Here is a 112,650-nt window from a genome sequence, read left to right on the forward strand (position 1 = left end):
CCTCACCGAGGAATTCGCCAAGGACACCGGCGCCGCCATGAAGCGGGCCGGCGCCAAGGAGTACTTCCGCTACATCCCCGTCCAGGGACTGCGCGGCGACTACCGCAGCTATGCCGAGATGATCAACAAGGTGCTGGGCGACATGGAAGCCCGCGACCAGGAGACCCGGACGTTCGAGAAGAACGTGCACGAGATGGTCTCCGAGGTGTCCAACGCCACCGTGGGCATCGGCCGCACCGCCCAGACCATGGCGGCCCGCTCGGAAAGCGCCGGCGGACGCTCCATCACCGTGGGCGAGGCGGCGGAGACCACCACCCAACTGGCCTCGGCGGTGTCGGAATCCACCCGCCAGCTGGCCCTGGCCATCAACGAGATCGCCCAGCAGGTCACCCAGTCGGCCGAGGTCGCCCAGAACGCGGTATCCGATATCGGCGAGACCGTGAACCACATGAACGGTCTGGCCGAATCGGTCAGCCAGATCGGCGTGGTGGTGCAGCTGATCAACGACATCGCGGCGCAAACCAACCTGCTGGCGCTCAACGCCACCATCGAGGCGGCCAGGGCGGGCGAGGCGGGAAAAGGCTTCGCCGTGGTCGCCAACGAGGTCAAGAACCTCGCCAACCAGACGGCGCGCGCCACCGACGATATCTCGCGTCAGGTGGGAGCGGTGCAGGACGCGGCGCGGGCCGCCGCCAGCGGCGTCGAGGGCGTGGTCGCCACCATCCGCACCATCGACGGCATCGCCTCGGCCATCGCCGGCGCGGTGCAGGAGCAGGAGGCGGTGACCCGCGACATCTCCAGCCATATCGACGAAGTGGCGACCAAGGCCTCGGAGGTGTCGGAGAACGTCGCCCACCTGTCGCAATCCACCGCCCAGGCCTGCGGCGGCACGGTGCGCGTCATCTGGAGCGCCCGTTCGCTCTCCAAGGTGGTCGAGGCCCTGAACGCCGAGGTCAACCAGTACGTCAGCAAGGTGCGGTAGGGCGTCAGTCCAGCGTCTGGCGGTACTGCTTCAAGGCCAGCATGGCGCTCGCCACCACGAAGGCGATGATCGGCCACATCTCGGGCCAGATTTCCGCCACGCCGTTGCCCTTGAGCAGGATGCCGCGTACCACCCGCAGGAAGTGGGTCAGCGGAAACAGCTCGCCGATCCACTGGGCCCAGACCGGCATGCCGCGGAACGGGAACATGAATCCCGACAGCAGGATGGACGGCAGGAAGAAGAAGAAACTCATCTGCATGGCCTGCAACTGGTTCTTGGCCACCGTCGAGAAGGTGAAGCCCACCGTCAGGTTGGACGCGATGAACAGCAGCAGCGCCGCCGACAGCAGGGTCAGGCTGCCCATCAGCGGCACCCCGAACAGCCAGCGGCCCGACGCGACGATCACCACCACCTGCACATAGCCCAGCCCGATATAGGGCAGGATCTTGCCGACCATCACCTCCAGGGGACGCACCGGCATGGCCAGCAGGTTCTCCATGGTACCGCGCTCACGCTCGCGCGTCACCGCCAGGGCGGTCATCATGACCATGGTCATGGTAAGGATCACCCCCATCAGGCCGGGGACGATGTTGTACTGGCTGATGCCTTCCGGGTTGTAGCGCCGGTGCACCCTGAGATCGATGGGGTCGGGCTGGCCGCGCAGATGGGACAGCGGCCCGGTCAGTTCGGTGTCGAACACGGTGCGTATCATGGCGGCGGCGGCGGCCACGGCATTGCTGGCCGAGGCCGGATCGGTGGCGTCGGCCTCCAGCAGCACGGCCGGCCGCTCGCCCCGCACCAGGGCGGCCTCGAAGCCCACCGGAATGGTCACCACGAACTGGGCGTCGCCGGTGGCGAGCTGCCGCTCCGCCTCGGCCTCGGAACGCACCTCGCCGACCACGCGGAAATAGGACGAGTTGCGCAACCCGGCCACCAGGGCGCGGGCGAAGGGACCGGTCTCCTGCACGTTGACCAGGGTGGGCAGCGTCTTGGGATCGGAATTGATGGCGTAGCCGAACAGCACCAGTTGCAGCAGCGGGACCAGCACCATCATGGCGAAGGTCAGCCGGTCGCGGCGCATCTGGATGACCTCCTTGACCATCACCGCGTTGAGCCGCGACCACGAGAAGGCGGACGGGTTCATCGGAAATTGTCCTCCGCCTGTCCCATCAGATGGATGAACACGTCCTCCAGGCTGGGTTCGGTGCGGCTCCACACCAGATTGGGATCGTGGCGCCAGGGCGCGATGGCCGCCTCCAGCGCCGCCGCGCTGGTACCGCTCACATGCAGCGCATTGCCGAACGGCGCCGCCATGACGATACCGGGCTGCCCCTCCATGCGCGACGCCAGGAGATCGGCGCCCTGGCCCTCCACCAGCCAGGTCACCAGGCCCGATCCCCGGATCACCTCGGCCACCGTGCCGCGCACCATCAGCCGGCCATAGGCCAGATAGCTGATGTCGTGGCAACGCTCGGCCTCGTCCATGTAATGGGTGCTGACCAGCACGGTCATGCCGCCCGCCGCCAGCCGGTGGATGTGGTCCCAGAAATCGCGCCGCGCCTTGGGGTCGACACCGGCGGTGGGCTCGTCGAGCAGCAGCAGCTCGGGCTCGTGCAGCACGCAGGCGGCCAGGGCGAGGCGCTGCTTCCATCCCCCCGACAAGGTGCCGGCCAACTGGCGGCGCCGCTCGGAAAGGCCCAATCCCTCCAGTGCCTCGTCCACCCTCTGCTTCCGGCGGTCCAGGCCGTAGACGCGGGCGACGAAGTCCAGGTTCTCGGCGATGGTCAGATCCTCGTAGAACGAGAATCTCTGGGTCATGTAGCCGACCCGCCGCTTGATCTCGTCGGCCCGGGTGCGGATGTCGAGGCCAAGGCAGGTACCGCGCCCCGCATCGGGGGTCAGCAGGCCGCACAGCATGCGGATGGTGGTGGTCTTGCCCGAGCCGTTGGGCCCCAGGAAGCCGAAGATGCGGCCCCTGGGCACCAGGATGGAAAAGTCGCGGACCACGGCGCGGCCGGAAAAGCGCTTCTCCAGCCCCTCCACGTCGATGGCCGCCGCCCCGGTCACTTGGCCGGCACCGAGACGTCCACCGGCTGGCCGGGATTGAGGGCCAGGGGCGCGGCCCCGCCCCGCGCCTCGACGCGGAACACCAGCTTGTCGCGACTTTCCACGGAATAGATCACCGGCGGAGTGTATTCCGCCTGGGTGGCGATGAACGACACCCGCGCCTCGCCCGGGGTGCAGCGGTCGCAGCCATAGGCCACCCCGTCGCCCACCTTCAGCGCCCCCAGCCGGGGCTCGGGCAGGAAGAACACCAGCTTGACGTTGCCGGGCGGCAGCAGCGACACCACCGGCTGGCCGGCGGCGACGAACTCGCCGGTGCGGTAATAGACCTTCTCCACCACCGCCTCGGCGGGGGCGTTGGGGGAAAGGTCGGCGAGGCGCTTGTCGGCCTTCAGCAGTTCCAGACGCTTCTGGCCGACCAGGGCCTCCTGCGCGGCGATCTCGTCGGGCCGGGCGCCCAGCAGCGCCGTGCGATACTCGGCCTCCAGGCGCCGCACCTGGGCACGGTCGCGGTCCAGCGCCGCCCTGGCCTCGTCCAGGCGGGCGCGCGAGGCGTAATCGGCCCGCGCCAGCACGTCCTGGCGCTTCAGGGTCACCTCGGACAGGCGCAGCGCCGCCAGGGCCTCGGCCTTCTGCTCGGCGATGGATTTCAATTCGTCGGGCCGCTTGCCCTTCCTCAGGTCGGCCAGTTGGGCCTCGGCCCGCTCGAGGTCGGCCCGGGCCTGATCGCGGGCCGCCCGCTCGGTCAGCGTATCGAGCGCGAACAGCGGCGTCCCCGCCGTCACCCTGTCACCTTCCCGCACCGCGACGCTTGCCAGGGTGCCGGCGGCGGTCGGGCCGACCCGCACGTACTCGCCCTCCACATAGCCCTGCAGGCGCAGGGGCTCGGCCACGGCGAGGGTGGGCAACAGGCAGAGGAGGCAGGCGGCCAGGGGTCTCATACCGCCAGAATCGGCGGGCAATCCCGGACTGTCAATCAGGCTATGCGGCAGCCTTTCCGGCGATGGCCGCCAGGGTGCGGTCCAGCCCATTGCCCTCCGGATCGGCCAGGGCGGCGGCCCGTGCGTTGGCGATGGCGTCGAGAGCGAAGGGCAGCGGCCAGATGCCCGTGGCGGCCGGGGCGATGACGGCATCACGGATGCGCTGGAAATTGGCGGTGCCGCGCCGCCAGGTCTCGCCATAGCCCTTGATCAGCCGGGCGCACTCGGCCACTTCCAGGCCCAGGGCCGGCGACAGGCGGGACGCCTCGGCCACCGCCGCCAGCCAGTCCTCGATACCGGCCTGTTCCTGGACGAAGCGATGGGAATGCCGCCGCCAGGGCTTGAGCCCGGCCAGCAGACGCATGGAGGCATAGCCGAGAATGCCGTTGGCGTTGACCTGCCGCCCCCAGGCCGCCTTGTCGGCCCAGCCGCCGCGATGGGCGGCATTCAGGATGGGCCGGGCCAGGAAGCCGGGCAGCAGGGCGCAGACCTCTTCCAGGCCGGGCTTGAGGAAGTCCTTGACCACCACCGGCTGGCCGGGCCGGGCGGCGATTTCGGCGCGGATGCGCTCCATGCGGTCGGGCGCGGTCTTGAGGCGGGCCACGTGGATGACGTCCTCGAACGACATGCGCACCGCCAGATGCCGGGCGACGCGGGCCAGCACCGCCTCGTCCGTGGTGGCGGCGCTCAGGGACTGCAGCCGCTCCACGTAAAGGCGGGCGTAGCGGGCGTCCTGATAGGCGGCCAGACGCTTCACCCCCTCCTCGGCCAGGGCACGGGCGGCGGGCGGCAGGAAGCCCAGTTGGGCGGCGACCAGGGCGGCGCCCTCCACCTGCGGATGGGGACGCTTGTGGGAAGCGGGCGGAGCGGCGGGAACCTCGCCGCGCGCCGCCTGGAAGCCCAGACGGAAGCCGCGCAGATTGCTCTCCACCGCCTTGCCGCCGGCGACGATCTGCGCCTCGAACACCTCGGGGGCGATGGGCAGCAGGTCGCTGCCGGCGATGGCGCCCAGCAGCACGGCGTTGACGATGCAGCCCGCCGACTTGGCGGCCTGCTCCATGTCGAACAGCAGACGGCCGCGGGTACCGGCGACGATGGCCTGTCGCAGGTGATCCACGTCATAACGGCCGTCGCCCATTTCCATCTTTTCCGCCACGGCATGGACGCGATGGGTGGAAGCGATAAGGTGGGTCCGGTCGGGAGCCGACCAGCCGCGCGTCACGCTGCGCGCCGCCTCCATCAGTTCGGTGGCGACGATCAGGTCCACTTCGCCCAGCGACGGCGACAGGGCCAGGATCGGCTCGGCGCCCCCCAGCTCGGCCAGCGGCGTCGGGAAGATCTCGACGTAATAGGTGGTGGCGCCGGTGCGCTGGGCCACGCCCGGTACCGAGGTGCTCTGCACCGCCAGGCCGGACGCGTTGGCCGCCTCGACGATCCAGTCGGTGAGGACGCCGCCGCCCTCGCCGCCCATGGCGGCGACGACGAGGCAGAAGGGACGGGAAACCGGGCTCATGCCGCCCTCCTTACGGGTAGGAACAAATTGACAACATTGTCGTTGGCGGCTAGGCTGGAGGCATCACCGCCACACCTGCGCCTTGCACCGGACCGCCCCCATCGGGCGGCCTTTTTCATTGGAGATTCGCCATGCCCGACACCTACTTTCCCGCCCAGCCCCGCGATGATCACGGCCGCTGGTCCAAGACCGCGTCCGAGCACGGATATGTGGTCAAGGACTTCGACGCCAGGATGGCGGCGATCATCGCCGGCGGCAAACAGGTGGGCGAAAGCAGCGAATGCGTCGCCCTGGTCAAGCATCTCGCACCGGAAGTGGGAGCGGCCAAATTCTGGCAAGAAGGCCCGGCCATCCATGATTTCGGCGACCCACCACTGGAGCGCGGCACGCCCATCGCCACCTTCGTCGATGGCCGTTATCCCAACGCCTCGAGCGGAAACCACGCCGCCATCTTCATCCAGTACGGAACCAAGGGCATCACTCCGGGAATCTGGGTGCTGGACCAATCGAATGGCGAACCGCCCAAAAAGACCTTCAAAGGTTTTGGAGGCCGTGCCGAGCGCTACTCGGTTATCAAACATAAGTGAGTGTGGCAGCATGGCGAGGGAGACTTCGCCATGCTTCGACTTACCCTCTTCATGCTCGTGATCGCCGCGCCCGCTTTGGCCTTTCAGACCGATTGCCCGTTGGTCGATCCAGATAGTCCCGACCATAAACTCGCGGGAGCACATCCCAGTTACGGCGACGAGGATGGTGGCGACATGACCACCGAAGTTCGGCGTGGCGATATCTGGCACTCGACGGAAGTTCCACAGCCTTGGAACAATCTGAACGCGACGCTCACTTGCGCATACGTTGGACCACATGGCCGTGGTCGCGACATCGTTCTCAAGATTCCCGGCCGCATTCTCCGCTGCGACTGGCTTGGCCAAGATGTACTGAAGCCCCAACCGGTCAAGCCCGGCACCGGCGGCCCGACCGAAACCCGCTTCCTGCGCGTCTGGTGCACGTCGCGGCCTTGAGGTCATGCGCTTGCCCTCCCCTGCATCCAGCCGATGACCCGGCGGCGCAGGCCGTCCAGCCACAGGTCGAAGCGGGTGGGATTCTGGATCACCTCGGCCCGCCAGAAGGACGGGCACAGCGCGGCGGCGTGGGCCACCTCGCCGCACAGGCCGCAGCCGACGCAGGACGGGATCACCGAGGCGACGGGATCGTCGCGTAATGGATCGGGATTGGGCTTGATGGTCAGCGACGGACAGCCCGACAGACGGATGCAGGCGTGGTCGCCGGAACAGATGTCGTCATCGACGCCGTAGCGGACGCGGATCACCTTTTCCCCGGCTTTCAGCCTGGCGGCGTCCTCGGCCTTCACCCTGCGCTGGCGGGCCAGTTGGCACTCGCCGTCGGCGATAATGACGCGCAGGCCCTTGCCCGCCCCCTTGATGGCGTCCTTGAGCGTCTCGCGCATGGTGGAGACCGAGTAGGAGCGCACCTTCCTCAGCCACTTGACCCCCATGACCTTCAGCGTCGCCTCGATATCCATGGGAGTCTCGTTGCGATGCCCCTCGGCCAGCGTCGAGGGCATGAATTGCTGCCCCGTCGCCGAGGTGTAGCCGTTCTGCAAGATGACCAGCACGCCGTCGCCCTTGTTGAACAGCGAGCCGGCCACGCCGGAGATAATGCCGTTGTGCCAGAAGCCACCGTCGCCCATCACCGCCACCGGCCGCTTGCCGGTGACCGAACTGATGGCCGCCGCCGAAGCCAGGCTCATGCCGAAGCCCAGAATGGAATTGCCCATGGAAAACGGCGGCAGGGTGCCGAAGGAATGGCAGCCGATATCGGCGGCCACATGGGTCTGGCCGATGTCTTTTTGCGCCAGCTTCAAGGCGCTGAACACCGGACGCTCGGGACAGCCGGTACAGAAACCGGGCGGGCGGCCGGGCAGGTCCCGGTCCAGCAGGGCGGCCGCCGTCTTGCGGCGTGCCTCGGTGGCGGCGGCGACCTGCTTCGCCGGCTCGGAATCCAGGAACCGGGCCAGCCCGGCGGCCAGAACGTCGGCGGTGTACTCGCCGGCCTGGGGCAGGCAGTCCTTGCCGTGCAGCTTCGTCTGGATGTCGGCCTGACGCATCATCAGCGACAGGGTCTGCTCCAGATATTCCGGCGTGCCCTCCTCGACCATCAGCACCGCGCTCTTGCCGGCGCAGAACTCAGAGACCTCCTCGGGGACCAGCGGCCAGGTGACGTTGAGGCAGTAGATGGGAATCTGCGAATTCCCCAGGGCATCGGCCAGGCCCAGCTTGGCCAAGGCGCGCATCAGGGAATTGTATAGTCCGCCCTGGACGATGATCCCCACGTCCGAACGGCCGCCGGGGAACACTTCGTTGAGCTTGTGCCTGGCGATGAAGGCCCTTGCCGCCGGCAGGCGGCTTTCCACCTTGGCCACCTCGTGGGCGAAGGTGGACGGCGGATGGGACAGCCGGCCGTAATCGAAGGCGGCGGGGGCCTGCAGTGGCGCGCCGGCCTTGTTGTCCTTGGCCCGGAAGCTGCCGGTGACGTGGCAGGCCTTGATGCGCAGCTCGACCATGACGGGCGTGTTGGAGGCCTCGGACAGTTCGAAGCCCTTCTCCACCATGTGGACGATGGAGGGCAGATGGGGGCGGGGGTCCAAGAGCCACAGGGACGATTTCATGGCGAAGGCGTGGCTGCGCTCCTGGATGACGGAAGCGCCGTCGCCGTAATCCTCGCCGATGATGATCAGCGCGCCGCCGATCACTCCGGGCGAGGCCAGATTGGACAGCGCATCCGAGGCGACGTTGGTGCCGACCACCGACTTCCAGGTGACGGCGCCCCTGACCGGATAGGCCAGCGAGACGGCCAACAGGGCGGCGGCGCCGGCCTCGTTGGTGGCGGCCTCGACGTGCACGCCCAATTCGCCCAGCAGGTCCTCGGCATCGATCAGCACGTCCATCAGGTGCGACACCGGCGCTCCCTGATAGCCGCCCACATAGGTGACGCCCGATTGCAGCAACGCCTTGGTCACCGCCAGGATGCCCTCGCCGCGGAAAGTCTCGCCTTCGCCTAAGCGTAACAACCCGATTTCATGCTGGAACGACCGTTCGGCCATGCCGCCCTCCTGAAGTCATTCCCATTACATGTAGGGACGATACATCAAAGAATCACCGCCCCTCGAAGCGCGGCGCCCGTTTTTCCATGAAGGCCCGAACCCCTTCCTGATAATCGTGGGTGCGCCCGGCCTCGGCCTGCAGGTCGCGCTCCAGGTCCAGTTGGGCATCCAGGGTGTTGGCGCCCGACCGGCCCAGGGCCTTCTTCATCAGCGCGAGGCCCCGGGTGGGCTGCGCCGCCAGTTGCGCCGCCATGGCCAGCACCTGGGGCAGCAATTGCTCGTCGTCGACGCATTGCCAGATCATGCCCCACTGGGCGGCCTGCTCGGCGCTCAACCGGTCGCCCAGCATCATCAGGGCGGTGGCCCGCGCCGCGCCCACCAGACGCGGCAGCGTCCAGGTTCCCCCGGAATCGGGTACCAGCCCCACCTTGCAGAAGCTCTGGACGAAGGCGGCGGACCGGGCCGCCACCACGATGTCGCAGGCCAGGGCCAGATTGGCGCCCGCTCCGGCGGCGATGCCGTTGACGGCGGCGATCACCGGCATGGGCAGGGCCTTGAGCGCCCGGATCAGCGGGTTGTAGCGGGCGTCCAGCGATTCCCCCAGCTCGGGCGGCGGATCGCCGGGCCGCGACACCCGGTCGGACAGGTCCTGACCGGCGCAAAAGCCCCGCCCCGCCCCGGTGATCACCAGACAGCGGGTACCGTCCTCGGCGGCATGGGCCACGGCGGAACGGAGCGCCCCGTGCATGGCCACGTTGAAGGCGTTGATGCGCTCGGGCCGGTTCAGGGTGATGGTGGTGACGTCGCCCGTACGGGCGACCAGGATGGTTTCGGTCATGGCGCGATCAACTCCGACGGGCTTGCCCTGAGGCAAGGCCGAGGGCCGCCGAAGGCGGACCCCCGGCGACTGAGGGACATATCAGTACGTCTCCACGTGATACCGCCCCGCCTCGCGCATGGCCGGACGCAATGCCGCCCAGTCCAGGCCGTGCAGGCGGCAGATGTCGGCGAAGGCCTCGTCGCAGCCCTGCTCCATGCCTTTCAGGCCGCAGATGAAGATATGGGTCTTGGGGTGCGCCAGCAGGACGGCCAGGTCGTCGCTGCGCTCGCGGACCTTGTCCTGAACGTATTGCTTGGGCTGGTTGGGCACGCGGGAAAAGGCCAGATTCACGTCGATCAGGCCCTTCGGCAGCTTCATCAGCGGCCCGAAATAGGGCAGCTCCTCCGGCGTCCGGGCACCGAAGAACAGCATCAGCCTGCCCGGCGCCTCTCCATCGGCGGCGACGGGGGCGTTCCTGCGGCGGCGTTCGGTAAAGGCGCGGAACGGCGCCGCCCCGGTGCCGGTGCAGATCATGATGATGTTGGCGTCCGGATCGTCGGGCATCAGGAAGGCCTGGCCGAAGGGACCGGCCACCTGCACCTCGTCGCCCTTCTTCAGGTCGCAGACGTAGTTGGAGCCGATGCCGCCCGGCACCCTCTTTACCGTCAGGGCCAGATTGTTGAAGCCGGTGCGCTCGCCCTCGCGCGGGCTGGCGATGGAATAGAGGCGGATGTTGTAGGCGCGGCCCTTGGCGTCGACGCCCGGCGGCACGATGCCGATGCTTTGGCCCTCCAGGAAGGGAAAGGCATTGTGCTGGAAGTCGAGCACCACGTGGTGGATGTCGGATTCCGTCCCCTCACCGGTGATGCGCATGTTGCCGGCCACTCGGGCGGTCACCGGCTTTTCGCGGGAATAGAGGTTGAAATAGGGCTTGGGCGCGCTGGCGGGCGGCGGCACCGATGGCCCGGTGGTCGCCGTGGCGGCGGCCAGCAGGTCGCTGACCTCTTCCGGCGGCAGGGCGGCGGGCTCGGACGGACCGGGGCCGGTCTGGCCGACCGGCAGATCCTCCCAGCCGAACTGGTCCTCGATGCTCCAGGGGCTTTCCACCAGCAGCCAGTGGTCGATGGCCCCGGTGGGGCACGGCGAGACGCAGGCACGGCAGCCGGTGCACTTGTCGTACATCACCACGTAATTGTTGCGGTCATGGGTGATGGCGTCGACCGGGCAGGTTTCCTCGCAGGTGTTGCAGCGGATGCAGACCACCGGGTCGATGAGATGCTGGCGCTTCAGTTCCATGGCCCGGACCCCTTTTTTTGTCGTCATGGCCGGGTCTGGCCCGGCCATGACGGAAGTAAGATTTAAGCGAACCGCACGTAGTCGAAGTCAACCGCCTGATTGTTGATGCCGCGAGCCGGCGGAGCGATCCAGTTGGCGAACTTGCCGGGCTGGGTCACCGCGCCGCCCATCAGCGACAGCACATAGGCGAGGTCGGATTCCGACGGCAGCCACTCGTCCCTGCGACGGGCGAACTCTTCCGTCGAGATGACCTTGCCGCTGGGATCGACCGCGATGTCGGAGAAGTGGCCGATGGCGCGGTTGAAGGCCAGATGGGGCAGGGTCAGCTTGAAGTCGATGCCGTACTTGGCGATGATCTTGTTCCAGCGTTCGACGCCCTTGGCGACGTCCTCGGCCCAATCAAGACGCAGACGCTCGTTCAGCGCGTTCAGCGCGGGAACCTCGATGGCCTGGAAGCCGCCATTGACGGGATGCAGCACCGAGTAGGTGGTGTGCTCCAGCTGGTGGTCGTCGCCGATCTTGGTCTCCTCGAAGCGGCCCTTGAGGCCCATGTTGTACGAGGTGGCCGCGTTGGTGGACACCTCGGCGCCGTAAAGGTCCGAGGTCACCGAGTAGTGGAAGTTGAGATAGCGCTGGATGGTCGGCAGGTCGATGACCCCGAACTTCCTGACGTCGTCGGTACGGTTCTCCTTCATCACCTGACAGGCGCGCTCGATGATGCGGCCGACGCCGGATTCACCCACGAACATGTGGTGGGCTTCCTCGGTCAGCATGAAGCGGCAGGACCGGGAAAGCGGATCAAAGCCGGATTCGGCCAGGGCGCACAGCTGGTACTTGCCGTCGCGGTCGGTGATGAAGGTGAACATGAAGAAGGCCAGCCAGTCGGCGGTCTTCTCGTTGAAGGCCCCCAGGATGCGCGGCTTGTCGGCATCACCCGAGCGGCGGCTGAGCATCTCCTCCGCCTCTTCGCGGCCGTCCTTGCCGAAATGGGCGTGCAGCAGATAGACCATGGCCCACAGGTGGCGGCCTTCCTCGACATTGACCTGGAACAGGTTGCGCAGGTCGTAGAGCGAGGGGCAGCACTTGCCCAGCAGACGCTGCTGCTCGACCGAGGCCGGCTCGGTGTCGCCCTGCACGGTGATCAGGCGGCGCAGCATGGAGCGGTACTCGCCGGGCACTTCCTGCCAGGCATCCTCGCCCTTGTGGGCGCCGAAATTGACCTTGCGGTCCTTTTCCGGCGGCGCCAGGAAGATGCCCCAGCGGTAATCCTCCATCTTGACGTGGCCGAACTGGGCCCAGCCGTCGGGCTCGGCGGAAATGGCGGTGCGCAGGTAGACCTCGGAGGTGTTGGTGCCCTCGGGGCCCATCTCCTTCCACCAGTCGATATAGTGGGGCTGCCAGGATTCCAGGGCGCGCTGCAGCTTCCGGTCCTCGGACAGGTTGACGTTGTTGGGGATCTTTTCGGCGTAATTGATCGAGGACATGACGGTTACACCCTTTCCTGATTGTAGCTGGCGCGCTTGCCGGTTCCGTAGAGCTTGAGGGCACCCTGGTCGCCGACGGCGTTGGGGCGCTGGAAGATCCAGTTCTGCCAGGCGGTGAGGCGGCCGAAGATCTTGGTTTCCATGGTCTCGGGACCGGCGAAGCGCAGATTGGCCTCCATGCCGGTGAGAGAGTCGGGGGAGAAGGCGGCCCGTTCCTCGATCATCAGGCGGATTTCATCCTCCCAATCGATGTCGTCGGGGGTGCCGGTGACCAGACCGAGCCGGGCGGCGGCGGCGGCGTCCAGCTCCTGGCCGATGGTGTCACGGGCCTTGCCGACGCTGTCGGGCTCGCCCAAAAAGCGGGTGGCGAGGCGCGAGATGCCGTTGCCCATGGGCAGGCCGTCGAAGTTGAGCGCCGACAGACGGATGGTGGCGGCCGGCGCCGGATTGTCCTCGAAGGTGCCGTCCAGCATGAACGAGCGGTCCACCGCGAACAGGATTTCCGCCACGAAGCCGGCGAAGCACGAGCCGGGCTCCACCAGGGCGAACAGGGTGCGGCTGGTGACGTCGAGACGCTTACACGTGCGCTTCCAGTAGAGCAGGATTTCCCGCACCAGCCAGTCGGAGGCGCCGAATTTCTGCAACGCGGCGTCGTAGCCCATCACCAGACCGGCATCGCCTTCGGTGCGGAACACCCAGGTGGCGACGGTGGTCTCGTTGGCGCGCAGGTGCAGGATGGCGTCATCCAGCTCGCGGGCCAGGGCCAGGGGATAGAAATCGACGCCCTGGGCCTTGATGGCGGCCAGATCGGCGGGACAGGCGGCCTTGGGCCCCTTGATCGTGATGTTGGCGGCCCGCGTGGCACGGTCGAAGCTGATGTCGATGTGGGGATAGGTGACGCTGTCGGTGCCGATGACACGCGACACCTGGGCCAGCACCACGCCCTTTTCCGCGGTCGGGCGGTCGGATTTGGCCGCCAGTTCGGCGGCCTTCTTGGCCACCGCCGCCTTGAAGGCCGAGGAGGGGATCACCTCGTCCACCAGGCGCCACTCGACGGCGCGCTTGCCCTTCACGCCTTCCTCGATGGAGCAGAAGATATCGGCCAGGTCGCGGCGCACCTTGCGCTTGTCCACCACGCGGGTCAGGCCGCCGGTGCCGGGCAGCACGGCCAGCAGCGGCACCTCCGGCAGGGACACCGCCGTGTTGCCGTCGTCGACCATCATGATGTAGTCGGTGGCCAGCGCCAGTTCATAGCCGCCGCCGGCGGCCGTGCCGGTCACCGCGCACATATAGGTCTGGCGCGAGTTCTCGCTGGCGTCCTCGATGGAGTTGCGGGTCTCGTTGGTGAACTTGCAGAAGTTCACCTTGTGACCGTGGCTGGACACACCCAGCATCTTGATGTTGGCGCCGGCGCAGAAGATCTTGGGATTATTCGAGGCCATCACCACGGTGCGCACTTCCGGATGCTCGAAGCGCAGGCGCTGCACGGCGTCGTACAGCTCGATGTCCACGCCCAGATCATAGGAATTCATCTTCAGCTCGTAGCCAGGCGCCAGGGTGGACGCCGGGTCCACATCCATGGTCAGCGTCGCTATCGCGCCGTCGAACGCCAGCTTCCAGTGCCGGTAATTCGCGGGGGAGGTTTGAAAGTTGATCATGGGCTTGCCGCCTCGGTTGGAATGACTGAATGCACTATAGTGCAGGTTTGGAATCGTTCGCAAGAGCAATTTGGTATTAAAGTACCGATTTGCCGATTGCCTTGCATTATCCTGCATGTGGGGAGGGGAGAGGGAGGGTTCCAGGGTGATGCCCCCGGCCGAATGACACACATGAACGCGGAGGGCCGCTGGCGCAGGCCCACGGAGCGGCCCTCCGCGTGCATCCGTGTCCTTAAGACCTATAGTCAGAGCGCGACCACCGCCGCTCCTTCAGTCATGGCGTCGAGCATGGTCCGGCTGCCCTGAACGGCCGAGCGCTGCATGTAAAAGCGCAGACCGCGCAGGCCGCCCAGTTCCTCGCCGCCGCCGGCCCGGCCGGGGCCGCCGTGGACGCAATGGGGCATGACCACGCCGTGGCCGGAATGGCTGGCCGCCACCGAGCCGTCCACCACCAGGACGCGGCCATGGCTGGTGGCGATGGCGGGAACGAAGCCGGCCAGGAAGGCGGCATCGCCCGAGAACACCGAGGCCGCCAGCGAGCCGCCGCCCCGGTGGGCCAGTTCCACCGCCTGTTCCACGCCGTCATAGGGCATCAGGGTGGCGACGGGGCCGAACACCTCGATGTCATGCACCGCCTTGGCCGCCAGGGGGTCGTTGCACAGCAGCAACGTCGGCGGCACGAAACAACCACCATCGTCGTTACCGCCGCCGGCCACCACCTGGGCCTCGGCCTTCAGCCGGTCCAGACCCGCCCAGGCGGTCTGGGCCTGGGAACGGCTGACCAGCGGCCCCATGCGCACGCCCTCGGTGCGGGGATCGCCCATCACCGCCTTGGCCAGCGCGGCTTTCAACGCCTCAACCACGGCGCCGACCCGATCGCGGGGCACCAGGACCCGGCGGATGGCGGTGCATTTCTGCCCGGCCTTGACGGTCATCTCGCGCGACACTTCCTTGACGAAGGCGGCGAACTCGGGCGAATCCGGCGCCGCATCCGGTCCCAGGGCGCAGAGATTGAGGGAATCCGCCTCCACCGCGAAGCGGATGTTGGAGCGGGCGACATTGGGGTGCGAGCGCAGTTGCAAGGCGGTGTCGGCCGAGCCGGTGAAGGCCACCACGTCGCCGGGCTTCAAATGATCCATCAGGTCGCGCCCGCCGCCGCACAGCAGCGAGATGGCGCCTTCGGGCAGCACACCCGCCGCCACGACATCCTTGACCATCTCATAGGCCAGCCACGAGGTGGCGGTGGCCGGCTTGGCAAGGAACGGCACGCCGGCCAAGAGGCTCACCGCCGCCTTCTCCCACAGCCCCCAGGAGGGGAAGTTGAAGGCATTGATGTGCACGGCGACGCCGTGAACGGTGGTCCAGATATGGCGGCCGCGGAAGGCTTCGTCCTTGGTCAACTGGTCGTCGGAGGCTTCGGCCAGCAGGCGGGATTCGCCCAGCTTGCGCCCGATGGAGGCATAGTATTTCAGCGTGCCGATACCGCCATCCACGTCGAGGCCGGCATCGACCGCCGTATTGCCGGAATTGGCAAGAGCGACGGCGTTGTAGCGCTCGCGGTTCTCGGCCAGCACCCCGGCCACCGCATTGATCAGCCCGGCCCGTTGGGCGAAGGTCAGGGCACGCAGTGCCGGTCCACCCTTGTCCCGGGCAAAGGTCAGGGCGGCGGCCATGTCGAGACCGTCACCCGATGCCGTAGCGATCACCTCGCCGCTCACCGGGTCCTTCAGCTGCGCACCGGCTCCGGCGCCGTCCTGCCAGCGGCCGGCCAGATAGCTCTGCAAACGGATCATGGGATCATCCTATGGATTTGACGAAGCGCGTGATGGCGGCGAGCGTCGCCACGGGCTGGTCCTTGTGGGGGGAATGGCGGCAGCCGTCGAGCAGCACCACTTCGGCGCCCGCCCCGGCCTTGGCCTTGATGGAATCGTACTGGGCATGGCTGCCGTATTCGTCGTCGCGGCCCTGGATCACCATCACCGGCACCCGGATGCCGGGGAGGAATTCCTCCAGGTTCCAGGCCATGAAATCGGGGTCGAGCCAGGCGCCGTTCCAGCCCCGGAAGGCACAGTCCACATTGTCGTGGTGCAGCTTCAGCAGGCGGCTCCGCAGGTCGCCGCTCTCATAGGCCACCTTGGCCTGACGGATGGAGGCGACGCAGATGTCCTCGTTCATCACGTGGGGCGCGAGGCAGACCACGCCCCTGACATCGGGCGCCGGGGTGCCGCCGGCATGGATCAGGGCGATGGACGCACCGTCGGAATGGCCGATCAGCACCACCGGCCCCAGCTCGAGATGGGCCAGCAGGCGGGGCAGCACCTCCAGCCCCTCGTGGTGCATGTAAGTCAGCGGCCGGGGCACCGGCACCGGCGTCGAACGGCCATAGCCGGCGCGGGAATAGATGAACACGCCGCAGCCGGTGGCCTCGGCCACCTTGTCGGGAAAGTCCCGCCAGATGCCGACACAGCCCAGGCCCTCGTGCAGGAAGACCAGGGTCGGCATTCCCTGCGCATGGGGATGGACCCAGCGGTATTCCAGTTTCTGGTCGCCCAGATCGATCATGCCGTGCTGATGCTCGCGCCACATGACCCCACCCTCACTTGGGCCGCGAGAAATCGATCTGCCCGTCGGGCAGCAGATAGAGCACCAGGGCGGCGCCCTCGGTCAGGGTGGGACGGTGGACGCTGTCGGGGCCGTAGACCAGCCAGCCGCGCGGCGCCCCGTCGAACTTGGCGGCGGGGTCGATGGACATGATCATGTCGATCTCGCCCAGGGGGTGGCGATGGCGCGGCCCCGCCACGTCCTTCATGTGGACCACGTCGATGGAGAAGCCGGACAACTGGTCGTCGGCCTCGGCGACCCGGCCGTAGCGGATGCCGCCGTGCTCGTTCTCGCACATCCAGCCTTCGTCGACCGCCTTGTGGCAGGCCGCCTCGATGGCCTTGAACACCTCGCCGTCGGCGGGAAAACGGGCGCTCAACACGCCCGCCAGGGACGCATCCACCGGCAGCCCGGCGATGGAAGAGGTTACCTGCGCCACCAGCGCCTTGAATGCGGTCTTGGACACGGTCTGTCGCTCCCACGGAGATGAACGACCGGAACTATATCACCGCATTTATCGCCTTAGAAGCATTATAATGCATATCATCCTTCTGCCTGCCATCCCGGGGCGAAGCCCACGGCTGTTCGGCTTAATCCGATGCGGTTGAAACAGACACGAAGGACACGGATGCGGCGCTTCGCACCGCTCGCGGATGGACACGGATATGCACCACTGCCCGCCCATCATCCTGGTCAGCCGGGGGCGACGGTGTTGGATTCATATTATCCGTGGCCGCGAAGCGGCATCCGCGTCCATGTGTGGACGGCCCCTGCGTTGCAAGGAAAATTAGGCGCAGTGTCCGCCGGTCTGGGGCAGTCATGTGTCCGGCCTGTTTGCGCGGCACACCTTGCCGCTGGCCATGATGTGATCCGCGAACCGCTCCCAAATCATCCGTACGGCCTCGACCGGCCGGGACACGAACAGGGTTTTTCGGCTCGTGGGTCTGACCGGTCGCCATCACGCTTTCATCGCCCTCGCAATCGAAGTGCCGTGGTTGGACTTTGGTTCAGGCGGCCAATCCGGCCTGCCTGTGATATGTGCCGCCATGGGCGAGAATAGCCCAGGCGATCCGGGCCAGCTTGTTGGCGATGGCGACGGTAGCCTTGCGTGCCGGCATGCGTTCCAGCAGCGCCTTGATCCACGGGCTTTCGGTTCGGTGGCGCAACATGCCGGTGGCACAGACGACGAGCAAGGAGCGGAGATAGCGGTCGCCGGCCTTGGTGATGGGGCCAAGGGCGGTCTTGCCTCCGGTCGAGTGCTGCGACGGCACCAGGCCGAGCCAGGCGGCGAAGTCGCGGCCGGTCTTGAAGCGATGAGGGTCGCCCATGGTGGCGGCGATGGCGCTGGCGGTGACCGGACCGATGGACGGGATGCTCGTCAGACGTCGACAGGCCTCGTCGGCGCGCTGAGCCGCCAGGACTTCGTGCTCGAGCGCATCGATCTTGGCCTCGGCATCGCGCAACTGTGCCGCCAGCATGCCCAGCGCCTCGCGCGCCAATTGCGGCAAAGCCAGATCGCCGGCATCCACGGCAAGAGCGATCAGGCCGTCGAGCGCTTTGTCGCCGCACGGCGCGACGATGCCGAACTCGGCCAGATGCGCCCGCACCGCATTGGCGAGCATGGTGCGCTGGCCCACCAGCATCTTGCGGGCACGATGAAGCATCAGCACCGCCTGCTGCTCGGGCGTCTTGACCGGCACCCGGGGGACAGAGCGCCGCGCCATCGCTTCGCAAATGGCAGCGGCGTCATTGGCGTCGTTCTTGCGGCCGCGCTTGACGTACGGCTTCACATAGGCCGGCGGGACCAGTACCACCTCGTGGCCCAGCGCCCCGATCTCCCGCGCCCAGTAATGGGCCGAGGCGCACGCCTCCATCCCCACCAGGCACGGCGACAGCTTGGTGAAAAAGCCGAGAACCTGGCCGCGCTTCAACTGACGGCACAAAATCGCTTCTTCATCCGCATTCACCCCGTGTAGCGCAAACGCGCCCTTCGACAGGTCGATCGCAATCCTGATAATCTCGCTCATGGGCGGCCCCCTCTTTGTGGCGTCTCAGAAACGACCACGTTAGGGCACTTCGATGCCGGTGAGCAGGGGCCGTCCACACCATCATCCGTGTCTTGTGGCTCGGCTTCAGCCATGTGAAGGTGTGACAGTCGGGGGAGCCTACTGGAAGTAATACCCCACGCCGACGATGTAGTCGCCGACCCGCTGGATCATCGAGCGCTTCTTTTCGACCCGGTTGTCGACGCGGTTCAGCCACATATAGTCCACCTCGCCCTTGCCGGTGGAGTTGGCGATGTTGATCATCTCGTGGACGATGGCCTTGCCCTCGGCGTCATGCAGGTTCGAGGCGTCCGAGCCGGTCAGCTTGGGGTTGCCACCCGACGCCATGTACTTGCCCTTCAGGTCGAAGACGAAGACGTAGAGGTCGCGGGCGACGAAGCCGCCCTTGGGGTCGTTGAAGGCGGCGAAGGCCTTGTCCGGCCCGTCGCTCTTCACCTTGCCCACGGCGCGGTCCAGCAGCACGCGGGCCTGCTCCGGCCCCATGGAATCGCCGAAGGTCTTGAGATAGGCGATCAGGTAATCCTGCTCGGCGCGGTCGGTGATGGCCACGTGGCGCATGCGGGTGCCGGGCACCACCTTGTCGTTGCCGGCGATCCAGGCGCGCAGGTTGTCCTCGGTCCACACGATGTTGGCCGCCTTCAGCGCGTCGGAATACATGAAGGTGGGCAGCGACGCCGCCGGGCGCCCCACCACGCCGTGCAGGTTGGGGCCGAAGCCCTGCTTGCCGCTTTCGGCGGAATGGCAGGCCTTGCAGCGCTCGAAGACGTGGCTTCCGGCGATCTCCTCGACGGTGGCGGCGCCGGCGGGCAGGGCGGCGGTCAGCAGGGCTGTGCCCAGCAGGGCGGCAGGCAGGCGTTTCATGGGTCCAGGTCTCCCCCGACAGTCTCGATTGGCGGGGAGGCTAGCACCCGCCCCGACCCTCAGCCATTAGACCTAGGGACAAGCCCCCGGCGGGCGGCCAGCACCAGGGGCACGCAGGTGCGTGCGTCGCCGTGGATGGATACGCAGTCCAGGCACTGGAAGCATTCGGCGTAGTCGATCCGTCCTCTCCGGTCGATGGCGCCATAGCGGCAGCGGACTTCGCACAGCCGGCAGGGCGTGCCGCATTCGGCCCGCCGGGCGAGCCAGTCCCAGCGCCGCAGCCGGCCCGCCACGGCCAGGGCGGCGCCCAGCGGGCAGACAAAGCGGCAGAAGCCCTTGTAGGTCACCAGTCCCAGGGCCAGCAGCCCGCCGGCATAGGCCACGAAGGGCCAGGAGCGCTGGAACCCCAGGGTGATGGCGGTCTTGAACGGCTCCACCTCCACCGCCCGGTCGGTGGCGCCCGGCACCGCCAATGACAGCAGAACGGCCAGCAGCACCCCGTATTTCAGCCGGCCGAGGCGGGCGGGCGACCGCCATTGCGGCACGCGAAGCACGTGCGCCACCTCGCCGACCACCTCCTGAAGCGCGCCGAACGGGCATAGCCAGCCACAGAAGGTGCCACGCCCCCAGACCAGCAGCGAGACCAGGGTGTAGAGCCACAGGATCACCGTGAACGGATCGTACAGCAGGAAGGACGGGCCGCCGCTCTGGATCAGGCCGGTCAGGTTGACGATGGATAGCTGCCCCTGGCCGAACCAGCCGATGAACACCAGGGTCACCATCAGGGCGGCGAAGCGGGCCGGCCACAGCAGGCGGGGGCGGGCCAGAAGGGGGGAACGCCCACTTAATCCGGCGGTCAGGGCGGCCAGGAAGGCGAGCAGCGCCGCGATCTCCCAGGCGCGGCCGGTCCAAGACGACAGCCACGGCGGGGCGGGGGCCTCGATCCTGGGCCGCTCGAACCGGTCCGGGTCGGGGCGGTGCTCGGCGGGGAAGTCCCGCGCCGCCGCCTCGGACCCCATGTAGGAATGGCGGCGCACCACCCTGAGGCCCAGGCTCCACGGGCTGGAGGGATCGAAACCCAGCCTGGTGTCCACCCGCAGCACCAATCCCTCGGCGAAGGCGGGCAGGCCGGGGGCCAGTTCCAATTCCACGTCGGCGTCGCGCAAGCTGACCGGAAAGCCGCCCTGGCGCAGCGTCAGGCGGTCGGGCACGGCGTTGCGCACGAAGCCCTCGCCGGTGATGGAGACGGGGCCGGTGGCCAGCACCAGCAGCGGCTCCTCCCAGACCTCCACATGGCGGCCCACCCGGCGCATCATCTCGGGCGTGGCGAGATTGCCGGCCACCACGGCGAGGCCGAGATCGGCGAACCACAGGTCGACCATCACCTCGGCCCCATCGCCGTCCTCGGCGAAGGCGGTGCCGGCGAAGGCCCGCTCTATCTCGGTGCGCGACAGGCGCAGGTGGCCGATCAGCCCGGCGGCCACCATCTCGTCCCAGGTCATGGGGCGGAAGCCGCCGGGCTTGGGCCGCCCGGCCGGCTTGGGGGCGATACCGGCCAGCTTGTCGCGGGCCACCCTCAAAGCGGCGGCCAGGATGGTCTCGTTGGCGATGCGCACCGAGGCGGTGGCCTTGGATACGCCGTCGATCATGGTGTTGGCGCTGGTGTCGCGGTCCCGGTCGTGGGCGCCGCCCACCTTGATGTTGGCGCCCAGCGACAGGCCCTGGTACTGGCGCAGGAAGTCCAGCAAGGGCCGGGGGCCGAGGCCGCTGACGAACACCGGTTCGTTCTGCTCCAACAGGCGCACGTCCAGGAACGTGCCGTTCTTGTCCATGGCGATCAGCAGGTTGATGGGCGCCCCGGAAAAGCCGGGCAGCGGCGCCAGATCGCGGGACTCGAAGACATAGCCGGTGAAGGCGCCGCCGCCGTCCAGCAGGGTCCAGATGGGCAGCGCCGGGTCCCTGGCCCCCAATTGCAGCGGCGGCGTGATCATGGCCGCCATGTCCTGGCGTTCCAGCCGCGCCCGGGCGGGCAGGGCCATGGCCAGCAGCAGGAGCAGGGCGCTTAGGAGGATGCGCACGCGGCATTCCTCAGGCGCTCCAGCCGCCGGCGGGGCGGCGGGTGGGGATGGTGGAAGGCGGCCCACAGCCTTTCCGGCTCGGGCGCCTGGGCGTTGGCGCCGTAGAGGTGCCGCAGGGCGCGGGCGAAGGGTTCGGCTCCGGCCTGGGCGGCGGCGTGGGCATCGGCCTGTTCCTCCCACCGGCGGATCAGGCGGGCTTCCAGCGGGCGGACGGGCAGGGCGAGGACCGGGGCGGCCAGCACCAGCAAGGTCAGGGTGGTGGTGATGTCCCCTCCCGCCCACCGGGCCAGGACCAGCAGCAGGGCGGCCAGTCCCAGGCGCCAGACCAGGAACCACTCCCGGTGGCGGTGCTCCAGATGTCCGGCCTCGTGGGCCAGCACCGCGGCCACTTCGTCGGCGGGCAGGGCTTCGACCAGGGTGTCGTTGAGGATGATGCGCCGCCTCGGCCCGATGCCCTCGGCCCGCGCGTTGAGCTGGCCGGTGCGGCTGCCCTCGTCCGATATCCACACGGGGACCGGGGCTTGGAAGTGCGATGGGGTGAGGATACGGCCCGAGGGCGGCGCCATCTCCCGCCACAGCAGCAGCGCGGCCAGGGCGACCCAGGCGGCGATCCAGCCGCCGCCGGCCACCACCGCCAGAGGCAAGGCGGGGGCCAGTTCCTTGATCAGCCGCCTTGCCTGCTCGGCCAGGAAGCTTCGGGGGTTCCATACCCCGCCCAGGCGGCGGCCCCAGGCGGCGAAGGGCAGATCGAAGGCGGCGCGGACCACCAGGGCGGCGGGCAGGGCGCCCCAGGGGCCGCAAACCTCCGCCAGCAGAGCGGCACCGCCCAGCGCCGCCAGGGCGGCCAGGGCCGAAAGCCCGAGGCCGCGTGCCGCCAGCAGCCTTACCCGGCCGCTTTCCTGAATCAACGCCCGGCCCTCGGCATGGTGGCGCAGCCAGTCCTGGGCGCGCCCGGCCAGCCATGCCTCGAGGGCGGCATGGGCAAGGGCGGCCAGGAGTACTGCCTGAAGCATGGAGTTAGACCTATTGCCAATTGCCGCGCCGAGGTCCCGGCAAACACAATGCTGCCGGATGCGACGGGTAATGATACGGAGGCAAGGTCTCTGTATCAATAAATATAAAGTACAATGCCAACGAGGGGCTGACATGTCTGGTATTGATGAAGTCAAGGATACAGACGTCATTGAGCTTCATCCCATGTATATGCTGCGTTGGGAGGAGTCTGAGCAGGCTCATATCCTTCTGTACCCGGAAGGTATCGTGAAGCTGAACTCGTCGGCAGGTGAAATACTGAAGCGTTTTGTCGGTGGGCGTCTGGTGGCCGAGGTTGTCGCCGAATTGTCGGCGCTGTGCCCGGACGAGGATATCGCCGCCGACATCCTGGTCTTCCTGGAGATTGCCAATGACAAAGGATGGACCCGTCGCAAGGCCGCTCAGGCTTGACGGACAGGGCAAGCCGCTCTGGCTGGTCTGCGAACTGACCTACAAGTGCCCGCTGAAATGCCCGTGGTGCAACAACCCGCTGGAATTCGGCTCCATCCGCAACGAACTGTCCACCGAGGAGTGGAAGCGGGTGCTGCGCGAGTCCCGCGCGCTGGGCAGCCTGCAGCTGGGCTTCACCGGCGGCGAGCCGCTGGTGCGCAACGACCTGGAGGAACTGGTGGCCGAGGCCGACGGGTTGGGGTTCTACACCAACCTGATCACCTCGACGGTGGGGCTCAATGCCGAGCGGCTGGCCCGGCTCAAGGCGGCGGGGCTGAAGCAGATCCAGGTCAGCCTGCAATCCCATGACGCCACCACCACCAATACCCTGGTAGGGGCGCCGGTCCACGATCACAAGATCGCCATGATCCGTGAGATCAAGGCCCAGGGCTTCCCGGTGGTGCTGAACATTCCGGTGGTGCGCCAGAACATCGCCCACACCACCGCCTATCTGGAACTGGCCCTGGACCTGGGGGTCGATTACGTCGAGTTCGCCAACGTCCAGTACTACAACTGGGCCCTGGTCAACCGCGACGAACTGATGCCGACGCTCGACGAGTTGCGGGAATCCGAGGCGGCCATCAATGCCTTCCGCGCCAGGGTGGGCAAGCGGATGACCGTCTATTTCGTCATCCCCGACTACTTCAACGGGCGGCCCAAGGCCTGCATGAACGGCTGGGGCTCGATCATCATGACCATTGCCCCCGACGGGCTGGCTCTGCCCTGCCAGGAAGCCCGCATCCTCAAGGGTCTGGACTTCCCGTCGGTACGCGACCATTCGGTGGAGTGGATATGGAAGGAGTCACCCGCCTTCAAGACCTATCGCGGCGACGACTGGATGAAGGAGCCCTGCCGCTCCTGCGACGAGAAGGAAAAGGATTTCGGCGGCTGCCGCTGTCAGGCCTATCTGCTGACCGGCGATGCCGCCAATCCCGATCCCGCCTGCTCGAAATCACCCTTCCATCACAAGATCGATCAGGCGATCATCGAGGCCCACCGGCCGCAACGCAATTCACGCCCCCTGGTCATGCGTCAGGCCGGGGCGGCATCTTAGACCTATTGGCAATTTCGAGGGCGGGGCCGGGGGCGTAGGCTGCTTGGGCGTATCTCTCTCAAACCGTGAGGACCTGCCATGAAGTGGGAAAAGCCGGCCTATTGCGACCTGCGCATGGGCTTCGAAGTCACCGCGTACGTCTTCGTGCGCTGACCATCGGCGGGAAGGGGGCCGGCGACGGCTTCCTTCCCGTTGTCCTCCCGAGAGAGTTCAATATGGCGCTTCCGCCCGGATACCGGCGCACCCCTTTCGACTCGGTCGGCGGCACCTTCGCCTGCGGCCTGATACTGACCGTTGCCGTGGCCCTGCTGGCCCGCTTTCTGGCCCTGGGGCATCCCTGATGACCGATGGACTGATCGATGCCGTGCTGCGCTGGGCCCACGTGGGAGGCGCCCTGGTGTGGATCGGCCACAACTACGCCAATTTCATCTCGCGCCCCCATTTCGTTCCCTTCGCCGGCGAGGCGGTGGCGGTCGATCCCTCCGGCAACGATTTCCAGGCGAGGCTGTCGCGCGAGCACGGCACCTTCCGCTGGGCTTCCCTCCTGGTGTGGTGCACCGGCCTGGCAATGCTGTGGCGCGCCGGGCTGGTGGCCGACGCCCTGAGCCTGAGGGGGGCGGCGGTTCCCATCGGCCTGGGCTTCTGGATCGGCACGGTGATGGTGCTGAACCTGTGGCTGGTGCTGTGGCCCCATCAGAAGAAGGTTCTGGGCTTCGTTTCCGCGCCCTTGGAGGAGCGGGCGAGGTGTTCGCGCGTCACCTTTCTGTCGGCCCGTGTCAACACCATGCTGTCGATCCCGCTGCTGTTCCTGATGGTGGCCGGGGCGCATGGCCTGCTCCTAGACTAGTCGCCTATGCCTATGGATAGCCGGCCACCGCGCAACCGCGGAAATACCATTCTGAGCCAGGGCAAGGTATACTTGCCGCAACCACCGCATTCGAACAGGTGGACCGAGGGAGTGCGTGCGGACGTGACCTCCGCCGACAACGGATTGAAGCGCGGGTTCAGCCAGGCTGCCGACGCCAGGGTCGCCGTGGCCGAATTGCGCGCCCAGATTCACCAGTCCGACATGGCGGTCGTGCTGTTCTTCTGCTCGCCCGCCTTCGACCTGGACCAACTCGGGGCCGCCATGAAGGAGGCTTTCCCCGATACCCTGACGCTGGGCTGTTCCACGGCGGGGGAGATCACCCCCATGGGCTATTGCACCGGATCGCTGACCGGCCTGTCCATGAGCCGGGACGTCTGCCACGCCGACGCCGTCTATATCGACCAGTTGTCGGAATTCGCCTTCAGCCACGGGCTCGACTCGGTGCGCGCCGGGCTGGCCCGCATGGCCGAGACCGAAGGCCCCGGCTTTACCCAGGGCACCTTCGCCATGCTGATGATCGACGGCATGTCCAGCGCCGAGGATTCGGTGCTGTCGGCCCTGCATACGGGATTGGGCGAGATTCCGCTGTTCGGCGGCTCGGCCGGCGACGACCTCAATTTCCGCCGCACCTGGGTCTATCGCGACGGCCGTTTCCATTCCGACATGGCGGCGCTGGCCCTGGTGCACACGCCGTTTCCCTTCCGGGTGTTCAAGACCCAGCACTTCGTCGGCTCGGACACCAAGATGGTGATCACCGGCGCCGATCCCCTGCGCCGCATCGTCACCGAGATCAACGCCGAGCCGGCCGGCCGGGAATTCGCCCGCATGGTCGGCCTGGACGTCAAGGAACTCACTCCGATGATCTTCGCCACCCATCCCGTGGTGGTGCGGGTGGGCGGGGCCGATTACGTGCGGTCCATCCAGAAGGTCAATCCCGACGGCTCGCTGTCGTTCTTCTGCGCCATCGACGAGGGGCTGGTGCTGTCGGTGGCCCGGACGGTGGACCCCTACGTCAATCTGGCCCAGGTGTTCGACGACATCCGGACCGAGATCGGTCCGCCGCAGCTGATCATCGGCTGCGAGTGCGTGCTGCGGTCCCTGGAGATGGAGCGCACCCAGATGAAGCAGCGCATGAGCGACCTGCTGATCGCCAACAACGTGGTGGGCTTCAACACCTATGGCGAACAGTTCAACGCCATGCATGTCAACCAGACCTTCACCGGCGTCGCCCTGGGGCCGCGGCGGCGATGACGGAGATGTCGGCCAGCCACGGTACCGCCGAGGCCGACGAACTGGCCCGTCTGCGGGACGAGAACACCAAGCTGCGCAAGATCAACAAGGTCCTGATGGACCGGGTCGAGCGCGCCACCGACTGGCAGGGCAACGCCTTTTCCCTGTTCCAGGCCTCCATCGTGCTGGAAGGCAGGGTGGAGGAGCGCACCATCCAGTTGGAAGCGGCGTTGCGCCAGCTTGAACTGGTCAACAGCGACATGTCCCGGGCCAAGGAAGCGGCGGAACAGGCTCAGCGCCGCCTGCGTGACGCCATCGAGACCATCTCGGAAGGCTTCGCCCTGTTCGACGCCGATGACCGGCTGGTGCTGTGGAACAGCAATTACGTGGGTCTGATCAATCTGCTGGGGCAGAGCGTACGGGTCGGCACGCCCTTCGCCGAGGTGATCCACAATGCCGTCGCCAACGGCGCCATCCGCGACGCCTTCGGCCGCGAGGACGAGTGGACCGCCGAGCGCATCGCCTATCACCACCATCCCGACCGCTCGTTCATCTACCGCCTGAGCGACGGCCGCTGGGTCCAGGTCACCGAGCGGCGCACTGACGAGGGCGGCACCGTCTCGCTTTATACCGATATCACCGATATCAAGGACATGGAGGAAAAACGGCGCGAGCGGGAGCTGGCGGAAAAGTCCGAACTGCTGCAGGCCACCCTGGAAAGCCTGTCCCAGGGCGTGGCGGTGTTCAACCACCATCTGCGGCTGGTGGCGTGGAACCAGCGCTATGTGGACCTGCACCATTTCCCGCCGGGCCTGATCCGCGAGGGCACCCATTATTCCGAGGTGCTGCGCCTCAACGCCCTGCGCGGCGAGTACGGGGCGGGCGATCCCGAGCGGCACGTGGCCGAGCGGGTTTCAACCGCCCTGGCCCGGCTGCCGCGCGCCTTCGAGCGCCGCCTGTCGGACGGCACCATCGTCGACGTCTCCAGCAACCGCATGCCCGATGGCGGCTTCGTCAGCACCTACAGCGACATCACCGAACGCAAGCTGGCTGATACCAGACTGCGCGATTCGGAAAGCCGCCTGAAGGCCGCCGCCCGCGACCTGCAACTAGCCAACGAATCCCTGGAACGCCGGGTCGACCAGCGCACCGCCGAGCTTTCCGCCGCCAACCAGGCCCTGCATCTGGCCAAGATCGCCGCCGAGCTGGCCAACGCCTCCAAGACCAAGTTCCTTGCCGCCGCCAGCCACGACCTGCACCAGCCGCTCAACGCCGCCCGCCTGTTCGTCGCCGCCCTGGCCGAGCAGGAGGCCATGGACAAGAGCAATCGCGATCTGGTGGTCAGCATCGACAACGCGCTGGAGGCCATCGACGGCCTGCTGCGCGCCCTGTTCGACATTTCCAAGCTGGACGCCGGGGTGATGACCGCCGAACCGGCCGGCTTCGAGGTGGGGCCGCTGCTCGAGCAGTTGCGCAAGGAATACCTGCCCCAGGCCCGCGAAGCGGGCATCGACCTCAGGGTCATGCCCTGCCGGGCGGTGATCCGCAGCGATCCCCGCCTGCTGGGCCGCGTGCTGCGCAACTTCCTGTCCAACGCCCTGCGCTATACCGAGCGGGGCCGTATCCTGCTGGGCTGCCGGCGGTGGGATGGCAGGCTGCTGATCGGCGTCTGGGACAGCGGCATCGGCATTCCCGAGGAGAAGATGGGCGACATCTTCCAGGAGTTCCAGCAGATCGCCCTGCCGGGGCGGCGGCGCGAGAAGGGCATGGGCCTGGGCCTCGCCATCGTCGAGCGCATCGCCCGCCTGCTCGACCATCCCCTGGAGGTCCGCTCCCGCCTGGGGCTGGGGTCGTGCTTCGCCATCACGGTACCGCTGGCCGACCGGATCACCGCCGGGGCGGTGACGGGGCAAGGCGCCGTGCCGGCCGCCGACCGCGACGCGCTGAGCGGCCTGCCGGTGCTGGCCATCGACGACGACCCCAGTGGGCTGGAGGCCATCACCGCCCTGCTGACCGCCTGGAAGTGCCGGGTGACCCCCATCCGCTCGCGGGCCGAGCTGCACGGCTGGCTGGGGGGAAAGCCCGAAGCGCCGCGCATCGTGGTGGCCGACTATCACCTGGGCGACGGCAGTAACGGCGTCATGCTGATCGAGGAGTTGCGCGCCCATTTCGGCGCCGATCTGGCCGCCTTCGTGGTGACCAGCGACCGCACCCCCGGTCTCAGGGCCGGATTGAAGGAAAAGGGCCTCGCCATGCTGCCCAAGCCGGTCCAGCCGGCCCGCCTGCGCGCCCTGATCTCCCATCTGGCGCGGTAGAGACGCCCGTGAGGTTTAGGTTGAAGCACTCCCCACGTGTCGCGGCCGAGCTTGATCCACGTCTGTCCGGCTTGAACTTCGGGGGCCGGAGGGGCCGCTGCTTCACCACCAAGACACCAAGGACACCAAGAGGGCGGAGCCCCCGGAACAGCCTGAGAAGCAGGGTGTTGAACGGGTGGGTAAGGCGCATCCGGAGAAAATCCTCTTGGTGTCCTTGGTGCCTTGGTGGTCGATCCGGCTTTTTTCGTATCCCCGTATCGGTCGAATGCTGCCGGACCCGGGCAAGGCGCCGGGAAGCCGATTTCACCAAACTCGGATAGATTCCAAGCCTGGAGTGCATCAGCTTCAAGCTGAAGCACTCCAGGATTCTGTCTGTACGAAAAAGCTTTTTCAGGGCTCAAGCGCCGCTCGGGCTTAAGAGTTCTTCGACTTTCCGATTCAGCTTAAGTGCGAAGAACTCTAGGCGGTGGCCGCGTGGGCGGCGCCGTCTTCGTCCTCGGTGCGCTTGGTCTTGATCACCGCCTGGGTGCGCGAGTGGACGCGCAGCTTGCGCAGCACCGACGAGACGTGGACCTTGACCGTGGTGTCCGAAACCTGAAGCTCGTAGGCGATCTGCTTATTGGAGCAGCCGCGCACCAGGGCTTCCAGCACCATGCGCTCGCGCACGGTCAGGGCATCGACCCGCTCGGCCGATTCCGGGCGCCGGCGGCCCTTGGCGTCCACCAGCGGCGGATAGGTTCCGCCGTCCAGAACGACGGCGATGGCCGAGCGCATGGCGTCGCGGGTCAGGGATTTGGGAATGAAGCCCGCCGCGCCGCAGACCTGGGCGTGGAAGGCCACCGCCCGGGATTCCACCCCGGAAAACAGGATGATCGGCACGTCGGGAGCGGCGATGGACAGGCGCACCAGACCGGTCAACCCGTCGGAATCTGCCAGGGACTGATCGATCAGCATCAGCCGCACCCCGTTGCCGGCCGCCAGCAGGTCGACCACGTCGGCGATGGTGGCGGCCTCCAGGCAGCGGGCGGTGGGCAGGGCCTCCTCGATCAGGGCCCGCAGGACCTCGCGGAACAGGGGGTGGCGATCAGCGACCAGGACCAGCATGACTTCCTTGTATCCACCGCCGGGAATCGGCATTGGGACGATTATGGAAAGCGGCCCCCCAGGCGCCTATTGGCAATAGGTCCACAGTCGTGGGGCGGCGTCGCCCCCGGATTCGGGACCTAAGTCGAATTCCGCCGCCCGGCGGCGCCATGCCATCCTCGGCAGGTGGTATTGGAGGTCCATGCCTTGCTCATGGCTCAGGCGGATGGCGGCGGCGCACTATCCCGGAACCGGTCGGTTTCCGGGGCGGCGCTGCTGTCCGCCCTGCTGCATGCCGGAGCGGCGATCCTGCTGATCGGCTTCCAGGCCGCTCCCAGGCCCGATGAGATGCCGGAGCCCCTGGCTGTCGAGGTCGTGCTGGAGGCGCCGCCGCCGCCCGTGCCGAGCGGTCTTCCCGAGCCTCCCGTGGCGGAGCCGCTTCCGGCCCCGGCGAAGTCGGCGGCGCATGCGGCTCCCGCCGCCCGGCTCCGGACCATTCCGGCGTCCCGGCCATCCCCGCCGGCCGCCGTGCTCCCCGAGTCGGGAGAGGCGGCCCCCCAGGCGCCGGCCGTTGCCGCCGCCCCGGTCGCCGCCCCGGCGGCTTTGGCCGAGGCGGTGGATTACGGAGCCTATGTGGGGCGTCTGCACGAGCGCATCGCCCGGTATCGGGTCTACCCGCCCCAGGCCATGCGGCGGCGCGAGGAAGGCGACGTGCGGCTGCGTATCCTGCTGGCCGGTGATGGCTCCTTGCTGGATATCCTCAGTCTGGCCGAAGCGTCGGCCCAGTTGACCCGGGCGGCGCGCCAAGCCATCGAAAGCGCAGCGCCGTTCGATCCGCCGCCCCGTGGGGGCGGCGGCGAACGGCGGTTGGCCTTCGATGTGACGGTGGCGTTTCGCCTGCGCTGAGCGCCTTTTCTCAGGCGGCCAGATGGGTCAGGGTGCTTTCCAGGCGGCCCTGGGTGGCAGCGTCCAGGGCGAACTGGAAGCGGGTGAAGTTGCCTTCCGAGCCGACGATACGGGCCCGCACCGGAACGTTGTCGATGGAGACTTCGACGACCGTTCCCACCGGCTGCGGCAGCGACGTCTCGATGCGACAGCCGTCGCTGGATACGTCCACCATGGTGACGGTCGCCCGCGGCGCGGAGCCGGCCTGGACAACGATAGAGGTCCGGCACTGGCGGCGCTGGCTGTGACGGCGGTCGCCGGCCGTCTTGATGGCGGACAGGAAGTCCGAGACCTCGGTGGCCAGCTGGTCCGACTGCTTCGACAGTTCGTCGGCGGTGCCCAGCAATTGATGGGCGGCCCCGCCGGTGGTGGCGGCTCCCTCGTTGACCAGGGTGATGGAGGCGGTGACCTCGCGGGTGCCGCTGGACGCTTCCTGGACGTTGCGGGCGATCTCGCCGGTGGCGGCGGTCTGCTCCTCCACGGCGGCGGCGATGGCCGAGGCGCTTTCAGTGATGCTGGAGATGGTGTGGCCGATGCCGCCGATGGCGCTGACCGCGTCGCGGGTCACCGCCTGCACCGAGTTGATCTGGGTGACGATGTCCTCGGTGGCGCGGGCCGTCTGGGTCGCCAGATGCTTGACCTCGTTGGCCACCACGGCGAAGCCCTTGCCGGCATCGCCTGCCCTGGCCGCCTCGATGGTGGCGTTCAAGGCGAGAAGATTGGTCTGGGCGGCGATATCGTTGATCAGGGTCACCACCTGGCCGATGCGGCTGGTGGCATCCGACAGGGACAGGACGATGCCGTTGACCCGCTCGGCCTCCTCGGAGGCGCGGTGCGAGATTTCGGTGGAGGTGGCGACCTGCCGGGCGATCTCCTGCTCGGAGGCGGCCAACTGCTCGGCGGCGGCGGCCACCGTCTCCACGTTGACCGAGGCCTGCTCGGCGGCGGCGGCCACCACGGTGGACTGGCGCGAGGTATCCTCGGCCACCGAGGTCATGGACTGGGCCGAATCCCGCAATTGGTGGGCCGAGGCGGTGACGCCCTTCAGCACGGCGAAGACGCTGGTGTTGAAATCGGCGGTCAGGCGCTCGATGGCCTCCTGGCGGCGGTTGCGGGCGGCCTGTTCTGCGGCCTGGGCGGCCTCCAACTGGCGGCGGGCGAGGCCGTTCTCCTTGAACACCTCCAGCGCCCGGATCATCTCGCCGATCTCGTCCTGGCGGGTGGTCTGGCGAATCTCCACGTCGAGGTTGCCGTCGGCCAGTTCCCGCATGGCGGAAATGCTTCGCTTGAGCGGCAGGGCCAGGCTGCGCTTGGCGATGGTCCAGCTGAGGGCGATGGTCATCAGCCCGACCAGCACCGTGGTTCCCACCACCATCTGCAGGGTGTTGTTGGCGGCGGTCAGGAATTCCGCCTTCTTGATGCCCACATACAGTACGCCGATGACGTTGCCGCCGGCATCCTGGATGGGGTCGTAGGCGGTCATGTAGGGCTCGGCCAGAATTTCGACCTCACCGCGGAACGGGGTCTTGCGGTTGAAGACCGAGTCGTAGGCGGCGGTCTTGGCCAGCTGGGTGCCCACGGCGCGGTTCCCGTCGGCCTTGATGACGTTGGTGGTGACGCGGGTGTCGCCCATGAACACGGTGGCGGTGCCGCCCACCAGGGCCTTGACCTTGTCCACCACCTCGAAATTGCCGTTGAGCACGTGGTCGCCGGCCATCAGCTTGCCGTCGGCGACGCTAAAGGTGGTGCCCTTGGCCTTCAGGGTGTCCCAGGCCACCTTCATGTTGGTGTCCACCCGCTCGCGCGCCGCATCGGCGGCGCTGGCGTAGAGCAGCGAACGGCTGAGCAGGGTGACGCTCAATCCCAGCAGGAGAACGCCAGACACGGACAGGGCCATGATCCGGGGGACGATGCCCATGGTGGCGAAGCGGCGACGAAGCGAATTGAACATGGTGCGTACACCTAACGTATTGTTCGTATTATCCCCTACGGATAGCATGATGCTGCATTGCGGCGCCAGTCCGCGAAATGTCTATCAGCGTTGCAAAATGTGACGGGGAACAAGAAAGGCCCGCACTTGCCGTGCGGGCCTTGATCTGTCCGGCGGGACGGGACGGATTACTCCGCCGCCTCGGGCTTGGCGTTGCTGTGGCTGTGGGCCGGCATCTCCGGCCCCTGGGAGGGCATGACGCTGATCAGCGAGGCCACCAGCGCCGCCAGGAACGGCATGGCCTGAACCACCAGGGTCAGCGACCAGATGCGCACGTCGGGGTCGGTGAAGTTGTTGCGCGGGATCAGGACGGCGATGGCGGCGACGTAGTGCAGCAGCGCCAGGGTGGCCTCTTCCGACGCCATCAGGAAGCCCTGGGTGAAGGCCGCCTTGTTGGCCATCTTGGGGGTGCGCATGAAGGGCGTCGACTTGGTGAAGATGCCCTGCCACATGGCCCAGGCGATGGAATAGGTCAGGCCCATGCCGGCGATGGCCGCCAGCGAGCGGCGCTTCAGGCCGCAATTCACCCGCGTGGTGTAGAGGAAGAAATGGTGGAAGATCTTCGCCACGAACACGCCGACGGTGGGCAGGGTGAAGAAGGGCAGCGGCGTGCTGAAATAGCGCGGCGCCACGATCATGCCCAGCGACCACGCCAGCGAGGCCACGGCGAACAGCAGATAGAAGGCGTCGGCGAACCACGGCAGCCAGCCGGCGACGAAGTGGTACTTCTGGCCGGTGGTCAGGCCGGTCTTCTTGAACGGAATCAGCGAGCGCCAGTGGGCCTTGAGAATCTGCACCGCGCCATAGGCCCAGCGGAAGCGCTGCTTCTTGTAGGCCATGAAGGAATCGGGCACCAGGCCGTGGCCCAGGCGGTCCTGGACATAGACCGACTGATAGCCGGCCTTCATCATGCGCAGGCCCAGCTCGGCGTCCTCGACGATGCACCACTCGCCCCAGCGGCCGGCGTCTTCCAGCGTCTTCTTGCGCACCATGGTCATGGTGCCGTGCTGGATGATGGCGTCGGCCTCGTTGCGGAACACCATGCCGATATCGAAGAACCCGGCGTACTCCCAGTTGATCATTTCCTTGAACAGGTCGTGTTCCCATTCGCGGTGATCCTGGGGGGCCTGGACGTGGCCGACCTTGGGGTTCTCGAAATAGGGCACCAGGCCCCGCAGCCAGTTCTTGTCGACGATGTAGTCGGAATCCACCACGCCGATGATCTCGGCATCGGGATGGGTGACGGTGAGCCCGAAGTTCAGCGCGCCGGCCTTGGCGCCCGGCCAGGGGGCGAGGTGATAGAACTTCACCCGTTCGCCCAGGGACTCGCAGTACTCCTTCACCGGCTCCCAGACCTTGGGGTCCTTGGTGTTGTTGTCGAGGACGATGATCTCGAAATCCGGGTAGTCCAGCGCCATCAGGCTGTCGATGGTCAGCTTCACCATGGCCGGCGGCTCGTTGTAGCACGGCAGATGGATGGAGACCTTGGGGAAGCGCTTGATCTGATCGGGCGGCAGCGCCGTGAAGCGGCGCTTGAACTTGCTGGCCCAGGTGAGTTCCGTCACCTCGATGCCGGCGATCAGCACCACGATCAGCAGCAATAGCTGGGCGGGCAGCATGAGGCCCAGCATCAATCCGGTGCCGGGCGACACGTCGCGGATCACCGGGGTGGACATGGTCCAGATCAGCAGCGTGGAGGCGAACTGCACCAGCAGCGCGAAGAAGATCTTGCCCGGCAGCCGCAGCGTCTTCCACTTGCCCAGGAACCAGACGACGGGCAGCAGGGCGATCAGGGTGGCGGTGATGGCCTGGGTCGGCCATTCCTCGAACTCCAGCACCGGACCGATCCAGCTGAACTTGGGCTGGCGCTCGACGGTGTAGATGCCCCAGTGCTTTTCCGACGCGGTGTTGTCCAGGTTCACCTTCCAGGGCTGGTCGAAGGCCTCGACGATGTTGTAGTCGAGATGCTCCTCGTGCGCCCAGTTGACGAAGTTCCGGAGGAACATGGCCTGATTGACCAGCGACGGCTCGGACAGGCCGTAATTGCGCCCGGCCGACGGCCAGCCGACTTCACCGATGAAGATGGGCTTGTCGGGATACTGGTTCTTGACGTCTCTGACCATGCGCTTGGTGAAGTCCAGCGCCTTGTCGATGGGAACGCCGCCCGGCTCCCAGAAGGGCAGGGTGTGGATGGTGATGAAGTCCACTTCCCTGGCCAGTTCGGGATAGTCCAGCCAGATGGCCCAGGCCTCGGCGGTGCTGATCTTCACCCGGTCGGGCAGCGCGGCGCGCACCTTGCGCAGATAGCGGATCATCTGCTCGGGCGTCAGGCGGTGCAGCGTCAGGTTTTCGTTGCCGATGATCACCCGGTCCACGTTGGGATTGTCGCGGGCGATGCGGATGATGTTGGCGATCTCCACCTCGTTGCGACCCAGGCGCTCGTCCAGCCAGGCGCCGGGCAGGGCCTTCAGGCCGTACTTGGCGGCCAGCTCCGGCACCTGATCGAGGCCTTCCAGGGTGGAATAGGTCCGGACCTGATGAACCTTGCCGGCCAGCATGGCCAAATCCTCGTCCATCTCGGCGCGGGTCGGCAGCAGCCATTCGTCCATGTAGGGCAGCTTGCGCACGATGGTCGGGTCGTCGTCGGCGCGCCCCGGACTGAACGAGACGCTGTTGAGAGTGCCGGACCAGGGCAGGCCGCTCTGGGGACGATTCATCATCGCCCAGAAGCCGAGATTGCCCAGAACGATCAGAAGCAGAACCACGAAGCCGGAAAGACGCATGATGCGCGAGGTACCCGTATCGAGTTGCAGGGGCGACCGTCTATCCGGGCCTGTCGTTCCTCACGGCGCGACCCATCGCCCACGCGAGAGCGTCAGGAGGGAGCGGGCGAGGTGGAGCGGTGGCGGCGGGTGCCGTTCGAATCCCTTGAATACTATCTGGATTATTAGCCCAGAGGTCGCACTCTGTCCATGGGAGTGACGGAGGCGAAAAGCTCAAGCGTGTATTGCGTCGCGGCCATGCCGCTCCCGATCCGGGCGCGGCATGGCCGGGTCCGCGTCAGGCGCGGCCGAAGACCCGCCTGAAAATGGTGTCCACGTGCTTGGTGTGGTAGCCCAGGTCGAACAGTTCCTCCAGGGTCTTGGCCGGAATCTTGGCCGCGACCTCGGCATCGGCCTTGAGCAGGTCGAGGAAGTTGGCGGATTCGAGCCACACCTTCATGGCGTTCCTCTGCACCGCCTTGTAGCTGTCCTCGCGGCTCATGCCCGCCTGGGTCAGAGCCAGCAGGACGCGCTGCGAGAACACCAGCCCGCCCAACTGGTTGAGGTTTTTGGCAACGGCCTCGGGATAGACCACCAGCTTTTCCACCACGCCGGCCAGACGGTTCAGGGCGAAGTCCAGGGTGACGGTGGCGTCGGGGCCGATCATGCGCTCCACCGAGGAGTGCGAGATGTCGCGCTCGTGCCACAGGGCCACGTTCTCCATGGCCGGGATCACCATGCCGCGCACGATGCGGGCCAGCCCCGTGAGGTTTTCGGTCAGGACGGGATTGCGCTTGTGCGGCATGGCCGAACTGCCCTTCTGGCCGGGCGAGAAGTACTCCTCGGCCTCGCGCACCTCGGTGCGCTGCAGATGGCGGATTTCGATGGCCAGATGCTCCACCGAGCTGGCGATGACGCCCAGCGTGGCGAAGAACTGGGCGTGGCGGTCGCGCGGGATCACCTGGGTGGAGACCGGCTCGGGCATCAGGCCCAGCTTGGCCGCCACGTATTCCTCGACGCGGGGGTCGATGTTGGCGAAGGTGCCCACGGCGCCCGAGATGGCGCAGGTGGCGATGTCTTCGCGCGCCGCCTTCAGGCGGGTGCGGTTACGCTGGAACTCGGCATGGAAGGTGGCGAATTTCAGGCCCATGGTCACCGGCTCGGCGTGGATGCCGTGGGAGCGGCCCATGCACACCACGTCCTTCAGTTCGAAGGCCCGCTTCTCCAGCGCCGCCAGCACCCGCTCCAGATCGGCCAGCAGGATGTCGGCCGCCTGGGTCAGCTGCACGTTGAGGCAGGTGTCCAGCACGTCCGACGACGTCATGCCCTGGTGCACGAAGCGGGAATCCGGGCCGATATGCTCGGCCAGCTCGGTCAGGAAGGCGATGACGTCGTGCTTGGTCTCCGCCTCGATCTCGTCGATGCGGGCCGAACGGGCGGGAGTGTAGGGCTTGTCGCCCTTTTCCCAGATGGTCTTGGCGGATTCCTTGGGAATCACTCCGATCTCGGCCAGGGCGTCGCAGGCGTGGGCCTCGATCTCGAACCAGATGCGGAAGCGGTTTTCCGGCTCCCAGATCTTGGTCATTTCAGCGCGGGAATAGCGGGGGATCATGGCGCAAGGCCTCCTCAAGCAATCGAGGAGGGGGAGATACCACGAAGAGGGCCGGGATTAAAGTGGATGTGGGTCCGATTGCGGCCAGTCGCGGATATCCACGGTACCATCCGAATAGACCTCGACGATGCGATTCATCAGATCGGTCTTCTGCTCCACCACGTCGAGAACGCAGGCGAAGAGGCGAAGCTGAATATCCGTCGGAATGCCGCCGGGCACGATCACCACCAGCCCGGCATGGACGTTCTCCCGGGCATAGAGCTTCAGGAAATCCTTGGCGTTGTTGGTGACGAAGATAAAGCCCTCGTGGCGGATGATAGGCAGCAGATCGCGGTCGGGCGTGCCGGCAAGACCCCGGAAGACCACATGCGTGGCATCATGGCCCCGGGCATGGGCCAGGGCGACCAGATCGGGCGACAGGCACTCGTCGATCAGGAAGGGGTCGTGCATGACGGGCGCCCCGCCTTTTCCCAGGCAAGGCAGGCATTGATGCCGTCGGAGGGCAGGGACGGATAGGCGCGGAAGATTTCGAAGCGGCTCTTGCCGGTGCGGATCTCGGCCAGGACGGTATCGGCCGGGATGCGGGTGCCGGCCACCACCGGGGTTCCACCCAGGATTTCCGAGTTGCTGACCACTGTCGTCGATGCCATCGCCATCACCCCGACGTCCTGATGCCCGCCGAAAACATAGGGGCGGCGGGCAGAGTGTTCAATCTTACAGGCTGCGGATGCGGCCGTAATGGACGAAATCGGTCCAGGTGCGCTCGAGACGCTGCATGGTCTCCAGCGTGGTGTCCAACTGGGCGGCCGTCTTTTCGTCACCGCCCAGCACGCCGGCCAGATCGTCCTGCAGCTTGCGGATGGAATTGCACAGGGACAGGCCCTTGTCGGTCAGCTTGAGGCGAACCGAGCGGCGGTCATGGGTCGACCGCTCCTGCATCAAGTAACCGCACTCGGTCAGCGCCTTGATGTTGTAGGAAACGTTGGAGCCCTGATAGTAGCCGCGATCCTTCAGGTCACGAATGACCACTTCGTTTTCGCCGATGTTATAAAGCAGCAAAGCCTGGACAGCGTTGATGTCTTCGATGGTCAGACGACGCAATTCCGTACGCAAGACATCGAGGAAATGTCTGTGCAGGCGCTCGATCAAGCGAATTATGTCGAAGTATGGCTGGCTCACGGGGGCGGAGTATAGGGACATTCCTTTGGCTCGACAACAGCCGATTAGCCCCCTATACCCCACGACCGGTTGCGGCTTGACCCGCCCGCCGGGTATTGTCCGATGCGAAGTCTGCGGGAGGATCAGCGGTGAGCGCCAAGCCCAGAATCGTGGTGGTGTTCAACCAGAAGGGCGGCATCGGCAAGACGACCACCAGCGTCAACCTCGCGGTCTGTCTGGCCGAACTGGGGCGCAAGGTCGTGCTGGTCGATCTGGACGCCCAGAGCAACGCCTCGACCAGCGTGGGACTGACCGCGCCGGCGGCCACCGGCGCCTACCAGCTGCTGCGCGGCGAGGTGGATGTGAGCCATGCCTCGCGCGCCACGCCCTATCCCAATCTGCGTCTCGTCGCCGGCTCCGATGATCTGTCGTGGGCCGACGTGGAGATCGCCGTCAAGCCCGAGCCGCAATACGCGCTCGAACGCGCCCTGGAAAGCACGCCGGCCGATGTGGACGTGGTGGTGATCGATTGCCCACCGGCCTTCGGCATCCTGTCGGTCAATGCGGCGGTGGCGGCCGACGTGGTGATCCTGCCGGTGGTGCCGGCGCCGCTGGCGCTCGACGGCCTGCACAAGGCGTGGTGGAACATCCAGCGGGTGCGCACCCACTTCAACCGTAACCTCGACACCATGGGCATCCTGTTCACCATGACCGAGGACAGCGACGTCATGCACCGCATCACCGACGCGGTCACCGCCTCGTTCGGCGGCCGGGTGCTGCCGGTGCGGGTGCCGCGCGACATGAAGGTGGTGGAGGCGGCGGCCCGCGATCTGCCCCTGGTGATCCTCGACCCGGAAAGCCCGGCGGCCAAGGCCTATGCCGATCTGGCCGATTTCGTCGAGGCCCACATGCTGGAGCCGCGCGTCGCCGTCGCCAAGGGGGCGGCGGTAGAGCCGATGCCGGAAGAGGAGGAAGAGGAACTTCCCCCCATCCGCCAGTCGCCGCCCATGGAGCCGGGGCCGGCTCCCGGCCCCAACTGGGACGACCAACTGGCCGAAACGGTGGACATCCTGCCCGAGGTCTCCGACCTGCGCTGGAAGATCGGCGTCGGGATCATGCTGATCCTGCTGGGCGGCTGCGTCGGCTATGCCCTCGGCCGCTGGATGTACATGCCGATTTGACTCAGCCTTCCAGCAGGGTGATGCCGGCGGCCAGGGCGAGGGTGAAGCTTGCTCCCACCGCCAGCAGATAGGCGGCCTGGATGGCGACGCGACGCCACAGGCGGACGGGGAAAGCCTTAGCTGATCTGTCGGAATTACGCATGTGCGCCTCCTCTGAGTGGCTGTTTCTCAGGGAGAATAACCAAGCTGAATAGTTTGGTATTTGACTTTGGTTAGGTGACGATGCGCGAGGCGGGCAGCAGGAACGCGATGCGGGTCCCCTGGCCCGGAACGCTGTCCAGGGAGACGGTTCCGTCGTGGGCCTCGACGAAATGGCGGACGATGGCCAGCCCCAGGCCCGAGCCCTGATGGCGGCGCGACAGCGACGAATCGGCCTGATAGAAGGCCTGCCAGACCTTGGCGTGGTGCTCGGGGGCGATGCCGATGCCGGTATCGCTTACCGCGATCTCGATACCCCCCGGCAGGGGGTGGGCGGAAATGGTCACCGTGCCCGGTCCGGGTGTGAACTTGAGGGCGTTGCCCGTCAGATTGAGCAGGACCTGCCGGATGCGCCGCGCGTCGAGGCGCATGCGGGGAAGGTCCGGGGCGACGTCCACCACCAGGTCGACGCCGGTGACGGCGGCCTTGTGCTCCAGCAGCCGGGCGGCGGTGCGGATCAGGTCGGCGGGGTCGGCCTCCTCCTCGTCCAACTCGGTGCGGCCCGCCTCGATGCGCGACACGTCGAGGATGTCCTCGATCAGGGCGCGCAGATGCAATCCGGCGGAATGGATGAGGTCCATGTACTCCAGATAGCGGTCGAGGTTCATGGTGCCGACCGCGCCGGCAAGGGTGGCCTCGGAAAAACCGATCACCGCGTTGAGCGGGGTGCGCAGTTCATGGCTTACCGTGGCGAGGAACTGTGACTTGGCGCGGTTGGCGGCCTCGGCCTCCTGCTTGGCGGAGACCAGGGCGGCCTCGGCCCGCTTGCGCTGGGTGATGTCGCGGCCTTCGGGCACCAGGAACAGGATGTTGCCCTCGTGATCGGGCACCGGCTTCAGGGAGAAATCCACATAGGCGATGCCGCCGTCGGCATCCACATGGGTGGTCTCGAACCGTACGAATTCCCCGGCCGCCGCCCGCGCGACGGCATCGCGCAGCATGGCGCGCTCCTCGGGGGAATGCTCCCACCAGGGCGTTTCGGCGAAGTGGAGGCCCAGGATCGGCGCGATGGAATCCAGGCCGATGAAGGCCAGCGCGGTGCGGTTGGCGTCCAGCAGCCGTCCGTCGGGCGACAGCAGGCCGATGAACTCGAAGGTATTCTCGATGATGGCCCGCATCTCGACGTTGATGCGCAGGCTGTCGCGCAGACGGGTCTCCGCCTCCGGCGCCAGTTCCACCAGAATCTGGCCGCCGGGCAAAGGAGTGTGGCTGCAATCGGGGCCGTCAACCCAGCCGGGCCGGGTGCCGATCAGCCGGGCCTCCGCCATGCCCAGCGCCCGGCACAGGGTCTCGCCCACATGGGCCAGCATGCCGTCCGGACCGAGGACCGCCAGGGCGCGTGGCGAAGTGGCAAAGGTACTATGATTGGCGTGCGTCAATATCGGCGATCCCATCCAGCCGCCGACAATTATCGCATGACGCGATAAATTCACGAATGTGAATAAGGTATAATTTAAATTCGGCCTCGGCGGCGGTGGGTTCAGCGGCGGGGGCGGGGCGGCGGCAGCCGTTCCACCACGTCGCCCCACAGGTCGTAATCCTCGGCCGCTTCCACCTCGACGATCACCAGATCGCCCGGTGACAGGTCGGTCTCGCCGTTCATGAACACGGCGCCGTCGACCTCGGGGCTGTCGGCCTTGGAGCGGCCGATGGCGCCTTCCTCGTCCACCTCGTCGATGATCACCTCGACGCGGGTGCCCACCTTGGAGGCGCCGCGCTCGTCGGCGATCTGGCGGGCGGCTTCCATGAAGCGCTGGTGGCGCTCCTCCTTGACGTCCTCGTCGATCTGGTCGTCCAGCGCGTTGGCCGGCGCGCCCTTGATGTTCTCGTACTTGAAGCAGCCGACCCGGTCCAACTGGGCCTCTTCCAGCCAGCCCAGCAGCGAGTCGAAATCCTCCTCCGTCTCGCCGGGGAAGCCGACGATGAAGGTGGAGCGAAGCGTGAGGTCGGGACAGGTCTCGCGCCACGAGCGGATGCGGCCCAGCACCTTCTCCTGGTTGGCGGGGCGGCGCATGGCCTTCAGCACCTGGGGGCTGGCGTGCTGGAACGGGATGTCCAGGTAGGGAAGGATCTTGCCTTCCGCCATCAGCGGAATGACCTCGTCCACATGGGGATAGGGGTAGACGTAGTGCAGGCGTACCCAGATGCCCAACTCGCCCAGCGCCGAGGCCAGATCGGTCAGATGGGCACGCACCGGCCGGCCGCGCCAGGTGCTTTCGGCATGGCGCAGGTCCAGGCCGTAGGCGCTGGTATCCTGGGAGATGACCAGCAGTTCCCGCACCCCCGCCTCGGCCAGGCGCTCGGCCTCGCCCAGCACGTCGGCGGCGGGGCGGCTGGCCAGGGGGCCGCGGATGTCGGGGATGATGCAGAACGAGCAGCTGTTGTTGCAGCCCTCGGAAATCTTCAGATAGGCGTAGTGGTGCGGCGTCAGGTGCAGGCCTTCCGGCGGCACCAGCGACAGCTTGGGATCGTGCAGCGGCGGCACGGCGGCGTGCACCGCCTCGACCACCGCCTGATACTGGTGCGGGCCGCTGACCGCCAGCACCGAGGGGTGGGCGCTTCGGATGGCCTTCTCGTCGCCGCCCATGCAGCCGGTGACGATGACCTTGCCGTTCTCGGCGATGGCCTCGCCGATGGCTTCCAGCGATTCGGCGCGGGCCGAATCCAGGAAGCCGCAGGTGTTGACGATCACCACGTCGGCGCCGTCATAGCTGCCGGAGATGTCGTAGCCCTCGGCCCGCAGCTTGGTCAGGATGCGCTCGGAATCCACCAGGGCCTTGGAGCAGCCGAGGCTGACGATGCCAACCTTGGGGTTCGTCTGAGTCATGGGGAAACCGCGCTTGCTGTCAGGAATTGCCGTGACTTAGCGGATATCGGTGGCGAAAAGCAAGCTTTGCGCCCGGCCTCCCCTTGCGACCTTTACATAAGACATCCATTTCTTAACAACGATCCGGAAAGAATGCACAATAGGACAGAAAAGGCGCGAAATGTCCGATCTGTCCCAAGCCCTGTCCCTGGCCGTCGATCTTGTCCTGACCCTCGATCCGCAGATGCTGGGCATCGTGCGGCTGTCGGTGCAGGTGTCGGGCATGGCGGTGTTGCTGGCCGGGCTGATCGGCCTGCCGCTGGGGGCGGTGCTGGCGCTGTCGGCCTTTCCCGGGCGCGGTGCCCTGGTGGTGATGCTCAACGCCTTCATGGGCCTGCCGCCGGTGGTGGTGGGCCTCGGCATCTATCTGCTGCTGTCCCGGGCCGGGCCGCTGGGCGAGGCCGGGCTGCTGTTCACCCCCACCGCCATGGTGGTGGCCCAGACGGTTCTCGTCCTGCCCATCGTCGCCGCCCTGGCCCGTCAGGTGGTGGCCGATCTGTGGGACGAATACGGCGAGCAGCTTCGCTCGTTGGACGTGTCGGGCGCCGGGCGGATGATCACCCTGCTGTGGGATGGACGGTTCAGCCTGCTGACCGCCATCCTGGCCGGGTTCGGCCGCGCCGCCGCCGAGGTGGGGGCGGTGATGATCGTCGGCGGCAACATCAAGGGAGTGACGCGGACCATGACCACCACCATCGCCCTGGAAACCAGCAAGGGCGACCTGCCGCTGGCTCTCGGGCTGGGGCTGATCCTCATCGCCCTGGTGACCGCCGTGAACGCGGCGGTGTTCCTGGTCGGCCAATGGGCGCGCCGGAGGACGGGATGAGGGCGCCGGACACCATTCTGCCGCTGGAACTGGACCGGGTCGGCTTCGCCGCCGGCGACCGCTCCCTGCTGGACGGCATTTCGCTCCGCCTGGAGGCGGGGGTGCGCACCGTGATCCTCGGCCCCAACGGGGCGGGCAAGAGCCTGTTGCTGCGCCTGTGCCACGGCTTGCTGGCCCCCAGTGCCGGTTCCATCCGCTGGAGCGGCGCCGCCGAGGGCGAGAAGGTGCGCCACCGCCAGGCCATGGTGTTCCAGCGCCCGGTGCTGCTGCGCCGCTCGGCGGTGGCCAATATCCGCTATGTCCTGGCCCTGCGCGGGGTGCCATGGCGCCGCCGTGGCCCGCTGGCCATGGAGGCGCTGGAACGCTTCGGCCTCGCGTCGCTGGCGTCGCGCCCGGCCCGCGTGCTGTCGGGCGGCGAGCAGCAGCGCCTCGCCCTGGCGCGGGCCTGGGCCGCCGGGCCGGAGGTTCTGTTCCTGGACGAGCCCACCTCGTCGCTGGACCCCGCCGCCGCCCTGTCGGTGGAGATGGCGGTGCAGGAGTTCCACGCCTCGGGCACCAAGATCGTCATGACCACCCATGATCTGGGCCAGGCCCGCCGTCTGGCCGACGAGGTGGTGTTCCTGTCCCGTGGCCGCCTGGTGGAGCGCGCCCCGGCGGCGGAATTCTTCAAGGGGCCGGAATCGGCCCAAGCGCGGGCCTTCCTGGCCGGCGAACTGGTTTGTTGAGGAGGATCTGACCCATGAAACGTCTGCTGCTTGCCGCCATGGCTCTGTTTTCGCTGGCCCTGGCCCCCGCCGGGGCCGAGGAGCGCTTCATCACCCTGGCGTCGACCACGTCCACCGAGCAGTCGGGGCTGTTCGGCCATCTGCTGCCGGCATTCAAGGCGGCCACCGGCATCGAGGTCCGCGTGGTGGCGGTGGGTACCGGTCAGGCCCTCAAGCTGGGCGAGCGCGGCGACGCCGACGCCCTGCTGGTCCACGACCGGGCCGGCGAGGACAAGTTCGTGGCCGAGGGCTATGGCATCGACCGTCGCGACGTGATGTACAACGACTTCGTGGTGGTGGGGCCGGCGTCCGATCCGGCCGGCATCAAGGGCGGCAAGGACGCCGCCGCCGCCTTCGCCAGGATCGCCGCCGCCAAGGCGCCCTTCGCCTCGCGCGGTGATGATTCGGGCACTCACCGCAGCGAGTTGCGTCTGTGGAAGAAGGCGGCGGTCGATATCAAGGCCGGCGGCGGCTGGTATCGCGAACTGGGGGCCGGCATGGGGCCGACGCTGAACACGGCGGCGGGCATGAACGCCTACGCCCTGGCCGATCGCGGCACCTGGGCCAGCTTCAAGAACCGCCAGTCCTTAGGCATCCTGGTGGAAGGCGACAGGGCTCTGTTCAATCCCTACGGCTCGATCCTGGTCAATCCCGAGAAGCATAAGGGCGTCAAGGCCGCCGACGCCAAGACCTGGCACCTGTGGCTGACCGGTCCCCAGGGGCAGGCCGCCATCGCCGCCTTCAAGATCGATGGCGAGCAGCTGTTCTTCGGCGACGCCAAATAGGCGGGGAGGGGACATGAACCGCAGAGCTTTTCTCGGTACGGCGCTGGGGGCCGTCGCCACGGCGGGGGCGGTCAATGGGGCGGGGGCGGCCGAGCCGTCCGAGGTGGTGCTGCTGGCCAGCACCATCGGCCCCGTCGACGCCGGCATCGTGCCCGCCCTGGCCGCGGCCTTCCACGCCCGCACCGGCGTGGTGGTGCGCTTCGTGGGGGCCGGGACCGGCGCCACCCTGGAGATGTCCAAGCGGGGCGAGTTCGATCTGGTGATGGTCCACGCCTTGTCGCTGGAAAAGAAGTTCATGGCCGACGGCTTCGGGATCGACCGCCGCGACGTCATGTACAACGACTTCGTCCTGTTGGGGCCGGCCGCCGACCCCGCCGGCATCAAGGGGACGAGCGACCCCAAGGCGGCGTTGCGGCGCATCGCCGAGGCCGGCGCCCGCTTCGTCACCCGGGGCGACAATTCCGGCACCCACGTGGCGGAAAAGGCCCTGTGGGACAAGGCGGGCATTCAGCCTGGCGGCGTCTGGTACGAAGTGTTCGAGAAAGGCTCCAGCGGCAACGGCCCCACCCTGCGGCATGCCGATGAACGCGGCGCCTACGTGCTGATGGACCGCGCCACCTGGGTCGTCCTCAAGGCCAAGCTGTCGCTGGCTCTGCTGGTCGAGAACCACCCGGACCTGTTCAACTTCATCGCCGTCATCCGCACCAATCCCGAACGTTTCCCCAAGGCCAACGCCGCCGGGGCGCAGCGCTTCGCCGACTGGCTGGTGGGCGACGAGGCGCAGGCCCTGATCGCCGGTTTCGGTCGGGCGGAGTACGGCGCGGCGCTGTTCTTCGCCAATGCGGGACCCAAGGTGCGGCCGCCGGGACTGTGATACCCGTTGAAGGCTCCTTGGCTTGCGCTTGGGAAGGGGTTGGCTGGCGGGATGCCCGAAAAGGGAAAGGGCGGTGCCCCCGCGGCTGGCCGGGGACACCGCCCTTTTTGCGTCTCTGCTTGCCAAGAGCCAGTGTTCTACTGGATGCGCGCCAGCAGAACGCGGATGTTCGGGTGATGGTCGAAGGGGTCGCGGTACCAGGCGACATCCTGGATTCGATACCATTTACCGCTTCGGGTCCGCAGAGCCTTGCCGATGGTCGGGCAGATGTCCGCCTCAAAGCAGCGGTTGATTTCGCTCTTGTCGAATGATTCATGGATGACGTAGCGCATGATGGACCAGCCGGGTATGAAGTTAACAACTGACTTTATATTACTATAATAGTTGTCATTTTTCCGTGATGCCCTTCACACATAAAATTTTACATAAATTTATGCTTTATGATTGGGCTTTCGGGTGGATATATCCCCACATGCCGGGTGGGAATCCTGTGTAACGGAAAGTGATTTCGGCAAGGCAACGGTTGAAGTCATGCGGCGGAAGTGTCACCTTAGAGGGGCATGGGCCAAGTTCGCTGGCCGTTGTTTCCGCCGCGACGAACGGGCGTTGGTATGGAGAAAAGCGCATGCCCCAGCCCGCTTTTTTTCGCAGGACCTACGACGAGACCATGACCTTGATGGTCGAGGCCCGCAATTATCTGACTTTCGCCGAACGTCGCGAGCGCGAGCGGGTCGGCGGCATGATCGGCCTGCGCATGAGTTGCGAGGCCATGCGGGTCACCTCGCGGCTGACCCAGGTGATGGCCTGGCTGATGCTCCAGCGGGCCGTGCACGAGGGCGAGGTGGAGGCCGAGGAGGCGCTGCGCGACGAATGCCGCCTGTCGGGGGCCGATGTCTGCCTGGACGAGAGCTTCAGTTGCGACGAGACCCTGCCCAATCACCTGCGCAGCCTGATGGACCGTTCCTACCGCCTGTACGTCCGGGTGGCGCGGCTGGAAGAGATGATGGTGCAGCGGGTGCTGCACTGAGACCGCATTAATCAAAAGGATTTCAAACGACATGGCGTCGTTGGGGTTACGGGCCGACCTGCGCCTTGCCGGGGCACTGGTCATTCTGGGCTTTGTCGTTTGCCATCTGGTCAACCATATGCTGGCCCTGGTGTCCCTGGACGCGGCCATCGCCGGGCATGACCTGCTGATGGAGCCGTGGGAGGGCGCCGTCGGCACCGGATTGCTGCTCACCGCCGGTCTGACCCACTACGTCAACGCCCTGTGGGCGGTGTATGAGCGCCGCACCCTGCGCATGGGGAGCACCGAGGCGTGGCAACTGGGGCTGGGGGTATCCATCCCTTTCCTGATGATGGTGCATCTGAGCGGCACCCGCCTGGGCGAGGTGTTCCTTGACCTCGAGCCCGGCTATCCCTCGGTACTGCTGAGCCAATGGGTGCTGAGCCCCTGGAAGGGCGTGGTCCAGGGCATCCTGGTCCTGGTGGTCTGGGGCCATGCCTGCGCCGGGCTGCACCTGCGCTTTGCCGGAAAGGGATGGTACCAGCGCACCCAGGCCGGATTGCTGGCCCTGGCGGTGGTGATTCCCACCCTGGCCCTGGCCGGCTGGATTTCCGGCGGCAGTTCGGTGATACGGGCGGCGGGCGATCCGGCCTGGACCGCGCGAATTCTGGCCGAGGCCCATATGGGACCCACCACGTCGGCCGATACCCTGCGCCTGATGCTGGTGGGCTCCGGCCTGCATTTCCTGCTGATCGTGGTGCCGCTCGCCGCCCGCGCCGCGCGCCGCCTGGGCGGCGGCAGGCGCCCGCAGCTCACCCATTCCTCCGGTCGGGTGATGCGCATGATGCCGGGGGCCACGGTGCTGGAGACCCTGCAGGATCATGGCATTCCCCACGCCTCGGCCTGTGGCGGCAAGGCGCGGTGCACCACCTGCCGGGTGCGGGTCCGCGCCGGGTGCGACCGGCTGCCCCCGCCCGGCGCGCTGGAGGCCGCCGCCCTGAGCCGCATCGAGGCGCCGCCCGAGGTTCGTCTGGCCTGCCAGTTGCGGCCCGAGCACGACCTCGCGATCCTGCCGCTGCTGCCCTCCGACGCCGCCGCCGCCGACGGGCGGCTGCATGGCGGGATGGACGGGCGCGAGCGCCACGTGGTGGTGATGTTTGTCGACCTGCGCGGCTCGACCACCCTGGGTGAGGCCAAGATGCCCTACGACATGCTGTTCATCCTGCACCGGTTCTTCCAGCAGATGACCCGGGCGCTGGCGGCCACCGGCGGGCACTATTCCAACTTCACCGGCGACGGGCTGATGGCCCTGTACGGGCTGAAGACGGCGGATGCGCGCAAGGCGGTGGCGGCGGCCCTGGCCGGGGCGCGTCGGATGGTGGCCGGGCTGGAGACCTTGAACGCCGAACTGGCCATGGAGTTGGCGGCGCCGTTGCGCATGGGAATCGGTATCCATTACGGCGAGGCCATCGTCGGCACCATGGGGCCGCCCGGCGCCCAGATCGTCAGCGCCATCGGCGATACCGTCAACACCACGGCCCGCCTCGAGGGGCTGACCAAGGACCAGGATTGCCTGCTGGTGCTGTCGGCGGCGGCCGCCGCCGCCGGGGGGCTGGATTTCCCCGGCGAGCCCCGGCATCAGGTGGTGGTCAAGGGGCGTGTCGAGCCGGTGGAGTTCCTGGCCTTCGCGGCGATCCCCGGCTAGAGCGGCGCGCCTCGAATATGAGGCGGGCCGCCCGTTGAGGGCGCGGCCAAGGGCGCGGATGCGCCCGCCCGGCGAGGGACAATGACAAGGCCTATAGCGTGATGCACATTTTGGGCATCACGCTATAGCTAGCGCCAGAGCACTTCCCACAACTGGAATTTATCGCGGAAGCCCTTCAGGGCGTGCATGCCGCCGTCGGTGAACGAGCCCTTGCCGGCGGCGAGGTCCTTGACCACCTGGGTGCATAGCGTCTGGTCCGACTGGGTGGCGGCGCAGACACGGGCGGCCAGTTGGACGGTGGAGCCGAACAGGTCGTCCTCCTCCTGGATGGGCTCGCCGGCATTGAGCCCGATGCGCAGATGGAGCGGCAGGTTGGGCTGCTTCTCGTTGTGGGCGGTGACCTGGCGCTGGATCTGGACGGTAGCCTCCACCGCGTTGGCGGCCGAGGCGAACGAGGCCATGATGCCGTCGCCGGTATGCTTGACCTCGTGGCCGGCGAACTGGGTCAGCGCGGTGCGCACGATGGCGTTGTGCTTGCGCACGATCTCCTGGGCGGCCTGATCTCCGCGCGCCTGGGTGAGGTCGGTGGAGCCCACCATGTCGGTGAACATCACCGTCATGATGGAGGGCTTCTTCTCGGTGGCCGGCTTGTTCCAGTCCTTGAGCGAGGTCTGGAGCTTGATCATCGGCGTGCCTTCGTCGCCCTCCGACCAGGATTCCATGGCTGATTTGCCGGAGTCGAACATGCGGGCATAGCGCTGTTCGGATATGTATTCCGGCACCTTGTCGTAGAAGATGGCGGCGTGGTCGCCCGGGGTGCCCAGCTTCTCGAGGATGGATTTCAGCAGTTTGCGCTGTCCGCCCGAATCAAGTTTCTGGGTGCGGGCGATGGTCTGGACGGCGCCGGCCATGAACAGGTTGAGACCGAAGGTGGTGTATTTGTCGGTGCTGGGCGCCACCTGACGGATGATCTCCATGGATTTGTCCACGAAGCGGCCGGTAACCTTTTTGGTGGCCTCGAGGACCGGAGTGGTGGGCAGGGATTCCACCGCCGCCGCCTCGGGCGAGGGTTCCTCGGCCGGGGCGGCCGGGAACGGCGGCGGTTCCTCCTCGGCCGGCGGCGGCGGCGTGGGCTCCGGTTCAGGCTCGGGATCGTCGCCCCAGGTCTCGGGGATCATCTCCGCCTCGGCCTTCTTGGCCAGCTTGTTCAGCGATTTCTTCACCGCCTCGGACGGCTGGGGCCGGGGCGGCGGCGCGGCCACGGAGGTGGAGCGGTTGAACTGGATATTGGCGTTGCGCGGCATGAAGCGCAGACCCAGCGGCACGGCGGTCATCAGGAAGACCAGACCGAACACCACCATCAGCAACTGCCCGTATTCATCGGGGGTGACGCGGTAGCCGTAGTCGTAGAGAAAGACGACGGCCGACGGCACCATGCGGAGCGCCCCTAGCCCCAGGCCCGACGCCACCAGCAAGATGACGGTCAGGCGCAGGATGGCGGCGCCGGCTCCCATGCTGGGGCCGCTGGCCCGCGCCTTGGCCGCCCGTCTGGCGGCGGCCGTCCTGGCGGCATTGCCGCCCTTGCCGGAATCGCGCTCCCTGCCGCCGGCCCTGCCTCCGCCTCCGGCGGCACCACGGCCCGCCGCGGCGATTTTCTTGACCTGGACGTTGTGGCCGGACAGGTAGACCTCGGCCTCGTCGAACACATTGGTGTCGGTGTTATAGGTTTCGCGCAGCACCTTGGTGCGCACGCCGAGGGTGCTCTCCAGCTCCTTGGCTTCGCGGACAGCCTCGTCACGCTCCAGCCGCGGGAAGCGTGCGTGCAGCATCCACCCCCGGCCTTCCATGACGTAGACTTCAAAATGAACGATGATCATGTCCGCCCAATCACCGTCTGGCCTTCAATTACAAATCGGGCAGGGAGTATGGCAGCTCCCTTATTAAAAATTTGCTCTACCCGCTGAACGTCAAGAAGTCCACAGCAAACACTTTCGGCCGGCGATAATGCCGGCCGATCGTGCAGTCTGATAACTTAGCGCAGGCAAATGCCGGAGGGCCGAAGCCAACCCGGCATCCCCAATCCATCTTAGGAATTGGTCGACTTGATGCCGAAGCCTTCGAAGCGCTTCTTGAACTTGGCCAACTGGCCGGCCGTATCGACCATACGGTGCACGCCGGTCCAGGCCGGGTGCGACTTGGGGTCGATGTCCAGGCGCAGGGTGTCGCCGGCCTTACCCATGGTGGACCGGGTCTTGTACTCGGTGCCGTCCGTCATCACCACGTTGATCTCGTGGTAGTCGGGATGAATGTTGTCCTTCATAGCCTGAAGCTCCGCAAATCGAAGGCGCGTATATAGCCAAAACCAGGACCGGGCGCAAGCGGTCCTTCACCCGGGAGCGCAATTCAGGTTAGCATCCGCTCCCCTTAGCCCGGAGATGTCCGATGAGTCTCGATGAAAGCCGTTTCGCCAGCCTTGCCGACCCGTTGCTCGAACGCATCGCCGACGCGGTCGAGGACGCCATGGACGATGCCGAGGCGGACCTGCACGCGGGCATCCTGACGCTCACCCTGCCGGGCATCGGCCAGTACGTCATCAACAAGCACTCGCCCAACCGCGAAATCTGGCTGTCGTCGCCCAAGAGCGGCGCCCACCACTTTGGCTGGACCGGCGAACGCTGGGTTTCCACCCGTAACGCCGAGGTGGAACTGCTGGGCCTGCTGCTGGCCGAGATCGGCGTGGTGGTATAGAGGCTTCGATCGTCACCCCGGCATTGGGCCGGGGTGACGGGGGAGAAAGCCGGGCTTAGACCGCCTTCACCAGAATATGGCGCTTCTTGCCGGCGGTGAGCTTGACGGCGCCGTCCTTGAGGTCGGCGCTGCCCACCGGCCGGGCCTCGTCCACGGCCTGATCGTTGACCTTGCCGCCGCCGCCCTTCAGCAGGCGCTTGGCCTCGCCGTTGGAGGCGGCCAGACCGGCGCGGACGAACAGGGCATAGGCGGGAAGGCCCGCCGCCAGCTCGGCGGCCGGAATCTCGATGGTCGGCAGGTCGGTGGAGGCGACACCCTCCTCGAAGGTCTTGCGCGCCGTCTCGGCGGCCTGCTGGGCGGCGGCATCGCCGTGGCACAGGCGGGTGACCTCGTTGGCCAGGACCTTCTTGGCCTCGTTGATCTCGGCACCCTCGAGCTTCTCCAGCCGGGCGATCTCGTCCAGCGGCAGTTCGGTGTAGAGCTTGAGGAAGCGGCCGACATCGGCGTCCTCGGTGTTGCGCCAGTACTGCCAGAACTCCCAGGTGCTCAGCATGTCGTCGTTCAGCCAGACGGCGCCGTTGACGGTCTTGCCCATCTTGGCGCCCGAGGACGTGGTGAGCAGCGGGCTGGTCAGGCCGAACAGCTCGGCCTGATCGGCGCGGCGGCCCAGCTCGACGCCGTTGATGATATTGCCCCACTGGTCCGAGCCGCCCATCTGCAGGATGCATTTGTTGCGGCGGAACAGCTCGACGAAGTCGTAGCCCTGCAGCAGCATGTAGTTGAACTCGAGGAAGGTCAGCGGCTGCTCGCGCTCGAGCCGCAGCTTGACCGAATCGAAGGTCAGCATGCGGTTGATGGTGAAGTGGTGGCCGTAATCGCGCAGGAAGTCGATGTAGTTCAGCTTGTCCAGCCAGTCGGCGTTGTTGACCATCAGGGCGTCGGTCTTGCCCTCGCCGAACGCCAGATACTTGGTGAACACCGTCTTGATGCCCGCCATGTTGGTGGCGATGACCTCGTCGGTCAGCATCTTGCGCGACTCGTCCTTGCCGGTGGGGTCGCCGATGCGGGTGGTGCCGCCGCCCATCAGCACGATGGGCTTGTGGCCGGTCTTCTGCCACCAGCGCAGCAGCATGATCTGCATCAGGCCGCCGACATGCAGCGACGTGGCGGTGCAGTCGAAGCCGATATAGGCCGCCTGGCATCCTTCGGTCAGGCGCTTGTCCAGCGCTTCCAGGTCGGTGCACTGGTGCATGTAGCCGCGTTCGGTGACGATACGCAGGAAATCGGACTTGAGGCTGGTCATAGGATGCCCGTTCGGCTTGCTGGGAAGAGGCCGCTCGTTTATCACAATCGGGTGGTCGCGACAATCGGGGGGACGCAATGCTGGCGTTGGGGCTGATGAGCGGAACCTCGCTCGACGGGGTCGATATCGCCCTGGTGGACACCGACGGCGAGACGGTGGGCCGTCTGGGACCGGCCGCCACCATTCCCTATGGCGCCGAGCAGCGCCTCGCCCTGATGGGCGTGCTGGGCGGCGACGGCCCGGTGGCCGAGGTCGAGCGCGACTTCACCCTGTTCCACGCGCGGGTGGTCCGCGACTTCCTGGCCGGGCACGGTATCGCCGCCGGCTCGGTGGCGGTGGCCGGCTTTCACGGCCATACCATCTTGCATGCCCCCCACGAGCGCCGCACATGGCAGATCGGCGACGGCGCCCTGCTGGCCGCCGAGATCGGCATCGCGGTGGTCAACGACTTCCGTTCGGCCGACGTGGCCGCCGGAGGGCAGGGGGCGCCGCTGGTGCCGGTCTATCACCGCGCCCTGGCCGCCCGCCTGGAGGCGCCCCTGGCGGTGCTCAACCTGGGCGGGGTGGGCAACGTCACCTGGATTGGCGAGGACGGCTCGCTGCTGGCCTTCGATACCGGGCCGGGCAACGCCCTGATCGACGATTGGGCCCAGGCCCATACCGGCCGGCCGGTGGACGTGGACGGTCAACTGGCGGCGGGCGGGCGGGTGATCCGCGACGCGGTCGAGGCCTTCCTGCACCACGGCTATTTCGACCGCCAGCCGCCCAAATCCCTGGACCGCGACGAGTTCCACGCCTTGGCCTGGGAACTGGTCAAGGGCGCCTCGCCCGAGGACGGGGCGGCGACGCTGACCGCCTTCACCGCCGCCTCGGTGGCCCTGGCCGCCTATGCCTTCCCCCGCCCGGTCAAGCGCTGGCTGGTCACCGGCGGTGGGCGGCACAATCCCGAGATGATGAAGTCGCTGGGCCGCGCCCTGCCCGCCCCGGTCGAACCGGTCGAGGCGGTGGGCTGGAACGGTGACGCGCTGGAGGCCCAGGCCTTCGCCTTCCTGGCGGTGCGCTCGCTGGCCGGCAAGGTGCTGACCTATCCCGAGACTACCGGCGTGCCCGTCCCCCAGACCGGCGGCCGCCATCATGCCCCATGAGTGGAGAGCTTCCATGCGTCCCATGTTCGCCGCCCTATGCCTGCTGCTGCTCGCCTCCTCCGGCGCCCGGGCCGATCAGGCCTCCGCCATCGCGTCGGTGCGCGCCCAGCCCAAGGTGCTGGACGCCTCCATCGACGACCGCGGCAATCTCTATGTGGTGGTGAAGAACGAGACCGCCATCGCCTGGGACCAGTACGCCGCCGTCATGTGCCGGCTGGTGCGGCCCCATCAGGCGCGGGTGTTCCAGGCCCATGTCATCGACATGACCTCGGTGGGCAAGGGCGCCAAGCCCGCCCAGTGGAAGCGGCTGGCCCAGGTCAACTGCTCGGCCATCAACTGATCCCGCAAACGAAAACCCCCGCTTTCGCGGGGGTTCGACGTCTTAAGGCAGGGCCACGGCCAGTTCCGGCTCGGGCGCCGGGGGCGGGGGCACGGGACGCGCCACGATGGACTCGCCCAGGTAGGAATCCACCATGCCGTCCAGGGCATCCAGATGGGTACCGAAGAAGTGGTTGGCCCCCTCGATGGTCTGGTAGCGGACCTTGATGTTGCGCTGGGTGGCCAGCTTGGCCGCCAGCTTGGCCACGGCGGGCTCGGGCACCAGATCGTCGGCGGTGCCGTGAACGATCAGGCCGGACGACGGGCAGGGCGCCAGGAACGAGAAGTCGAAGACGTTGGCGGGCGGGGCCACCGAGACGAAGCCGTCGATCTCGGGGCGGCGCATCAGCAGCTGCATGCCGATCCAGGCGCCGAACGAGAAGCCGCCCACCCAGCAGGCCGAGGCGTTGGCGTTGAACGACTGCATCCAGTCCAGCGCCGAGGCGGCGTCGGACAGCTCGCCCTGGCCGTTGTCGAACTTGCCCTGGCTGCGGCCCACGCCGCGGAAATTGAACCGCAGCGTCGAGAAGCCGCGGCGCACGAAGGCATGATACAGGGCGTAAACCACCTTGTTGTTCATGGTCCCGCCGTGCTGCGGGTGCGGGTGAAGCAGAAGGGCCAGCGGGGCGTTCGGCGACTTGCCGTGATGGTAGCGGCCCTCGAGGCGGCCGTCGGGTCCATTGAAAATCACTTCAGGCATGGCGTGCGTACAATCTCCCTTGCCCGGCACCCGCTCAAACCTGAGTGGTGGTGTCGGGAAAAATACAACGGCAAATTGGATTTCAACCCGTCAATCTTGACCGGCCTTGTCGGGCATCCTATATTCACCTTCGTTATGGCTGCGCCCGAACGGGCATTCCCCTGGCGATCGCTAACGACCGTCGCGACGTACATTAACATATTGCGAGCTATGATTTTCAAGACCCTTCAAGAAGATATTGCGTCAATCCGCCGGCGCGACCCCGCAGCCCATTCCTGGCTGGAGGTGTTGCTGTGCTATCCCGGACTGCACGCGCTCATGTTCCATCGCCTGTCCAACTGGTGCTGGCATCATGGGTTGCGGGTGACGGGGCGCTTCGTCTCGCATGTGGGAAAAATTCTCACCGGGATCGAAATTCACCCGGCCGCCCAACTGGGGCCGCGCTTCTTCATCGACCACGGTACCGGCGTGGTGATCGGCGAGACGGCGGTGATCGGCGCCGACGTGACGCTTTATCACGGCGTGACGCTGGGCGGCACCTCGCTGCACAAGGGCAAGCGCCATCCCACCTTGGAGGATGGAGTGATCGTCGGTTCGGGCGCCCAGGTGCTGGGCCCCATCACGGTGGGCAAGGGGGCGCGCATCGGCGCCAACGCCGTGGTGCTGACCGACGTGCCGCCGGGGGTGACCATGGTGGGCATTCCGGCCCGCATGGTGATGCGCCGCCAGGAAGGCGAGTTCTGCGCCTACGGCCTGCCGGGCGAGGAACTGCCCGATCCGGTGGCCCGCGCCATCGACAGCGTCCGCTCCCAGGTCGCCACCCTGATGGAGCGGGTCAAGGAACTGGAGACCGAATTGCACGGGCATCCGACCCAGGCCTGTGCCCGCCTCTCCCAGCCGGAAGCGGCTGACATGGGCGACAAGACCATTCACATCGAAACGCTAAACACCCCGGCCGGCGGGACAACCGGCCGACATCTGGAACGGGAGACGATATCGTGAAACTCAGTACCAAGGGACGCTACGCCGTCATGGCCATGGTGGATCTGGCCAGCCATTCCGAGGGAAGCCCGGTGGCTCTGGCCGACATCGCCGAGCGTCAGGAGATTTCGCTTTCCTATCTCGAGCAGCTGTTCGGCAAGCTTCGCAAGGGCGGGCTGGTCAAGAGCGTGCGCGGGCCGGGCGGCGGCTATCTTTTGTCGCGAATCCCACAACAGACGCGCATTTCCGACATTATCCTGGCGGTGGACGAACCGATCCAGACCACCCGCTGCTCGCCCGGCTCGCCGGCCGGCTGCCACAACAACAAGGGCCGCTGCCTGACCCATGACCTGTGGGAAGAGCTGGGCAACCAGATTTATCTCTATCTCAGCTCGGTTTCGCTGGCCGACGTGTGCGAGCGCCGTATCCTGGGCAGCTCGGGCATGTTCCACGGCACCGCCGCGCCGTCGGGCGCCGTGGCGGCCCAGTAGGATCTTAAGGAAAGGCTGGATCGCAGTGAGCAGGGCCGTCTACCTCGATTATAATTCCGGCGCCCCCGTGCGCCCCGAGGTGGCGGCCGCGATGGTCGAGTCCCTGGCCGAGCCCGGCAACCCGTCCTCCGTCCATGTCTACGGGCGGGCGGCGCGCGCCCGGGTCGAGACGGCACGGCGGCAACTGGCCGGCCTGGTGGGCGCCGACCCCGCCGGCATCGTCTTCACCTCGGGCGGCACCGAGGCCAACGCCCTGGCCTTGAGGGGCTGCGGGCGGTCCCGGCTGCTGGTGTCCTCCATCGAGCATCCCTCCATTCTCGACTCCGCCGTCGAGGCGGAGCGGGTTCCGGTCACCCGTGACGGCGTCGTCGATCTCGGCGCCCTGGATTGCCTGCTGGCGGCCAATACCCGCCCGGCCCTGGTATCGCTGATGCTGGCCAACAACGAGACCGGAATCGTCCAGCCGGTGGCCGAGGCGGCCCGTATCATTCATGCGCATGGCGCATGGCTTCATTGCGATGCCGCCCAGGCGGCGGGGCGTATCTGGGTTTCCCTCAGCGAACTGGGGGCGGATATCCTGACGGTTTCCGCTCACAAGATGGGGGGACCGGCCGGGGCGGGAGCGCTGATTCTCGCCGAATCCGGCCGCACACTGGCACCGATCTTGCTGGGTGGAGGGCAGGAGCGCCGCCGCCGGGCCGGAACCGAGAATGTGGCGGGCATCGTCGGATTGGGCGTCGCCGCCCAACTGGCGGGGGATGATTTGGCGGCGGCCGACACCACATGTGGTGTACGTGCTCTGCGTGACCGGTTGGAACGGGACGCCCTGCGTCTGGTTCCCGACGCGGCGGTGATCGGGGCTGGCGCCCCTCGTCTGCCCAACACCTCCTGCCTGGTTCTGCCGGGCGTGGAGGGGCGGACGCAGGTGATGGCGCTGGACCTGGCCGGTGTCGCGGTCAGTGCCGGATCGGCCTGTTCCTCGGGCAAGGTGGCCCCCAGCCATGTGCTGGCGGCCATGGGCCTGGAGGAGCGGGTCAAGGGATCGGCCATCCGGGTCAGCCTGGGCTGGTCGAGCCGGATGGAAGACGTGGATGCGTTCCTGACCGCCTGGGCCGATCTGGCCCGGCACAAGGGACTGAAGGTTTCGGAGGCGGCCTAGGGGCCGTCTGATCAAAACGACAGAAGGTAAGGGATCTTCGCAAATGACAGCTCTCGGCAAGACGACCCGCCCCAGCCTGCCCCGCGCGCCCGGGGCGCCGGTCTACCTGGACTATCAGGCGACGACGCCCTGCGACCCCCGCGTGGTCGAGGTCATGCTGCCCTGGTTCACCGAGAAGTTCGGCAACCCTCATTCGCGCAACCATCGCTATGGCTGGGAAGCCGAGGAAGCGGTGGAAAAGGCCCGCGAGCAGATCGCCGACATCATCGGTGCCGATGCCAAGGAGGTGATCTTCACCTCGGGGGCCACCGAGTCCAACAATCTGGCCTTGAAGGGCGTCGCCCACTTCTACAAGGACAAGAAGAACCACATCGTCACCGTGGTGACCGAGCACAAATGCGTGCTCGACACCTGCCGCTACCTGGAACAGGAAGGCTTCTCGGTGACCTATCTGCCGGTCAAGACCGACGGGCTGGTCGATCTGGGCGAGCTTGAAGCCGCCATCACCGACAAGACCGCCATCGTCTCGGTCATGGCGGTCAACAACGAGATCGGCGTGATCCAGCCCCTGGCCGAGATCGGCGCCATCTGCCGCAAGAAGGGTGCCTTCTTTCATACCGATTGTGCCCAGGCGGTAGGCAAGATTCCGCTGGACGTCAACGCCATGAACATCGACCTGATGAGCATCTCGGCGCACAAGCTGTATGGGCCAAAGGGGGTCGGCGCGCTCTATGTCCGCCGCCGCCCGCGCGTCCGTCTGGTGCCGCTGATCACCGGCGGCGGCCAGGAGCGCGGCATGCGCTCGGGGACCCTGCCGACTCCGCTGTGCGTCGGCTTCGGCGAGGCCTGCGTCATCGCCAAGGCGGAGATGGGGGCCGAGAACGAGCGCCTGATGGGCCTGCGCAACCGTCTGCTGGGCGGGCTGAAGCAGCGCCTGCCGGAAATCTACGTCAACGGCGACCTGGACCACCGTATCCCCGGCAACCTGAACATCTCGTTCGCCTTCGTCGAGGGCGAGGGGCTGATGATGGGCGTCAAGGAACTGGCGGTGTCGTCGGGCTCGGCCTGCACCTCCGCCTCGCTGGAGCCGTCCTACGTGCTGCGCGCCCTGGGAGTCGACGTGGAGATGGCCCATACGTCGCTGCGCCTGGGCCTGGGGCGCTTCACCACCGACGAGGATATCGAGTTCGCCATCGACCACATCACCCAGGCGGTGGAGCACTTGCGCGCCATGAGCCCGCTGTGGGACATGCACCTGGAAGGCGTCGACATCAAGTCCATCGAATGGGCCGAGCACTGAAGCAAATTTCTACGCAATTCGGTACCGAATTGCCTTAGAATGATTCCGGGCTGAGGCCCGAGGGACAGTTGGAGAACGGTTATGGCTTACAGCGACAAGGTTATCGACCACTACGAGCACCCCCGCAACGTGGGTGCTCTGGACAAGGACGATCATGCCGTCGGTACCGGCCTGGTCGGCGCCCCGGCCTGCGGCGACGTGATGAAGCTGCAGATCAAGGTCAGCGCCGAGGGCATCATCGAGGACGCCAAGTTCAAGACGTTTGGCTGTGGCTCGGCGATTGCATCGAGCTCCCTGGTCACCGAATGGGTGAAGGGCAAGACCCTGGACGAGGCGGCTTCCATCAAGAACACCGACATCGCCCATGAACTGGCCCTACCGCCGGTCAAGATCCATTGTTCGGTGCTGGCCGAGGATGCTATCAAGGCCGCCATCGCCGACTACAAGAAGAAGTCGGGCTGATCGGCTTGAGGCGCGGTTAGACGAGAAGAGGGGAACACCATGGCACCTGCTCCCATGACCATCACCGACGCCGCCGCCGAGCGGGTCAAGGTTCTGTTGGCCAAGCGCGGCAAGCCCAGCGTCGGCATCCGCATCGGCGTGCGCTCAAAGGGCTGCTCGGGCATGTCCTACACCCTGGAATACGCCGACGAGAAGTCGCAGTTCGACGAGATTCTCGAGGACAAGGGCGTCACCGTGCTGATCGACCCCAAGGCGACCATGTTCATCCTCGGCACCGAGATGGACTTCGTCGAGGACAAGATGCAGTCGGGTTTCGTCTTCAAGAATCCCAACGAGAAGGGGCGTTGCGGCTGCGGCGAGTCCTTCCACGTCTGAGCCCGCGTCACCTCAAAAATAAAAGGAACCGGAGAGGACGATGAACGCCCCCGCCGCCGCCCAGATCGTTTCCTGTTGGTCCTGCAAGGGGCCGGTGGCGATGCGTGCCCTGTTCTGTTCGGTGTGTGGCGCCGTCCAGGGGCCGGGCACCATCGATCACTTCGCCCGCCTGGGCATTCCGCCGTCCTTCGACCTCGACCTGGATGCCCTGCAGCGCCAGTATTTCGGCTTTCAGAAGCGGCTGCATCCCGACCGCTTCGCGTCCAAGTCGGGCAAGGAAAAGGCGCTGTCCCAGTCGCAGGCCACCGCGCTCAACGAGGCCTACGAGACTCTGAAGGACCCGCTGAAGCGCGCGGCCTATCTGCTCAATTACCTCGGCCATCCGGTGGACCTCACCGCTTGTGGCACCATCAACGACCGCGAGTTGCTGATGGAGCAGATGGAAAAGCGCGAAGCCCTGGCCGAAGCCTCGTCGCCCGAGCAGATCGCCAAGCTGGCCATGGAGGCGGAATCCGAGGTGATCGCCTGCCAGTGCCACATCTCGGCCGCCATCAACGCCTCCAATCTGGAGGAGGCCGGTCACCTGACCATTCGCCTGAAATACCTCGCCAAGCTGGCCGAAGAGGCCCGTGCCAAGAAAACCCGTGCCCTCAGACTGCCCTCTTAAGACAAGGTTGCCCTAGATGCTGTTGCAGCTCCATGAACCCGGCGAGAGCCCGGCCCCCCACGAATCCGAGCGCGGCCTGGCGGTCGGCATCGACCTGGGCACCACCAATTCGGTGGTGGCGCTGGCCCGCGACGGCGAGACCGAGGTTCTGCGCGATGCCGAAGGCAAGGGGCTGATCCCCTCGGTGGTGTATTACGCCGACGATGGCGTGGTCACGGTGGGTTCGGACGCGCGGCGCATGATCCTGGAAGCTCCCGACCATGTGGTCAGTTCGGTCAAGCGCCTGATGGGCCGCGGCACCGAGGATCTGAAGACCCTGGCCGGCACGCTGCCCTACACCCTGGACGTGGCCGCCGACGGTGGCATGGTGCGCCTCAAGGTCGCCGGCCGCACCCTCACTCCGGTCGAGGTGTCGGCCGACATCCTGCGCGCCGTCAAGGCCCGCGCCGAGGAGGCCCAGGGCAAGAGCGTCGACCGCGCCGTGGTTACCGTTCCCGCCTATTTCGACGATGCCGCCCGCACGGCCACCAAGGACGCCGCCCGCCTGGCCGGCCTCGAAGTGCTGCGTCTGGTCAACGAACCCACGGCGGCCGCCCTGGCCTATGGCCTGGATAATGCGGCCGAGGGGCTTTACGCCGTCTATGATCTGGGCGGCGGCACCTTCGACATCTCCATCCTGCGCATGGAAAAGGGCGTGTTCCAGGTCAGGTCCACCGGCGGCGACGCCGCTTTGGGCGGCGACGACATCGACCACGCCATCGCCGAGCGCTTCCTGGCCGAGCGGGCCGGGGAACATGGGGTGGAGACCATCACGGCGGGCGAGGCCAAGCAGGCCCTGGCCGCCGCCCGCGTCGCCAAGGAATGCCTGTCGGGCCGCGCGGCCGGCGACTGGATGATCGAGGTGGACGGCAAGCCGTCGCGCCACGCCATGACCCGCGACGAGTTGGAGGCCCTGGCCCTGCCCTGGGTGGACAAGACCGTGTCCATCTGCCGGGGCGTGATCGAGGACGCCGGCATCGACGTGTCCGACATCCAGGGTGTGGTCCTGGTGGGCGGCTCGACCCGCATGCCGCTGGTCCGCCGCAAGGTCAAGGAGCTGTTCGGCCGCGAGCCCCTGGCCGACATCAATCCGGACGAGGTGGTGGCGGTCGGCGCCGCCCTGCAGGCCGAGGCGCTGACCATCGGCTCCGACACCTTGCTGCTGGACGTGACCCCGCTGTCGCTGGGCATCGAGACTATGGGCGGCATCGTGGAGAAGGTCATTCCGCGCAACACCCCCATTCCCGTGGCCATGGCCCAGGAATTCACCACCTATCAGGACGGCCAGACCGCCATGGCCATCCACGTGCTCCAGGGCGAGCGCGAGATGGTCGACCAATGCCGCTCGCTGGCCCGTTTCGTGTTGCGCGGCATTCCCAACATGGCGGCGGGCGCGGCGCGCATCCGCGTCACCTTCACGGTGGACGCCGACGGCCTGCTGACCGTCACCGCCAGCGAGGCCACCACCGGCGTCGAGCAGCAGGTGGCGGTCAAGCCGTCCTATGGCCTGACCGAGGACGAAATGGCCAACATGCTGCGCGATTCCCTGGTCAACGCCAAGGACGACATGGCGTCGCGCCTGTTCGCCGAGACGGCGGTCGAGGCCCGGCGCTCGGTGCTGGCGGTGCAGGCGGCGCTCAACGTCGATTCTGACCTCTTGTCTCCGGCCGAGCGACAGGATATCGATGCAGCCATCGCCGGGGTGGATCGCGCCATCGCATCCGGCGACCGCGATGCCGTCACGGCCGCGTCGGAAGCGCTGGAGGCCGCCACCAAGACCTTCGCCGAACGGCGGATGGACCGTGGCATCCGGGCCGCCCTGGCCGGCATGACGGTGGAAAAGCTCGACGACGCCCTGAGCGGCGAATAGACAGGAAAAGGCCAGCCTATGCCCAAGATGACGTTCATCGCCCCCGACGGAACCCGCAAGGAAGTCGACGCCGCCGAAGGCCTGTCGGTACTGGAAGTGGCCCACCGCAACAAGATCGAGCTGGAAGGCGCCTGTGAGGGCTCGCTGGCCTGTTCCACCTGTCACGTGGTGGTCGCCAAGGAATGGTACGACAAGCTGTCGCCCGCCACCGAGGACGAGGAAGACATGCTGGACCTGGCCTTCGGCCTGACCGCCACCTCGCGCCTGGGCTGCCAGATCATCATGAGCAAGGATTTGGACGGCCTGGAGGTCACCCTGCCGGCCGCCACCCGCAACATGATGGTCGACAAGAAGTAGGGAGTGGATGGCGATGAAGTGGACCGATACCCTCGACATCGCCATCGCCCTGGAGGAAGCGCACGCGGACGCCGACAACGTCAATCTGCGCTTCACCGACCTGCACCAGTGGGTCTGCGACCTGCCCGGCTTCGCCGACGACCCCGCCAAGTCCAACGAGAAGATTCTCGAGGCTATCCAGATGGCCTGGATCGACGAGCGGGATTAGTATCCGGGCCATCCGTCGTCGTCACCGGGCTTGACCCGGTGATCCACGTGGTGCCACCTGAAAGACTTTGACGCCGCCGAACGGCGCGGATGCCCGGAACACGTCCGGGCGTGACGCTTGCCATTGGGAAACCGGGAATGAACCCCTTCGCCCTGCTGCCCACCATCGATCTGGCCGCCTTCGCCGCCTTCCTGGCGCTGTGGGTCGGCTATACCGTCATCGCCGATCGCCTGACGCTGGGCGGTCATTCCCTGCTGGCCGCCACGGCGCGGCACCGGCATACCTGGATGCGGGCGCTGTGCGACCGCGAGGCGCGGGTGGCCGACAGCGCCTTGCTGGGCAATCTGATGCGGGCGGTATCGTTCTTCGCCTCGGCCTCCATCCTGATTCTCGGCGGTCTGGTGGCACTGATCGGCTCGGGCGAGCGGGCTTATACCGTGGTGCGCGACCTGCCGCTGGTGGCGCCCATGGCCCAGGGCGCCTTCGAGGCCAAGGTGATGCTGCTGGCCGGCGTGTTCGTCTACGCCTTCTTCCAGATCACCTGGTCGCTGCGCCAGTTCAATTACTGCTGCATCCTGCTGGGGGCGGCGCCCGAGCCCTCGGCCACGGTCGAGGCCAAGGACCGCTTCGCCGTGCATGCGGCGCGGCTCAACGCCCTGGCCGCCAACAGCTTCAACCGGGGCCTGCGCGCCTATTACTTCGCGCTGGCCATGATGATCTGGTTCTTCCACGCCGGCGCCTTCGTGGCGGCCACCGCCGCCGTGGTGGCGGTGCTCTACCGTCGGGAATTCCGCTCGAAGACGCTCAAGGCGCTCAACGCGGCGGTGCCGCCGGTCTGATCGGGCCGTCGCCCCGGCCGGCTATTCCGCCAGGGAAATCTTGATGTTGGCTGCCTGCATCAGCTCCTTCCTGGGCTGGCGCAGGGGCTTGACCGCCACCAGATCGACGATCATCTCGGTGACCACGTTCCGGAGGCCGTCGACCTGCTCGAGGATCTGGGCGGGCATCTGGCCGGCGAAGCGACGCCGGGGGACCGAATAGGTGACCAGCTCCGGCTGCCAGTCGCCGCGATAGCCGTAATCGGCCCGCCAGTACCAGGGCTGGGAGAAATAGCCGAAGCTTCGCGCGAAATAGGGCTTCACATGGGTGGGATCGGTCCAGGCGTCGTCATGGGCGCCGTGGGGGACCCTGATCTGCATCTTGGCCCCCGGCTTGGCGATGCGCCACAGCTCCTGCATCAGGGGCAGGGGATTGGGGATGTGCTCCAGCAGATGGGACAGCAGGAACTCGTCCATGCTGTCGGCCTCGAAGGGCAGGGGGGTGGTGGCGCACAGCGACAGGTCGGCGACCACGTCCACGCCGGGCAGGGCCATGGAATCCAGATTGATCCAGCCGTCGCGCACATCGCGGCCGCAGCCGAGATTAAGCTTGGAGGGCGAAGCCGACTTTTTCTTCGAGGCCATGGGACCGGTCCGGACGAGGGGGGAAATGACGGCCCAGTTCTACAGGCACCACGGCCTCGTTGCAACGCGCCCCGCCCATCCCCTACAAGGAGGGTATGAACAGTCTCGACATCGACAAGCCCGTTTCGGCCACCCGCGTGGTGGTCGCCATGTCGGGCGGGGTGGATTCCTCGGCGACCGCGGCGCTGCTGAAGGAGCAGGGCTACGACGTGGTCGGCGTCACGCTGCAACTCTACGACATGGCGGCCAGCGGCATCGAGCCCGGCGCCTGCCGCCCCAACACCTGCTGCGCCGGCAAGGACATCCACGACGCCCGCGCCGTGGCCGATGCCCTGGGCATTCCCCATTACGTGCTGGATTTCGAGGAGACCTTCCGCAAGGACGTGGTCGAGCGCTTCGCCCAGACCTATCTGGCGGCGCGCACTCCGGTCCCTTGTGTCGAATGCAACCGCACGGTCAAGTTCCGCGACCTGGCCGGCGTGGCCCGCGACCTGGGCGCCGACGTCCTGGCCACCGGCCATTACGTCCGCCGGCGCTCGGGTCCCCGGGGGGCGGAGATGTGGACCGGCCGCGATCCGGGGCGCGACCAGAGCTATTTCCTGTTCGCCACCACCAGGACCCAGCTGGATTTCCTGCGCTTTCCCTTAGGGAATATGGCGGGCAAGGACGAGACGCGGGCCATCGCGGCGCGCCACCGCCTGCCGGTGGCCGCCAAGCGCGACAGCCAGGACATCTGCTTCGTACCCGACGGCGACTATGCCGGGCTGGTCACCCGCCTGCACCCCGACGCGGCGCGGCCGGGCGAGATCGTCGACACCTCGGGCAAGGTGCTGGGCCGCCATCCGGGGCTGATCCACTACACCATCGGCCAGCGCAGGGGCCTCGGCCTGGGCGGCGGCCCGCCGCTCTACGTGGTAGCACTGGAGCCCGACACCGGCAGGGTGGTGGTCGGCGGCCGCCAGGATCTGAACTGCCCCACGGTCCATGTGGAGGCGGTCAACTGGCTGGGCGGCGACGAGACGGAGCTGCGCGTCGCCGTCAAGGTCCGCTCCACCCGCCCGCCGGCCCCGGCCCTGCTGCGCCGCCTGCCCGATGATCGGGCCGAGGTGATTCTCGACGAGCCGGAACAAGGCGTCGCCCCCGGCCAGGCCTGTGTTTTCTACCAGGACGAACGCGTGCTGGGCGGCGGCTGGATCACACCTGCGAGAGAGGCTTGACAGCAATCGCCCGGACCATTATACGAACCGCTCTCGACGCGATGGCGGGGTAGCTCAGCTGGTTAGAGCACGGGAATCATAATCCTGGGGTCGGGGGTTCAAGTCCCTCTCCCGCTACCAATTAAATCAAGGGGTTAGCTCAGAAATGGGCTAACCCCTTGATCGTTTTTGGGCGTCTAGGGGACATTCTAGGGGACAAAAACGGCAGGGGACGGGGGGCTTGGCTCGGCCAATGCGGCGGGTTCCTCGGTCTTGCTCGCTTTATCTGGGTTTTCGAGGGCTTCCATCGGCCCGGATTTCTTGTTCCCCACCGATGGTGAGGCCGGGCCGTTTGTCCCCTAGGCGTCCCCTAAGAACGTCCCCTAAAGCCTGTTGGGGGGGGGCGCCTGCCACTGGCGAAGCTCTCGACAGGTACGCGACCATGGCGCTACCATTTCCCTGCCTACCGGTGCGGCTTTTTAACCGGGGCATCGCGATGCCTCCCGAGAGGGAGAAATCCGATGATCCAGTTTGATAAGCGGCTCGTGTCGAAGAAAGAGCTCAAGAGCGTCTGCGGCATCCCGTATACGCCTCAACATATCGGGCGGCTCGAAGCGGCGGGGAAATTCCCCAAGCGGGTAAACCTTGGTCCGGGTCGGGTCGCGTGGGTGATGTCCGAGGTGGATGCGTGGGTGAGTGAGCGTATTGCCGAACGCGATACACCCTCTCACGAGACTTCCTTTTGACGGGGCGGGGGCTGGCCGGTGTGCACAACCGGCCAGCCCCGTTTTCTTCCAGCCGCAGATTCGGTTATTCTGCGGACATTCAGGGGGGGGGATTTTGCTCTCGGAAGTCAACGAGCGAGGATACGCCTTTTTGGGCGGCTATCGCCCCGAACAGCCAACCTCTGTCATATCGAGCTGCTTAGGCGAGCCGGTTGCATTGGGGGTGACTGGGCCGGTCCATATGCTTTGTCCGACTCAGGCAGATGACGCCCCGCCGAATACATACAGCGGTAATTTTGGCGTTGGCCCATTTCCGATGCATACAGATTTGGCCCATTGGCAGGTGCCCCCGCGTTACCTACTCTTGCGCTGCCTCGTGGGGTTCGAGGACGTGGCAACGCTCATAACAGACGGCTTCGAGCTGATTGGGAAAATGGGCGCAGTTCATGCGACCCGTACAATTATGAAGCCGCGAAGGCCCGTAGCCGGAGGACTGCAACTCCTTCATCTTTTTCAAAAGACCCGGTGTGGTTCCTTCCGGATACGGTGGGACGAGTTGTTTCTACGTTCTGGCTCCGAGGCTGGGGAGTTTGGAATGAGGGCGTTTCGGAACATTTTGTGTGAAGCGCACACTGCGGCTATCTCCCTGAAAAATAGGGGTGATACCCTCATATTGGATAATTGGAGAATGATTCACGGGCGTTCCGCCGTGCCAATGCATTGTTATTCACGTACAATCGAGCGCGTTTACCTCAAGGATCTCCACTGATGAATACGCCAGAGCCACTCGTAATGAGCTGGGATAGTGACGCTCTATTCGCCAAAGCGCAGCGGTATGCCGAAGAAATGCTTCTGTATACGCACGATGATTGGCGTTGTGGGCTTTGGTCTAGCTTCGTTCTCGAAGTTATTGCGCGCGCAGCGCTGGCGCACATCAATCCTGTTCTCCTTGCTGAGGCTGATGACAGAAATAATATTTATTATTCAATTGGCTTGAAGCCGACGAAGCAAAAATTCTCGCCAAAATCTATTGCTATTACTGATGTTTTTACTCGTCTATCTGAGTTGATTCCTGAGTTTGTTCCTCTTAAAGAGCCGAGTGCAACGCTTGTTGGTAAGCGAAATTCTGAGCTACATTCAGCGGAGGCCCCCTTTGACGCGGGAAGCTCATCGTGGCTTGCCTCATTTTACCAAGCCTGTGATGTCCTTCTTCAATCGATGGGGCATTCCTTAGCCGATCTAATTGGTTCTGAGGAAGCCGATGTTGCAGGAAAGGTTGTCGCCGCAGCAAAAGATGAGGCGGCGAAAGCTGTGGCCGGGCTTATCAAGGCACATCAAACTGTTTGGTCTCAGAAAGATGAAGAAGATCAGGAAAAGCTGAAGGCAAAATCTGTTTCCTGGGCGATGAGAAGCGTTGGGCATGTCGTGTCATGCCCATCCTGCGGGGCGCAGTCTCTATTGACTGGAGATCCTGTCTCATCACCCAAAAAGACGATTGATGGTGATGTTATTACCGAGAAGCAGCAGCATCTTCCAAGTAAATTTCAATGCATTGCTTGCGGCTTGAAGATTTCCGGTCTTCCGCAGCTAACGGCATGCGGTATTGGGGATAAGTATACAAATACGGTTGTTTACCATGCGGCTGAATATTATGCTGAGCCTGATGATGATGATTATGCCGGTTACGATGATGACAATAATGAGCCATATTAGGAGCAATGGGTGCTTGACGCTCGTAGCTGTCACCATTTCCCATTGCTCCTTGTCCTGATAAAGTCTGCCGCCTTCGCCCGTAAGATTGGGTCGGCCACCCATGTCTCCCCGCCCTCGAACCGCTTGGCAACGATGCCAGTAACAGTCCCGGCAAGGTGTTCGCGGAATCCCTGTTCCAGGGCTTGCCGCTCGTCCTCGGGCAGTCCGTCGATAAACGCCATGATGGCGGCTTTCTCGCGGGCACTGTCCGCCTTGCGTCCCTCCGCTGTCTTGGCCTCATGATCCTGGCGCTCGCGCTCGGCCTCTCGCTCGTTTTCGCGGGCCTGGGATTGCTCCTGTGAGAATAGGGTGGGTTGCGGTCGCCAATCCTCCTCAATGGCCTTTCTGAGCCATCCGGCGGGGTTCTCGATCTTCTCCTTGCCCTTGAGCCTGCGGGCGAGGTCGGTGGTGGCCCATTCCACAAGCTCCGGCTCGTGAGCCTGGACGATGGCGCGGGCGGCTTCCTCGGCCATGCCGTGGGCCGTCAGGCGGGCGACGAGGCGGGCAAGGCGAGGATCGTCGCGCAGCGGGTCGGGGGTATCGGCGCGAGGGTTCTTGGTGATGCGGAAGCGCAGCGCCACCACCTTGCGGCCTTTCTTGATTTCCTCGTACTCGAAAGCTATATCGGTCTTGGCGTTGATCTCGCGCCGCGCCATATCGACGATGCGCACCCGCAAATCCTTGTAGAAGCGGTAATCCTCCGGCCCGATGCCGCAGAATCAGCGCAGATCGGCGACGGAGACAACGCGGCTGCCGATGCCCTGGTATTGCTTCAGCAGCTCATAGAGGCGGATGGCGTAGGCGCTTTTTACGCCGATGACGTATTTGAGCGCCACGGTGGTGTAGTTCTTGCGGATATCCAGCAGATAGGGGATGAGCGCCGGGGCAAGGCAGATTTCCACCACGCCCTCGTTAAACTGATATTCGGCCGAGGCAATCCAGGTGGCCTGGATGATGACGTTGCGGCTGATGTCCTCAATGTCGATCTCGCGCTTGCGCAAGCGGCCCGTCACTTCGATGATTTCGCGATAGAGCCGCCCGCCGCCGTCCGAAATGCCGATCAGCTTGGCAAGGTCGGCGATCCGCACCCGGTAGCGTTTGAAATCCGTGTCCTCCGGTTTGATCTCGGAAAACAGCCACAGCAAAAGGCGTTGCTCTTGCAAGGTAAGGCGATAGCGGGCCTCGATCAAATGATTGTGGCGCTTCACCAATGCCTTTTCCTTCGGCTTGGTGACGATGATATCCGGCATGGCGAGTATTTATAAGTAATGCCGTGATTTTATGGATAATGGGACACGAGTCAAATTTTTGTCCCATTTCAGCGCTTTCCGCATTGTCGTGCGGTTTCTTCGGCAACGGGGAATTTGTCCTACTTCACGGGGAATATGTCCTATATCACGGGGAAAACGTCCCACTTCCACGGGGTATTTGTCCCACTTGGCGGGGAATGTGTCCCATTTCAGCAACGGAGTTGGCTTGAAATAGCGGAAATCCCAGGGCGTAAACTATTATAAAGATTGTATAATATTTACAACAACGCGCACGGGGCGCGTCTTGAGTTGTTGTTTTTGAATTTTGGTTCTTTGGCCCCTTCGGGGGAATTGAAAATAAGCCGATTTCAGGGGCGTTTGTCGTTTTCACGGTGTTCGCCCTGGCTCGAAGGTCAAACGGCTCTGTATGGGCCGGAAAATGGGCAAATTTCGCCCCTCTATCATCCGAACAACCGCCGGAATAATCCCGGCTTGCCATTCGGCGGCGGCAAAAGCCGGGTGGTCAGATCGTCGTGGCGCTGGCGCAGATCAGCGGAATCTCGATCCGGCTGACGGTTTGGATGTGGCTGAATTCCTCGTTGCGGAGGCGGCTTTGCATCACGTCGCGATCCATCGCCAGCCGGTCGCGCAAAACCTCGTGCTGCCGCTCATTCTCGCGGTGCCGTTCCGTCACTTCGGCAAGCTCGATTTCCAGGCGCGAGCGTTCGCGCTCCTCGGAGAGCTTCAGATTGCGGGCGACGATGTTTTCGACGATGCGATAGAACGCGCCGATGATCTCGCGCTCTTCGATCTCCTCAAGGGTCAGCTCGTGCCGAAGGGCATGGTATTTGAAGTCGAGCGCCTTTTCCTGTGGGCCGTATTGGTGCTCCAGCTCGCGCAGACGGACGGCGAATTCCCCTTCGATCCGGGCGGTGCGCAGTGCGATTTCCTGGTTGGCTTCGGCCAGTTGCACCCGGTATTCGTTTTGCCGCTCCAGGCGTTCCAAAGCGCCCCGGTGCCGGGAATCGTTGGCGGCGGTGACGAGTTCCAACCGGTCGGATTTATCCAAGGTCATCGGCCCTTATCCCTTCGACTTCTCGACCAGATCGGCGAGGGTGCCCAACAGGGTGTCGTGGCGCTTGGCCCGCCGTTCGGCGATGGCGAGGCGTTCCTGTTCGATGGAGAGCATTTGCGCCTCATGCTCCCGCGCCTGCCGGTTGGCCTCGTCCTGCATGGCGAGGCGGGCGGCAAGCTCGGCCTTGGTGCGGGCCTCGGTCACTTCCGCTTCGCGGGCGACCCGGCGGCGGTGTTCCTCGTCCTCGGCAAGTTGGCGCTTCCGCCGCTCCTCCTCGGCCCGTTCAGCTTCGATCCGGGCGGCTTCCGCCGCCTGTCGCTCCCGCTCTGGACGGGTCTTTTCCCACTGGTGGCGCTCATGGGCATTGCGGCCCGCCTTGGTGACGAAGACGACGCCCCGCAGCAGCCACAGAATCACATTGCCGATAGCGCGGAAGATCGACCGGACGGCCCAGGTGATGCCCGCCAATATGCGGGGGATGATCCGCAGCCCGTTGCCGCGTTCGCCGCTGAAGAACACCCAGCCGAGGACGTGGAAGCCGTAATAAAGGGCGTACAGCAGCGGAAAGGCGCAGATGAAGGCGACAACGCCAGCCTCAACTGGCTTTGCGTGGGGCTGGAAATTGGCCCATGCCACGGCGATCAGAAACGAAAGCGCGATGATCGCCTTGTGCCGTGTTTCCGGGTACATCGCGCCTCCCTGGCTCCTCGCTTCACCAATACCGTTGCGGGGGGAATGGTAACAGGCGACGAGGGGGAGAAAAATCGAAATCCGACCTGGGGGTTTTCCTGCTATGATTGTGCAGAAAAGTATTTAGTTCGCTTTTATTTGCTTTTTCTGTAGAAATGATATAAACTAAACAAGTTATCGTTTAATATTTAGTATATGCAACCTATTCCTGATGCTTTACTGCATTCAGATGTGGCTAAAGAGATTGTGGAGCTTAATCTAAGGCTTGCTAGCGTTACATTGGCGTTAAGGGACTATGCCAAGGCAATACGCGATTCAACCTCTGATGGTTCATCGATATCTTCTGAGGATGCGCAGAAGATTGCGAGTGCAATGGAAGCTCTACTGAGAGAGGCTCATGAGATTGAGTGATACTCATCACATGAACCACTAGAAAATGAGAGGCATATAACTCTATTGCGGAATGCTGTTGCCAATATATTAGAGTGAAGAGAGGCGGATGGTACGCCAAGAACGAGATAAATCATTTTATATACCGAGCCTGCTCTTCATCGCATTCAGGGCGTCACGGGAGCCTCGGCTGGCTTTTTCTACGCCACTCCAAAAGTTTCCTTTTTGGCGAGCAGTAACAACTTTTCTGATTTGTTCGTTATCATTTTCAATGTCGTCGATCTCATCTTCTATGAATCCACGGATGCCACCCCAGCTTTTGTTGATAGCCGAAAAATAGAATAAGATCATGTCTGGAAGCATGGCTTGAAAAAGACTAATTATAAAAGACGCGTCCGGGGAGCCGCGTAGAAATTCCGTGAAATTCCTGACAATTTCTTTTTGAACTTCGTCTATTGGGTTGAATGCATTTTGTCTTCCAAACATCCCCCTAACAATAGTTAGTGCTGTGGACTTTTCTATGGAATCAATGTTTATTGATGTTCCGATGTCCTCGTCTTTGGCAAATTCATTAAAGTGAAGAATTCTTTGTGAGAGCTGTTCAACTCTAGCCATTGTCTCTGCATAGTACCTGTTGAGCCCATCTGTGTCATGGTTCTCGGGTTTGCTGGCCGTAACTGCGGCAATAGGTTGGGTGAAGACAGAATATCGATTCGATATTCTGTCTCTCTGATCGAGAAAGCCCCTGCATTGCGGCCCGCATTTTTTTATTCCAGATTCGTCAAGCCCATTTCTACTGTCTGTTGCTCGGACATTCCTTGCATTGATAGCGCCGACCACTGCGTTATTCATCTCTAGCGCAGTGTTGTCGACAAGGCGGTTCACTATTCCCAAGTTAGACGTAATAGTATTCGGATAATCAGCATTCTTTGCGCGAGATGTTATAGAAAGTAAGTTTGCGTATATAGTCCATGAAAAAAAAGTCAGAAATAATGTCGTTGCAATGGCAAACCATACATTGCCACTTTTCTTTCTGCGCCTAGTTGCTATTACTACGTAGTACATCATGGTTGATACATGAAGAAAAAATGAAAGTAGATATGACAGCCATTCACCTTTGATTTTTATGGGTAGGAAGTCAACATCGTGAGGAACAAACTGCAATAGTGTAAGGCCTTGTGATGTCATTAGCCAGCTATAGCCCATCATAAAAATAAATGTTATCGGGATGATCGGTCCCAACACGATATAGAGCACTATTGTCCGAAATCCTTTTATCATCGCTAATCTCGCGCAATTTTTTTGGACGATGTCGCTTGTCGAGCACGCTACACGGCATTGCCCTGCCATTCAAGGTGGTGCTGGTGCAGGGGGGGCGATTCCTTACCGTTTGCAGGATGGGGCGCACTCTATCCATTTTGAGGTAATCCCTGGAATATGGAGGAGGCCTCCAGCTGCCCCTACTTCTCCTTGCATCGATTCGGATGGGGCGATATATGAAATCAAGTGAATTGAGTGGTAGACGATTCGGAGGCGCTATGATGACCGATCGCTTTGATTCGATCCTGGACGAAATAGGGAAAGATAACGTCGAGTCTGATTCAAATAAAGGCGATATGCCTCCGATTGGTACGCAATATGGAATTGTTGGAAATCCGACGAATGCGGGTAATAGCCAAGATTTTGTTTCGTCCGATTCTCAGGGCGGTGGTGTTTTTTTAGAAAAGATGCCATCCGTGCAGCGAAAGGCTTCCGAACTTGATGCAAACAGCGTTACAGACCCAATAGATAAAGGACGGAAACGCTTAGCTGAGCTCCAAAAAGACATGGGGTTCATCAATAGAGTTATATATAACAAGGCATTCCGCAATATTAGCCGAAAAGAATGCGAAAGAGTTGCTGAGCTGATTTTTCGCGCAGAATTTGAGTCTATTTGCCAGCAGCTTACTTTGAATTTGGATATTGAGAAGAAGAAAAATTTCATTGAGTATATGCGAAGCTCGCAGGCATTGAAGACGGAGCTCCAAGTAATGGAGGCCGAATCTCGCATGGCGCTAAGCTCACAACTTTTTGATGTTAAGGATCATGTGTACGAACAAACGCGCGCCCTTGAGGTGGCTCTGGAGAGCCGGTTAAAATCAAAGAGGCTGCGACCGGACGAATACCAAATAGAATCAGCTAATTTAGAGAATATAAAGAAAAAATTACTGGCTGATTCCGAGGGTGTTCTTGAGGAAATGTGGCGGACGCACATGGAGCTACTTGTGAGGACGCTTGCTCTGTTCTACGACACGACGACGTTCTCGAAGACATAGGGGGGAGTATGAGAAATATTCTGACTTCTATACAGGGAGTCATGGTGGCCGTAGCCATGATGGTAATGTCCTCCTCTCCGGTTTTGGCCGATGATGCCAAGAGCTTGGCTGAAAAGTTGCGAACTGGTGATAGCCGGGTTGAGGTGATTTCCAAGATGGGTTCGACGCCATCGTATAAGGAAACGCGAAGAGTCCTTGGGGTGGAGACCGAGACGTTGACATTTAAGGTTGGTTTTACGTCAGCCGTCATTGTCGATCTGGTTTTTGATCGAATCGTTGCCGTTCAAACTAAGTCGGTTTTGCCATGGGAGTCACATTAGCTTGGATGGAAGTTTGGCTGCGGTCACCTTGGTGACGATCTGACCGATAAATTTGGAAAATCGACGACATGGCGTATAATGTCGCCGTACCTTCTAATTTCCCCATATGAAACAAGTGGTTGAAGGCTGAGGCGCTGACATGGAAACGGTCATTCGTGACGTGACCCTGGAAACGGTCAATCAAGCCATTGCCAACCGGGCGGGGATCAAGCCCGGTGAGAGCTTTTCCGTTGTCGTCGTTGATAACGCGCCGCGCCCACGCTCGCGTCTGGCTGATGTCGCGGGGAAGGCACGAGTGCCGGTGACCTCGAAGGGGCTGGCGACAGATGGAGCCGCCAGCGCTCCGGGCGAAGGCGTCAAGAGCCGCATGGAGCGCCTGCTTGCCAAGGCGGGGGCGGGTGTCGCCCTGGTCGGCCCACAGACCACCGAAGATATCGACCGGCGTATCCGTGAGTTCCGGGGCGATGAATAGCGACGTATCGAACGCAAGCCGTATCTACGCGGACTCCAATACCCTTATCTATCTGGTCGAAGGCTCACCGGAGTTTTTGCCGTTCGCCGAAAAGCTCTTCCGGTATGCCGGGGAGCAGGGCATTGCGCTCGTCACCAGCGAAATCACCATCGCCGAATGTCTGCACGGGGCGCACAAGCAGGGGAGCGAGGCGCTTGCGGAGGAATACCGTGAGGTGTTCCGCGATATGGACGTGTTCAACCTCGTCCCCGTTGCGCGGGAAATTCTGGAGCGTGCCGCCAGGATCGGCGCGGAGCAGAAACTGAAGATGATTGACGCCATCCACGTCTCATCCGCCATTGATTCCGGGTGCGACGTTTTCGTTACCAATGACCGGGGCATCAAGAGCACGCCGGATTTGAAGGTCGTGCAGCTTTCGGAACTGTAGCCAGCCGGAGCGGTCAGAAGTCGTCGGGGATGTCCACGCCCTCGGGAAACGACAGGACACCAGCCTTCACCAGGACGGATTTGATGGTGGGGAATTCGGCAAAGCCGTCGTCATACGGTTCGCCATCCACAAAATCGGCTGCCGTCAGGGTGGCCCGAAAGAAGTCCTCGACGCGCCCGCGCCGATCCGGTCCCAGGTAGCTAACGGTCAGGATGGTGCGTTTGTAGTGGATGAGGACGGTGCGCCCGTCGTCCGTCTCTGCTTCCCATTGGGACGGGAGGGCCGGGCAGGTGCGCCGTAGGGAAGCGATGTTGATCATTGGGTTTCCCTATTTCCGCAGCTTCACCACGTTGGTCGTGTCCTTGGGGCTGATGAGGCCGTCCAGGTAGTTCGCCCAAGCTTCAAACGCCCGGCGTCGATCATCCATATACAGGGCCTTGTTGTACACCCCGGCAACGCCCGCCTTTGCCATTCCCGAGACGTGATTGACGCAGGCTTCCACCACATGGGGGGCAATGCCGACGTGCTCATTCATCATCGTCACCATGGTTCGCCGTAGATCGTGCAGCGTCCAGCGCGGCATGGGTTGTTCGTCCGCTTCCTCGCGCCGCTTGGCGATCCAGGCATCCACCCGTTCCTTGGCATTGCTGAAGCCGGTGGTCGGGGTGTTGCCGGTGGTGGTGAGGAGCAATCCCATGTCTCCGACGACCGGACGACCTGTGAGGATGGTGACGACCTGGGGGGAAAGCGGCACGATATGGGGCCGTCCGTTCTTCGTGCGATCCCCTGGAATATGCCAATTGGGCTTGTCCGTGTCGGTATCCGAAAGCTCGCTCTCGCTGATGCCCGCCACCTCGCAGCGGCGTTGGCCGGTCAGCAGCAGGAGTTTGAACAGGTCGCCGAACAAGCCGCCTTCCACCTCGAATGCGGCCAAAACTTCAGCAATCTCCTTCTCGTTCAAGGTGCGTTCGCCGATGCTCTTGGGAGATGGCGGCTTGATACGGTCGGTCGGCGGCACTTCGAGCAAATCCCGTTCCGCGCACCAATTGAAGAACTTGGAGAGGTAGGCGAGCATCTTGTTCGCCCCCTTGGGGCTTCCTTTCTCGATCATCGTATCGAGCACAGCGCGAACGTCGGCGCGGGTGATGGAGGTGATGGGTTTGTCCTTCCATCCGGTCGTGTATCCGCCGAAAAGCGCCAGCCGGTAATCCTTCTGCGTCGCCGTCGCAAGGTGGGGTTCGGCGTGCTGGCGCATGAAGCGCTCGGCAACAGCCGCGAAGGTGGCGGCGGTTCGCTGGGTATCGGCCTCTTTCTGTTGGGCCTTCTGTTCCCTGGGGTCGATGCCGCGTGCGGTGAGTTCCGTCCACTCCCCGGCCTTCTCGCGGGCATCCTTGAGGGTGATGCCGGGGCCGTCTTCCATCACCTTCGCGTGGCCGATGGTGAGGCGGATCTTTTTCCCGTGAAGGCGAGTGATCACGAAATACGAGCGGCTGCCCGCCACCGACACACGCACGCCGAACGCGGGCATGGCGGCATCAAAATATTCCACCTGTCCCTTTTCCGGGAGCGGCAAGCGGGCAACGGCAAGCGCGGTGAGTTTCATCTTCGGCATGGTCTGAACCCTTTTCCTAGGGGACGCCTAGGGGACAAACTCCGCCCGTTAGGGGACGTTCACGCATGCTACGCCATGTTCAGCAAATCGCGCAAGCGCGTTGTAATTGCGCATGTTTTCGCGGTTGCGTGAGAAGCGATGTTCCGCTAAATTTCGGGTTTCTGGAGGAATCATAATCCTGGGGTCTGGGGTTCAAGTCCCTCTCCCGCTACCATCGAGACTAAGGAAATCCAAGGGGTTAGCTCTTACAAGGGCTAGCCCCTTTGGCTTTCCGGGGCGTTTTGGGTATAAAGTATTCAACTGAAAGCTCGCTAGGCGGCTCAACTCACCCTCTGTCGCATCCGAAAGCCGCAGGATACTTTGCATTCTGGCCCCAGAGGCACTCTGTCCAATTCTCGACCGTTCAGTGCTAAATCTCCCGCCCACTGGGGCCACTTTTGACCGTTCGGTGCCAAAAGCCAAACCACCCCATTAACCACTTCAACGCGAAGCGCCGCGCGGGTTTGAGGCGGTGCAAATCCACGAACCCCATGATGCCGAATTGGTCACCTCCCCACAGCTTGGGTCATGGCAGGCGAATTCTGGCTGAGCGATCAGCAGTGGGCAGCGATTGAACCGCACCTTCCGCGCAATCGGCCTGGCGCCCGCCGCGTTGATGACCGCCGAGTGCTGAGCGGTATCATCCATGTCCTGAAATCGGGATGCCGCTGGCAAGACTGCCCGGCGATCTACGGCCCGCCGACTACCGTCCATACTGCGACAGCAGGACTCTCCAATCCTTCACCCAACAGCAGGAATGGGTAAAATCAGGGATCTCCACCAGACGCGCCGGAGCCTGTGGAAGAAGGTGGCCGAGGTAGGAACGCACCACGTCGGTGCCGACGGTGCGGTCCCGCCCGCCGGTGAAGTGGAGTTGGGGAATTCGTCCCAGCACCTCCGCCGGTTGTTGTGCGGGGTCGAGGGAGCCGGTCAGCGGTGACAATCCGTCGCGGCGGGTCCAGTAATCCAGGTCCAGATTGGCGGCGACGGTGATCACCCGAGCCACGTCGGTGCGACGGGCGGCCAGCAGGGCGGCGACGGCACCGCCGCCGGAATATCCGACGAGAACCACCTGGGAGCTGCCGTAGCGGCGCTTCAGGTCGTCAACCGCCGAGCCCACGGCGTCGATCACCTCGGGGGCATAGCGGCCGATGGTCCAATAGACGGTGCGGCAATTGCGGCCGTGATTTGGCAGGGTGTATTGGCACGGCCGCCCGACCCAGGCCGTCGGCCCGCCTCCCGGCTCTGCCAGGGCCAGCTTCAACGCCACCGGATCGGTTGGGGTGGGGTCGAGGGCAGGCTGGCGCGGGCCGACAAAGGCGAAGCCGTCGCCTTCCAGATAGACGGTCAGGACGTCGCCCGCCCGGCGCGGTGATTGGGCAACGGCCAGATCGAAGGTCCCGGCGGGAAGGATGTCCCATTGCCAGCCGGCGGCGCGGGCCAAATCCGGCCCGGCACCTTGGCGCGCCTGGGCGCAGCCGGCCGTCAGCACCGCCAGAAGCAGGGCGGCCAGGCGACGCCTCATGGCGATTCCGTTCCGAAGGCCGCCAGGGCCTCGGCCGCCCGGGCGATGACGCCGGTCCAGTCGCCGGGGCTTTCCTGACGGAACAGCCGCATGGTGGGATACCACGGCGAGTCGTCCCGCCCCAGCAGCCAGCGCCAGTCGGGCAGGAAGGGCAACAGGGTCCAGACCGGCCGGCCCAGCGCCCCGGCCAGATGCACCGGCGACGAATCCACCGAGACCAGCAGGTCGGCGACCGACAGGATGGCGGCGGTATCCTCGAAATCCTTGATCTCGTCCTCCAGGGCCACGACATTCATTCCGGCCGGCGGAGTCCCGGCCTCGGCCGCCTTGGGTCCTTTCTGCACCGCCAGGAAGGTTGCCCCGCTTTGTCCCAGGGGCGCCAGATCGGCCAAAGCCATGGAGCGGTTGAGGTCGTTGGGATGGGTCGGGCGCCCGGCCCATACCAGCGCCACCAGCGGGCGCGGCAGCCGGCCCAGCCGCTTTCGCCAGCGGGCGACCCGCCGGGGCTCCGCCGACATATAGGGAATGGGACCGGGCAGTTGCTCGGGCTTCAGCCCCATCACCATGGGCAAGGACATCATCTCGCAATGCAGGTCGAAGGGCGGCGGCAGGGTACCGCGAGCCACGACGTCGTCAAAACCCGTACAGCGCCGCGCCAGGGACAGGCTGTCGGGATTGACCTCGAGGATCACCCGCGCGCCGCTGCGCTCCTTGACCCAGGCGGTCATGCGCAGGAACTGGAAGGTATCGCCGAAGCCCTGCTCGTCATGGATCAGCAAGGTCCGGCCGGGGATGGGCCGGCCATCCCAGCGGGGGCATTGGACCTTGCGTTCGATGCGGGTGGTGTGGGCCAGACTGTAGCGCCAGTGGTATTCCCGCCAGCCCCGGTCGAAATCGCCCAGCAGCAGCAGGGTCTCCGCCAGATCGAAGCGCGCGGCCAGGTCGCCCGGTACGGTATCGACGATCATCTCCTGAATCGGGCGGATCTCGGCGATGCGCCCCTGTAGCTTGATGCACTGAACCAGCAGGCGCCACAGGGGGATGGGGCCGCTGCCCGACGCCAGATGCGGGCGGACCAGGGCCTCGGCCTCGGCGCAGCGCCCCTGGGCGAGCAGGGCACGCACCTGCTGTTCCATGACCTGAAGCTCGGCGGTCATCGCGGCGAGGCGAGGCCCAGCGCCCGCAGCAGCGGCTGCAGGTGGTCCGCATGTCCGCGCCACCGCCCGGCGGAGGTGGCGTAGATCGGCCGGCGGACCTGATGGAGGCTGGCGGTGCGGACCGGGCGCGTGGTGCGATGAAAGGACAGGCAGGATTCGTCCCAGGGCAGGCCGAGGAAGTCCACCATCCGGCGGGCCTGTCCCTCCAGGTCGTCGACCACCGCCTCGTACTCCACCTCCATGTAGCGGTCTTGGGGCAGCACCGCCCGCCAATGGGCGGTCAAGGCGTCGTAGGCGCGGTGAAAGGCCCCCAGCTCCGCCAGATCGTAGGCGAAGCGCTGCTCGGCGGCGAACAGCTTGGTGTAGCAGGACAGGCAGGTATCCACCGGGTCGCGACGGCAATGGATGATGCGGGCATTGGGCAGGATCAGGCGGATCAGGCCGGCATGCATGAAATTGGCGGGCATCTTGTCGATCACATGGCGCCGCCCCCGAGCCAAGGGCGCCACCTGAGCCAAATAGGCCTCGCCCAGACGCGCCGCCTCGTCCGGGGTCATCTGGGCGGCGGCGGCGGGATAGTTCCCCATGCCGCTCACCAGGGATTGCAGCACGCGCAGTTCGCCGGCGCCGTGAACCTGGGGATGGGAGGCCAGAATCTGCTCCACCAGGGTGGTGCCCGAACGCGGCATGCCCAGCACGAAGACCGGCAGGTCCGACGACGCCCCCTTGAATTTCCCCAACAGCGCGGGCGTGAAGGTCTCGGCGATCTCGGCCATCCACCGTCCGGTGGCCTCGACGTCGAAGGTGAAGGTGGCGCGCTTCAGGCGATTGCCTTCGCCCAGGTGATGGAAGGCGCGGGGACCGTCCCCGGCGTCCATATAGGCCTTGCCCAGCGAGAAATGCAGGTTGATGCGCTCGTCGAGCCCCTGCACGGCCCCCGTGGCCAGCAATGCTTCCATCTGCGCGATTTCGGGGTCGCCGGCGGCGTAGTCCTTCTGATCCACCCGGCCCGCCCAGGCGGAAACGTTGCCCGGATCGGCCGCCAGGACCTGTTGGTAAACGGCCGCCGCCTCGGCGCCGCGGCCGATTTCCGCCAGCAGATCGGCCCGGTTGACGGCGGCGGTTCCCATGGCGGTGCCGGGCAGCCGCGCCGCCTTGTCGAAGCAGGCCAGGGCCTCATCGAAGCGGCCGGCGGCCTGCAGCGCCTGGCCCAGGACATTGTGGGCCTCGGCGCTGTAGGGGGCGGTCGCCGCCGCCTGCCGGGCGCTGTCCAACGCCTCCTCGATCCGGTCCAGCCGCCTCAGGCACTTGGACCGGGCGATCAGTCCGTTCCCATGTCCCGGCATGGACGTCAGCAGGGAGTCCAGCCAGCGTAGCGCCTCGGCATGGCGGTGCCGCCCCATTTCGACGCCGGCCAGATTGACATAGGCGTCGGCGCAGCGCGGATTAATGTCGATGGCCCGCCGGGCCTGCTCCGCCGCCTCGTCCAGACGGCCCAGATCGCACAATAGATGCGCGAAATTGCTGCGCGCCTCGGCATAGTCCGGGACCAGCGCCAGGGCGTGCTCATAGCGCGCCGCCGCCTTGTCCAGGCGCCCCATCAGCTTGTAGGTGTTGCCCAGGTTGTTGTGGGCTTCGGCGTAATCGGGCTGCAGCGCCACCACCCGTTCCAGGCAGACGGCGCTCTCCTCCAGCTTGCCCGCCTCCTGCAAGATGATGCCCAGATTGTTCCAGGCCACCGCCTGACCGGGCTCCAGGGCGACGGCGCGCCGCCCGGCCTGTTCGCCCTCGTCCAGCAATCCGCGCTGGCGGCACATTTCCGCCAGATTGCTGAAATAGAGGGCGGGGGCGCGCGGCGCCAGACAGGCTTGCCGCACGTGCTGCAGCGCCAGATCCAGATTGCCGTAGGCATGCGCCATGATCCCCAGCAGATGCAGGGCATCGGCATGGCCGGGCCACACCGCCAGAATCCGCTGGCAGAACAGCTCCGCCTGATCCGCCTGCCCGGCGTTCCAATGGGCCTGGGCGCGCTGCAACGCCTCGTCGATGCCGAGGTCGTCGGACGATGGGGAAGACGCGGGCTTACGGGCCATGAAAAGCAACCTCTGGAGAAAGGGACGCCTTGTCCGAGGTCGCATCATGCACCATCAAGGGCCGCCCCCTGACCATTTTTTCCATCCCGATCGGTGCAGCCGATCAGAATCCCCACAGCGTCTTGAGCAGAGCGGTATGGCTCTGATATTGGGGGCGTAACTCGCTTTCATACTCGGCGCGGAAAGACAGATCGCCATCGGTGCCGAGCGTCGCCGCCAGCCCGACGCGCACGCCGTTGGGCTCGGTGCGCGGGGTCGAGACGGAGAAGGCTTGGCCGCCCATGATGCCGCTGGTGGCGATGGGGCCGCTGGTATAGTCGTGGACCCAGGCCAGCCGGGCTTCGGGCCTCAGGACGCCCTGGGCGGTGGGAAGATTCCAGATCACCTTGGCGCCCAGATCGTGGGTCATGCTGTTGACCGCATGGCTGGACACCGACAGATTGGCGGCGCCGGCGCCGGATTCGTCGTAGGAATCGGTCTCCGACCGCAGCCAGCGCAGTCCGGCCAGCGGCGTCACCGTGACCGAATCGGTCACCGGCACATCATAGCCCACGCTCGCCTTGGCCAGGTATTGTTGGCCGCTGTAGGTCGCGGCGGCGGTGCGGCCCAGGAAGGCGATGCCGCGGCTCTGATCGAACTCGTTCCAACCGACGCCCAATTGCCCGTCCACGAAGGCGCGGTCCAGGCGGTAGGTGCCGTAGAAGGTCAGTTGATAACTGTCCATGGTCGAGGACGAGCCCGACGAATTGCCGCTGCCCTGGGACCAGGCCCGCACCCAGCTCAGCGCCACGCCGCCCATGGCGTCGGGGGTGAAGCGGTGGTCGATGCCGACCGCCAGACCGAAATCCGTCAGGCGATAGCCGTCGGCCTCGGCATTGCTGCCGCGCCGGGCGCTGCCGCCCAGGACCTGCCCCCACGCGGCGGTATCCTTGGCCTCTGAGCCGGCGGCGACGCCGGTGGCGGGATCATAGGCCATGGCGGTCTGCTGATGCTGTTCGACCGCCCCCAGCACGGCGGTCGCCGCCGCCGAGGTCATCTGCGCCGACGGCGTGGTCTGGGGCGCCAACTGCTTGATGGCTTGGCCCTGGCTGGAGGTCGGCAGCGCGTCGAGGGGCGTCAGCACCTGATTCTGGAAGGCCACGGCGGTGGACGAGGTGTCGGCGCGGATGCTGTCCAGCACCCGTCCCACCGGGGCGGCGGCGCCGCCGGTGGTGATGCCCTTTTGGGTATAGGTATTGGCGCTGTCGGTCGCCAGGACCAGCACGAGGTCGTTGCCCGAGGTGGATGCGGTGGCGGCCAGGCCGTTGGTGACCCCCATGCGGGCGGTATTGCCGGTATAGGTGCCGGTATGGCCATTGGTGGCATCGACGATGGTGATGGTCTGGCCGGCGGCCAAACCGGTGGTCGACAAGATGATGGTCGAATTGCTGACGGTGGCGTCGCCGTCCACCACCAGCTTGGCGTTGGTGCCGCCGCTGCCGGTGCTGGTCAGTCCGCCGCCGGTCTGATTGTAGGTACCGGTGATGGTGACGGTATTGTCCAGCCGCAAGGTGGCACCCGTGTTGGACACGGTGCGGCCGGTGGCCGTGATGTGGTCATTGAGCAGCAGATTGCCGGAGCTGAACAGCAGATTCGAGGCGGTATGGGTGATGGTGCCGATGCTGCCGCTCAATCCGGTCAGCGTACCGAAGGTGTCGCCGCTGCCGCCCGCGATGGTCAGGCCGGTCGCCGAACTGTTGAGGATGTTGCCGATGATCGCGCCGCTGTTGGTCAGGGTGCCCATGGTTCCGGCGTTGTGAACGGCATATTGGGTGCCGGTGATGGTGCCGGCATTGTTGATCGAGGTGATGGTGGTCGTGAGCGTGCCGGTGGTTTCGTTGTATATGCCGCGCTGGCTGCCGCTGATGGTGGCGCCGGCGAGGTTGTTCAGCGTGGTGATGGTGCTGTTTTGGTTCCGAATGCCGCTGGTGGCTCCGGTGATGGTGCCGCTGTTGGTCAGCGTTCCCAGGGTACTGCTGACATTGGTGACGCCGCCGCCGCTGGTGGTGCCGCGGATGAGGCCGCTGTTGGTTATCGTCCCGATTCTGCCGTTGTTATAGATGCCGGTGGAGGAGCCGCTGATGGTGCCGCTGTTGGTTACCGTCCCGATACCCCCATAATTGACGATGCCGGTACGGTTGGAAATGATGGCGGCGGTATTGGTCAGCGTGCCGATGGTGCTGGTGCTGCTGGTGTTCCTGAGGGCTGCACCGCTGCTGCTGGAGGTATTGGAAATCGTTCCGCTATTGGTCAGCGTGCCGATCGTGCCGGCGGCGTTGTCGATGCCATAGTTCGTGCCGGTAATGGTGCCGCCCGCCTGATTGCTCAGCGAGGTGATGCCGGCGCCGGTCCCCATGTTGATGCCGGCGTTGGCGGTGCCGGTGATGGTTCCGCTGTTGATCACCGCCCCGACGGCATTGCCGGTGTCGGATATGCCGTTTTGGCTGCCGGTGATCGCCCCTTGATTGGTCAGGGTTCCCGTCGTGCCGCCGACGGTGACGCCCACGGTGTTGCTGAGCGTCGTGCCGGCGGGATTGGTGTAGTCGCCGCTGTTCCAAGTGTAGGCGGACTGGGCCGCGACAGGGGCGGAACCGCCCCCCAGCGACAAGGCCACGGTGATGGCCAGGGTCGAGGCTCCGGCCAGCTTGTTTCGACGCGACATACAGTTTCCCCAATGTTCATAAGCCATCTGGCGATGGAAGAAAGAGTCCGTATCGTTTTTCCCGCAGTCGGAGGCCCGGCTCCCCAGCATTCCGCAGAAACCGCGACTTCGCCGGAAGCCTACCCCTGAGCCCGCGCCAGCCTGATGAGGAACACACGCCCCACCCGCTCCGTCATACCGTCCGACCAAGGAGTTGACCGGGCGTATCGTCCCACTGCCCAGGCGTCCGCCTTCGCGAACCTGGCCGCGCGGCTAAAACCAGCACGCACCGCCGATAGGCATGCTTCAGCGCCAGTTCATCGACGCGGCATCATCAGCGGTTATTGTGGAAAATCTACACAATCAAATCTTAGAGACAAGCGACAAAGTGTACTTAAAGCCGGATGATCTCATTCAAAATATGTCACATATTGACATCATAAGCTGTCGATAATGAAAGAATTTAACTGATTCACTGATTGAATTGACAGATTCTGTTATTGCGGCATGCGATGCCGCCGGACCGGTGAGTTGACCGGGCACATCGTCCCTCGCCGGGTGCACCCTCGGGGTCGCTCGGCTGTCGCCGCACGGGCGGCGCGGCCCCCGGCCTTGCCTACCCTCCATAAGGAGGGGTGGCATGCATACTCTCCCCGGGGATATAGTCGGCGCGGGGATGGTGGGAGCGCGCAGAGAGCTCGTGTGGGCGAGTAGGGTGAAAACAGGCATGCCGCGCACATTAATCGTCGAAGACGAAGTTTCGCTGCGAAACGACTTGATCGCGTTTTTGGAAGCCAAGGGCTACGCCGCCGCCGGAGCGGCCACTCTGGTCGAGGCCATCAGTCGGATGGAGGCAGACCGCTTCGATCTGGTCGTCCTCGATCTCGGCCTGCCGGACGGTGACGGCATGGAGCTTCTGGAACGTATCCGGAGCCGGTACGGCTTGGCCTGCGGCGTGGTGATCCTGACCTCCCGCCTGGATCTGGAAAGCAAGATCCAGGCCCTTGAAACCGGAACCGATGCTTATCTGGTCAAGCACGCCAGCTCGCGCGAAATAGAATGCACGCTGCGTAACCTTCTCAGGCGCCTTCCCGATACGGCACCCCAATTGTGGCGCTTGGATCGCGGCCAGTGGTCCTTGATCGCGCCATCGGGCGGCAGCGTGCCGCTGACGCCGAAGGAAATGACGTTCCTGGTCACACTGGCGACATCGGGGGCCGAGGTCTGCGATCACGGCGAACTGGCGGCGGCGCTGGGCGATGACGGCAGCTTTTCCCCGGCCAACCTCAACACCCTCGTCCGCCGTTTGCGGCGCAAGATCGAGGATGAAACGGGCGTGCCGCCCCCCATTCGCGCCGCCTACGGCAGGGGCTATGTGTTCTCCGCTCCCCTCAGCGTCCTGCAGCAATGACCAGGGCGTAGCCATATCATGCTGGACATCGCCACGTCCCTGGTGTTCGTCGAGGTTCTGACCGTCGTCAACTGCGTCACGACCTTCCTGCTGTGGCGGGCCAACCCCAAATTGCGCGGGCTGGCGGAGGTGTCGATTTCGTGCCTGGCGCTCACGCTGACCTTCGGGCTCATGGCGTTCCGTACGCCGCACATCATCACCGTGTCAAATGCCGTCACGGTCTTCGCTATCGCCATGGTGACCGAGGGCATGACCGTCCTCGCCGGCCGGCCGCCCATGCGCTGGCTCGTCTATGCGCTTACGGTCTTCACGGCGGTGCTGTGGGAGTTCCTCCAATGGCAGTCCCCCGACGACGCGCCCATCCGGGTGGTCGCGGCGACCATCATCTATGTCGGGCTGTACGGCAGGGTCGTCTACGAGGCGTTTCGAAACGGACGCCGGTTCGGTGCGGCCCGCGTTTGCCTGATCGCCAGCCTGCTGATCCATATTGCGGTCCTGATCGCGCGCATGACGGTGGCGCTGCTGCACCCGGACCCGAATTTCGTTTTCTCTCCGATGGTCCTGCCCTGGTTCATGCTGGAGAATTCCGTGGTGATGACCACCGTCTTTTTCTCCATCATGATCATGGTCGGCACACGGGTCGACGAGGACCTCCAGCAGCGCACCCAGAGCCTGGAGGCCGAGCGCCGCATGCATGGACGGCTGAAGCAGTTTCTGTCCACGCTTGGGCATGAACTGCACACCCCTCTGGCCATCATCGACCGCTCGGCCGAGATGGGGGGGGTGCTGTTGACCCACCAGCAAGGCGAGATCGCCCCGCGCCTGGACACGATTCGCGCCACGGTCGAACGCATGCGGCGGCTGATGAACAACCTGCTGATGGCCGAGCGGGCCGAACTGGTGGGAGGCGGCGGAGACTTGGTTGACCTAGGCAAGGTCCTTGGCGATCTGACGCAGATCCTGGCGCAAAAATACGAAGAAGAGCGTATCGTCGTGAACCTGCCCCATGGCGGGTCGCAGGTCAGGGGAGACAGGGAGATGCTGGCCACGGCACTCGGCAACCTGATCGACAACGCATTGAAGTACTCTCCCAAGGACCAGCCGGTGCTGATTCAGGTGCGGAACGACGATGCCGTCCACATCGCGGTCAGCGACAAGGGAATCGGATTCCCGCTGCAGCAGATGGCCAAGGTCGGCCAGCGATTCTTTCGCGCCGCCAATGTTGCCGACATCCCCGGAACCGGCCTTGGCCTGAACATCGTTAAGACCGTTGTCGAAAAGCACGGCGGCCGCCTTCACCTCGCCAATGGTCAGGACGGCGGCGCGGTCGTGACCATCGCCCTGCCCGCGGTCAGCGGGTAAGGCTATCTGTTCTAACCCTTTTAATCTTCTTGCGGTTTCAGCGAATCATAGTCCTGGGGTCGAGGGTTCAAGTCCCTCTCCCATCGAGTTGCAGAACAAACGCCCGGCAGGTCAATGACTTGCCGGGCATTCTGTTTTTGATGTTCGGAGAGCCTACGCCTCGGCGTCGTCTCCGGGGGAATCGTCGTGGATCAGGTCCCGCAATTCCCGCCGCAGCATTGCATAGGCCGGGTCATCCTCGTCGCGGGGGCGCGGCAATTCTATCGGAACCACCCGCTTGATGCGGCCGGGATGGCGCGACAGCACCACCACGGTGTCGGCGAGCAGGATGGCCTCGTCGATGGAATGGGTGACCAGCAGCACGGTCTTTCTTTCTTGCTGCCAGATGCGGGTCAGTTCGCGCTGCATGGCGCGCCGGGTCTGATCGTCCAGTGCGGCGAAGGGCTCGTCCATCAGCAGCACCCGGGGCTGTACCGACAGGGCGCGGGCGATGGCGACCCGCTGCTTCATGCCACCCGACAACTGGTGGGGGTAGCGCTCGGCGAAGGCCGACAGTCCGACCAGGGACAGGTGATGGTTGGCGATTCGCTGGCGTTCGGCTGGGGGCACGCCCTTCATCTCCAGTCCGAACGCCACGTTGTCGCGTACGTTGGCCCAGGGAAACAGGGCGTAGTCCTGAAAGATGATGGTGCGTTCCCAGCCCGGCCCGGTAACCGGCTGGTGATCGACGGTGATGGCGCCGCTGGTCGGGACCTCGAACCCGGCCACCATGTTGAGCAGCGAGGTCTTGCCGCAGCCGGAATGGCCCAGGATGGCGCAGAATTCGCCGTCGGCGATGTCCAGGCTGATCCCCGACAGGGCGGTGACCGGGGCGCCGTGATCGTCGTAAACCTTGGAAACGGCGGAAAGCGAAAGACGGCCCATGGCGTTCAGTTTCCTTTGGCGATGGCGGGGGACCAAGGCAGCAGCCGCCGTGAAAGGGCGCGCAGGCCCAGGTCGATGGCCAGGCCGGCAAGGCCGATGGCGACCATGCCGCCCACCACGACGTCGGTACGCAGCAGCGAGCGGGCGTCATTGATCATGAACCCCAGGCCGGAATTGGCGCCGACCAGCTCGGCGGCGACCAGGGCCATCCAACCGGTGCCCAGCCCGACGCGGACGCCGACCACGATCTGGGGCAAGGCGGCGGGAATGACCACCCGGCGCAGCACCTTCCACTCGCCGGCGCCCAGGCTGCGGGCGGCGCGGATCAGGTTGCGATCGACCCGGTGCACCCCTTCGATGGTGTTGAGCAGGATGGGAAAGACCAGCCCCAGGAAGATGATGAACTGGTTCTGCACCTCGCCCAGCCCGAACCATAGGATGGACAGCGGAATCCAGGCCAGCGGCGGAATGGGGCGCAGCACTTCCAGCACCGGATAGAGCTGGGCGTGGACGGACTGACGCCAGCCCATGGCGATGCCGATGGGAATGGCCAGCGAAGCGAAAATGAAGGCGATGAATTCCCGCTGCAGACTGGCGGCCAGATGGAGCGGCAGTTCCCCGCTGGTCAACTGCCCCGCCAGGGTGGCCGCCACCGTGGCGGGGCTGGGCAGCAATACCCCGATCTGGGGGTCGAAGCGGGGCAGGATGACCGAGGCGGCCACCTGCCAGCCGGCCAGGAGCGCGGCCAGCAGGGCCAGGTTGCGCGCCCAGGCGGGCGGGGCGGCGCCAAGTCGCAGCGGCCGCGACGATCGGTTCTGTTTGATGGCCGCGGCCGCTGTTTTCATGATGCTCTCCTAGGGTTGGTAGGTCTTGCCGCCGAAGGTCCAGGGCTGTTCCAGGTCGCCCTGCTCCGGGAAGGGCTGGGGGGCCTTGGCGGTGGTTTGGTTGAAATAGTCCGGATAGGGGACTTGGCCGATGGTGCCGGTCCAGCCCTTGGGTAGGTAGACCGGCTGCTCCGGCAGCCTCCAGCCCAGCTTGCGCACGCTGTTGCGGGCGAATTCAGGTGCGTAGGAGGCGGCGTATTCCTCGCCGGTCAGGTCGCGGGTCAGGCGGCCCCGTTCCTTCAGCCAGGCGCGGACACGGCCGTCCTCGTCCGCCCAGAACTTGGGATGGGGCAGCAGGTAGGTGGGCTTGAACAGGTTATTGTTGTTGGCGATCTGCTGTGCCAGGAATGACGGTTCGAGAAGCTTCAGCGACGGGTCCTGGCGCTCCAGCTCGACAGCCTTGGTCGGGTCGAGGCGGATGAACAGGTTGGCCTCGAACAATGTGTCGGTGATGGCCTGGACCACGTCCGGCACGTTGTCGATCAGTTCCTGGCGGACGAAGCCGATGCCCTCGTAGATACTGTAGGGATGGCTGGAGTCGATGATCCGGCCGGTCTTGCGCTCCTCGGTCAGCAGTGAGACCGAATGATCCCACGGCACGACGGCGGAGAGCCCCTTGGGCAATTGGAGCTGCTCGGCGATGGGGATGTTCTTCAAGATGACATCCTTGCCGACGGTCACGCCGTTGGCCTGGGCGGCAGCCTGGAAATAGAATTCCGACGACGAGCCGGTGACGATACCTACCGTATGGGGCTCCTTGGCCCCCTTGAAATCCTTGATGCTCTTCAGCGGGGAATCGTTGGGGACGATCACCGCGTGGGTCAGCACCGGATAGTTGACGATGCCTCGGGCGGGAACCTTGCGGTCGATCAGCGAGGTGTAGGGGAAGTTGCCCGTGGCGCCCACCTGGATGCGCGCGGCGGTGAAGGCCTCGTTCAGGTCGGGGCCGGAATTGAACGGCTGGAATTTAGCGTCGATGCCGCGTTTTTGCAGCAGTTGCAGGCGGTCGGCGACGATGTTGATGGCGTTGTGGCCGGTCCACGGCGGCTGAAAGCCGATGGTCAGAGGCCACCACCCCTTCTCCTTCAGCCAGGCGACCGATTTGGGCGAGACCTGCTCATAGGGCTGGGGCCAGCCCCAGGCGGTGGGCGCGGCGGTCTCGGCCTGGGCCGGAATGGTGCCGGCGACGCCCAGGGCGGCGAGCGCGGCGAACAGGCCCAGGGCGCGGCGTCGGGTCGATGCTCCAAAGATTGGCATATGGATTTCCCCTCAGATCTTGGCGATGCGGTCGAGATGGATGAAGGTGGGGTGGGCGGCTTCCTCGGCGGCGCGGCGCCGGGCGAGGCTCTGATCGGTGACCTGGGTGGGTTCGATCACCCAGACGGCGGCCAGATCGGCATCGCCTTCCGTCTCGCGCAGGCGGACGTAGTGGCTCTGGAACAGCGCTCCGGTGATGTGGGCCTTGACCGGGCGCCCCTTGATCTGGACGGTGCGCCCGTCGCCGCCCTTGAGCGCGATGGCGACCGTGGCGTCGAACCAGATGGCTCGGACCAGGTTGCGGTTGGTGGCCGACGATTCCAGGCGCTCCAGGTAATGAATGGTGCCATCCTCGGCGGCGTGCAGGGACTGCTTCTCCACCGCGTGAGGAGCGCCGTCGGCGTCCGCGGTGGCGAGAATCTTGACGGTGTCGGCGGCATTGAGCAGGGCGACCACGTCGCTGGACAGGGAGACGGTCATCGTGGACTCCTAGGCCTGGAGGCGGGCAAGGTCGGAATCGGGGTGGTTGCCGCAGCGGCGGTAGTCGTCGAAATCGACGCCAAGGCCGTGGCGGGCTCGGATGTCCTGCAATCCCTTGCTCAGGCGGATGTAGTAGTCGAGCGACGGATTGACCTGGTCGCGGAAGTCCGAGCCGGGGCGGGGGACCCAGACGATGGAAACGGTGGTGACGCCGCGTTCGGCCAGATACTCCACCTCTTCCAGGTTGGCGGCGATGGCCGCGTCCTCGCTGGCGAAGCCATGGGGCTTGGCCAGTTCGGCGCCGGCGACGATGCAGGTGCCGACATTGCCGCGTCCGAAGATGTCCACCGCCCTGATCAGCCGGTCACGCCAGCCGGTATAGCCCACCCATTTGGCTTTACCGGGGCAAATCCAGTTGAACTTGTCCTCGGTGAAGACCTCGAGGTCGCTGGTGTAGCTGGTCAGGCCGGTGTTCTCGTACAGCCGGGCCAACTGGCGCTCGTTGTAGGCCGAGCCGATCAGCTGGCTGGGGAATTTCTTGGTGGTGAACAGTTCGCCGATGGCCTGCAGCAGCTCGATGTAGAAATCCACCTCCAGGTCGAAGGTCTCGGTCCCCTTCACCACCGATCCGGCCGTCAGGCAGATGTTGGAGAAGCGCCCGGGTTCCTTCAGCGCCTCGGCCAGGGTCTCCTTGACGTCCTGGGCGCGCAGGCGGTTGGGAACGCCGATCTCTTCGCGCTGCTGCTTGGTGTGGGTGACGATGTCGCAGAACTTGCAGCCCTTGTCGTCGGCCCAGAAATAGCAATAGCTGGACTGGAAGACGTTGAGCCGTTGCGGCCGAGCGGTGACCAGCAGGCTCATCTTGATGCCCGAGCTGGTGGTCTTGTCGTAATAGGCCGGCTTGGGCCACAGCTCGACCTCTTCGATCTGCCGGCCGCCGTCCAGCAGTACGAAGCGGCCATCGACGAAATCAACCTGATAGGGGTCCTGGGCCAGCGGGGTCGGGTCCACCAGGATGGTGCCGCCGTCGCGCAGCAGCAGCGATTCCGGCAGCGGCTTGATGGCGCCGTCGCGCGACCCGAAGATGTAGGGGCTGCGCAGTTGGTGGATGGCGGGGTCGATCGCCTTTTCCGCCCGCTCGGTATAGTGGACGCCGCGCCGCTGCACGTCGATCTTCAGGGCGACCAGCCGGGGAAAGCCGGGATGGCGCGCCAGCACATCGTCGAAAACAGGTTCGTCACGGTAACGCGGGTTCAGCAGGACGGTCATGAGAGAGGCTCCATGGGAGGAATATCTATAATCTAATAGATAATAGACTATTCGTGTCAACGCCTCCGTTCGGCCTATCCCTGCGGGGCGTAGAGTGGCTCGCCGCGCCATGCCACATCGGCCATTACCGCCGGTGGCGGCGCCCTATTCCGCCCGCAGGCTTTCAATCGGGTCGAGGCGGGACGCGATCGAAGCGGGATAGGCTCCGAAGAACAGGCCGATACCGGCGGAAATGAGCGCTCCCGCCGGTAAGGCCAGCGAGGATGGGGTGAAGTCCCAGTCCGACAGGCGGGCGTAGACATAAGCCGCCAGCATGCCCAACAGCGTGCCGCACAGGCCTCCGGTCAGGGACAGCATGGCCGCTTCCATCAGGAACATGGCCTGGATATGGACCCGCCTGGCTCCCAGGGCGAGACGAAGGCCAATTTCACGCCGCCGTTCCGCCACGTTCATCAACATGACGTTCATGACGCCGATGCCTCCCACCAAGAGCGATATCCCGCCGATGGCGGCCAACAGGATCGCCATGATCCGCGCCTGATGCTGCATCCCTTCGATCAACTGGCGGGCGCTTTGGGTTTGCACCGGTCGGCCGCGCCGTATCTGGCGCAATCGTTCGCCCAGGGCTTCCGCCGCCAAGGTGGGGTCATGGCCCTCGGCGGCCGCGGCCACCACCGTCGACGGCGCGCTGTCCGAAGCCACGCGGCGCATGGAGCCGATGGGCAGGATGACCGCATCATTGACGTCAAAGGGCAGCAGCGGGTTATGGGCGGTTTCCACCAGCACCCCGACAACCGTGAACAGATAGCGACCGATGCGGATAGGGTCACCGGGATGCAGCGGCGCCGCTCCCAGGGCCGGGGATACCGCGACATGGGCACCGATGACGGCGAAGGTTTCATCGTGATCGAAGGTGGAGAGGAAGCGGCCTTCGCCGAGGCGCAAGCGCACAATTGCGGCCAGCGCCTCGGTCGCGCCGATCAGGCTGGTCTGGACACCTTGGCCCCGGCCCAGGCGCATACCGGAAATGGACAGGGGAGCGGCGCGCTTGACGGCGGGAAGGGAGCGCGGCAAGGCCTCGATGACCGAAGCCGGCGCCAGTTCCCCGCCCATTCCGCCTTGGGCGATGATCAGGTCGGTGCCCATGGCTTGAAACTGGCGGACGGATTCCACCTCGGCATTGTGCCCCACGTCCAGCATGGCGATGACGGCGGCGGTACCGACGACAATGCCGATCAGAGCCAGTGCCGAGCGCTGCGCCACGGCCGTCAGATTGGTCAAGGCTTCAAGCGCCAGAAGCGGCAGCAGGGACCGCGATGCCGTGGTCATGTCGATGTCACCACCGAACCGTCGCGGACCAGAATGCGGCGGCGGCACCGGTCCGCGACGGCGGCGTCATGGGTGACGACGATCACCGTGACCCCTCGCGCCCGATTCATATCGTCGAGTAAATCCAAGATGTCGGCGGCGGCAGCACTGTCCAGATTGCCGGTGGGCTCGTCGGCCAGAATCATGGAGGGCCGGCCCACCATGGCCCGGGCGATGGCGACGCGCTGGCGCTGCCCGCCGGAGAGTTGGTCCGGGCGATGGTCGAAGCGATCACCCAGGCCGACCCGATCCAGTTCGGCCGCCGCCAGTTCGCGGCGTTCGGCGCGGCCGATGCTCCGGTACAGCAGCGGATGAGCGACATTATCGAGGGCCGACTGGCGGGCCAGCAGGTGGAAGGCCTGAAAGACAAAACCGATCCGGCGGTTGCGCAGGTCCGCCAGCGCATCGGCCCCGGCCTCGGCCACATCGATGCCGCCCAGCCGATAGCGCCCCGCGCTCGGCCGGTCCAGCAGGCCCAGGATATTGAGAAGAGTCGTCTTGCCCGAGCCGGAGGCGCCCACGATCGCGCACATCTCCCCCGCCGCGATGGTCAGAGAGACGCCGCCCAGCACCCGCACCCGGCCCTCGCCCGATCCGTAATCCTTGACGATATTCTCCAGCTGGATCACAAGCGCGGCTCCAGGCCCATCACGGCTTCGCGGGTGGCGATAGGGGCGGAGCCTGAGCCGGCCCGAGCTTGGCCGGAAGGCGGACCATGCCGGGGATGGGAAACTCGGTGTCCTTGCCGCGTCCGCATTGGCGGTGGTCCGGGGTGATGGTGGTGCTCCAGATCTCATCGCCCTCCAGGGGATGGGCCGTCATGGCAAGGGTACTGCTGCGCCGGCAATCCCTGGCGGACAGGGCGGCGGCAAACTCCAGACGGCCATGGGCCAGCACGTACCAGCCATTGCGGTTGATGCTGAACACGGTATTGCCCTTGGCATCCCGCCCGGTCATGGTCACCTCGCGCACATAGGTATGAGCGGTGCCGTCATTGACCACGGCGAGGGACAGACGGCCCTTGCCGAGCGGCCCGGCCTCCAGGCGGGCCTGGGGCGCCGCCTGGGGCGGAACCTGGAACACCGGCAGGGTGACGGTGGCGATCATCTGGATCTGCTGTTCCGAATCCTCACGCGGGCGGTCGGGGCGCTCGCGGATACGGATGCGATAGACCTTCTCGGCCTCACCCTCCTTGGGGGCCGGTGCCACGGTGGTCACCCGAATCTCGGCCCGGCCATGGGGGGCGATATCCAGGCTGGCGGGCTCGACCCTGATGCCATCGGTGGCCGGCAGCAAGACCTCGCCATCCACCTTCTGCTCCCAGCCCAGGGCTTCGATCTCGTATCCCGCCGCCACGCCCCGGTCATTGGTGACGGTGACGGTTTCCACAGTCTTTTCCGCCGTCACCGTGACGAATGGCGGCTGGATGTCGGTGGCGGCCCGAGCCGATGACCCGCCCACGAGGAAAACCCAAAGGGCAAGAAGGAAGCGTCCACGCATCAAGAGTGATCCTAGGCTGGGGTTGTATCCGGCTGTGTCTGACTGATGGCCTGCGTGGTGCCCGCCTTGGCCATGGCGCCTTGCAGGTATTCGAGCTGGGCGGTCTGCCAGGAGGCCCAGGTTGCCCCGGCCTCGTGCGGCATGAGCTGGTCGCCGTAGCTTTGGGGCTGGCTGGCGTTGAACTGCAGCAGCTTGGCGAAAATCTCAGCCGGCGGGGTGCCCTTGGCCGTTTCGCTGTCGTACAGCGCCATCCGCTGCTGCTGCACCGCCTTGGTTTGCTGTTCAATCGCCTGGTTCTTGTTGAGATTTGCCATGGCCTGTGCGGCCCGCTCCTCGGGGCTCAAAGATGGGTCGTTTACAGCCGCTCTCACCTCGATAGCGTCAGTTCCCTTGGCCAACTGTTGCGCCCGCAACGCCGCGATGGCGGGATCGTTGGCGATATCGTCCATTCCATGCTCCACCGCATCGGACCAGCCGGGTGGACGGGACGGCGCATTGTCCTGGGATGTGGCGACGTCATCGCTCTGCTGGGTCTGCTGAATGATCTGCCCCTTGGTCTGGGGCGACAGCAAATCGCCAAGCGATCCCGAGACACTGTTGGCGGAAGCCCCGCCGGACGAAGCCCCACCCGAAAGCTTCGCGTCCAAGCCCACCGAAGACGGTGGGGCCGCCCTGTCGAGACGGGCCGTCCCGCCGATCAGCGGCAAGTGACCGTGATGCGCCTGAATCTGCATTCCCATCTCCTATTGCGGGTTTTCCACGTTGGCTGGAAAACTATTCGCAATCGATGTGCCATTCGCAGCCGGGGGGCATCGGGGAATATGGCGGGCGATGCCTCGGCGCCGCCCGCCATACACTTAGTATTGTTAGTTGATGTTCAGCTGATGGCCGCCACCAACGACGGTGGGGCTAAGGGTATGGGTCGTACCCTGGGCAATCTGAATCTGGAAATAGAAGCTCTGATTTGCTGGGACGGTCGGCGAGACGGTCGCGGAGCCGCTGATGGTGCTCCCGACATTCCAGCCGGTGCCACTTGTGGCACCGATTATCTGGGTGTTCACCGTTGCCGGATAGTAGCTAAGGTTAACAACCCAGGAGAGACTCGTAACCTTTGCCGTTGCCGGAACGCTGCCGGACGGGCTGGCATTGCCGCTGTTGTACCAGTAATTGGTCTGGTAGAGGGTTGGTCCATTGGCGGTGCCGTACCAATTGCCGGTACCGGCCTCGGCGGCGCCGCACAGCATCGCACCACCAAGCAGAGCGCCAGTTGCGGCCGACGCGATTCGGGCGAAAGACATGGATTTCATCGGTAAGTCCCCCTCGTGGGTGCCGCCACTATTAGCGGCACCCACGCGGATAGCTTCCGCACACACAGCTATAAATAGCTTGTAGCTATGTTTTTGACGTCTATTAGATTCAATATATCATACTATACACTAATTGGATGTGTAGCTATGGGAAATTATTTCCCAATAGGCGCGGCGTGGGCAAAATTTTTCCTGTACTCCCGGAAATTTTTGCCGCCTGAAAAATTCGGTGCCACACCAATTTATTGCCACTACCCGACTGACAGCTACGATCCGCAGTATTTTTTGCCGACGTAGAACCCTTATTGCTTGTTCACGGCATGTATTCCATCGCCGTTACCGACGGGTGCCGCCATGCAACTTCAATCCGCCATCACCAACCCATCGCAAACGATCGCGCCGGATACACAGGCATCATGACGCTTGTCCCCACCCAACGACATAGCCCATGGGTGTCATACCTGTTGGCATTTACGCCATTTAGCGGTGGTGATATGGCGATGTATTCAATTATGGGCTGCGTCTACAGGTGTGTGCTGGGGGGCTGTTTTCCGTCGTGCGATTTTCCCAGGGCCAAACGATGGGAGCGGTGTGGCTGATGATCGCGGCCTGTGCGCTCTCGTCTCCGACCGCCTATGCCCAGGCCGGCGGGCCGAAGCCAAAGCCCCCCATCTCCGCCGCGCTACCGGCGGCGGAAGGGCCACGGATCGAACTGACCTTGCCCGAGGCGGTGGCGCTGGGCCTGCGGGATAATCGGACGATCCGCAGCGCCTATCTCCAGCGGATCGCGCAGAAGTTCGACCTGCGGGTCGCCGAGGACAAGTTCACCCCCAAGCTGACCATCGCCGCCTCCTATCTGGCGCGGCGCGACCTGGGGGCGACGGGATCTTCGGCCGATGTGACGCCGGTCGCCACCATGACCACTCCGATCGGCACACAGGTGGCCCTGAGTTGGGCCAACACCTCCGACAAAATCGGCGGCAGTGAGCGAAGTACGGCCTCGAACCTCAGCCTGAGCGTCATTCAACCCCTTCTGCGCAACGGTGGCCTTGATGCCGCCATGGCCTCGGTCCGCATCGCCCGGCTGGACGAAAAGACCAACCATCTTGCCCTTAAGGCAACATTGGCCCAGACGGTCACGGACATCATTCAAGCCTATCGGACATTTCTGCTGGCCCAGGAACAAGAACGCCTCGGCCGGGATGGCCTGGCCCGCTCCCGCGACCTGCTCGGCGTCAACCGCGCCCTGATCGAGTCCGGGCGAATGGCCGACTGGCGCAGATGATCACCATCGAGCGTGCCAAGCTCTCGTTGGGTGTCGCCAGGAACAAAAGGCTGTGGGATGTCTCCGCCGTCGGCGGGGCCGGTGCGAGTCGGCAAGACCCGAGCCAGCCACGCACCCGGCGCAATACTTACGGCGGCGTGCAAGTGGTGGTGCCGCTGGGAGACATGTCCACGGAGCAGGCGGAAGTCACGGCCTCGGTGGCGGTCAAGACCGCCGAGTTGAAATTCGACGACCTCCGCCAGCAGGTGGAAAGCCAGACCCGCGATGCGGTTCGCAATGTGGAGGCGCGCTGGCGCCAGTTAGAGATCGCGCACCGCGCTCGCGACCTGACCGCCCGCAAGATGGGCATCGAACGGGAGAAGCTGCGGCTCGGGCGATCCTCCAACTTTCAGGTTCTCAGCTTCGAAACCGACCTGCGGCGGGCCGAGAGCGCTCGGGTCAACGCCATGATCGACTATCTCAACGCCCAGACAATCCTCGACCAACAGGTGGGAACCACCCTCGACACATGGCAAATCTCGCTGGACGATTGAAAGCCCGTTTCCTGTCCGCCGGCCATGCCTCCACCCTTGCCATGGCGGGGGCGCGTCTTGTCGCATGCCGTTTGCGCCTCGCCGGGGATTGGTCGCTCCGGCGCAAATGGATCACTCTGGCGGCGACGGCCGGGATGCTCGCCGCGATCGGCTTGGTGCTGAGTGGCGGGCAGCAGCCGACGGCCTCGGCCACCGGTCCTTCGATCTTCACCGTGAACCAGCGCCCGCTGATCCGACGCCTGTCCCTGGTCGGAACCGTCGAGCCGGGCGGGATCGTCAATGTGATCGCCCCTTTCGACGGGGCCATCAAGGAAAAGCTGATCGATTTCGGCGTGCGCGTGGAAAAGGGGCAGGCACTTCTGGTTCTCGATACCAGCGAGATCGAGTTGCAGATGCGGGAGGCCGAGGCGGCCAGCATCAAGGCCGAAGGGGCGATGCGGGACATGCAGTCCTGGGGCACGACGCCCGAGGTCATGCGGGCGCGCAATGCCATGATCGCCGCCCGGATGAAGGTCGATGAACTCGAGCGCAAGGAACACGAAGACAAGACCCTGCTGTCACGGGGCATCATCCCGCGCGTCGAATATGACGGCGTGGCCGAGCAATTGAAGGCTCAGCAATTGCAGTTCGGCTCGGCCAAGCAGGAGTTGGAGGCCGCCCTGAAGCGAGGCGATTCCGACCATCGCCTTCTGGCTGCCCTGGAACTGGAGACAGCCCACAGGCGACTGGCCGAGTTGAAGCGAAGGATGGATGCCGGGCTGGTCGAGGCGCCGACCGGGGGCCTCCTGCTACGGCCGGCGGCATCTTCCGACAGCAAGGGGGCTTCGTCCCCGGCTGAAATCGAAATCGGCAGCCGTGTCACGAAGGGCCAGCCGATGTTTACCGTGGCCGATACCGCAACCTTGAAGATTGTCGCCCAGGTCGATGAAATCGATGTCAATCGGGTATCCGAGGGAATGGCGGTTCAAATCACCGGCGATGCCTTCGGTTCCATGCCGTTGACGGGTCGGGTGGTGCGCGTGTCGGCCCAGGCGGCATCCGGTGCCGGCGCCTCGGGAGGCCGTAGCGCGGCCTTCGAGGTCATGGTCGCCGTCCCGTCATTGCCCGAGAGCCAACAGGGCCGCGTCCGTGTCGGCATGTCGGCGGCCCTGTCGATCATTATGTACGAGAATGCGGCCGCCATCGTCGTTCCCACCGCCGCCATCCACCAGGGCGGAAGCGGCGCCTTTGCGCTTGTCCGCGACCATTCTTCCGGGCGGGACCGTTCCGTAGCCGTGGTAACCGGTCGGTCCACCGAGGATGGAGTCGAGATATTGGAGGGTCTGGCCGCCGGTGATGCCGTTGTCATCGACCCGTCCAGAACCTCCGGTGTGCCGTCGCCATCGGGGACGGCCCCCCTTTCCGAAGCCATCGGCCTCGGTGGAGGCCGTTAGGGGCAGGTCACGGTATTGCCTGAAGTCGGGCCGGGGCGGCCATTGGAGCGCATGATCACGCCGACCGCAAGGAGAGCCGTTCGGTGATTACCTCCATCGACTGACCTTCAGCCGGTCAATGCCGCATGTGGCGCGTCACTCTCCGTAACGGCGGCTCGCGTCAATCCGGGGGCGTTTCGGCTGATGCCCGAAACTGCAACGCGAATACCATCCCCTCGTCCGGCGCATCTTCCATCCGAACGGTACCGCCATGGAGTTCCATGGCCCGCCTGACGATGGAGAGTCCGAGCCCGGCGCCATTGCCCCTATCCCGGTCCTTGCGCCAGAATCGCTGAAAGATCAGTTCGCGCTCGGCCGGTGGGATGCCCGGACCATGGTCGCGCACCCGTATCTCCGGGCTTACCCCTCCTGCCACCGTGATCTCGATATCGGTACCCTGCGGGGTATGATAGATGGCGTTTTCCACGAGGTTGTTGATGGCCTGTCCGATGGTCTCGCGGCATCCGGTGACCTGGACGTCATCGTCGCCACTGACGACGATGCGTTTTCCATACTTGGCGGCCACCGGCTGGAGGTAATCGGCGACCGCTGACGACAGGTCCATCAAGCCGACGGGAACGGACGCGAATTCACCCGTGCTTTCCACTTCGGCGGCGCGCAGCAACTGGGTCACCAGGCGGGACAGCACCGCCAGATCCGTCTCCAATTCCCGTCGCAACCCCTCCTGGTCCAGCATCTCGACTCGGGCGCGCAGGATAGCCAGCGGCGTCTTCAATTCGTGGGCGGCATGGCCCAGGAATTCGCGCTGCCCATGAAACGCCTGCTCGATGCGCGCCAGGGCGGAATTGGCGGCCTCGACCAGCGGCAGGATTTCGGTGGGTACCCCCCGGCTGGCGATCCGGCTGGCGGTGCGGTGCGGATGGACATCGGCGGCGGTGCGCGAGGCGGCCAGCACCGGACGGAAACGGCGATGCATGCGGAACAGGGCGAAGCCCAATTGTGCCAGGAACAGCGGCGCCAACAGCCATGAGGCGCGGGCCACGAAGCCCGACACGATCTCGTCCATCAACACGTCGCGGTGGTTCATGTCCTCGGCCACCTGGATGAATATGGGCTGGCCGTCAATGCGTGCCCCCACCTCGACGCCCCATAGCAGGGCGCCGTCCATGCGGGCCTGGAAGCGCCCGTTTGCATCGTGCTCGCCCAGTGGGGCCAGGGGGCGCGGCGGAGTGTGGGAGGAAAGCAGGGCGTTGCCCTTCCCGTCGAGAACGGCGAAGGCGTAACGGCCGTAGGACGGCGAAAACCGGGCCATCTCGCCCGGCGACAGCGACAGGTCGGCACCATTGGCAAGGCTGAGGCGGGAGAACAGGTCCTGGGCTACCTCGCGCATGTCGCGGGTCTCCAGTTCCTCGACGGTGGCCTCCAGACGCTGGACGAACACGAAGAAGATCACGGCCAGGGCGACGGCCTGGACGATCAGCAGGTCGATCGCCAGGGCGCGCAGCAGCGAGGGTCCCGGCTTATTGGCCATCGCCGCCGCCCCAGGTCAGGATATAGCCGATCCCCTTCTCGGTCTTGATGACCACGTCGGCGCCGGCCTGCTGCAACCGCTTGCGCAGCCGCGAGACATAGACTTCCAGCGCATTGCTCCCCACCTCGCTGTCGAAGCCGAACACTGCGTTGTCGATGGCCTGGCGGGGAACCAGCCGCCCCTTGTTGCGCAACAGCAGGCGAAGCACGGCGCGCTCGCGCCGGGGCAGATCGAGACGCCTTCCGTCCACGTCGACCTGATGGGCGGCATCGTCCATGGACAGGTTGCCAAGGGCATGGCTGGCGGGCGCCATGGCCGCCGGTCGGCGGAGAATGGCCCGCAGGCGGGCCGAAAGCTCCTGCATGGCGAACGGCTTGGCCAAATAATCGTCGGCCCCGGCATTCAGCCCGACCAAACGATCGTCCAGCCGTTCCCTGGCGCTCAGAATCAGAACGGGAACCGGGTCCCGGGCACTGCGCAGACGGCGCAGCATGTCGAGACCGTCGCCGTCGGGCAACCCGAGATCGAGAATCAGCGCGTCATAGCTGGCGACATCCAGCGCGGCGCGGGCGTCCTCGATGCCGGTCACCGAATCGATGGTGAACATCTCCCGTTCGAGGGCCTGCACGATCAGGCCCGCCAGACGAACGTTATCCTCGATCAGCAGCAGGCGCACGCCACGACCTCATTGATTTATGGGGCCATTTTCCGGGGAAAGCCACTGGCGGACAATCTGAATTTGATGATGGGCTCCGTCGGTGTCGCCGCCGTGGCACAGGCGGCGGCCGGAGTTGAGGCGCCGGTGCATGGATTCGTATTCGACCACCGAGAAGCGGTGCCCCCGACGATCCTCGATGACGGCGTTGCTGCCCGGCTTCTGCGACGGCCCCCAGGGAAACTTGTAGCGCCATTCGGCGTTGGCGGCTTCGATCTCCTCGCCGCACACTCCGTCATCCGCCGACGCCCGCTGAAGGGGAATCGCGCCGAGTACGAGCACGGCGAAAACCAAACCGGCCATCATCTTGTTCGTCACGATCCGTCTCCGGACTGCCAAGTCGGGTGGCGACGGCGAAATCGGTGCCGAAGCCTCCCGCAACCGGTAGACACCGAAGCTTTCATCAACATTTCGCACGGCCCGCCAGCCCTGAAAGGAGAATGAAAGCCGGTACTGATACCGCTCCCGCCGGGACAGCAGAAGACAGGGGGCAAGGACATGGCGCGGACGTTCCTGGGGGGAGTGGCGGCGACGCTGGCCCTGGTGGCGGCGGGAGCCGCAATGGCCGACGACGACGTCTGGACCCGTGACACCATGACCGGTGATTGGGGCGGCCTGCGCAGTGCCGCCGAGGAGCAGGGACTGAAGCTGTCCGGCAGCTATACCGGCGACGTCCTGGGCAACCCCAAGGGCGGCATCCGCCGCCGGGCCGTCGCCATGGGCAATCTGGAGATCGACCTGGACGCCGACTTCGCCAAGCTGGCCGGCTGGGACGGGCTGACCTTCCACATCAGCACCTTCCAACTGCACGGGCGCGGCCTGTCCAACAACTTTGTCGGCAACCTGTTTACCGTGCGCGACATCGAGGCAGCCCCCAATACCCGCATCTGGTCCATGTGGCTGCAACAGAAGTTCGCCGACGACCAGGCATCCTTGCGGATCGGCCAGATGCCGTGGCAGGAGGAGTTCGTGGTCAGCGCCTACGGCGCCTACTTCATCAACGGCACCTTCGGCTGGCCCATCGGCTTCGCCGCCAACTTCGTCAACGCCGGCGGCGCCTATCCCCTGGCCACCACCGGCGCCCGTCTGGCGGTCCAGCCCATGGACAAGGCCAGCCTGATGATCGCCGCGTTCGACGGCGATTCGGCCGCCGGCAACCCGCGCGGCCAGGACCCCACCCGCAAGAACGTGGACGGCCTCAACGTCCGGCTCAAGACGCCCCCGGTCTTCTTCGCCGAGGGAGCCTACGGCAGCGACAAGGATTCCGAGGGGCTGCCCGCCATGGTCAAGCTGGGCGGCTGGGTCCATACCGGGCGGTTCGACGATCCCCACTGGTCCACCAGCGGCGCCTCGCTGGGCAGTTCGGCTTCCAGCGGCATTCCCCTGGGGCGGCGCGGCAACTGGGAGATCTACGGCATCGCCGATGTGATGCTGTGGCGCGATGCCGAGGCGCCCAAGCGCAATATCGGCGCCTTCACCCGCCTGATGGGCGGCCCCGACGACCGCAACCAGATGCCCTATTACGGCGAGGTCGGCCTGACCTGGCAGGGCATACTGGACGACCGTGAGGATGACGTGGCCGGCCTCGGCTTCGCCTATGGCCGTATGAGCCGCGCCCTGGCCGCCCAGGATCGCGACGCCATCCGTTTCGGCACCGGCAACGGGCCGGTCCGGGATTACGAGGCTGCCGTCGAACTGCTCTACCGCGCGGCGGTGACGCCTTGGTGGACCGTGGTTCCCGATGTCCAGTACATCGCCCATCCCGGCGGCGGCGCCTCGTGGCAGGGCACCTCCTTGCGCATTCCCGACGCCTGGGTTGTCGGCCTGCGTACGGTATTCAAGCTCTGAGCCGATGGCGAAAGGCCCATGAAAGCTCGGGCGCCTCTGATGATGCATGAGTTTTCGCCAACTGGAGCGGCAAGATGAGCTTCGACGCACCCGAGTCAGGATCGAAAGCCGTACGCCGTTTGACCCTCCGGGGCCAGGTGGTGATGCTCGGAGCCGGGGCAGCCGTCGCTGCCCTGCTGCTCCTGGCTCTGCCCAGTCTCGGCCGCCATACCGAGGCCGAATCCGCCTCGGCCCCGGCGTTGCCGCCGGGCACCTTCCGTGCCACCGAGGCCCAGTGGGCGGCGCTGACCATCGAGCCCGTCCGCCATGCCGTGTTCCGCCCCATCGAGGAGACCGATGGCCGCATCGCCTATAACGAGGACGGCATCACCCCGGTGTTCTCGCCCTATTCGGGGCGGGTGACGCGGGTGTTCGTCCGGGCCGGCGACACGGTCCGGGCCGGCGACCCGCTGCTGGCCGTCGACGCGGGCGAGTTCGTCCAGGGCCAGAACGACCTGATCGCCGCCACCTCCCAGACCGGTACGGCCCGTGCCCAACTGACTTTGGCCGAGGTCGCCGAGCGCCGGGCCCGCGACCTGAAGGAAGCCGGCGGCGGCTCGCTCAAGGACTGGCAGCAGGCTCAATCGGATCTGGCCTCGGCGCGGGGAAACCTGCGTACCGCCGAGATCGCCCTGGCCGCCGCCCGCAACCGGCTGTCCATCCTGGGCAAGAGCGATAAGGAAATCGCCGCCATCGAGCATGCCGCCGACAGCCACCGCATGGGGGCGGAAGCCATTGTGCGCGCCCCCATCGGGGGGACGGTGGTCAGCCGCCAGGTGGGCGTCGGACAATATATCTCCAACGCTTCGTCGGGCGGGGCCAATCCGGTCTTCTCCATCGGCGACCTGTCCAGCGTCTGGCTGGTGGCCAACGTGCGCGAGGCCGACGCCCCGCGCATCCGTGGCGACGAGCCCATCGAGGTCGGCGTGCTGGCCCTGCCGGGCCGTACTTTCTCGGCCCGCCTCAGCTATGTGGCCGCCGCCATCGATGCCCAGACGCGCCGCTTGCCGGTCCGCGCGGTGATCGACAATTCCGACGGGGCGCTGAAGCCCGAGATGTTCGCCCGCTTCCGCATCCTGACCGGCGAGGAGCGGGCCGCCACCGCCGTGCCGCAGGAGGCGGTGATCTTCGAGGGTGACGAGGCCCGGGTCTGGGTGGCCGGTGAAAGCCGCGTCCTGGGCCTCAAGGCCATCCGTCCCGGCCGCTCGGCCGACGGGCTGGTCGAGGTGGTCGAGGGACTGGGCCCCGATGACCGGGTGGTCACGGCGGGCGCCCTGTTCATCGACCGGGCCGGCAAGGGCGGTTGAGGGAGAGATGGCATGAACGAGGTCGTCGCCTTCGCCCTGCGTCAGCGGGTCCTGGTGGTGCTGCTGCTGGCGCTCACCATGGTGGCCGGGTTGATCGGCTTTCTCAGGCTCAACATCGAGGCCTACCCCGATCCCGTCCCCCCCATGGTGGACATCATCACCCAGAATCCCGGCCAGTCGGCCGAGGAGATCGAGCGCTACATCTCGATCCCCATCGAGGTTCAGATGGCCGGCATCCCCCATGTGGCGTCCATCCGCACCATCTCGCTGTTCGGCCTGTCGGATGTGAAGGTCCAATTCACCTACGACCTTACCTATCGCGAGGCCGAGCAGTGGGTGATCAACCGCCTGGGCCAACTGCCGCCGCTGCCCGCCGGAGCGCAGCCGCAGCTTTCGCCCACCAGCCCCATCGGCGAGGTCTATCGCTACCGGGTGGTCGGGCCGCCCGGCTATTCGGTCACCGACCTCAAGACCATCCAGGACTGGATACTGCAACGCCGCTTCAAGGCCGTGCCGGGCGTCATCGACGTCAACGGCTGGGGCGGCAAGACCAAGACGTTCGAGGTCACCGTCGACCAGCAACGCCTGGTGTCGTTCGGCCTGACCGTGCCGCAGGTGATCGCAGCCCTCAATAACGCCAACGTCAACGTCGGCGGCCAGACGGTCAACATCGGCAGCCAGTCGGCGGTGATCCGCGGCGTCGGCCTGATTCATTCCCTGGACGACATCCGCCGTACGGTTCTGGCCTCCAACGGCGGCAGCCCGGTGCTTCTGGGCGACGTGGCGGGTGTGACGGTGGGAGCCAAGCCCCGTCTGGGCATCGCCGGCCAGGACGCCGACGACGACATTGTCCAGGGCATCGTTCTGATGCACCGGGGCGAGAAAAGCGCGCCCACCATCGAGGCGGTGATCAAGGAGGTGGAGCGCATCAACGCCTCCGGCGTGCTGCCCCCCGGCGTGCGCGTCGAACGCATCTACGACCGCAGCGACCTGATCTCGGTCACCACCATGACGGTGGTCGAGAACATGGCCATGGGCATGGTGCTGATCTTCCTGGTGCAGTGGCTGTTCCTGGGCAACCTGAAGAGCGCGATGATCGTCTCGGCCACCATCCCCTTCGCGCTGTTCTTCGCCATACTGATCATGCTGGCCAAGGGTGATTCCGCCAACCTGCTGTCGGTGGGGGCGGTGGATTTCGGCCTGATCGTCGATGCCAGCGTCATCATGGTGGAGAACATCTTCCGTCACCTGACCGAGGCGCCGACCGCCCTTAAGCCGCATCAGGCGCGAGATACCAAGGCCAGGCTGCTCGGCCATCTGGGGACCATCTACACCTCCAGCATCGAGGTCAACCGGGCCATTTTCTTTTCGGCGGCGATCATCATCGCCGGCTTCGTGCCGCTGTTCACCATGTCGGGCATCGAGGGCCATATCTTCGGCCCCATGGCCCAGACCTACGCCTATGCCATCGGCGGCGGCCTGATCGCCACCTTCACGGTATCGCCCGCCCTGTCGGCGCTGATGTTCGCCGGCGGCACGGCGCGCGAGCATGAAACCATCCTGATGCGCAAGCTGCGCCAGGGTTACGATCCGGTGCTGCGCTTCGCCCTGGCCAATCGGGTGCTGGTGCTGGGCAGCGCGGTGCTGCTGACCCTGACGGCGCTGGCCGCCGTCCGTCTGATGGGACTGGAATTCCTGCCCCATCTCGAGGAGGGCAACATGTGGATTCGCGCCACGCTGCCCGGCTCCATCTCGCTGGAGGCGGGCAATCCGACCGTCAACCGGATGCGTAACTACATCAAGAGCTTCCCCGAGGTGGTCACCGTCATCTCCCAGCACGGCCGCCCGGACGACGGCACCGACGCCACCGGCTTCTTCAACGCCGAGTTCTTCGTGCCGCTGAAGCCGTTCTCGACCTGGCCCAAGGGCATGGACAAGGAAAAGCTGATCAAGGAACTGTCCGACGGCATGGAGCAGCGCTTCCCCGGCGTCGAGGTCAGCTTCTCGCAGTATATCGAAGACAACGTCCAGGAAGCCGCCTCGGGTGTGAAGGGCCAGAACTCGGTCAAGCTGATCGGCAACGACCTGCGCATCCTGGAAGGTACCGCCAACCGCATCAAGGCGGTGCTGGAGACCATCCCCGGCATCTCCAACGTGGTGGTGGCCACCGCCTTGGGCCAGCCCACCGTGCGCATCGACGTGGACCGCGAGCGGGCGGCGCGCTTCGGCCTCAATCCCGGCGACATCAACGCCACGGTACAGGCGGCCATCGGCGGGCAGGCGGCCGGCAATCTGTACGAGGACGGCAGCGACCGCAACTTCCCCATGGTGGTCCGCCTCGCCCCGGAATACCGCACCAGCCTGGACGCCATCCGCCGCATCCGCATCGGCGCCCCGGCTCCGGGCGGCAACGGCGCGATCCAGGTGCCGCTGGACGACGTGGCGGAGGTCCGGTTGGTCACCGGCGCCTCGTTCATCTACCGCGAGAACCAGCAGCGCTATATTCCGGTCAATTTCAGCGTCCGGGGACGCGACTTGGGCGGCGCCATCATCGAGGCCCAGACCAAGATCGCCGGGGAATTGAAGCTGCCGCCCGGCTACCGCCTGGACTGGGCCGGCGAGTTCGGCGAGATGCAGGAGGCCATGGGACGCCTCGCCCTGGTGGTGCCGCTGTCGCTGCTGCTGATCGGGTTGCTGCTCTACGTCAATTTCGGTACCGCCACCGACGCCCTGCTGGCGGCCAGCGTCATGCCCATGGCGCTGATCGGCGGCATCCTGGCCCTGGTGGTGACCGGCACGCCGTTCTCGGTCTCAGCGGCCATCGGTTTCGTGGCCCTGTTCGGCACCTCGGTGATGGGCGGCATCATCGTGCTGGAGTGTTTCAACGATCTGATCACCCATGGCGTGCCCCGGGCCGAGGCGGTGATCGCCGCCTGCGAGACCCGCATGCGGCCGGTGATGATGACTTGCTTCGCCGCCTGCGTCGGCCTGCTGCCGGCGGCCATGTCCACCGGCATCGGCTCGCAGGTGCAACGCCCCCTGGCCCTGGTGGTGGTCGGAGGCATCCTGCTTGCTCCGGTGCTGATCCTCGTGGTGTTGCCGGTGCTGATCGACATGTTCTCGCGCCGGGGCGTGGACGAAGTGGCCACCGAAGCGGAAGGGCTGTCCAGCCATGCGGCGGAGTAGTTTCATGAAACATCTGCTGATCGCCGTTCTGGCCCTGGCGCCGGCCGCCTGTGTCGGCCCCGACTTCCAGCCGCCGGCGTCCCCCGATGCCGCCGGCTACACCGCCGCGCCGCTGCCCGCCCGCACCGCCTCGGCGGATGCCGAGGCCGGCGCGGCCCAACGTCTGATGCCCGGCCGCGACGTTCCCACCCAGTGGTGGGAACTGTTCCGCTCGGATGCCCTCAACCAGCTGATCAAGGAGGCCCTGGCCGCCAATCCCACCGTCAAGGCGGGCGAGGCCGCGCTACGCGCCGCCCATGAGGCTGTCGAGGCTCAGCACGGCGGCTTCTTCCCCTCCATCGCCGCCGGCTTCACCTCCAACCGGACCAAGAACGCGGCGGGTGCGACTTCGGCCGCCTCGACCTCTGGTTCGGCGGTGGCCAACCTGCACACGGCCCAACTGAGCATGAGCTATTCCCCCGACGTGTGGGGTGGCACTTGGCGGCAGATGGAGAGCCTGGAGGCCCAGGCGGAGGCCCAGCGCTTCCAGTTGGAGGCCACCCAGCTCACCCTGGCCGCCAACGTGTCTCTTGCCGCCGTCAATGAGGCCATGCTGCGCGGCCAGTTGACGGCCCAGCGCGAGATCGTCCGCATGGCCGCCGGTGCCCTGGACATCCAACGCAAGGCCTTCGCCCTGGGGCAGATCGCCGAGGCCGACGTGGCGGCCCAGCAGGCCCTGCTGGCCCAGGCCGAGGCCGCCCAACCGCCCATCGAGAAGCAACTGGCCATCCAGCGCGACGCCCTGGCCGCCCTGCTGGGGCGCCTGCCCGGACAGTCGCCGGCCCAGACCTTCGAGTTCGCCCTTCTGCATCTGCCCGAGGATTTGCCGCTCAGCCTGCCCGCCGCCCTGGTGCGCCAGCGTCCCGACATCCTGCAGGCCGAGGCCAATCTGCACATGGCGGCGGCGGCCGTGGGCGTCGCCATCGCCGCCCGCCTGCCGCTGGTCAACCTGACCGCCGACATGGGCAGCGTGGCGTCGCTGATCGGCGGTTCGGACCGTGGCTATTCTCCGGCCAAGATCGGGCTGTTCACGCCGGGTACCGGCTTTTGGACCCTGGCGGGCAGCATCAGCCAGCCGCTGTTCGACGGCTTTTCCCTGATGCACCGCCAGCGGGCCGCCGAGGCCCTGTTCGAGCAAGCCGATGCCCAATACCGCAACACGGTGGTCGTCGCGTTCCAGAATGTGGCGGACACCCTGCATTCCCTGCATGCGGACGCCGAAGCCTACCGCGCGGCGGTGGCGGCTCAGCAGGCGGCCGACCGCAACCTGTCCATCGTCCAGCGCCAGTTGGAGCTGGGAGCGGTGAACCAGCTAGCCCTGCTCAACGCCCAGCAGGTGGCGCTGCAATCGCGGACGACCCGCCTGCAGGCCGAAGCGGCCCGTTTCGCCGACAGTGTCCAGCTGTTCCAAGCCCTGGGAGGGGGCTGGTGGAACCGCCCGGTGGCTCCGGTCGCATTGGACGACGTGCAGGGTCGATCGGAAGGGCGAGGCGAACCGTGATACGCATCTTTTTTGCCGTCCTGGCTCTCTTTTTGCCGCCCCTGTCCTGGCCGGCCCTTGCGCGACCACAGTCGGCTGGCGCCATCACCGAGCTTTCTCAGCCCAATACCAGAGAACATCTGGCCAATGTCCGCTCCCTGCCGCTATCCCGCCTGCTCGGGCTGTGCGGCGAGGTCAAGAAAATGATGATCCTCGACGGCCAATTGGGCAGTCGCCCCTTGACCCAGAACGACCTGTACGTGGTCAGCAACGGCACAAAATGCCTGGCCGCCACGTCCGCCATTTTCGAAACTCTGCGGGTGGTGACGCCCCTGTATGGCGAGCAGATCGTCTGTATGCCCGAAGGCGTGAAGGACGAGGAAATCCTGGCCGGCTTGCTGGAATGGCTGGAAGAAAGGGATCGCGAAGGCGCCGACGATATCTTTCGTCAAAGCGCACCGCAGGCCTTCATCATCTATATCCGCCAAGCCTATCCCTGCCCGGCGAGGTAAGGATGAGGTGAAACTGGCCGCCGCGTCGGAAAGCCGAACGGCGATCGAGATCGGTGTCCGGACAGTGAGCACCAATGCCTGACCCGCCCGTGGCGCAACGACGGTCCTACGGATCACTCATCCAAAACCATCTATCAACTGTTTGAGTCGTCTTCTTCCGTGGCGGTGCTGTCCGCCAATGTCGGAATGAAGGCCGCCGCTTCGCCCTTCCTATCCGTCAGCATGAGCAGCGAGGCGCCGTAGAGTCCGCTCATGGCATCTCGCGAGCACACGCGGGCGGCAGGGCCGGCGGCGACGATGCGGCCCTGCTTCATCAGCACCGCGTCTCCGCCCAGGGCGAAAGCGTGGTCGGGGACGTGGGTGGTCATCAGCACCGTGCGGCCGCCCGTCGACAACTCGCGGATCAGGCGCAGCACACGTCCCTGATTGCCCAGGTCGAGGGCGGCGGCGGGCTCGTCCAGGATGACCACCGGCGCGTCCTGCGCCAGGGCGCGGGCCACCAGCACCAACTGCCGCTCGCCCCCCGACAGTTCGGTGAAGGGACGGCGGTGCAGGTGGGAAATGCCGGTGGCGGCGAGGGCGGCGGCCACGGCGTGGTGATCCTCCGGCCTCGGCGATGCGGTCAGCCCGAGATAGGGCGCGCGGCCCATCAGCACCATCTGCCCGACATCGAAGGCGAAGGCGGTCTGCACCGATTGGGGGACATAGGCCACCAGCCGCGCCATCCGGCGGCGCGACAGCCGCCGGACGTCGTGGCCGTCCACATGGGCCGTCCCCAGCCACCCGGCATGGAGCCCCAGGATACAGTCCAGCAGGGTGCTCTTGCCGGCGCCGTTGGGGCCCAGCAGGCAGGTGATCCGCCCGGCCTCGACGTGCAGGTCGATACCGTCCAGGACCGGGGGCTGGCCGGGGTGGCGGGAAAAGCGCATCGCCTCGATCCGGATCATGACCAGTGCCCCCGTTGCGTCCTGGCCAGCAGCGCCAGGAAGACCGGCGCTCCCACCAGGGCGGTAAGGATGCCGAGCGGCACTTCGATCGCTCCGGCGGTACGGGCCAGATCGTCGACCAGCAGGAGATAGAGGGCGCCCAGCAGGGCGGTGCCCGGCACCAGGCGATCCGGGTCCAGGCCGAACACCATCCGCGCCAGATGGGGAATGATCAGCCCCACCCAGCCGATGATTCCGCCGACGCTGACCGTGGCCGCCGTGATCAGGGTGGCGCAGACGATCACCACAAGGCGCAGCCGTCCGACCTCCACCCCCAGGGCCGCCGCGTCGTGCTCGCCCAGGGCCAGCAGATTGATGCGCCAGCGCAGCGCGAACAGGAGGGCGCCGCAGACGGCGACCACCGTGCCTACCGTAGAGGCGTCGGCGGCCGATATCCTGGACAGGCTGCCCATCAGCCAGAAGGTGATGGAGGCCAGGATATCCACCGGATCGGCCAGATACTTGACCACGGAGATCAGGGCCTGGAACAGCGCCGCCATCACCATGCCGCACAGGACCAGGGTGACCATGGAGCGCCCACCCAGCACGCGGTTGGCCCAGACCGAGGCGCCCACCGCCAGCAGCCCTCCGGCGAAGGCCGCCGCCTGCACCACCAGGGAGGGCTGGTGCAGCAGCAGGGCCAGGGCGGCGCCGAAGCCGGCGCCGGCCGATACGCCCAGCAAGGCCGGCGAGGCCATGGGATTGCGGAACAGGGACTGGTAGCTTGCCCCGGCCAGGGAAAGCCCCGCTCCGATCGCCATGGCGGCGACCACCCGGGGCAGGCGGACCGACAGCACCACCGTTCCGGCCGTGGCGGGGATTTCGCCCCCGGACAGCCGGGCGGCGATCACCGCCAGCACCTCGCCCAGCGGCAGCGGATAGCGCCCCAGGGCGATCGATCCCACCGCGGCGACAACCACCAGGACGGCCAGCAGGACGAGACGGGTCATGCGCCTATTGCCCCGGCCGCCCGGCGAGGATTTCGGCGGCCATCTCCGGGGAGAGGGAAAAACCGAACACGTCGCGGTAGAAGGCGGCCACCTCGTCGGTCATGTGGATATCGCCGAACAGGTCGGGGCGGATCACCGTCGCCGCCCACAGCACGGTCAGCGGCTGCTCTGCGGTGCGGTTGCCCCACAGATGCGCGCCCATGGGCACCGCGTGGACCCGGCGATGGCGGATTGCGGCCAGCCCGGAGAAACGGGGATCGGCATAGGCTTCGGCCACTTCGGCCGGAGACGAGACGATCAGTACCTCGGGGTTCCAGGCCAGCAATTGCTCCAACGAGAAGGTCAGGCTCTCGGCCGTGCGCCCGTCGTCGGTGACGCTGCGGCCTCCCGCCTGGGCGATCCACCATTCGGCGATCAGATGCGGCTGGGTCAGGCGCTTGAGGCTGGCGTACAGCACGCGGGGCCGTTCGGCCTCGGGCCGTCCGGCGAGCCGCTTCACCACCCGCGCCATCATGGCGTCGAAGACCGCGTCATAGGTTCGGCCCGCCTCCGGCACGCCATAGAGGCGGGCCAGCAGGCCGATCACCGCCTTCACCTCCTCGGGCTGCCGCCATGACAGGTAGAGGGTGGCAAGGCCCACCCGTTCGGCCGCCTCCACCGTGCGCCGGTCCATGGTCAGGACCACTTCCGGCGCCAGGGCGATGATGCCTTCCAGCGAGGGGCCGCCCTCCGATCCCTGGATTACCGGGCGCGCCTCCAGTCCGGGGGCGAGCAGATACTGGTACTTCCAGCGCGCGCCGCCCAGGTTGGGCGGCAGGCCGTTGGCGATGGTGCCCTGTCCGCCGACGGCGAAGACCAGGCTGTTCAGTACCGGGACCGGCCCGATGGTGGCGACCCGCCGGACGGTGTCGGGCACCGTGACGGACCGCCCCGCCATGTCCACCACGACCCGCTCCGCCATGGCGGGAAGGATCGGAAACACGGTGACGATCAACAGCAAGGCGAGGGCAGGCAGGCGGTAAGGATTTCTCATCGCTATATTCCAATTGATATTTATATATTCATCGATGAACTACCAATCGTTGGTGGTCTGCTGTCGTGTGTCCTGAGCGACTGCGTGATTAATGCTTGACGATCCGCCAAACAGGTAGCTATGAGTCGACGTATACCACATCTACATAACGAAGCCAAAGTGGCGCATTTCGTTGTATCTGTTTGATTATAAAACATGTCGCGGAAGGGGCGTTTCATGGAGTTTCAAGGCCTGATCGACGCATTGCGCCAGCCGGACCCGCCGAAGGAGGTGGCGCTGGAGGTGCTGCGGCGCTCGCGTGAGCCGGTTCTGGCCCTGCGGCTGTTTCAGGCCGCATCGGAAATCCGCGACCGGGTGCTGGGGCGGACCCTTTGGTGGTCGGCCGGCATCTCGGCGATGATGCCGTGCAAGATCGA

The 112,650-nt window shown here is 65.5% G+C and carries 108 protein-coding genes, 1 tRNA gene and 1 pseudogene (2 of these 110 only partly in view); 51 read left to right on the forward strand and 59 right to left on the reverse strand.

The features are described 5' to 3' along the window. Positions 1–982, forward strand: the 3' portion of a protein-coding gene (locus CP958_RS27425) for a methyl-accepting chemotaxis protein (RefSeq protein WP_096704727.1). 350 nt of this gene lie to the left of the window's left edge; 982 of the gene's 1,332 nt are visible here — the last part of the coding sequence; the start codon falls outside the window, past its left edge; the stop codon is at positions 980–982. 4 nt (positions 983–986) lie between these two features. On the opposite strand, the gene CP958_RS24210 is transcribed toward CP958_RS27425, so the two are convergent. Genes CP958_RS24210 through CP958_RS24225 form a run of 4 tightly spaced genes read right to left on the reverse strand, consistent with a single transcriptional unit; the run spans position 987 to position 5,539 of the window. Beyond that, entirely contained in the window at positions 987–2,126 is a 1,140-nt protein-coding gene (locus CP958_RS24210) for an ABC transporter permease (RefSeq protein WP_096704728.1), read from the reverse strand. Continuing rightward, a complete protein-coding gene (locus tag CP958_RS24215; protein WP_096704729.1) occupies positions 2,123–3,049 on the reverse strand; it encodes an ABC transporter ATP-binding protein in 927 nt (308 codons plus the stop codon). Before CP958_RS24215 ends, CP958_RS24210 begins: the two co-directional genes overlap by 4 nt. After that, positions 3,046–3,987, reverse strand: a complete 942-nt coding sequence (locus tag CP958_RS24220; RefSeq protein WP_096704730.1) for an HlyD family efflux transporter periplasmic adaptor subunit — start codon at positions 3,985–3,987, stop codon at positions 3,046–3,048. The genes CP958_RS24215 and CP958_RS24220 overlap by 4 nt, the downstream gene beginning before the upstream one ends. 40 nt (positions 3,988–4,027) lie before the next feature. Next, on the reverse strand, positions 4,028–5,539 hold the full coding sequence (locus CP958_RS24225) for an indolepyruvate oxidoreductase subunit beta family protein (protein WP_096704731.1): 1,512 nt from the start codon (positions 5,537–5,539) through the stop codon (positions 4,028–4,030). Between the two features lie 131 nt (positions 5,540–5,670). Between CP958_RS24225 and CP958_RS24230 the strand changes: the two genes are divergently transcribed. Both CP958_RS24230 and CP958_RS24235 read left to right on the forward strand, forming a co-directional pair. Next, a complete protein-coding gene (locus tag CP958_RS24230; protein ID WP_096704732.1) occupies positions 5,671–6,126 on the forward strand; it encodes a BPSL0067 family protein in 456 nt (151 codons plus the stop codon). Between the two features lie 30 nt (positions 6,127–6,156). Then, positions 6,157–6,561 (forward strand): hypothetical protein, encoded by a 405-nt coding sequence (locus tag CP958_RS24235; protein WP_096705039.1) that lies wholly within the window; start codon positions 6,157–6,159, stop codon positions 6,559–6,561. A gap of 2 nt (positions 6,562–6,563) precedes the next feature. Here the strand turns inward: CP958_RS24235 and CP958_RS24240 are convergent, their stop codons facing one another. From CP958_RS24240 to CP958_RS24295, 12 genes are all read right to left on the reverse strand, one after another. Beyond that, a complete protein-coding gene (locus tag CP958_RS24240; protein WP_096704733.1) occupies positions 6,564–8,663 on the reverse strand; it encodes an indolepyruvate ferredoxin oxidoreductase subunit alpha in 2,100 nt (699 codons plus the stop codon). Between the two features lie 52 nt (positions 8,664–8,715). After that, positions 8,716–9,501: a 2-(1,2-epoxy-1,2-dihydrophenyl)acetyl-CoA isomerase PaaG gene (gene paaG, locus CP958_RS24245; RefSeq protein WP_096704734.1), complete on the reverse strand. Its 786-nt coding sequence runs from the start codon at positions 9,499–9,501 to the stop codon at positions 8,716–8,718. Positions 9,502–9,582: 81 nt separating this feature from the next. After that, positions 9,583–10,779 carry a benzoyl-CoA 2,3-epoxidase subunit BoxA gene (gene boxA / locus CP958_RS24250; protein ID WP_096704735.1) on the reverse strand — a complete coding sequence of 399 codons (1,197 nt, stop codon included), beginning with the start codon at positions 10,777–10,779 and terminating at the stop codon, positions 9,583–9,585. A 62-nt stretch (positions 10,780–10,841) separates the two neighbouring features. Further along, positions 10,842–12,263 (reverse strand): benzoyl-CoA 2,3-epoxidase subunit BoxB, encoded by a 1,422-nt coding sequence (gene boxB, locus CP958_RS24255; RefSeq protein WP_096704736.1) that lies wholly within the window; start codon positions 12,261–12,263, stop codon positions 10,842–10,844. 5 nt (positions 12,264–12,268) lie between these two features. Further along, positions 12,269–13,921: a 2,3-epoxybenzoyl-CoA dihydrolase gene (gene boxC / locus CP958_RS24260; protein WP_096704737.1), complete on the reverse strand. Its 1,653-nt coding sequence runs from the start codon at positions 13,919–13,921 to the stop codon at positions 12,269–12,271. 245 nt (positions 13,922–14,166) lie between these two features. Further along, positions 14,167–15,714, reverse strand: a complete 1,548-nt coding sequence (locus tag CP958_RS24265) for a 3,4-dehydroadipyl-CoA semialdehyde dehydrogenase (RefSeq protein WP_096704738.1) — start codon at positions 15,712–15,714, stop codon at positions 14,167–14,169. 4 nt (positions 15,715–15,718) lie between these two features. Further along, a complete protein-coding gene (locus tag CP958_RS24270; RefSeq protein ID WP_096704739.1) occupies positions 15,719–16,507 on the reverse strand; it encodes an alpha/beta hydrolase in 789 nt (262 codons plus the stop codon). A 10-nt stretch (positions 16,508–16,517) separates the two neighbouring features. Next, positions 16,518–16,988, reverse strand: a complete 471-nt coding sequence (locus CP958_RS24275) for a DUF4863 family protein (RefSeq protein WP_096704740.1) — start codon at positions 16,986–16,988, stop codon at positions 16,518–16,520. A gap of 541 nt (positions 16,989–17,529) precedes the next feature. Next, the gene (locus tag CP958_RS24280; protein ID WP_096702752.1) at positions 17,530–18,549 is read right to left on the reverse strand and encodes an IS110 family transposase; all 1,020 of its coding nucleotides are present in this window, start codon (positions 18,547–18,549) and stop codon (positions 17,530–17,532) included. A gap of 138 nt (positions 18,550–18,687) precedes the next feature. Beyond that, positions 18,688–19,449, reverse strand: a complete 762-nt coding sequence (locus CP958_RS24285) for a cache domain-containing protein (protein WP_096704741.1) — start codon at positions 19,447–19,449, stop codon at positions 18,688–18,690. 59 nt (positions 19,450–19,508) lie between these two features. Next, positions 19,509–21,527, reverse strand: a complete 2,019-nt coding sequence (locus CP958_RS24290; protein WP_096704742.1) for a 4Fe-4S binding protein — start codon at positions 21,525–21,527, stop codon at positions 19,509–19,511. Next, positions 21,512–22,540, reverse strand: a complete 1,029-nt coding sequence (locus CP958_RS24295; RefSeq protein ID WP_170959098.1) for a M48 family metalloprotease — start codon at positions 22,538–22,540, stop codon at positions 21,512–21,514. The genes CP958_RS24290 and CP958_RS24295 overlap by 16 nt, the downstream gene beginning before the upstream one ends. Positions 22,541–22,673: 133 nt before the next feature. Here CP958_RS24295 and pqqD point away from each other — a divergent pair, with 133 nt between their 5' ends. The 6 genes from pqqD (at position 22,674) to CP958_RS27435 (ending at position 28,476) form a co-directional block, all read left to right on the forward strand. Then, positions 22,674–22,970, forward strand: coding sequence for a pyrroloquinoline quinone biosynthesis peptide chaperone PqqD (gene pqqD / locus CP958_RS24300; RefSeq protein ID WP_096704744.1), 297 nt, complete (start codon positions 22,674–22,676; stop codon positions 22,968–22,970). Then, the gene (gene pqqE, locus CP958_RS24305) at positions 22,930–24,063 is read left to right on the forward strand and encodes a pyrroloquinoline quinone biosynthesis protein PqqE (RefSeq protein WP_096704745.1); all 1,134 of its coding nucleotides are present in this window, start codon (positions 22,930–22,932) and stop codon (positions 24,061–24,063) included. The genes pqqD and pqqE overlap by 41 nt, the downstream gene beginning before the upstream one ends. Positions 24,064–24,278: 215 nt before the next feature. Then, positions 24,279–24,404 carry a hypothetical protein gene (locus CP958_RS27430; protein WP_277948897.1) on the forward strand — a complete coding sequence of 42 codons (126 nt, stop codon included), beginning with the start codon at positions 24,279–24,281 and terminating at the stop codon, positions 24,402–24,404. After that, positions 24,404–24,910 carry a urate hydroxylase PuuD gene (locus CP958_RS24315; RefSeq protein WP_096704746.1) on the forward strand — a complete coding sequence of 169 codons (507 nt, stop codon included), beginning with the start codon at positions 24,404–24,406 and terminating at the stop codon, positions 24,908–24,910. The genes CP958_RS27430 and CP958_RS24315 overlap by 1 nt, the downstream gene beginning before the upstream one ends. A gap of 123 nt (positions 24,911–25,033) precedes the next feature. Continuing rightward, complete coding sequence (gene nosP / locus CP958_RS24320) at positions 25,034–26,182, forward strand: nitric oxide-sensing protein NosP (protein ID WP_242443129.1); 1,149 nt, start codon at positions 25,034–25,036, stop codon at positions 26,180–26,182. Further along, positions 26,179–28,476: a NahK/ErcS family hybrid sensor histidine kinase/response regulator gene (locus CP958_RS27435; protein ID WP_096704748.1), complete on the forward strand. Its 2,298-nt coding sequence runs from the start codon at positions 26,179–26,181 to the stop codon at positions 28,474–28,476. The genes nosP and CP958_RS27435 overlap by 4 nt, the downstream gene beginning before the upstream one ends. 459 nt (positions 28,477–28,935) lie before the next feature. Here CP958_RS27435 and CP958_RS24330 read toward each other — a convergent pair whose 3' ends face one another. Further along, positions 28,936–29,580 carry a response regulator transcription factor gene (locus tag CP958_RS24330; RefSeq protein ID WP_170959099.1) on the reverse strand — a complete coding sequence of 215 codons (645 nt, stop codon included), beginning with the start codon at positions 29,578–29,580 and terminating at the stop codon, positions 28,936–28,938. 192 nt (positions 29,581–29,772) lie between these two features. Between CP958_RS24330 and CP958_RS24335 the strand changes: the two genes are divergently transcribed. Beyond that, on the forward strand, positions 29,773–30,465 hold the full coding sequence (locus CP958_RS24335; protein ID WP_141400628.1) for an energy transducer TonB: 693 nt from the start codon (positions 29,773–29,775) through the stop codon (positions 30,463–30,465). A 10-nt stretch (positions 30,466–30,475) separates the two neighbouring features. Here CP958_RS24335 and CP958_RS24340 read toward each other — a convergent pair whose 3' ends face one another. The 6 genes from CP958_RS24340 to CP958_RS24365 all read right to left on the reverse strand — a co-directional run bounded on the left by CP958_RS24340 (position 30,476) and on the right by CP958_RS24365 (position 38,068). Next, positions 30,476–32,455 carry a cache domain-containing protein gene (locus CP958_RS24340; RefSeq protein WP_096704751.1) on the reverse strand — a complete coding sequence of 660 codons (1,980 nt, stop codon included), beginning with the start codon at positions 32,453–32,455 and terminating at the stop codon, positions 30,476–30,478. Between the two features lie 167 nt (positions 32,456–32,622). Next, on the reverse strand, positions 32,623–35,277 hold the full coding sequence (locus CP958_RS24345) for a glycosyltransferase (protein ID WP_096704752.1): 2,655 nt from the start codon (positions 35,275–35,277) through the stop codon (positions 32,623–32,625). Positions 35,278–35,554: 277 nt separating this feature from the next. After that, positions 35,555–36,868 (reverse strand): adenylosuccinate lyase, encoded by a 1,314-nt coding sequence (gene purB / locus CP958_RS24350; protein ID WP_096704753.1) that lies wholly within the window; start codon positions 36,866–36,868, stop codon positions 35,555–35,557. Between the two features lie 57 nt (positions 36,869–36,925). Next, a complete protein-coding gene (locus CP958_RS24355) occupies positions 36,926–37,318 on the reverse strand; it encodes a DUF5615 family PIN-like protein (RefSeq protein WP_096704754.1) in 393 nt (130 codons plus the stop codon). Next, positions 37,300–37,524, reverse strand: a complete 225-nt coding sequence (locus tag CP958_RS24360) for a DUF433 domain-containing protein (protein ID WP_096704755.1) — start codon at positions 37,522–37,524, stop codon at positions 37,300–37,302. Before CP958_RS24360 ends, CP958_RS24355 begins: the two co-directional genes overlap by 19 nt. Before the next feature lie 58 nt (positions 37,525–37,582). Next, positions 37,583–38,068 (reverse strand): MarR family transcriptional regulator, encoded by a 486-nt coding sequence (locus CP958_RS24365; protein WP_096704756.1) that lies wholly within the window; start codon positions 38,066–38,068, stop codon positions 37,583–37,585. Between the two features lie 107 nt (positions 38,069–38,175). On the opposite strand from CP958_RS24365, the gene CP958_RS24370 reads away from it, so the two are divergent. Then, entirely contained in the window at positions 38,176–39,207 is a 1,032-nt protein-coding gene (locus CP958_RS24370) for a ParA family protein (RefSeq protein WP_096704757.1), read from the forward strand. A 1-nt stretch (position 39,208) separates the two neighbouring features. Here the strand turns inward: CP958_RS24370 and CP958_RS26575 are convergent, their stop codons facing one another. From CP958_RS26575 to rimO, 3 genes are all read right to left on the reverse strand, one after another. Further along, on the reverse strand, positions 39,209–39,349 hold the full coding sequence (locus tag CP958_RS26575; RefSeq protein WP_170959100.1) for a hypothetical protein: 141 nt from the start codon (positions 39,347–39,349) through the stop codon (positions 39,209–39,211). 70 nt (positions 39,350–39,419) lie between these two features. Next, positions 39,420–40,715 carry an ATP-binding protein gene (locus tag CP958_RS24375; protein ID WP_242443131.1) on the reverse strand — a complete coding sequence of 432 codons (1,296 nt, stop codon included), beginning with the start codon at positions 40,713–40,715 and terminating at the stop codon, positions 39,420–39,422. Between the two features lie 170 nt (positions 40,716–40,885). After that, on the reverse strand, positions 40,886–42,232 hold the full coding sequence (gene rimO / locus CP958_RS24380; RefSeq protein WP_096704759.1) for a 30S ribosomal protein S12 methylthiotransferase RimO: 1,347 nt from the start codon (positions 42,230–42,232) through the stop codon (positions 40,886–40,888). 160 nt (positions 42,233–42,392) lie between these two features. On the opposite strand from rimO, the gene CP958_RS24385 reads away from it, so the two are divergent. The 4 genes from CP958_RS24385 to CP958_RS24400 are packed head-to-tail and all read left to right on the forward strand — an operon-like array spanning position 42,393 to position 45,520. Further along, positions 42,393–43,097 carry an ABC transporter permease gene (locus CP958_RS24385; protein WP_197706452.1) on the forward strand — a complete coding sequence of 235 codons (705 nt, stop codon included), beginning with the start codon at positions 42,393–42,395 and terminating at the stop codon, positions 43,095–43,097. Beyond that, positions 43,094–43,822, forward strand: a complete 729-nt coding sequence (locus CP958_RS24390; RefSeq protein WP_096705040.1) for an ATP-binding cassette domain-containing protein — start codon at positions 43,094–43,096, stop codon at positions 43,820–43,822. Before CP958_RS24385 ends, CP958_RS24390 begins: the two co-directional genes overlap by 4 nt. A gap of 14 nt (positions 43,823–43,836) precedes the next feature. After that, a complete protein-coding gene (locus CP958_RS24395; protein ID WP_096704760.1) occupies positions 43,837–44,646 on the forward strand; it encodes a substrate-binding domain-containing protein in 810 nt (269 codons plus the stop codon). A gap of 13 nt (positions 44,647–44,659) precedes the next feature. Further along, positions 44,660–45,520 (forward strand): substrate-binding domain-containing protein, encoded by an 861-nt coding sequence (locus CP958_RS24400; RefSeq protein WP_096704761.1) that lies wholly within the window; start codon positions 44,660–44,662, stop codon positions 45,518–45,520. A gap of 137 nt (positions 45,521–45,657) precedes the next feature. Here CP958_RS24400 and CP958_RS24405 read toward each other — a convergent pair whose 3' ends face one another. Further along, positions 45,658–45,852: a hypothetical protein gene (locus tag CP958_RS24405; protein WP_096704762.1), complete on the reverse strand. Its 195-nt coding sequence runs from the start codon at positions 45,850–45,852 to the stop codon at positions 45,658–45,660. 293 nt (positions 45,853–46,145) lie between these two features. On the opposite strand from CP958_RS24405, the gene CP958_RS24410 reads away from it, so the two are divergent. Beyond that, positions 46,146–46,547 carry a DUF1465 family protein gene (locus CP958_RS24410; protein WP_096704763.1) on the forward strand — a complete coding sequence of 134 codons (402 nt, stop codon included), beginning with the start codon at positions 46,146–46,148 and terminating at the stop codon, positions 46,545–46,547. 31 nt (positions 46,548–46,578) lie between these two features. Then, the gene (locus CP958_RS24415; protein WP_096704764.1) at positions 46,579–48,231 is read left to right on the forward strand and encodes an adenylate/guanylate cyclase domain-containing protein; all 1,653 of its coding nucleotides are present in this window, start codon (positions 46,579–46,581) and stop codon (positions 48,229–48,231) included. 128 nt (positions 48,232–48,359) lie between these two features. Here the strand turns inward: CP958_RS24415 and CP958_RS24420 are convergent, their stop codons facing one another. Continuing rightward, positions 48,360–50,108: an adenylate/guanylate cyclase domain-containing protein gene (locus CP958_RS24420; protein WP_096704765.1), complete on the reverse strand. Its 1,749-nt coding sequence runs from the start codon at positions 50,106–50,108 to the stop codon at positions 48,360–48,362. A gap of 209 nt (positions 50,109–50,317) precedes the next feature. Continuing rightward, a complete protein-coding gene (gene rpmE / locus CP958_RS24425; RefSeq protein WP_085375017.1) occupies positions 50,318–50,551 on the reverse strand; it encodes a 50S ribosomal protein L31 in 234 nt (77 codons plus the stop codon). A 122-nt stretch (positions 50,552–50,673) separates the two neighbouring features. Between rpmE and cyaY the strand changes: the two genes are divergently transcribed. Further along, positions 50,674–50,979, forward strand: a complete 306-nt coding sequence (gene cyaY / locus CP958_RS24430; RefSeq protein WP_096704766.1) for an iron donor protein CyaY — start codon at positions 50,674–50,676, stop codon at positions 50,977–50,979. A 55-nt stretch (positions 50,980–51,034) separates the two neighbouring features. Here the strand turns inward: cyaY and tyrS are convergent, their stop codons facing one another. Continuing rightward, positions 51,035–52,282 (reverse strand): tyrosine--tRNA ligase, encoded by a 1,248-nt coding sequence (gene tyrS / locus CP958_RS24435; RefSeq protein ID WP_096704767.1) that lies wholly within the window; start codon positions 52,280–52,282, stop codon positions 51,035–51,037. A 77-nt stretch (positions 52,283–52,359) separates the two neighbouring features. Between tyrS and CP958_RS24440 the strand changes: the two genes are divergently transcribed. Further along, positions 52,360–53,427 carry an anhydro-N-acetylmuramic acid kinase gene (locus CP958_RS24440; RefSeq protein ID WP_096704768.1) on the forward strand — a complete coding sequence of 356 codons (1,068 nt, stop codon included), beginning with the start codon at positions 52,360–52,362 and terminating at the stop codon, positions 53,425–53,427. Between the two features lie 13 nt (positions 53,428–53,440). After that, positions 53,441–53,767, forward strand: a complete 327-nt coding sequence (locus tag CP958_RS24445; RefSeq protein WP_242443133.1) for a hypothetical protein — start codon at positions 53,441–53,443, stop codon at positions 53,765–53,767. Positions 53,768–53,809: 42 nt separating this feature from the next. On the opposite strand, the gene CP958_RS24450 is transcribed toward CP958_RS24445, so the two are convergent. Continuing rightward, positions 53,810–54,505 carry an alpha/beta hydrolase gene (locus CP958_RS24450; RefSeq protein WP_096704770.1) on the reverse strand — a complete coding sequence of 232 codons (696 nt, stop codon included), beginning with the start codon at positions 54,503–54,505 and terminating at the stop codon, positions 53,810–53,812. Positions 54,506–54,715: 210 nt separating this feature from the next. Between CP958_RS24450 and cysE the strand changes: the two genes are divergently transcribed. From cysE to CP958_RS24505, 11 genes are all read left to right on the forward strand, one after another. After that, positions 54,716–55,507, forward strand: a complete 792-nt coding sequence (cysE, locus tag CP958_RS24455) for a serine O-acetyltransferase (protein ID WP_096704771.1) — start codon at positions 54,716–54,718, stop codon at positions 55,505–55,507. After that, entirely contained in the window at positions 55,504–55,977 is a 474-nt protein-coding gene (locus tag CP958_RS24460; protein WP_011385406.1) for an Rrf2 family transcriptional regulator, read from the forward strand. The genes cysE and CP958_RS24460 overlap by 4 nt, the downstream gene beginning before the upstream one ends. 25 nt (positions 55,978–56,002) lie before the next feature. After that, on the forward strand, positions 56,003–57,136 hold the full coding sequence (locus tag CP958_RS24465) for a cysteine desulfurase family protein (RefSeq protein WP_096704772.1): 1,134 nt from the start codon (positions 56,003–56,005) through the stop codon (positions 57,134–57,136). 43 nt (positions 57,137–57,179) lie between these two features. Next, positions 57,180–58,436, forward strand: a complete 1,257-nt coding sequence (locus CP958_RS24470) for an IscS subfamily cysteine desulfurase (protein ID WP_096704773.1) — start codon at positions 57,180–57,182, stop codon at positions 58,434–58,436. Between the two features lie 81 nt (positions 58,437–58,517). After that, entirely contained in the window at positions 58,518–58,898 is a 381-nt protein-coding gene (gene iscU, locus CP958_RS24475) for a Fe-S cluster assembly scaffold IscU (RefSeq protein WP_008619274.1), read from the forward strand. 39 nt (positions 58,899–58,937) lie between these two features. Beyond that, complete coding sequence (locus CP958_RS24480) at positions 58,938–59,273, forward strand: iron-sulfur cluster assembly accessory protein (protein ID WP_096704774.1); 336 nt, start codon at positions 58,938–58,940, stop codon at positions 59,271–59,273. A gap of 40 nt (positions 59,274–59,313) precedes the next feature. Continuing rightward, entirely contained in the window at positions 59,314–59,940 is a 627-nt protein-coding gene (gene hscB / locus CP958_RS24485; protein WP_096704775.1) for a Fe-S protein assembly co-chaperone HscB, read from the forward strand. Between the two features lie 16 nt (positions 59,941–59,956). Continuing rightward, complete coding sequence (gene hscA / locus CP958_RS24490) at positions 59,957–61,849, forward strand: Fe-S protein assembly chaperone HscA (RefSeq protein WP_096704776.1); 1,893 nt, start codon at positions 59,957–59,959, stop codon at positions 61,847–61,849. Between the two features lie 18 nt (positions 61,850–61,867). Further along, positions 61,868–62,206: a ferredoxin family 2Fe-2S iron-sulfur cluster binding protein gene (locus tag CP958_RS24495; protein ID WP_096704777.1), complete on the forward strand. Its 339-nt coding sequence runs from the start codon at positions 61,868–61,870 to the stop codon at positions 62,204–62,206. A 7-nt stretch (positions 62,207–62,213) separates the two neighbouring features. Then, positions 62,214–62,414 (forward strand): Fe-S cluster assembly protein IscX, encoded by a 201-nt coding sequence (gene iscX / locus CP958_RS24500; RefSeq protein WP_170959101.1) that lies wholly within the window; start codon positions 62,214–62,216, stop codon positions 62,412–62,414. A 137-nt stretch (positions 62,415–62,551) separates the two neighbouring features. Next, on the forward strand, positions 62,552–63,253 hold the full coding sequence (locus CP958_RS24505) for a DUF599 domain-containing protein (RefSeq protein WP_096704779.1): 702 nt from the start codon (positions 62,552–62,554) through the stop codon (positions 63,251–63,253). Between the two features lie 21 nt (positions 63,254–63,274). On the opposite strand, the gene CP958_RS24510 is transcribed toward CP958_RS24505, so the two are convergent. Further along, positions 63,275–63,877, reverse strand: coding sequence for a methyltransferase domain-containing protein (locus CP958_RS24510; RefSeq protein ID WP_096704780.1), 603 nt, complete (start codon positions 63,875–63,877; stop codon positions 63,275–63,277). Between the two features lie 95 nt (positions 63,878–63,972). Between CP958_RS24510 and mnmA the strand changes: the two genes are divergently transcribed. From mnmA to CP958_RS24535, 4 genes are all read left to right on the forward strand, one after another. Then, on the forward strand, positions 63,973–65,094 hold the full coding sequence (mnmA, locus tag CP958_RS24515) for a tRNA 2-thiouridine(34) synthase MnmA (RefSeq protein WP_096704781.1): 1,122 nt from the start codon (positions 63,973–63,975) through the stop codon (positions 65,092–65,094). A 43-nt stretch (positions 65,095–65,137) separates the two neighbouring features. Beyond that, a tRNA-Met gene (locus CP958_RS24520) sits at positions 65,138–65,214 on the forward strand. Positions 65,215–65,594: 380 nt separating this feature from the next. Then, on the forward strand, positions 65,595–65,819 hold the full coding sequence (locus CP958_RS24525) for an AlpA family phage regulatory protein (protein WP_096704782.1): 225 nt from the start codon (positions 65,595–65,597) through the stop codon (positions 65,817–65,819). Positions 65,820–66,566: 747 nt separating this feature from the next. Further along, the gene (locus CP958_RS24535; RefSeq protein WP_096704784.1) at positions 66,567–67,511 is read left to right on the forward strand and encodes a hypothetical protein; all 945 of its coding nucleotides are present in this window, start codon (positions 66,567–66,569) and stop codon (positions 67,509–67,511) included. A gap of 29 nt (positions 67,512–67,540) precedes the next feature. Here the strand turns inward: CP958_RS24535 and CP958_RS27490 are convergent, their stop codons facing one another. The 5 genes from CP958_RS27490 to CP958_RS26130 all read right to left on the reverse strand — a co-directional run bounded on the left by CP958_RS27490 (position 67,541) and on the right by CP958_RS26130 (position 72,236). Next, on the reverse strand, positions 67,541–68,260 hold the full coding sequence (locus CP958_RS27490; RefSeq protein WP_347337854.1) for a replication initiation protein: 720 nt from the start codon (positions 68,258–68,260) through the stop codon (positions 67,541–67,543). 9 nt (positions 68,261–68,269) lie between these two features. Then, the gene (locus tag CP958_RS27495; protein WP_096704786.1) at positions 68,270–68,800 is read right to left on the reverse strand and encodes a replication initiation protein; all 531 of its coding nucleotides are present in this window, start codon (positions 68,798–68,800) and stop codon (positions 68,270–68,272) included. Between the two features lie 523 nt (positions 68,801–69,323). After that, entirely contained in the window at positions 69,324–69,875 is a 552-nt protein-coding gene (locus CP958_RS24550; protein ID WP_096704787.1) for a hypothetical protein, read from the reverse strand. Positions 69,876–69,881: 6 nt separating this feature from the next. Next, positions 69,882–70,565, reverse strand: a complete 684-nt coding sequence (locus CP958_RS24555; RefSeq protein WP_096704788.1) for a hypothetical protein — start codon at positions 70,563–70,565, stop codon at positions 69,882–69,884. Positions 70,566–71,093: 528 nt separating this feature from the next. Continuing rightward, entirely contained in the window at positions 71,094–72,236 is a 1,143-nt protein-coding gene (locus CP958_RS26130; RefSeq protein ID WP_141400631.1) for a hypothetical protein, read from the reverse strand. A 257-nt stretch (positions 72,237–72,493) separates the two neighbouring features. Between CP958_RS26130 and CP958_RS26135 the strand changes: the two genes are divergently transcribed. The 4 genes from CP958_RS26135 to CP958_RS24570 all read left to right on the forward strand — a co-directional run bounded on the left by CP958_RS26135 (position 72,494) and on the right by CP958_RS24570 (position 74,489). Then, entirely contained in the window at positions 72,494–73,270 is a 777-nt protein-coding gene (locus tag CP958_RS26135; RefSeq protein WP_141400632.1) for a hypothetical protein, read from the forward strand. Positions 73,271–73,278: 8 nt separating this feature from the next. Continuing rightward, positions 73,279–73,590 carry a hypothetical protein gene (locus CP958_RS24565; RefSeq protein WP_141400633.1) on the forward strand — a complete coding sequence of 104 codons (312 nt, stop codon included), beginning with the start codon at positions 73,279–73,281 and terminating at the stop codon, positions 73,588–73,590. A gap of 139 nt (positions 73,591–73,729) precedes the next feature. Then, positions 73,730–74,062 (forward strand): hypothetical protein, encoded by a 333-nt coding sequence (locus CP958_RS26140; protein ID WP_141400634.1) that lies wholly within the window; start codon positions 73,730–73,732, stop codon positions 74,060–74,062. Further along, on the forward strand, positions 74,055–74,489 hold the full coding sequence (locus tag CP958_RS24570) for a PIN domain-containing protein (protein ID WP_141400635.1): 435 nt from the start codon (positions 74,055–74,057) through the stop codon (positions 74,487–74,489). The genes CP958_RS26140 and CP958_RS24570 overlap by 8 nt, the downstream gene beginning before the upstream one ends. A 13-nt stretch (positions 74,490–74,502) precedes the next feature. On the opposite strand, the gene CP958_RS24575 is transcribed toward CP958_RS24570, so the two are convergent. Both CP958_RS24575 and CP958_RS24580 read right to left on the reverse strand, forming a co-directional pair. After that, positions 74,503–74,808: a hypothetical protein gene (locus CP958_RS24575; protein ID WP_096704792.1), complete on the reverse strand. Its 306-nt coding sequence runs from the start codon at positions 74,806–74,808 to the stop codon at positions 74,503–74,505. Between the two features lie 9 nt (positions 74,809–74,817). Further along, positions 74,818–76,101: a site-specific integrase gene (locus tag CP958_RS24580; protein WP_096704793.1), complete on the reverse strand. Its 1,284-nt coding sequence runs from the start codon at positions 76,099–76,101 to the stop codon at positions 74,818–74,820. A 567-nt stretch (positions 76,102–76,668) separates the two neighbouring features. Here CP958_RS24580 and CP958_RS24585 point away from each other — a divergent pair. Beyond that, a pseudogene (locus CP958_RS24585) lies at positions 76,669–76,854 on the forward strand (transposase); the annotation flags it as partial. Here CP958_RS24585 and CP958_RS24590 read toward each other — a convergent pair. From CP958_RS24590 to CP958_RS24605, 4 genes are all read right to left on the reverse strand, one after another. Beyond that, positions 76,844–77,665 (reverse strand): hypothetical protein, encoded by an 822-nt coding sequence (locus CP958_RS24590; protein ID WP_096704794.1) that lies wholly within the window; start codon positions 77,663–77,665, stop codon positions 76,844–76,846. The pseudogene CP958_RS24585 and the gene CP958_RS24590 sit on opposite strands and share 11 nt — an antisense overlap. Continuing rightward, positions 77,662–78,822, reverse strand: coding sequence for a glycosyltransferase family 9 protein (locus CP958_RS24595; RefSeq protein WP_096704795.1), 1,161 nt, complete (start codon positions 78,820–78,822; stop codon positions 77,662–77,664). Before CP958_RS24595 ends, CP958_RS24590 begins: the two co-directional genes overlap by 4 nt. Beyond that, entirely contained in the window at positions 78,819–80,915 is a 2,097-nt protein-coding gene (locus CP958_RS24600) for a tetratricopeptide repeat-containing sulfotransferase family protein (RefSeq protein ID WP_096704796.1), read from the reverse strand. The genes CP958_RS24595 and CP958_RS24600 overlap by 4 nt, the downstream gene beginning before the upstream one ends. Before the next feature lie 103 nt (positions 80,916–81,018). Beyond that, on the reverse strand, positions 81,019–83,616 hold the full coding sequence (locus CP958_RS24605; protein ID WP_096704797.1) for an autotransporter outer membrane beta-barrel domain-containing protein: 2,598 nt from the start codon (positions 83,614–83,616) through the stop codon (positions 81,019–81,021). A gap of 706 nt (positions 83,617–84,322) precedes the next feature. Between CP958_RS24605 and CP958_RS24610 the strand changes: the two genes are divergently transcribed. Together CP958_RS24610 and CP958_RS24615 are read left to right on the forward strand one after the other, a co-directional pair. Further along, positions 84,323–85,006, forward strand: a complete 684-nt coding sequence (locus CP958_RS24610) for a response regulator transcription factor (protein WP_277948903.1) — start codon at positions 84,323–84,325, stop codon at positions 85,004–85,006. Positions 85,007–85,024: 18 nt separating this feature from the next. Continuing rightward, positions 85,025–86,368: a HAMP domain-containing sensor histidine kinase gene (locus CP958_RS24615; RefSeq protein ID WP_096704799.1), complete on the forward strand. Its 1,344-nt coding sequence runs from the start codon at positions 85,025–85,027 to the stop codon at positions 86,366–86,368. 153 nt (positions 86,369–86,521) lie between these two features. Here CP958_RS24615 and CP958_RS24620 read toward each other — a convergent pair whose 3' ends face one another. From CP958_RS24620 to CP958_RS24660, 10 genes are all read right to left on the reverse strand, one after another. Next, positions 86,522–87,292: an ABC transporter ATP-binding protein gene (locus CP958_RS24620; RefSeq protein WP_096704800.1), complete on the reverse strand. Its 771-nt coding sequence runs from the start codon at positions 87,290–87,292 to the stop codon at positions 86,522–86,524. A gap of 5 nt (positions 87,293–87,297) precedes the next feature. Beyond that, a complete protein-coding gene (locus tag CP958_RS24625) occupies positions 87,298–88,137 on the reverse strand; it encodes an ABC transporter permease (RefSeq protein WP_096704801.1) in 840 nt (279 codons plus the stop codon). 9 nt (positions 88,138–88,146) lie between these two features. Then, entirely contained in the window at positions 88,147–89,433 is a 1,287-nt protein-coding gene (locus CP958_RS24630) for an ABC transporter substrate-binding protein (RefSeq protein WP_096704802.1), read from the reverse strand. A gap of 12 nt (positions 89,434–89,445) precedes the next feature. Next, positions 89,446–89,913, reverse strand: a complete 468-nt coding sequence (locus tag CP958_RS24635) for a hypothetical protein (RefSeq protein ID WP_096704803.1) — start codon at positions 89,911–89,913, stop codon at positions 89,446–89,448. A gap of 9 nt (positions 89,914–89,922) precedes the next feature. Beyond that, entirely contained in the window at positions 89,923–91,182 is a 1,260-nt protein-coding gene (locus CP958_RS24640) for a radical SAM protein (protein WP_096704804.1), read from the reverse strand. Positions 91,183–91,326: 144 nt separating this feature from the next. Then, positions 91,327–92,511: an ABC transporter permease gene (locus CP958_RS24645; protein WP_096704805.1), complete on the reverse strand. Its 1,185-nt coding sequence runs from the start codon at positions 92,509–92,511 to the stop codon at positions 91,327–91,329. Further along, positions 92,508–93,179 carry an ABC transporter ATP-binding protein gene (locus tag CP958_RS24650; protein WP_170959104.1) on the reverse strand — a complete coding sequence of 224 codons (672 nt, stop codon included), beginning with the start codon at positions 93,177–93,179 and terminating at the stop codon, positions 92,508–92,510. The genes CP958_RS24645 and CP958_RS24650 overlap by 4 nt, the downstream gene beginning before the upstream one ends. 19 nt (positions 93,180–93,198) lie before the next feature. Next, positions 93,199–94,050 carry a fimbria/pilus periplasmic chaperone gene (locus CP958_RS26145; RefSeq protein WP_141400637.1) on the reverse strand — a complete coding sequence of 284 codons (852 nt, stop codon included), beginning with the start codon at positions 94,048–94,050 and terminating at the stop codon, positions 93,199–93,201. An 11-nt stretch (positions 94,051–94,061) separates the two neighbouring features. Continuing rightward, the gene (locus tag CP958_RS24655) at positions 94,062–94,784 is read right to left on the reverse strand and encodes a hypothetical protein (RefSeq protein WP_141400638.1); all 723 of its coding nucleotides are present in this window, start codon (positions 94,782–94,784) and stop codon (positions 94,062–94,064) included. A gap of 132 nt (positions 94,785–94,916) precedes the next feature. After that, positions 94,917–95,357 (reverse strand): hypothetical protein, encoded by a 441-nt coding sequence (locus tag CP958_RS24660; RefSeq protein ID WP_141400639.1) that lies wholly within the window; start codon positions 95,355–95,357, stop codon positions 94,917–94,919. A 598-nt stretch (positions 95,358–95,955) separates the two neighbouring features. On the opposite strand from CP958_RS24660, the gene CP958_RS26695 reads away from it, so the two are divergent. From CP958_RS26695 to CP958_RS24670, 3 genes are read left to right on the forward strand one after another with little or no spacing between them, the layout of a single operon-like run. Further along, positions 95,956–96,642 (forward strand): TolC family protein, encoded by a 687-nt coding sequence (locus CP958_RS26695; protein WP_197706454.1) that lies wholly within the window; start codon positions 95,956–95,958, stop codon positions 96,640–96,642. Continuing rightward, complete coding sequence (locus CP958_RS26700; RefSeq protein ID WP_197706455.1) at positions 96,639–97,175, forward strand: TolC family protein; 537 nt, start codon at positions 96,639–96,641, stop codon at positions 97,173–97,175. Before CP958_RS26695 ends, CP958_RS26700 begins: the two co-directional genes overlap by 4 nt. Beyond that, entirely contained in the window at positions 97,151–98,608 is a 1,458-nt protein-coding gene (locus tag CP958_RS24670; RefSeq protein WP_096704809.1) for an HlyD family efflux transporter periplasmic adaptor subunit, read from the forward strand. Before CP958_RS26700 ends, CP958_RS24670 begins: the two co-directional genes overlap by 25 nt. A 160-nt stretch (positions 98,609–98,768) precedes the next feature. Here CP958_RS24670 and CP958_RS24675 read toward each other — a convergent pair whose 3' ends face one another. From CP958_RS24675 to CP958_RS24685, 3 genes are read right to left on the reverse strand one after another with little or no spacing between them, the layout of a single operon-like run. Then, positions 98,769–100,139, reverse strand: a complete 1,371-nt coding sequence (locus tag CP958_RS24675; protein ID WP_096704810.1) for a HAMP domain-containing sensor histidine kinase — start codon at positions 100,137–100,139, stop codon at positions 98,769–98,771. Then, complete coding sequence (locus CP958_RS24680; protein ID WP_096704811.1) at positions 100,129–100,815, reverse strand: response regulator transcription factor; 687 nt, start codon at positions 100,813–100,815, stop codon at positions 100,129–100,131. The genes CP958_RS24675 and CP958_RS24680 overlap by 11 nt, the downstream gene beginning before the upstream one ends. Positions 100,816–100,824: 9 nt before the next feature. Beyond that, positions 100,825–101,172 carry a hypothetical protein gene (locus CP958_RS24685; protein WP_141400640.1) on the reverse strand — a complete coding sequence of 116 codons (348 nt, stop codon included), beginning with the start codon at positions 101,170–101,172 and terminating at the stop codon, positions 100,825–100,827. Positions 101,173–101,352: 180 nt separating this feature from the next. On the opposite strand from CP958_RS24685, the gene CP958_RS24690 reads away from it, so the two are divergent. From CP958_RS24690 to CP958_RS24710, 5 genes are all read left to right on the forward strand, one after another. Beyond that, positions 101,353–102,702 (forward strand): carbohydrate porin, encoded by a 1,350-nt coding sequence (locus CP958_RS24690; RefSeq protein ID WP_242443134.1) that lies wholly within the window; start codon positions 101,353–101,355, stop codon positions 102,700–102,702. Positions 102,703–102,776: 74 nt separating this feature from the next. Continuing rightward, the gene (locus CP958_RS24695; RefSeq protein WP_096704813.1) at positions 102,777–104,048 is read left to right on the forward strand and encodes an efflux RND transporter periplasmic adaptor subunit; all 1,272 of its coding nucleotides are present in this window, start codon (positions 102,777–102,779) and stop codon (positions 104,046–104,048) included. A gap of 12 nt (positions 104,049–104,060) precedes the next feature. After that, positions 104,061–107,234 carry a CusA/CzcA family heavy metal efflux RND transporter gene (locus tag CP958_RS24700; RefSeq protein WP_096704814.1) on the forward strand — a complete coding sequence of 1,058 codons (3,174 nt, stop codon included), beginning with the start codon at positions 104,061–104,063 and terminating at the stop codon, positions 107,232–107,234. Between the two features lie 4 nt (positions 107,235–107,238). Next, positions 107,239–108,774, forward strand: coding sequence for an efflux transporter outer membrane subunit (locus tag CP958_RS24705; protein WP_096704815.1), 1,536 nt, complete (start codon positions 107,239–107,241; stop codon positions 108,772–108,774). Beyond that, positions 108,771–109,265, forward strand: a complete 495-nt coding sequence (locus tag CP958_RS24710) for a hypothetical protein (RefSeq protein WP_141400641.1) — start codon at positions 108,771–108,773, stop codon at positions 109,263–109,265. Before CP958_RS24705 ends, CP958_RS24710 begins: the two co-directional genes overlap by 4 nt. Positions 109,266–109,399: 134 nt before the next feature. Here CP958_RS24710 and CP958_RS24715 read toward each other — a convergent pair whose 3' ends face one another. From CP958_RS24715 to CP958_RS24725, 3 genes are read right to left on the reverse strand one after another with little or no spacing between them, the layout of a single operon-like run. After that, positions 109,400–110,212, reverse strand: a complete 813-nt coding sequence (locus tag CP958_RS24715; protein ID WP_096704817.1) for an ABC transporter ATP-binding protein — start codon at positions 110,210–110,212, stop codon at positions 109,400–109,402. Next, positions 110,209–111,201 carry an iron ABC transporter permease gene (locus tag CP958_RS24720; RefSeq protein ID WP_096704818.1) on the reverse strand — a complete coding sequence of 331 codons (993 nt, stop codon included), beginning with the start codon at positions 111,199–111,201 and terminating at the stop codon, positions 110,209–110,211. The genes CP958_RS24715 and CP958_RS24720 overlap by 4 nt, the downstream gene beginning before the upstream one ends. A gap of 4 nt (positions 111,202–111,205) precedes the next feature. Next, entirely contained in the window at positions 111,206–112,234 is a 1,029-nt protein-coding gene (locus CP958_RS24725; protein ID WP_096704819.1) for an ABC transporter substrate-binding protein, read from the reverse strand. A gap of 216 nt (positions 112,235–112,450) precedes the next feature. Between CP958_RS24725 and CP958_RS24730 the strand changes: the two genes are divergently transcribed. Then, positions 112,451–112,650, forward strand: partial view of a radical SAM protein gene (locus tag CP958_RS24730; RefSeq protein ID WP_096705043.1) — the 5' end (the start) only. 841 nt of this gene lie beyond the right edge of the window; only the first 200 of its 1,041 coding nucleotides appear in the window; the start codon lies at positions 112,451–112,453; its stop codon lies beyond the right edge, outside the window.

The organism is Magnetospirillum sp. 15-1 (genome assembly GCF_900184795.1).
In the GTDB taxonomy this organism is placed as follows: domain Bacteria; phylum Pseudomonadota; class Alphaproteobacteria; order Rhodospirillales; family Magnetospirillaceae; genus Phaeospirillum.

Bases quoted from the DNA above. Each gene is read 5' to 3' on its own strand.
- CP958_RS26695 (WP_197706454.1), top strand. From the start codon at position 95,956: ATGATCGCGGCCTGTGCGCTCTCGTCTCCGACCGCCTATGCCCAGGCC.
- CP958_RS26135 (WP_141400632.1), top strand. From the start codon at position 72,494: ATGATGACCGATCGCTTTGATTCGATCCTGGACGAAATAGGGAAAGAT.
- CP958_RS24510 (WP_096704780.1), bottom strand. From the start codon at position 63,877: ATGGCCTCGAAGAAAAAGTCGGCTTCGCCCTCCAAGCTTAATCTCGGC.
- CP958_RS24715 (WP_096704817.1), bottom strand. From the start codon at position 110,212: ATGATCCGGATCGAGGCGATGCGCTTTTCCCGCCACCCCGGCCAGCCC.
- CP958_RS24640 (WP_096704804.1), bottom strand. From the start codon at position 91,182: ATGACCGTCCTGCTGAACCCGCGTTACCGTGACGAACCTGTTTTCGAC.
- CP958_RS24210 (WP_096704728.1), bottom strand. From the start codon at position 2,126: ATGAACCCGTCCGCCTTCTCGTGGTCGCGGCTCAACGCGGTGATGGTC.
- CP958_RS24355 (WP_096704754.1), bottom strand. From the start codon at position 37,318: ATGCACGACCCCTTCCTGATCGACGAGTGCCTGTCGCCCGATCTGGTC.
- CP958_RS24280 (WP_096702752.1), bottom strand. From the start codon at position 18,549: ATGAGCGAGATTATCAGGATTGCGATCGACCTGTCGAAGGGCGCGTTT.
- CP958_RS24270 (WP_096704739.1), bottom strand. From the start codon at position 16,507: ATGTGGCGCGAGCATCAGCACGGCATGATCGATCTGGGCGACCAGAAA.
- CP958_RS24285 (WP_096704741.1), bottom strand. From the start codon at position 19,449: ATGAAACGCCTGCCTGCCGCCCTGCTGGGCACAGCCCTGCTGACCGCC.
- rpmE (WP_085375017.1), bottom strand. From the start codon at position 50,551: ATGAAGGACAACATTCATCCCGACTACCACGAGATCAACGTGGTGATG.
- CP958_RS24240 (WP_096704733.1), bottom strand. From the start codon at position 8,663: ATGGCCGAACGGTCGTTCCAGCATGAAATCGGGTTGTTACGCTTAGGC.
- CP958_RS24620 (WP_096704800.1), bottom strand. From the start codon at position 87,292: ATGGGCCGTCTTTCGCTTTCCGCCGTTTCCAAGGTTTACGACGATCAC.
- CP958_RS24445 (WP_242443133.1), top strand. From the start codon at position 53,441: ATGCGTCCCATGTTCGCCGCCCTATGCCTGCTGCTGCTCGCCTCCTCC.
- hscA (WP_096704776.1), top strand. From the start codon at position 59,957: ATGCTGTTGCAGCTCCATGAACCCGGCGAGAGCCCGGCCCCCCACGAA.
- CP958_RS26700 (WP_197706455.1), top strand. From the start codon at position 96,639: ATGATCACCATCGAGCGTGCCAAGCTCTCGTTGGGTGTCGCCAGGAAC.
- CP958_RS24635 (WP_096704803.1), bottom strand. From the start codon at position 89,913: ATGACCGTCTCCCTGTCCAGCGACGTGGTCGCCCTGCTCAATGCCGCC.
- pqqD (WP_096704744.1), top strand. From the start codon at position 22,674: ATGTCTGGTATTGATGAAGTCAAGGATACAGACGTCATTGAGCTTCAT.
- CP958_RS26130 (WP_141400631.1), bottom strand. From the start codon at position 72,236: ATGATAAAAGGATTTCGGACAATAGTGCTCTATATCGTGTTGGGACCG.
- CP958_RS24610 (WP_277948903.1), top strand. From the start codon at position 84,323: ATGCCGCGCACATTAATCGTCGAAGACGAAGTTTCGCTGCGAAACGAC.
- CP958_RS24420 (WP_096704765.1), bottom strand. From the start codon at position 50,108: ATGATCATCGTTCATTTTGAAGTCTACGTCATGGAAGGCCGGGGGTGG.
- CP958_RS24295 (WP_170959098.1), bottom strand. From the start codon at position 22,540: ATGCTTCAGGCAGTACTCCTGGCCGCCCTTGCCCATGCCGCCCTCGAG.
- CP958_RS24225 (WP_096704731.1), bottom strand. From the start codon at position 5,539: ATGAGCCCGGTTTCCCGTCCCTTCTGCCTCGTCGTCGCCGCCATGGGC.
- CP958_RS24605 (WP_096704797.1), bottom strand. From the start codon at position 83,616: ATGTCGCGTCGAAACAAGCTGGCCGGAGCCTCGACCCTGGCCATCACC.
- CP958_RS24580 (WP_096704793.1), bottom strand. From the start codon at position 76,101: ATGCCGAAGATGAAACTCACCGCGCTTGCCGTTGCCCGCTTGCCGCTC.
- CP958_RS24495 (WP_096704777.1), top strand. From the start codon at position 61,868: ATGCCCAAGATGACGTTCATCGCCCCCGACGGAACCCGCAAGGAAGTC.
- CP958_RS24725 (WP_096704819.1), bottom strand. From the start codon at position 112,234: ATGAGAAATCCTTACCGCCTGCCTGCCCTCGCCTTGCTGTTGATCGTC.
- boxC (WP_096704737.1), bottom strand. From the start codon at position 13,921: ATGATCAACTTTCAAACCTCCCCCGCGAATTACCGGCACTGGAAGCTG.
- CP958_RS24365 (WP_096704756.1), bottom strand. From the start codon at position 38,068: ATGTCCCTATACTCCGCCCCCGTGAGCCAGCCATACTTCGACATAATT.
- CP958_RS24630 (WP_096704802.1), bottom strand. From the start codon at position 89,433: ATGCCAATCTTTGGAGCATCGACCCGACGCCGCGCCCTGGGCCTGTTC.
- CP958_RS24330 (WP_170959099.1), bottom strand. From the start codon at position 29,580: ATGCTGGTCCTGGTCGCTGATCGCCACCCCCTGTTCCGCGAGGTCCTG.
- iscU (WP_008619274.1), top strand. From the start codon at position 58,518: ATGGCTTACAGCGACAAGGTTATCGACCACTACGAGCACCCCCGCAAC.
- CP958_RS24220 (WP_096704730.1), bottom strand. From the start codon at position 3,987: ATGAGACCCCTGGCCGCCTGCCTCCTCTGCCTGTTGCCCACCCTCGCC.
- CP958_RS24410 (WP_096704763.1), top strand. From the start codon at position 46,146: ATGCCCCAGCCCGCTTTTTTTCGCAGGACCTACGACGAGACCATGACC.
- CP958_RS26140 (WP_141400634.1), top strand. From the start codon at position 73,730: ATGGAAACGGTCATTCGTGACGTGACCCTGGAAACGGTCAATCAAGCC.
- CP958_RS24405 (WP_096704762.1), bottom strand. From the start codon at position 45,852: ATGCGCTACGTCATCCATGAATCATTCGACAAGAGCGAAATCAACCGC.
- CP958_RS24315 (WP_096704746.1), top strand. From the start codon at position 24,404: ATGACCGATGGACTGATCGATGCCGTGCTGCGCTGGGCCCACGTGGGA.
- CP958_RS24340 (WP_096704751.1), bottom strand. From the start codon at position 32,455: ATGTTCAATTCGCTTCGTCGCCGCTTCGCCACCATGGGCATCGTCCCC.
- iscX (WP_170959101.1), top strand. From the start codon at position 62,214: ATGGCGATGAAGTGGACCGATACCCTCGACATCGCCATCGCCCTGGAG.
- CP958_RS24265 (WP_096704738.1), bottom strand. From the start codon at position 15,714: ATGATCCGTTTGCAGAGCTATCTGGCCGGCCGCTGGCAGGACGGCGCC.
- CP958_RS24695 (WP_096704813.1), top strand. From the start codon at position 102,777: ATGAGCTTCGACGCACCCGAGTCAGGATCGAAAGCCGTACGCCGTTTG.
- tyrS (WP_096704767.1), bottom strand. From the start codon at position 52,282: ATGACCAGCCTCAAGTCCGATTTCCTGCGTATCGTCACCGAACGCGGC.
- CP958_RS24440 (WP_096704768.1), top strand. From the start codon at position 52,360: ATGCTGGCGTTGGGGCTGATGAGCGGAACCTCGCTCGACGGGGTCGAT.
- cysE (WP_096704771.1), top strand. From the start codon at position 54,716: ATGATTTTCAAGACCCTTCAAGAAGATATTGCGTCAATCCGCCGGCGC.
- CP958_RS27495 (WP_096704786.1), bottom strand. From the start codon at position 68,800: ATGCCGGATATCATCGTCACCAAGCCGAAGGAAAAGGCATTGGTGAAG.
- CP958_RS24660 (WP_141400639.1), bottom strand. From the start codon at position 95,357: ATGAAATCCATGTCTTTCGCCCGAATCGCGTCGGCCGCAACTGGCGCT.
- CP958_RS24670 (WP_096704809.1), top strand. From the start codon at position 97,151: ATGGCAAATCTCGCTGGACGATTGAAAGCCCGTTTCCTGTCCGCCGGC.
- CP958_RS26575 (WP_170959100.1), bottom strand. From the start codon at position 39,349: ATGCGTAATTCCGACAGATCAGCTAAGGCTTTCCCCGTCCGCCTGTGG.
- CP958_RS24575 (WP_096704792.1), bottom strand. From the start codon at position 74,808: ATGATCAACATCGCTTCCCTACGGCGCACCTGCCCGGCCCTCCCGTCC.
- CP958_RS24550 (WP_096704787.1), bottom strand. From the start codon at position 69,875: ATGACCTTGGATAAATCCGACCGGTTGGAACTCGTCACCGCCGCCAAC.
- CP958_RS24595 (WP_096704795.1), bottom strand. From the start codon at position 78,822: ATGACCGCCGAGCTTCAGGTCATGGAACAGCAGGTGCGTGCCCTGCTC.
- CP958_RS24450 (WP_096704770.1), bottom strand. From the start codon at position 54,505: ATGCCTGAAGTGATTTTCAATGGACCCGACGGCCGCCTCGAGGGCCGC.
- CP958_RS24655 (WP_141400638.1), bottom strand. From the start codon at position 94,784: ATGCAGATTCAGGCGCATCACGGTCACTTGCCGCTGATCGGCGGGACG.
- CP958_RS24720 (WP_096704818.1), bottom strand. From the start codon at position 111,201: ATGACCCGTCTCGTCCTGCTGGCCGTCCTGGTGGTTGTCGCCGCGGTG.
- hscB (WP_096704775.1), top strand. From the start codon at position 59,314: ATGAACGCCCCCGCCGCCGCCCAGATCGTTTCCTGTTGGTCCTGCAAG.
- CP958_RS24600 (WP_096704796.1), bottom strand. From the start codon at position 80,915: ATGGCCCGTAAGCCCGCGTCTTCCCCATCGTCCGACGACCTCGGCATC.
- CP958_RS24335 (WP_141400628.1), top strand. From the start codon at position 29,773: ATGGCTCAGGCGGATGGCGGCGGCGCACTATCCCGGAACCGGTCGGTT.
- CP958_RS24565 (WP_141400633.1), top strand. From the start codon at position 73,279: ATGAGAAATATTCTGACTTCTATACAGGGAGTCATGGTGGCCGTAGCC.
- CP958_RS24555 (WP_096704788.1), bottom strand. From the start codon at position 70,565: ATGTACCCGGAAACACGGCACAAGGCGATCATCGCGCTTTCGTTTCTG.
- CP958_RS24400 (WP_096704761.1), top strand. From the start codon at position 44,660: ATGAACCGCAGAGCTTTTCTCGGTACGGCGCTGGGGGCCGTCGCCACG.
- boxB (WP_096704736.1), bottom strand. From the start codon at position 12,263: ATGTCCTCGATCAATTACGCCGAAAAGATCCCCAACAACGTCAACCTG.
- CP958_RS24505 (WP_096704779.1), top strand. From the start codon at position 62,552: ATGAACCCCTTCGCCCTGCTGCCCACCATCGATCTGGCCGCCTTCGCC.
- mnmA (WP_096704781.1), top strand. From the start codon at position 63,973: ATGAACAGTCTCGACATCGACAAGCCCGTTTCGGCCACCCGCGTGGTG.
- CP958_RS24470 (WP_096704773.1), top strand. From the start codon at position 57,180: ATGACAGCTCTCGGCAAGACGACCCGCCCCAGCCTGCCCCGCGCGCCC.
- CP958_RS24390 (WP_096705040.1), top strand. From the start codon at position 43,094: ATGAGGGCGCCGGACACCATTCTGCCGCTGGAACTGGACCGGGTCGGC.
- CP958_RS24615 (WP_096704799.1), top strand. From the start codon at position 85,025: ATGCTGGACATCGCCACGTCCCTGGTGTTCGTCGAGGTTCTGACCGTC.
- pqqE (WP_096704745.1), top strand. From the start codon at position 22,930: ATGACAAAGGATGGACCCGTCGCAAGGCCGCTCAGGCTTGACGGACAG.
- CP958_RS24700 (WP_096704814.1), top strand. From the start codon at position 104,061: ATGAACGAGGTCGTCGCCTTCGCCCTGCGTCAGCGGGTCCTGGTGGTG.
- CP958_RS24395 (WP_096704760.1), top strand. From the start codon at position 43,837: ATGAAACGTCTGCTGCTTGCCGCCATGGCTCTGTTTTCGCTGGCCCTG.
- CP958_RS24570 (WP_141400635.1), top strand. From the start codon at position 74,055: ATGAATAGCGACGTATCGAACGCAAGCCGTATCTACGCGGACTCCAAT.
- CP958_RS24415 (WP_096704764.1), top strand. From the start codon at position 46,579: ATGGCGTCGTTGGGGTTACGGGCCGACCTGCGCCTTGCCGGGGCACTG.
- CP958_RS24345 (WP_096704752.1), bottom strand. From the start codon at position 35,277: ATGCGTCTTTCCGGCTTCGTGGTTCTGCTTCTGATCGTTCTGGGCAAT.
- CP958_RS24675 (WP_096704810.1), bottom strand. From the start codon at position 100,139: ATGGCCAATAAGCCGGGACCCTCGCTGCTGCGCGCCCTGGCGATCGAC.
- CP958_RS27435 (WP_096704748.1), top strand. From the start codon at position 26,179: ATGACGGAGATGTCGGCCAGCCACGGTACCGCCGAGGCCGACGAACTG.
- rimO (WP_096704759.1), bottom strand. From the start codon at position 42,232: ATGACTCAGACGAACCCCAAGGTTGGCATCGTCAGCCTCGGCTGCTCC.
- CP958_RS24690 (WP_242443134.1), top strand. From the start codon at position 101,353: ATGGCGCGGACGTTCCTGGGGGGAGTGGCGGCGACGCTGGCCCTGGTG.
- CP958_RS24235 (WP_096705039.1), top strand. From the start codon at position 6,157: ATGCTTCGACTTACCCTCTTCATGCTCGTGATCGCCGCGCCCGCTTTG.
- CP958_RS24230 (WP_096704732.1), top strand. From the start codon at position 5,671: ATGCCCGACACCTACTTTCCCGCCCAGCCCCGCGATGATCACGGCCGC.
- CP958_RS24645 (WP_096704805.1), bottom strand. From the start codon at position 92,511: ATGACCACGGCATCGCGGTCCCTGCTGCCGCTTCTGGCGCTTGAAGCC.
- CP958_RS24480 (WP_096704774.1), top strand. From the start codon at position 58,938: ATGGCACCTGCTCCCATGACCATCACCGACGCCGCCGCCGAGCGGGTC.
- paaG (WP_096704734.1), bottom strand. From the start codon at position 9,501: ATGACCGAAACCATCCTGGTCGCCCGTACGGGCGACGTCACCACCATC.
- CP958_RS24525 (WP_096704782.1), top strand. From the start codon at position 65,595: ATGATCCAGTTTGATAAGCGGCTCGTGTCGAAGAAAGAGCTCAAGAGC.
- CP958_RS27430 (WP_277948897.1), top strand. From the start codon at position 24,279: ATGGCGCTTCCGCCCGGATACCGGCGCACCCCTTTCGACTCGGTCGGC.
- CP958_RS24625 (WP_096704801.1), bottom strand. From the start codon at position 88,137: ATGAAAACAGCGGCCGCGGCCATCAAACAGAACCGATCGTCGCGGCCG.
- CP958_RS24385 (WP_197706452.1), top strand. From the start codon at position 42,393: ATGTCCGATCTGTCCCAAGCCCTGTCCCTGGCCGTCGATCTTGTCCTG.
- CP958_RS26145 (WP_141400637.1), bottom strand. From the start codon at position 94,050: ATGCGTGGACGCTTCCTTCTTGCCCTTTGGGTTTTCCTCGTGGGCGGG.
- boxA (WP_096704735.1), bottom strand. From the start codon at position 10,779: ATGGAACTGAAGCGCCAGCATCTCATCGACCCGGTGGTCTGCATCCGC.
- CP958_RS24360 (WP_096704755.1), bottom strand. From the start codon at position 37,524: ATGGCGATGGCATCGACGACAGTGGTCAGCAACTCGGAAATCCTGGGT.
- CP958_RS24375 (WP_242443131.1), bottom strand. From the start codon at position 40,715: ATGCTGGCCCATGTGGGCGAGACCCTGTGCCGGGCGCTGGGCATGGCG.
- cyaY (WP_096704766.1), top strand. From the start codon at position 50,674: ATGAGTCTCGATGAAAGCCGTTTCGCCAGCCTTGCCGACCCGTTGCTC.
- purB (WP_096704753.1), bottom strand. From the start codon at position 36,868: ATGATCCCCCGCTATTCCCGCGCTGAAATGACCAAGATCTGGGAGCCG.
- CP958_RS24590 (WP_096704794.1), bottom strand. From the start codon at position 77,665: ATGAGGCGTCGCCTGGCCGCCCTGCTTCTGGCGGTGCTGACGGCCGGC.
- CP958_RS24535 (WP_096704784.1), top strand. From the start codon at position 66,567: ATGAATACGCCAGAGCCACTCGTAATGAGCTGGGATAGTGACGCTCTA.
- CP958_RS24705 (WP_096704815.1), top strand. From the start codon at position 107,239: ATGAAACATCTGCTGATCGCCGTTCTGGCCCTGGCGCCGGCCGCCTGT.